The organism is Polynucleobacter sp. MWH-Loch1C5 (assembly GCF_018881775.1).
Classification (GTDB): Bacteria; Pseudomonadota; Gammaproteobacteria; order Burkholderiales; family Burkholderiaceae; genus Polynucleobacter.
Genome location: NZ_JACVPR010000001.1, coordinates 402,295 through 517,637 on the forward strand (window position 1 = coordinate 402,295; position 115,343 = coordinate 517,637).

108 protein-coding genes, 3 tRNA genes, 1 pseudogene and 1 riboswitch (1 of these 113 running past the window's edge) are annotated in these 115,343 nt (G+C 46.6%); of the genes and pseudogenes, 49 read left to right on the forward strand and 63 right to left on the reverse strand.

From position 1 onward, the window contains the following. Positions 1-980: the 5' portion of an NAD(P)/FAD-dependent oxidoreductase gene (locus ICE94_RS02030; protein WP_216150841.1), read on the reverse strand. Its footprint begins 274 nt before the window's first position; the window shows 980 of its 1,254 coding nt (coding positions 1-980); the start codon lies at positions 978-980; the stop codon falls past the left edge of the window. Beyond that, complete coding sequence (locus ICE94_RS02035; protein ID WP_255539054.1) at positions 980-1,450, reverse strand: DUF4442 domain-containing protein; 471 nt, start codon at positions 1,448-1,450, stop codon at positions 980-982. Before ICE94_RS02035 ends, ICE94_RS02030 begins: the two co-directional genes overlap by 1 nt. Positions 1,451-1,540: 90 nt before the next feature. Here ICE94_RS02035 and ilvD point away from each other — a divergent pair, with 90 nt between their 5' ends. After that, positions 1,541-3,250 (forward strand): dihydroxy-acid dehydratase, encoded by a 1,710-nt coding sequence (gene ilvD / locus ICE94_RS02040; protein WP_216148133.1) that lies wholly within the window; start codon positions 1,541-1,543, stop codon positions 3,248-3,250. An 87-nt stretch (positions 3,251-3,337) separates the two neighbouring features. Here ilvD and ICE94_RS02045 read toward each other — a convergent pair whose 3' ends face one another. Continuing rightward, complete coding sequence (locus ICE94_RS02045) at positions 3,338-3,823, reverse strand: copper chaperone PCu(A)C (protein WP_216148137.1); 486 nt, start codon at positions 3,821-3,823, stop codon at positions 3,338-3,340. Between the two features lie 123 nt (positions 3,824-3,946). On the opposite strand from ICE94_RS02045, the gene ICE94_RS02050 reads away from it, so the two are divergent. Both ICE94_RS02050 and ICE94_RS02055 read left to right on the forward strand, forming a co-directional pair. Further along, positions 3,947-4,705, forward strand: coding sequence for a metallophosphoesterase (locus ICE94_RS02050; protein WP_216148140.1), 759 nt, complete (start codon positions 3,947-3,949; stop codon positions 4,703-4,705). Beyond that, complete coding sequence (locus tag ICE94_RS02055; protein WP_216148143.1) at positions 4,706-6,124, forward strand: bifunctional serine/threonine-protein kinase/universal stress protein; 1,419 nt, start codon at positions 4,706-4,708, stop codon at positions 6,122-6,124. It begins immediately after the preceding gene. Between the two features lie 10 nt (positions 6,125-6,134). On the opposite strand, the gene ICE94_RS02060 is transcribed toward ICE94_RS02055, so the two are convergent. Then, positions 6,135-7,022, reverse strand: a complete 888-nt coding sequence (locus tag ICE94_RS02060) for a DMT family transporter (protein ID WP_216148146.1) — start codon at positions 7,020-7,022, stop codon at positions 6,135-6,137. A gap of 115 nt (positions 7,023-7,137) precedes the next feature. Here ICE94_RS02060 and ICE94_RS02065 point away from each other — a divergent pair, with 115 nt between their 5' ends. From ICE94_RS02065 to ICE94_RS02075, 3 genes are read left to right on the forward strand one after another with little or no spacing between them, the layout of a single operon-like run. Then, positions 7,138-7,716 (forward strand): TMEM165/GDT1 family protein, encoded by a 579-nt coding sequence (locus ICE94_RS02065; RefSeq protein ID WP_216148149.1) that lies wholly within the window; start codon positions 7,138-7,140, stop codon positions 7,714-7,716. A 9-nt stretch (positions 7,717-7,725) separates the two neighbouring features. Then, the gene (pepN, locus tag ICE94_RS02070) at positions 7,726-10,323 is read left to right on the forward strand and encodes an aminopeptidase N (protein ID WP_216148152.1); all 2,598 of its coding nucleotides are present in this window, start codon (positions 7,726-7,728) and stop codon (positions 10,321-10,323) included. Positions 10,324-10,339: 16 nt separating this feature from the next. After that, complete coding sequence (locus ICE94_RS02075) at positions 10,340-11,320, forward strand: class 1 fructose-bisphosphatase (RefSeq protein ID WP_216148155.1); 981 nt, start codon at positions 10,340-10,342, stop codon at positions 11,318-11,320. Positions 11,321-11,369: 49 nt separating this feature from the next. Here ICE94_RS02075 and ald read toward each other — a convergent pair whose 3' ends face one another. From ald to ICE94_RS02100, 5 genes are all read right to left on the reverse strand, one after another. Next, on the reverse strand, positions 11,370-12,485 hold the full coding sequence (ald, locus tag ICE94_RS02080; protein ID WP_216148159.1) for an alanine dehydrogenase: 1,116 nt from the start codon (positions 12,483-12,485) through the stop codon (positions 11,370-11,372). Next, the gene (locus tag ICE94_RS02085) at positions 12,482-13,864 is read right to left on the reverse strand and encodes an amino acid permease (RefSeq protein ID WP_216148162.1); all 1,383 of its coding nucleotides are present in this window, start codon (positions 13,862-13,864) and stop codon (positions 12,482-12,484) included. The genes ald and ICE94_RS02085 overlap by 4 nt, the downstream gene beginning before the upstream one ends. 246 nt (positions 13,865-14,110) lie before the next feature. After that, positions 14,111-15,235 (reverse strand): hypothetical protein, encoded by a 1,125-nt coding sequence (locus ICE94_RS02090; RefSeq protein ID WP_216148166.1) that lies wholly within the window; start codon positions 15,233-15,235, stop codon positions 14,111-14,113. Between the two features lie 13 nt (positions 15,236-15,248). Next, complete coding sequence (locus ICE94_RS02095; protein WP_216148168.1) at positions 15,249-15,710, reverse strand: DUF1854 domain-containing protein; 462 nt, start codon at positions 15,708-15,710, stop codon at positions 15,249-15,251. After that, positions 15,707-17,974: an ABC transporter ATP-binding protein gene (locus tag ICE94_RS02100; RefSeq protein WP_216148171.1), complete on the reverse strand. Its 2,268-nt coding sequence runs from the start codon at positions 17,972-17,974 to the stop codon at positions 15,707-15,709. Before ICE94_RS02100 ends, ICE94_RS02095 begins: the two co-directional genes overlap by 4 nt. Before the next feature lie 139 nt (positions 17,975-18,113). Here ICE94_RS02100 and cphA (ICE94_RS02105) point away from each other — a divergent pair. Both cphA (ICE94_RS02105) and cphA (ICE94_RS02110) read left to right on the forward strand, forming a co-directional pair. Beyond that, positions 18,114-20,258, forward strand: a pseudogene (gene cphA / locus ICE94_RS02105) (cyanophycin synthetase); the annotation flags it as partial. A 7-nt stretch (positions 20,259-20,265) separates the two neighbouring features. Continuing rightward, on the forward strand, positions 20,266-22,830 hold the full coding sequence (gene cphA, locus ICE94_RS02110) for a cyanophycin synthetase (protein WP_216148177.1): 2,565 nt from the start codon (positions 20,266-20,268) through the stop codon (positions 22,828-22,830). Positions 22,831-22,842: 12 nt separating this feature from the next. Here the strand turns inward: cphA (ICE94_RS02110) and ICE94_RS02115 are convergent, their stop codons facing one another. The 7 genes from ICE94_RS02115 to ICE94_RS02145 all read right to left on the reverse strand — a co-directional run bounded on the left by ICE94_RS02115 (position 22,843) and on the right by ICE94_RS02145 (position 29,811). Then, complete coding sequence (locus tag ICE94_RS02115) at positions 22,843-23,619, reverse strand: ThiF family adenylyltransferase (protein ID WP_255539056.1); 777 nt, start codon at positions 23,617-23,619, stop codon at positions 22,843-22,845. Positions 23,620-23,721: 102 nt separating this feature from the next. Then, positions 23,722-25,848, reverse strand: coding sequence for a sodium:solute symporter family protein (locus tag ICE94_RS02120; RefSeq protein ID WP_216148184.1), 2,127 nt, complete (start codon positions 25,846-25,848; stop codon positions 23,722-23,724). Between the two features lies 1 nt (position 25,849). Further along, complete coding sequence (locus ICE94_RS02125; protein ID WP_216148187.1) at positions 25,850-26,113, reverse strand: DUF4212 domain-containing protein; 264 nt, start codon at positions 26,111-26,113, stop codon at positions 25,850-25,852. A gap of 92 nt (positions 26,114-26,205) precedes the next feature. Next, positions 26,206-26,778, reverse strand: a complete 573-nt coding sequence (locus ICE94_RS02130; RefSeq protein ID WP_255539057.1) for a tetratricopeptide repeat protein — start codon at positions 26,776-26,778, stop codon at positions 26,206-26,208. After that, entirely contained in the window at positions 26,775-27,071 is a 297-nt protein-coding gene (locus tag ICE94_RS02135; protein WP_216148190.1) for a hypothetical protein, read from the reverse strand. The genes ICE94_RS02130 and ICE94_RS02135 overlap by 4 nt, the downstream gene beginning before the upstream one ends. Before the next feature lie 189 nt (positions 27,072-27,260). Beyond that, entirely contained in the window at positions 27,261-27,899 is a 639-nt protein-coding gene (locus tag ICE94_RS02140) for a PolC-type DNA polymerase III (RefSeq protein WP_216148193.1), read from the reverse strand. Between the two features lies 1 nt (position 27,900). Beyond that, positions 27,901-29,811, reverse strand: a complete 1,911-nt coding sequence (locus ICE94_RS02145) for a DUF294 nucleotidyltransferase-like domain-containing protein (protein WP_216148197.1) — start codon at positions 29,809-29,811, stop codon at positions 27,901-27,903. 61 nt (positions 29,812-29,872) lie between these two features. Here ICE94_RS02145 and pdxH point away from each other — a divergent pair, with 61 nt between their 5' ends. Further along, the gene (pdxH, locus tag ICE94_RS02150; RefSeq protein WP_216148201.1) at positions 29,873-30,508 is read left to right on the forward strand and encodes a pyridoxamine 5'-phosphate oxidase; all 636 of its coding nucleotides are present in this window, start codon (positions 29,873-29,875) and stop codon (positions 30,506-30,508) included. Between the two features lie 19 nt (positions 30,509-30,527). Here pdxH and msrA read toward each other — a convergent pair whose 3' ends face one another. Beyond that, positions 30,528-31,064, reverse strand: a complete 537-nt coding sequence (gene msrA / locus ICE94_RS02155) for a peptide-methionine (S)-S-oxide reductase MsrA (RefSeq protein WP_370623790.1) — start codon at positions 31,062-31,064, stop codon at positions 30,528-30,530. 35 nt (positions 31,065-31,099) lie between these two features. After that, entirely contained in the window at positions 31,100-32,410 is a 1,311-nt protein-coding gene (locus ICE94_RS02160; protein WP_216148206.1) for a DNA-directed DNA polymerase, read from the reverse strand. A 56-nt stretch (positions 32,411-32,466) separates the two neighbouring features. On the opposite strand from ICE94_RS02160, the gene ICE94_RS02165 reads away from it, so the two are divergent. Beyond that, positions 32,467-33,852, forward strand: coding sequence for a coniferyl aldehyde dehydrogenase (locus ICE94_RS02165; protein WP_216148209.1), 1,386 nt, complete (start codon positions 32,467-32,469; stop codon positions 33,850-33,852). 11 nt (positions 33,853-33,863) lie between these two features. On the opposite strand, the gene ICE94_RS02170 is transcribed toward ICE94_RS02165, so the two are convergent. From ICE94_RS02170 to hemC, 4 genes are read right to left on the reverse strand one after another with little or no spacing between them, the layout of a single operon-like run. Next, entirely contained in the window at positions 33,864-35,057 is a 1,194-nt protein-coding gene (locus ICE94_RS02170; RefSeq protein WP_216148211.1) for a heme biosynthesis HemY N-terminal domain-containing protein, read from the reverse strand. Between the two features lie 2 nt (positions 35,058-35,059). Then, positions 35,060-35,764, reverse strand: a complete 705-nt coding sequence (locus ICE94_RS02175) for a uroporphyrinogen-III C-methyltransferase (protein WP_216148214.1) — start codon at positions 35,762-35,764, stop codon at positions 35,060-35,062. A gap of 9 nt (positions 35,765-35,773) precedes the next feature. Continuing rightward, positions 35,774-36,565, reverse strand: coding sequence for a uroporphyrinogen-III synthase (locus tag ICE94_RS02180; RefSeq protein WP_216148217.1), 792 nt, complete (start codon positions 36,563-36,565; stop codon positions 35,774-35,776). A gap of 6 nt (positions 36,566-36,571) precedes the next feature. Next, the gene (gene hemC / locus ICE94_RS02185; RefSeq protein ID WP_255539058.1) at positions 36,572-37,522 is read right to left on the reverse strand and encodes a hydroxymethylbilane synthase; all 951 of its coding nucleotides are present in this window, start codon (positions 37,520-37,522) and stop codon (positions 36,572-36,574) included. Positions 37,523-37,563: 41 nt separating this feature from the next. Here hemC and argH point away from each other — a divergent pair, with 41 nt between their 5' ends. Further along, positions 37,564-38,991 (forward strand): argininosuccinate lyase, encoded by a 1,428-nt coding sequence (gene argH / locus ICE94_RS02190; protein ID WP_216148223.1) that lies wholly within the window; start codon positions 37,564-37,566, stop codon positions 38,989-38,991. An 82-nt stretch (positions 38,992-39,073) separates the two neighbouring features. Here argH and ICE94_RS02195 read toward each other — a convergent pair whose 3' ends face one another. From ICE94_RS02195 to apbC, 14 genes are all read right to left on the reverse strand, one after another. Next, entirely contained in the window at positions 39,074-41,323 is a 2,250-nt protein-coding gene (locus ICE94_RS02195; protein WP_216148226.1) for an arginine/lysine/ornithine decarboxylase, read from the reverse strand. Between the two features lie 196 nt (positions 41,324-41,519). Beyond that, a complete protein-coding gene (dcd, locus tag ICE94_RS02200) occupies positions 41,520-42,089 on the reverse strand; it encodes a dCTP deaminase (protein ID WP_216148229.1) in 570 nt (189 codons plus the stop codon). Between the two features lie 23 nt (positions 42,090-42,112). Further along, entirely contained in the window at positions 42,113-42,733 is a 621-nt protein-coding gene (gene mobA / locus ICE94_RS02205; protein ID WP_216148232.1) for a molybdenum cofactor guanylyltransferase MobA, read from the reverse strand. Beyond that, complete coding sequence (selD, locus tag ICE94_RS02210; RefSeq protein WP_370623766.1) at positions 42,727-43,788, reverse strand: selenide, water dikinase SelD; 1,062 nt, start codon at positions 43,786-43,788, stop codon at positions 42,727-42,729. Before selD ends, mobA begins: the two co-directional genes overlap by 7 nt. A 29-nt stretch (positions 43,789-43,817) precedes the next feature. Beyond that, entirely contained in the window at positions 43,818-44,195 is a 378-nt protein-coding gene (locus ICE94_RS02215; protein ID WP_216148238.1) for a DsrE family protein, read from the reverse strand. Further along, a complete protein-coding gene (locus ICE94_RS02220) occupies positions 44,192-44,656 on the reverse strand; it encodes a glycine cleavage system protein H (protein ID WP_216148240.1) in 465 nt (154 codons plus the stop codon). Before ICE94_RS02220 ends, ICE94_RS02215 begins: the two co-directional genes overlap by 4 nt. 25 nt (positions 44,657-44,681) lie before the next feature. Beyond that, positions 44,682-44,778: transfer RNA gene (locus ICE94_RS02225), tRNA-Sec, on the reverse strand. A 10-nt stretch (positions 44,779-44,788) separates the two neighbouring features. Beyond that, positions 44,789-46,738: a selenocysteine-specific translation elongation factor gene (gene selB / locus ICE94_RS02230; RefSeq protein ID WP_216148242.1), complete on the reverse strand. Its 1,950-nt coding sequence runs from the start codon at positions 46,736-46,738 to the stop codon at positions 44,789-44,791. Continuing rightward, positions 46,739-48,193 (reverse strand): L-seryl-tRNA(Sec) selenium transferase, encoded by a 1,455-nt coding sequence (gene selA, locus ICE94_RS02235; RefSeq protein ID WP_216148245.1) that lies wholly within the window; start codon positions 48,191-48,193, stop codon positions 46,739-46,741. It abuts the gene before it with no gap. Positions 48,194-48,199: 6 nt separating this feature from the next. Next, on the reverse strand, positions 48,200-49,144 hold the full coding sequence (fdhE, locus tag ICE94_RS02240; RefSeq protein ID WP_216148248.1) for a formate dehydrogenase accessory protein FdhE: 945 nt from the start codon (positions 49,142-49,144) through the stop codon (positions 48,200-48,202). A gap of 201 nt (positions 49,145-49,345) precedes the next feature. Next, positions 49,346-49,972, reverse strand: coding sequence for a formate dehydrogenase subunit gamma (locus ICE94_RS02245; RefSeq protein WP_255539060.1), 627 nt, complete (start codon positions 49,970-49,972; stop codon positions 49,346-49,348). Positions 49,973-49,982: 10 nt separating this feature from the next. Continuing rightward, entirely contained in the window at positions 49,983-50,861 is an 879-nt protein-coding gene (gene fdxH / locus ICE94_RS02250) for a formate dehydrogenase subunit beta (RefSeq protein WP_216148254.1), read from the reverse strand. An 11-nt stretch (positions 50,862-50,872) separates the two neighbouring features. Next, the gene (gene fdnG, locus ICE94_RS02255) at positions 50,873-53,926 is read right to left on the reverse strand and encodes a formate dehydrogenase-N subunit alpha (RefSeq protein WP_370623791.1); all 3,054 of its coding nucleotides are present in this window, start codon (positions 53,924-53,926) and stop codon (positions 50,873-50,875) included. 376 nt (positions 53,927-54,302) lie between these two features. Further along, positions 54,303-55,391, reverse strand: coding sequence for an iron-sulfur cluster carrier protein ApbC (gene apbC, locus ICE94_RS02260; protein ID WP_216148260.1), 1,089 nt, complete (start codon positions 55,389-55,391; stop codon positions 54,303-54,305). 74 nt (positions 55,392-55,465) lie between these two features. Between apbC and metG the strand changes: the two genes are divergently transcribed. From metG to ICE94_RS02290, 6 genes are read left to right on the forward strand one after another with little or no spacing between them, the layout of a single operon-like run. Further along, on the forward strand, positions 55,466-57,133 hold the full coding sequence (gene metG, locus ICE94_RS02265) for a methionine--tRNA ligase (protein ID WP_255539061.1): 1,668 nt from the start codon (positions 55,466-55,468) through the stop codon (positions 57,131-57,133). Then, positions 57,130-58,863 carry a SulP family inorganic anion transporter gene (locus ICE94_RS02270; protein WP_216148266.1) on the forward strand — a complete coding sequence of 578 codons (1,734 nt, stop codon included), beginning with the start codon at positions 57,130-57,132 and terminating at the stop codon, positions 58,861-58,863. Before metG ends, ICE94_RS02270 begins: the two co-directional genes overlap by 4 nt. A 47-nt stretch (positions 58,864-58,910) precedes the next feature. Next, positions 58,911-59,099, forward strand: a complete 189-nt coding sequence (locus ICE94_RS02275; RefSeq protein ID WP_216148269.1) for a DUF3460 family protein — start codon at positions 58,911-58,913, stop codon at positions 59,097-59,099. Beyond that, a complete protein-coding gene (locus tag ICE94_RS02280; protein ID WP_216148272.1) occupies positions 59,092-59,943 on the forward strand; it encodes a ScpA family protein in 852 nt (283 codons plus the stop codon). The genes ICE94_RS02275 and ICE94_RS02280 overlap by 8 nt, the downstream gene beginning before the upstream one ends. A 29-nt stretch (positions 59,944-59,972) precedes the next feature. After that, the gene (panC, locus tag ICE94_RS02285) at positions 59,973-60,833 is read left to right on the forward strand and encodes a pantoate--beta-alanine ligase (protein WP_216148275.1); all 861 of its coding nucleotides are present in this window, start codon (positions 59,973-59,975) and stop codon (positions 60,831-60,833) included. Further along, the gene (locus ICE94_RS02290; protein ID WP_216148278.1) at positions 60,834-61,742 is read left to right on the forward strand and encodes a helical backbone metal receptor; all 909 of its coding nucleotides are present in this window, start codon (positions 60,834-60,836) and stop codon (positions 61,740-61,742) included. On the opposite strand, the gene ICE94_RS02295 is transcribed toward ICE94_RS02290, so the two are convergent. Then, positions 61,715-62,479: an ABC transporter ATP-binding protein gene (locus ICE94_RS02295; protein ID WP_216148281.1), complete on the reverse strand. Its 765-nt coding sequence runs from the start codon at positions 62,477-62,479 to the stop codon at positions 61,715-61,717. The two genes, ICE94_RS02290 and ICE94_RS02295, sit on opposite strands and share 28 nt — an antisense overlap. Continuing rightward, positions 62,476-63,438: an iron ABC transporter permease gene (locus ICE94_RS02300; protein ID WP_216148284.1), complete on the reverse strand. Its 963-nt coding sequence runs from the start codon at positions 63,436-63,438 to the stop codon at positions 62,476-62,478. The genes ICE94_RS02295 and ICE94_RS02300 overlap by 4 nt, the downstream gene beginning before the upstream one ends. Before the next feature lie 62 nt (positions 63,439-63,500). After that, a riboswitch (cobalamin riboswitch) is annotated at positions 63,501-63,704 on the forward strand. Between the two features lie 115 nt (positions 63,705-63,819). On the opposite strand from ICE94_RS02300, the gene ICE94_RS02305 reads away from it, so the two are divergent. From ICE94_RS02305 to ICE94_RS02325, 5 genes are all read left to right on the forward strand, one after another. Next, positions 63,820-65,898, forward strand: a complete 2,079-nt coding sequence (locus tag ICE94_RS02305) for a TonB-dependent receptor (RefSeq protein WP_216148287.1) — start codon at positions 63,820-63,822, stop codon at positions 65,896-65,898. A gap of 57 nt (positions 65,899-65,955) precedes the next feature. Then, positions 65,956-66,210, forward strand: coding sequence for a hypothetical protein (locus ICE94_RS02310; protein ID WP_216148290.1), 255 nt, complete (start codon positions 65,956-65,958; stop codon positions 66,208-66,210). Next, positions 66,191-66,541, forward strand: coding sequence for a cell division protein ZapA (locus ICE94_RS02315; RefSeq protein ID WP_255539063.1), 351 nt, complete (start codon positions 66,191-66,193; stop codon positions 66,539-66,541). The genes ICE94_RS02310 and ICE94_RS02315 overlap by 20 nt, the downstream gene beginning before the upstream one ends. A 234-nt stretch (positions 66,542-66,775) precedes the next feature. Continuing rightward, positions 66,776-67,084: a hypothetical protein gene (locus tag ICE94_RS02320; protein WP_255539064.1), complete on the forward strand. Its 309-nt coding sequence runs from the start codon at positions 66,776-66,778 to the stop codon at positions 67,082-67,084. Positions 67,085-67,096: 12 nt separating this feature from the next. Next, complete coding sequence (locus ICE94_RS02325; protein WP_216148296.1) at positions 67,097-67,918, forward strand: sulfite exporter TauE/SafE family protein; 822 nt, start codon at positions 67,097-67,099, stop codon at positions 67,916-67,918. Between the two features lie 69 nt (positions 67,919-67,987). Here the strand turns inward: ICE94_RS02325 and ICE94_RS02330 are convergent, their stop codons facing one another. The 7 genes from ICE94_RS02330 to ICE94_RS02360 form a co-directional block, all read right to left on the reverse strand. Then, positions 67,988-69,508, reverse strand: coding sequence for a malonyl-CoA synthase (locus ICE94_RS02330; protein WP_216148299.1), 1,521 nt, complete (start codon positions 69,506-69,508; stop codon positions 67,988-67,990). Positions 69,509-69,531: 23 nt separating this feature from the next. Further along, on the reverse strand, positions 69,532-70,533 hold the full coding sequence (locus ICE94_RS02335) for a tripartite tricarboxylate transporter substrate binding protein (RefSeq protein ID WP_216148302.1): 1,002 nt from the start codon (positions 70,531-70,533) through the stop codon (positions 69,532-69,534). A gap of 41 nt (positions 70,534-70,574) precedes the next feature. Beyond that, positions 70,575-71,861 carry a malonyl-CoA decarboxylase gene (locus tag ICE94_RS02340; protein ID WP_216859816.1) on the reverse strand — a complete coding sequence of 429 codons (1,287 nt, stop codon included), beginning with the start codon at positions 71,859-71,861 and terminating at the stop codon, positions 70,575-70,577. Beyond that, positions 71,858-72,526 (reverse strand): GntR family transcriptional regulator, encoded by a 669-nt coding sequence (locus tag ICE94_RS02345; protein WP_216148305.1) that lies wholly within the window; start codon positions 72,524-72,526, stop codon positions 71,858-71,860. The genes ICE94_RS02340 and ICE94_RS02345 overlap by 4 nt, the downstream gene beginning before the upstream one ends. A gap of 64 nt (positions 72,527-72,590) precedes the next feature. After that, the gene (gene lgt / locus ICE94_RS02350) at positions 72,591-73,391 is read right to left on the reverse strand and encodes a prolipoprotein diacylglyceryl transferase (protein WP_216148308.1); all 801 of its coding nucleotides are present in this window, start codon (positions 73,389-73,391) and stop codon (positions 72,591-72,593) included. A gap of 2 nt (positions 73,392-73,393) precedes the next feature. Further along, positions 73,394-73,861 carry a DNA polymerase III subunit chi gene (locus ICE94_RS02355; protein ID WP_216148311.1) on the reverse strand — a complete coding sequence of 156 codons (468 nt, stop codon included), beginning with the start codon at positions 73,859-73,861 and terminating at the stop codon, positions 73,394-73,396. 2 nt (positions 73,862-73,863) lie between these two features. Beyond that, positions 73,864-75,402, reverse strand: a complete 1,539-nt coding sequence (locus ICE94_RS02360; RefSeq protein ID WP_216148314.1) for a leucyl aminopeptidase — start codon at positions 75,400-75,402, stop codon at positions 73,864-73,866. 89 nt (positions 75,403-75,491) lie between these two features. Here ICE94_RS02360 and lptF point away from each other — a divergent pair, with 89 nt between their 5' ends. From lptF to ICE94_RS02375, 3 genes are all read left to right on the forward strand, one after another. After that, entirely contained in the window at positions 75,492-76,607 is a 1,116-nt protein-coding gene (gene lptF, locus ICE94_RS02365) for an LPS export ABC transporter permease LptF (protein WP_216148317.1), read from the forward strand. Beyond that, positions 76,597-77,751 (forward strand): LPS export ABC transporter permease LptG, encoded by a 1,155-nt coding sequence (gene lptG, locus ICE94_RS02370; RefSeq protein ID WP_216148320.1) that lies wholly within the window; start codon positions 76,597-76,599, stop codon positions 77,749-77,751. The genes lptF and lptG overlap by 11 nt, the downstream gene beginning before the upstream one ends. Before the next feature lie 85 nt (positions 77,752-77,836). Beyond that, positions 77,837-78,778 carry a CysB family HTH-type transcriptional regulator gene (locus tag ICE94_RS02375; protein ID WP_216148323.1) on the forward strand — a complete coding sequence of 314 codons (942 nt, stop codon included), beginning with the start codon at positions 77,837-77,839 and terminating at the stop codon, positions 78,776-78,778. A 26-nt stretch (positions 78,779-78,804) separates the two neighbouring features. Here the strand turns inward: ICE94_RS02375 and ICE94_RS02380 are convergent, their stop codons facing one another. From ICE94_RS02380 to ICE94_RS02395, 4 genes are all read right to left on the reverse strand, one after another. After that, positions 78,805-79,671 carry a 23S rRNA (adenine(2030)-N(6))-methyltransferase RlmJ gene (locus ICE94_RS02380; protein WP_216148325.1) on the reverse strand — a complete coding sequence of 289 codons (867 nt, stop codon included), beginning with the start codon at positions 79,669-79,671 and terminating at the stop codon, positions 78,805-78,807. Between the two features lie 52 nt (positions 79,672-79,723). Beyond that, positions 79,724-79,808 (reverse strand) — tRNA-Leu (locus ICE94_RS02385). Between the two features lie 69 nt (positions 79,809-79,877). Beyond that, positions 79,878-80,756, reverse strand: a complete 879-nt coding sequence (locus ICE94_RS02390; RefSeq protein WP_216148328.1) for an NAD(P)-dependent oxidoreductase — start codon at positions 80,754-80,756, stop codon at positions 79,878-79,880. Positions 80,757-80,773: 17 nt separating this feature from the next. After that, positions 80,774-81,760, reverse strand: coding sequence for a quinone oxidoreductase (locus ICE94_RS02395; protein WP_216148331.1), 987 nt, complete (start codon positions 81,758-81,760; stop codon positions 80,774-80,776). 144 nt (positions 81,761-81,904) lie between these two features. Here ICE94_RS02395 and ICE94_RS02400 point away from each other — a divergent pair, with 144 nt between their 5' ends. The 8 genes from ICE94_RS02400 to rng are packed head-to-tail and all read left to right on the forward strand — an operon-like array spanning position 81,905 to position 88,602. Beyond that, positions 81,905-82,630 carry a YebC/PmpR family DNA-binding transcriptional regulator gene (locus ICE94_RS02400; protein ID WP_216148334.1) on the forward strand — a complete coding sequence of 242 codons (726 nt, stop codon included), beginning with the start codon at positions 81,905-81,907 and terminating at the stop codon, positions 82,628-82,630. Between the two features lie 33 nt (positions 82,631-82,663). Beyond that, positions 82,664-83,938, forward strand: a complete 1,275-nt coding sequence (gene purD / locus ICE94_RS02405; RefSeq protein ID WP_216148337.1) for a phosphoribosylamine--glycine ligase — start codon at positions 82,664-82,666, stop codon at positions 83,936-83,938. Positions 83,939-83,958: 20 nt separating this feature from the next. Beyond that, a complete protein-coding gene (gene hemF, locus ICE94_RS02410) occupies positions 83,959-84,885 on the forward strand; it encodes an oxygen-dependent coproporphyrinogen oxidase (protein WP_216148340.1) in 927 nt (308 codons plus the stop codon). After that, positions 84,882-85,562, forward strand: a complete 681-nt coding sequence (locus ICE94_RS02415; RefSeq protein ID WP_216148343.1) for a nicotinate-nucleotide adenylyltransferase — start codon at positions 84,882-84,884, stop codon at positions 85,560-85,562. Before hemF ends, ICE94_RS02415 begins: the two co-directional genes overlap by 4 nt. 2 nt (positions 85,563-85,564) lie before the next feature. Then, positions 85,565-85,960, forward strand: coding sequence for a ribosome silencing factor (gene rsfS / locus ICE94_RS02420; protein ID WP_216148346.1), 396 nt, complete (start codon positions 85,565-85,567; stop codon positions 85,958-85,960). A 50-nt stretch (positions 85,961-86,010) separates the two neighbouring features. Beyond that, on the forward strand, positions 86,011-86,454 hold the full coding sequence (rlmH, locus tag ICE94_RS02425) for a 23S rRNA (pseudouridine(1915)-N(3))-methyltransferase RlmH (protein WP_216148349.1): 444 nt from the start codon (positions 86,011-86,013) through the stop codon (positions 86,452-86,454). Further along, entirely contained in the window at positions 86,447-87,091 is a 645-nt protein-coding gene (locus ICE94_RS02430; RefSeq protein WP_216148352.1) for a Maf family nucleotide pyrophosphatase, read from the forward strand. The genes rlmH and ICE94_RS02430 overlap by 8 nt, the downstream gene beginning before the upstream one ends. A gap of 38 nt (positions 87,092-87,129) precedes the next feature. Then, on the forward strand, positions 87,130-88,602 hold the full coding sequence (gene rng / locus ICE94_RS02435) for a ribonuclease G (RefSeq protein WP_216148355.1): 1,473 nt from the start codon (positions 87,130-87,132) through the stop codon (positions 88,600-88,602). Here the strand turns inward: rng and msbA are convergent. Next, positions 88,599-90,404, reverse strand: coding sequence for a lipid A export permease/ATP-binding protein MsbA (msbA, locus tag ICE94_RS02440; RefSeq protein WP_216148358.1), 1,806 nt, complete (start codon positions 90,402-90,404; stop codon positions 88,599-88,601). The genes rng and msbA overlap by 4 nt on opposite strands. Positions 90,405-90,442: 38 nt before the next feature. Here msbA and ICE94_RS02445 point away from each other — a divergent pair, with 38 nt between their 5' ends. Genes ICE94_RS02445 through ICE94_RS02455 form a run of 3 tightly spaced genes read left to right on the forward strand, consistent with a single transcriptional unit; the run spans position 90,443 to position 93,125 of the window. Further along, complete coding sequence (locus tag ICE94_RS02445; RefSeq protein WP_216148361.1) at positions 90,443-91,228, forward strand: glycosyltransferase family 2 protein; 786 nt, start codon at positions 90,443-90,445, stop codon at positions 91,226-91,228. 5 nt (positions 91,229-91,233) lie between these two features. Beyond that, on the forward strand, positions 91,234-92,043 hold the full coding sequence (locus ICE94_RS02450) for a glycosyltransferase family 2 protein (protein WP_216148365.1): 810 nt from the start codon (positions 91,234-91,236) through the stop codon (positions 92,041-92,043). Then, positions 92,040-93,125: a glycosyltransferase family 9 protein gene (locus ICE94_RS02455; protein WP_216148368.1), complete on the forward strand. Its 1,086-nt coding sequence runs from the start codon at positions 92,040-92,042 to the stop codon at positions 93,123-93,125. The genes ICE94_RS02450 and ICE94_RS02455 overlap by 4 nt, the downstream gene beginning before the upstream one ends. Before the next feature lie 3 nt (positions 93,126-93,128). Here ICE94_RS02455 and dnaE read toward each other — a convergent pair whose 3' ends face one another. Next, positions 93,129-96,623: a DNA polymerase III subunit alpha gene (dnaE, locus tag ICE94_RS02460; RefSeq protein ID WP_216148372.1), complete on the reverse strand. Its 3,495-nt coding sequence runs from the start codon at positions 96,621-96,623 to the stop codon at positions 93,129-93,131. A gap of 15 nt (positions 96,624-96,638) precedes the next feature. Between dnaE and gluQRS the strand changes: the two genes are divergently transcribed. Next, entirely contained in the window at positions 96,639-97,547 is a 909-nt protein-coding gene (gluQRS, locus tag ICE94_RS02465) for a tRNA glutamyl-Q(34) synthetase GluQRS (RefSeq protein ID WP_216148375.1), read from the forward strand. On the opposite strand, the gene ICE94_RS02470 is transcribed toward gluQRS, so the two are convergent. After that, positions 97,492-98,820 (reverse strand): DEAD/DEAH box helicase, encoded by a 1,329-nt coding sequence (locus ICE94_RS02470; protein WP_370623767.1) that lies wholly within the window; start codon positions 98,818-98,820, stop codon positions 97,492-97,494. The genes gluQRS and ICE94_RS02470 overlap by 56 nt on opposite strands. A 39-nt stretch (positions 98,821-98,859) precedes the next feature. Then, positions 98,860-99,273 (reverse strand): heme-binding protein, encoded by a 414-nt coding sequence (locus tag ICE94_RS02475; protein ID WP_216148378.1) that lies wholly within the window; start codon positions 99,271-99,273, stop codon positions 98,860-98,862. Positions 99,274-99,452: 179 nt separating this feature from the next. Between ICE94_RS02475 and ICE94_RS02480 the strand changes: the two genes are divergently transcribed. Together ICE94_RS02480 and ICE94_RS02485 are read left to right on the forward strand one after the other, a co-directional pair. Next, positions 99,453-99,785 (forward strand): helix-turn-helix transcriptional regulator, encoded by a 333-nt coding sequence (locus tag ICE94_RS02480; protein WP_216148380.1) that lies wholly within the window; start codon positions 99,453-99,455, stop codon positions 99,783-99,785. Positions 99,786-99,794: 9 nt separating this feature from the next. Next, entirely contained in the window at positions 99,795-99,977 is a 183-nt protein-coding gene (locus tag ICE94_RS02485; RefSeq protein WP_216148382.1) for a DUF2892 domain-containing protein, read from the forward strand. Positions 99,978-100,039: 62 nt separating this feature from the next. Here the strand turns inward: ICE94_RS02485 and ICE94_RS02490 are convergent, their stop codons facing one another. From ICE94_RS02490 to queG, 3 genes are read right to left on the reverse strand one after another with little or no spacing between them, the layout of a single operon-like run. After that, entirely contained in the window at positions 100,040-100,399 is a 360-nt protein-coding gene (locus ICE94_RS02490) for an AzlD domain-containing protein (protein ID WP_216148385.1), read from the reverse strand. Then, complete coding sequence (locus tag ICE94_RS02495) at positions 100,396-101,115, reverse strand: AzlC family ABC transporter permease (RefSeq protein ID WP_216148387.1); 720 nt, start codon at positions 101,113-101,115, stop codon at positions 100,396-100,398. Before ICE94_RS02495 ends, ICE94_RS02490 begins: the two co-directional genes overlap by 4 nt. 31 nt (positions 101,116-101,146) lie before the next feature. Beyond that, complete coding sequence (gene queG, locus ICE94_RS02500; protein WP_216148389.1) at positions 101,147-102,268, reverse strand: tRNA epoxyqueuosine(34) reductase QueG; 1,122 nt, start codon at positions 102,266-102,268, stop codon at positions 101,147-101,149. Positions 102,269-102,375: 107 nt separating this feature from the next. Between queG and tsaE the strand changes: the two genes are divergently transcribed. From tsaE to ICE94_RS02515, 3 genes are all read left to right on the forward strand, one after another. Then, the gene (gene tsaE / locus ICE94_RS02505; RefSeq protein ID WP_216148391.1) at positions 102,376-102,873 is read left to right on the forward strand and encodes a tRNA (adenosine(37)-N6)-threonylcarbamoyltransferase complex ATPase subunit type 1 TsaE; all 498 of its coding nucleotides are present in this window, start codon (positions 102,376-102,378) and stop codon (positions 102,871-102,873) included. 38 nt (positions 102,874-102,911) lie between these two features. Next, on the forward strand, positions 102,912-104,219 hold the full coding sequence (locus ICE94_RS02510) for an N-acetylmuramoyl-L-alanine amidase (protein WP_216148393.1): 1,308 nt from the start codon (positions 102,912-102,914) through the stop codon (positions 104,217-104,219). 71 nt (positions 104,220-104,290) lie between these two features. Continuing rightward, positions 104,291-104,366 (forward strand) — tRNA-Lys (locus ICE94_RS02515). 86 nt (positions 104,367-104,452) lie between these two features. Here the strand turns inward: ICE94_RS02515 and ICE94_RS02520 are convergent. Then, entirely contained in the window at positions 104,453-105,118 is a 666-nt protein-coding gene (locus ICE94_RS02520) for a nucleotidyl transferase AbiEii/AbiGii toxin family protein (protein ID WP_216148395.1), read from the reverse strand. Between the two features lie 3 nt (positions 105,119-105,121). Beyond that, complete coding sequence (locus tag ICE94_RS02525; RefSeq protein WP_216148397.1) at positions 105,122-105,604, reverse strand: helix-turn-helix transcriptional regulator; 483 nt, start codon at positions 105,602-105,604, stop codon at positions 105,122-105,124. A gap of 393 nt (positions 105,605-105,997) precedes the next feature. On the opposite strand from ICE94_RS02525, the gene ICE94_RS02530 reads away from it, so the two are divergent. Further along, positions 105,998-106,426, forward strand: coding sequence for a universal stress protein (locus ICE94_RS02530; RefSeq protein WP_216148400.1), 429 nt, complete (start codon positions 105,998-106,000; stop codon positions 106,424-106,426). Between the two features lie 52 nt (positions 106,427-106,478). On the opposite strand, the gene plsY is transcribed toward ICE94_RS02530, so the two are convergent. After that, positions 106,479-107,099: a glycerol-3-phosphate 1-O-acyltransferase PlsY gene (plsY, locus tag ICE94_RS02535; RefSeq protein WP_216148403.1), complete on the reverse strand. Its 621-nt coding sequence runs from the start codon at positions 107,097-107,099 to the stop codon at positions 106,479-106,481. A gap of 1 nt (position 107,100) precedes the next feature. Then, positions 107,101-108,060: a site-specific tyrosine recombinase XerD gene (xerD, locus tag ICE94_RS02540; RefSeq protein ID WP_216148405.1), complete on the reverse strand. Its 960-nt coding sequence runs from the start codon at positions 108,058-108,060 to the stop codon at positions 107,101-107,103. Between the two features lie 24 nt (positions 108,061-108,084). Here xerD and ICE94_RS02545 point away from each other — a divergent pair, with 24 nt between their 5' ends. Further along, a complete protein-coding gene (locus tag ICE94_RS02545) occupies positions 108,085-108,981 on the forward strand; it encodes an AEC family transporter (RefSeq protein ID WP_216148408.1) in 897 nt (298 codons plus the stop codon). 41 nt (positions 108,982-109,022) lie between these two features. On the opposite strand, the gene murB is transcribed toward ICE94_RS02545, so the two are convergent. Continuing rightward, on the reverse strand, positions 109,023-110,033 hold the full coding sequence (gene murB / locus ICE94_RS02550) for a UDP-N-acetylmuramate dehydrogenase (protein ID WP_216148411.1): 1,011 nt from the start codon (positions 110,031-110,033) through the stop codon (positions 109,023-109,025). 60 nt (positions 110,034-110,093) lie between these two features. Between murB and ICE94_RS02555 the strand changes: the two genes are divergently transcribed. Continuing rightward, positions 110,094-110,579: a YajQ family cyclic di-GMP-binding protein gene (locus tag ICE94_RS02555; RefSeq protein WP_216148414.1), complete on the forward strand. Its 486-nt coding sequence runs from the start codon at positions 110,094-110,096 to the stop codon at positions 110,577-110,579. Positions 110,580-110,709: 130 nt separating this feature from the next. Here the strand turns inward: ICE94_RS02555 and sodB are convergent, their stop codons facing one another. Together sodB and xseA are read right to left on the reverse strand one after the other, a co-directional pair. Then, positions 110,710-111,288, reverse strand: coding sequence for a superoxide dismutase (gene sodB, locus ICE94_RS02560; protein WP_216148417.1), 579 nt, complete (start codon positions 111,286-111,288; stop codon positions 110,710-110,712). A gap of 92 nt (positions 111,289-111,380) precedes the next feature. Beyond that, entirely contained in the window at positions 111,381-112,607 is a 1,227-nt protein-coding gene (gene xseA / locus ICE94_RS02565) for an exodeoxyribonuclease VII large subunit (RefSeq protein ID WP_216148420.1), read from the reverse strand. Positions 112,608-112,954: 347 nt separating this feature from the next. Here xseA and ICE94_RS02570 point away from each other — a divergent pair, with 347 nt between their 5' ends. The 4 genes from ICE94_RS02570 to ICE94_RS02585 are packed head-to-tail and all read left to right on the forward strand — an operon-like array spanning position 112,955 to position 115,339. Further along, positions 112,955-113,578, forward strand: a complete 624-nt coding sequence (locus tag ICE94_RS02570; protein ID WP_216148425.1) for a MotA/TolQ/ExbB proton channel family protein — start codon at positions 112,955-112,957, stop codon at positions 113,576-113,578. Further along, a complete protein-coding gene (locus ICE94_RS02575; protein WP_216148427.1) occupies positions 113,575-114,027 on the forward strand; it encodes a biopolymer transporter ExbD in 453 nt (150 codons plus the stop codon). The genes ICE94_RS02570 and ICE94_RS02575 overlap by 4 nt, the downstream gene beginning before the upstream one ends. A gap of 17 nt (positions 114,028-114,044) precedes the next feature. After that, a complete protein-coding gene (gene lpxK, locus ICE94_RS02580) occupies positions 114,045-115,139 on the forward strand; it encodes a tetraacyldisaccharide 4'-kinase (RefSeq protein ID WP_216148429.1) in 1,095 nt (364 codons plus the stop codon). A 14-nt stretch (positions 115,140-115,153) separates the two neighbouring features. Continuing rightward, positions 115,154-115,339, forward strand: coding sequence for a Trm112 family protein (locus ICE94_RS02585; protein WP_216148431.1), 186 nt, complete (start codon positions 115,154-115,156; stop codon positions 115,337-115,339). Positions 115,340-115,343: the final 4 nt, after the last annotated feature.

The window sequence follows — 115,343 nt, forward strand, 5'->3', positions numbered from 1 at the left end:
CGCTGTCGATCTTTTTTCCCAACCTCAGCCCACTTACGCCCTGCTAAACCAGCCTGCTGTGCAAAATACTTGGCTAGCCTAGTTGGCAATACCGTCGCCAATAATGTTTCCGTTTGCTTTAAACGCAGGCTCTCATCATTGAATAAAGCGTCACACGCTGGACTGCTGATAAATTCAATCTCTAAGGTCTCACCCTCTAACCAATAACTACTCGCTTGTAAAACCGCAGGTCCCGAAACACCCTTGTGCGTCAGTAACAAATCTTCATCAAAGTGACAAACACCATAATGCGACTGGCTTCCCGCACGAATCACGACTGGCAAACTCAGGCCGGCGAGTTCTAAAAGGTCTGCCTGTGCCTCATCAGTAAAAGACAATGGCACTAGAGCCGGCCTCACAGGCACGATTGGTATTTGCAATGCCTGAGCAAAACGCAAAGCAAAGTCAGTAGCGCCAATAGCCGGCACCGGTAAACCTCCAGTAGCCATCACGACCGCGGGTGCATGACAAACAATCTCTTGATCATTTTTGAAAATCGTGACTGACCATGTGCCATCCTGCGGCGCGATATTTTGTACCTTAACAGGATGCCAAAGATCGACTTGGCCAAGTTGACACTCTTTGAATAACATCGCAATGATGTCTTTAGCTGAATGGTCACAAAATAACTGGCCACGATGTTTTTCGTGATACGGGATTTGATAGCGCTCCATCAATGCAATAAAGTCACGTGGCGTGTACTGCGATAAAGCACTTTTTACAAAATGTGGATTTTTAGACAAGAAGTGATTGGGGCTAGAGTGAAGGTTGGTAAAGTTACAGCGCCCTCCACCACTAATCCTGATTTTCTCTCCTAAGACCTCGGCATGATCCAGTAGCAGGACACGCTGACCCAACTGACCCGCCTGTCCGGCACAAAATAAGCCCGCCGCTCCAGCACCGATGATAATCACATCAAAATCATGGGGCTGAGCAGACATCATGCCCTTTTCTCTTGCTTGGGTTTTTTCTTACGCACATAGAGCGTTTTTGTGATTCGGGCAACGACATCGCCCTCTTGATCAATAACATCGACCACAAAATCTTTTAGGACTTTTGCACCCTCTTGGGCTGCAACAATAATTGCTTGTAGATCTTCTTCATTTAACTGAAAGCTAGCCTTGACTGTGCCACGGCCCGGTTTGAGAAATTCTATTTTGGCGGCTTGGTCCCAAACCACGTAGGCTTTTCCTAAATTAGCTTGCACCATCATCATAAAAAATGGGTCCGTCATGGCAAACAGGCTACCCCCGAAATGAACCCCAACGATATTACGGTTAAGTAAACCCATGCGCAATCGCACTTTGGCGCTTCGATAATCCCGACCAATATCTAAGACCTTAATCCCCGCACCAATAAAGGGTGGCCAGCAGTTCATGCCAAACTTGAGGAGAGTAGGATTAAGTTTCATAGGCTGCAGTTGACGGTTTTGTGATTATTTTGCAAAAAGTAGGACAATACGGTTTTTAGTCATTAATAACTAGAATCCGGAGATTATTTCATGTCAGAGCAAAATAAGCCAAAACGCCTCAACGAGCGTTCTAGAATGATTACTGAGGGCGTGGCTCGAGCACCTAATCGTTCTATGTATTACGCCATGGGTTATGAGGAAGAGGATTTCCAGAAACCGATGATTGGTGTTGCCAACGGGCATTCGACGATCACACCGTGTAATAGCGGTTTGCAAAAACTCGCGGATGCGGTGGTTGACGCCATTGAAAATGGGGGTGGCAACTCTCAATTGTTCGGCACACCAACAGTGTCTGATGGTATCGGTATGGGTACCGAAGGCATGAAATATTCTCTCGTCTCCCGTGAAGTGATTGCTGACTCGATTGAGACTTGCGTCAATGGCCTCTGGCAAGACGGTGTAGTAGTGATTGGTGGCTGCGACAAAAATATGCCCGGCGGCATGATTGCCCTAGCGCGTACCAATGTCCCTGGTATTTATGTCTATGGTGGCACGATCAAAGCGGGTCATTACAAGGGTAAAGAACTCAATATCGTGTCTGCATTCGAAGCCGTTGGCGAATTCACATCAGGCCGCTTATCAGAAGAGGATCTCAAGGGCGTTGAACAACACGCTTGCCCAGGTAGCGGTTCATGTGGTGGTATGTATACCGCCAACACCATGAGCTCTTCATTTGAAGCTTTGGGTATGAGCCTGCCTTACTCATCGACCATGGCTAACGAAGATCAAGAAAAAGTAGAGAGCGCCGCCGAGTCTGCACGCGTTCTGATTGAGGCGGTTAAACAAGGCATTCGTCCGCGCGACATCATCACTAAAAAATCTATCGAAAATGCTGTGAGCGTGATCATGGCTGTAGGTGGCTCAACGAATGCCGTTCTGCACTTCCTTGCGATTGCTAGTGCTGCTGAGGTGGATTGGACGATTGACGACTTTGAAAGAATCCGTCGACGCGTACCTGTGATTGCCGACATGAAACCCTCAGGCAAATATTTAGCTACTGACTTGCATGAAGCAGGTGGTATCCCACAAATCATGAAAATATTGCTAGATGGCGGCTTGTTGCATGGCGACTGTATGACTATCACCGGTAAGACAGTTGCAGAACTTCTCAAAGATATTCCCTCTAAGCCCCGTGCTGATCAAGACGTGATTCGTACTTTGGATAATCCAATTTATGCTCAGGGTCACCTAGCGATTTTGAAAGGCAATCTATCACCCGAAGGTTGCGTAGCTAAGATCACAGGCTTGAAGAACCCTAGCATTACCGGTCCTGCACGCGTGTTTGATTCTGAGGACGACGCTATGACTGCCATTATGGCGAACAAGATCAAAGCCGGTGATGTGGTTGTGATTCGCTATGAAGGTCCTAAAGGTGGCCCTGGTATGCGCGAAATGCTCGCCCCCACCTCTGCTTTAGTAGGTCAAGGTTTAGGTGAGAGCGTTGGACTCATCACGGATGGTCGTTTCTCTGGGGGCACTTGGGGTATGGTCGTGGGTCACGTGGCACCAGAGGCCTATGTGGGCGGCACGATTGCGCTCGTTCAAGAAGGTGACTCAATCACGATTGATGCGCACCAACAGTTGATTCAGTTGAATGTGGATGAGGCAGAAATTGCCAAACGCCGCGCCGCATGGAAGCAACCTAAGCCACGCTATACACGCGGCCTCTTGGCTAAATATGCCAAGTTAGCCAGCACAGCGAGTAAAGGTGCGGTGACAGATCTGAATTTAGATCTCTAGGCACTCGTGCTGAGCTCGATCATCAGCTCAGAAAGATAAAAGGCCACTACATAGTGGCCTTTTATTATTGTGGTGAGGATAAAACGATCAGTGCTTATGGCTACCGTGGCCACCATGACCAGAATGTCCACCCTTCATATCGATGACTTTGACCTTGATCTCAACTTCGCCTGCTTTTTCAAAGCGTAATTTGACAGGCACAACCTCTCCAGCCTTGAGCGGGCCATTCAGATCAATGAACATGAGGTGTAAGCCACCTGGCTTTAATTCAACCTTACCCTTCGCAGGTACATCGATTGCTTTTACTTCACGCATTTTCATGACATTGTCTTCCATACTCATCGTATGTAATTCCATGGTCTTAGAAGCAGGCGAAGACGCAGATAAAAGACGATCTGCCGCACCCTTATTTTCGATAGTCAAGAATCCACCACCCGCTTTTTGAGCAGGAACCGTGGCTCGCGCGAAGGGTTTTTCAATCTTGATATCGCCCACTCTAAATTCATCAGAGGCAAAAGCGATACCTGAGAGACTCAAGAGAGTCGTCAATAAAGCAATACGTAGTGATTTCATTTTTTCTCCTCGAATGGCTAATTTGACTTCATTGTAGCTTTGCAGAATTGGCAAAACTTGCGTTATCTCAAATTATGTGGATTTTGTCAGGAATTTGACCCCCTCATGCCCTATGATTGAAAGATGAGTTTTTCTAGAAAAATTGCCCTATTTGCTGATCTCCATAGCAATTTAGAAGCTTTTGAAGCCTGCTATGAACACGCCCTTGAAAACGGCGTGGGTGAGTTCGTTTTTTTAGGTGACTTGGTGGGCTATAACGCCGACCCAGTAGCAGTCCTGAATCGCATCATGGATTTAGTTGCCAGAGGCAGTGCCCATGCCATTCTTGGTAATCATGATGAAGCTATCTTTACAGATCACTCCACTCAAATGAATGCCAATGCCTGGCAAGCAATACAGTGGACGCGTGCTCAATTGAGTAATGAGCATGTGGAGTTCCTGAAAAGTCTACCCTTAGTACATCAAGCTGAAGATGTAAGCTATGTCCATGCGAGTGCAGCCAAACCAGAAAAATGGCCTTATCTAGACTCAGGTCTTGCGGCTTGGCATTGTGCTGAAGCAGCCCAAACGACCTATACCTTTGTCGGTCATGTGCATGAAGCCACGGTTTACTATCAAAGCACAGTTGGTAAATTAATGCGCTTTCAGCCACATGCCGGCGAGCCTGTACCGATGTCGCGTCACCGTCGCTGGGTGAGCGTGGCAGGATCGCTCGGTCAACCTCGAGATGGAATACCCCAGGCAGCCTACGCCATTTTTGAGCCCGAAGAAGAACAGACAACTTTCTTTAGGATTTCTTATGATCATTACCGCGCAGCCGATAAGGTCATACGAGCAGGTCTACCCCAAGATTTAGCGAATCGCTTACTCACGGGTCAATAAATGAATCAAGAACTTCAATCAGTCGCTGAACTCTTTCAGGCAGGGAAAGAAATTGATGGCTTTCGCCTCGGTGAAGAAGTTCACCGTGGTGGTATGGCAGTTTTATTTGAAGCCTTTAAAGAAGGGGTTGATTACCCCCTACTCATGAAGGTACCGCGCATTGGTCGCGATCAGCCAGTAGAAAGTCTGATTGGATTTGAGACTGAATTGATTTTGATGAAGACAATCAAAAGCCCCTTCGTACCCAGAGTCGCTGGCACGGGCAACATGGCGCGTAAGCCTTATATCGCAATGGAAAAAATCACGGGTCAGTCTTTACAAGATTTACTCGAGAATCAAGGGGGTCGCCTTGAATCCATCGATGATGTGATTCAGATTGCTGCTAACTTAGCCTTAGCGATTGCGAGTTTGCACGCCCAGGATGTGATTCATCTTGATCTCAAGCCAGAAAATATTCTTTTAGGCCCCAATCATCAGGTTTACTTAATTGATTTTGGCTTGGCTCACCACACACGCTACCCCGATTTACTCGCAGAAGAAATGCGTAAAGGCGTGGGCTCCGCTCCCTATATATCTCCCGAACAAGTGATGGGCATCCGTAACGATTGGCGGAGTGATATCTATGCTTTAGGCGCAATCATGTATGAAATGCTCACCGGTGAATTTCCCTTTGGAAATCCATCCAGCCTGTCTGGGCTGCGCAAACGGATGTGGTCACCAGCGATTCCACCGCGGGTACTTCGCAAAGAAATTCCTGCATGGTTACAAGAAGTGGTTCTGCGCTGCCTAGAACCTTATGCAGCAGAGCGCTACCAAAGCGCCACACGTATACGCCAATTACTCAAATCACCAGAGAGTGTCAGCATCACGGCACGCGGCGAGAATCTATTACCGCCGAGCCTTTGGCAAAATATCAAACTCTGGTTTAAAGCAGCTGGGTACGAACCTTCTAGCTGCCCCAAACCGAGTAGCGCACAAGATAATGCGCCACTCATCGTCGTGGCTATTGATACACGCTCTCACGATGAAGTCTTACGTGAACGCATGCAACAAACGGCTAAAGATCTTTTATATGCTTATCCAGAAAGTCGCTTGATCTGCTTAAGTAGTATTACAGGAACCCCCGCCTTTGAGGGTGATCAAGAAGCAGAAACCGCCACCGGTATTGTGCGCGGGCATTTAGTGCAACTCATGGATTGGGCTAAACCATTGAAACTCTCTTCTGAACGAGTGTCATACCATGTTCTTGAAGCACTCGATCCCGCCGCTCGTATTGTTGAATTCGCCAACGATAATCATGCTGCCATGATCCTGATTGGTGCCTCTCATAAGATACCGACTAAAGTGGCGCCTTGGCGCACCTCTATGACGAAGATTGTTGAAGAAGCGCACTGTAGCGTGCATATTGTTCGGGCTTAGAGGTCTAGGCTTAATTCTTTTTACTACCGCCTAGCAATCCGGTAGTGAGCGCCGTACCTAGAACAATCACTGCGCCACCCAACAGCATGAGGGGAGTGAATGCTTCAGCCAAAAAGATCTCGCCCCAAACGACCCCAAACAATGGAATTAAAAAAGTCACCGCAATCGCTCGCGCCGGACCGAGTTCATCGATCAGCTTGAAATACATGATGTAGGCGTATGCGGTAGAGATAGTACCCAAACCCAACATCGCCCAATAGACCTTGACTGGGAGCGCCTGCGCAGGCCAAAGATAAATTGCTAGCGGTAGGAGATAAAGTGCCCCTAAGAACATACTGCCAAATGTGAGCTTTAAGGGGGGAATATCAGCACAGGTGCGCTTAATGTAGTTGGCAGCCGCACCATAAGACAAGGTGCCTAATAAGGCGCTCGCCACAGGAATTATGGCAGCCTCAACGCCTTCCAATAATCGTTCAGCAACTAAGATGAGGACACCACAAAAACCTAGAAAGAGACCTAGAGCACGTGCTGCCGACAAAGACTCTTTAAGAAACAGGTAAGCCACCAATGCGCCCCACAGAGGTGCTGTGGAATTAAGAATCGCCCCCACCCCAGCACTGAGTGTTTGCATGGCAAAAGCGATCAAGCAAAAAGGAATAGCCGAGTTAAAAAGTGCAACTACAGATAAACGTCTGAACTCTGGCGCTGCTATTTTTAAATGTATGCGCCAGCCGGTCATCAGCAAAAAGATGGGGATGAGTGTCAAGGCCGCTGTAGCGAGCCTTAATTGAGCTAACACAATGGGGCCTAAATCATGAATCGCTAAGCGAATGAACAAATATGAAGCACCCCAAACAGCGCCTAGCAGAACAAAATGAATAGCCTGATTCAATGACATTCTGTGATTATCCTACTAAAGACCTGTACAACAAGTTGATCAAGACTCTAACGGGCTAGCTCATAGGCAACCCGATACAATCATAGGAGTCACTCTTTGCAAAGAATAAATACATATGGACTTCAATACTTTCGCCCTCGCTACAGGCGTTGTTGCCTTAGCTGAAATCGGCGACAAGACTCAACTACTCTCACTGATGTTGGCTGGTCGCTACCCCAAACAGCACTGGGCCATCATCGCTGGTATTTTTCTAGCGACTATTTTGAATCATGCTCTGGCTGCGTGGTTAGGTCACTGGCTCACCCAATGGTTCGACCCCCAATGGCTGCAATGGATCTTAGGGGGTAGCTTTATCGCCATCGGTCTATGGTTACTCATTCCAGACAAACTCGACGAAAATCAAGCAACACCCCCTGTCAAAGGCTTTATCCAGGTCTTAGGCATTACTACAGCCTTGTTTTTTATTGCCGAAATGGGCGATAAAACCCAACTCGCCACGGTGGCATTGGGGGCAAGGTATGATGACTTATTCGCAACCGTCATTGGCACGACACTGGGCATGATGCTAGCCAATGCCCCAGCGGTTTGGCTTGGGCAGCGCTTTACAAAGTGGCTCCCTGAGCGCTGGGTACATGCCATGGCTGCCATTATTTTTATTGCTATTGGAATAAGTAGTTTTATTTTCTTGAATTAGGTCATTGATATGCCAGTTAGAACAGATACCCCTATTACTTTTCATCGCCAAGATTACCAGGCGCCTAGCCATTGGATTGATCAGATTGAACTCGATATCGCATTAATTCCAGCCAAGACGATTGTGGTCAATCGGATGCAGGTCAAGCGTAATCCTGTGCACAAAGAAAATATCTTGTTTCTCAACGGTGTCGAACAAGAGTTAATCAGTATCAAGGTCAACAATCACGCCTATGAGCACTACGAGCAAACTGCGGAAGGACTGAAGCTTTTTGACTTACCCGAACAATTTGAATTAGCCATCACAAGCTCATGCTGCCCAGAAAAAAATACTTCTTTGATGGGTTTATATGTCTCGAATGGCAACTTCTTTACACAATGCGAAGCTGAGGGTTTTAGAAAAATCACTTACTTCCTAGATCGCCCCGATGTCATGTCTAAATATAAAGTGACATTAAGGGCAATTAAACAGCAACTGCCGGTGCTCCTATCTAACGGCAATCTGGTCAAAGAAGAAGATCTCGGCAACGGTTGGCATGCGGTTACATGGGAAGATCCATTCTATAAACCTTGCTATCTTTTTGCTCTAGTCGCTGGTAAGTTGGCCTGTATTGAAAGACGTATTCAGACTGAATCAGGTCGCAGTAAATTACTACAAGTATGGGTCGAAGCTAAAGATTTAGATAAGACTAAACATGCCATGGACTCACTGATTGCTTCGATCCGCTGGGACGAAAAGCGCTTTGGTCTCGAGCTAGATCTCGATCGCTTCATGATTGTGGCTGTCAGTGATTTCAATATGGGCGCGATGGAAAATAAAGGTTTAAACATCTTTAACACCAAATTTGTTCTCGCCCACCCTGAAACAGCCACTGATATTGACTACGCCAATATTGAAAGCGTCGTTGCGCACGAGTATTTCCATAACTGGACTGGTAATCGTGTCACCTGTCGTGATTGGTTCCAACTATCTCTTAAAGAAGGCTTAACAGTCTTCAGAGATCAAGAATTTTCAGCCGATCAAATGGGTAGTACTTCAGGTCGCGCAGTCAAACGCATCGAGGATGTACGTCTCTTGCGTCAAATTCAGTTTCCCGAAGATGCAGGACCGATGGCACATCCCATTCGACCCGATAGCTATCAAGAAATTAATAATTTCTATACGGTTACCGTCTATGAAAAAGGTGCCGAAATTATTCGGATGCAGCAAACACTCCTCGGTCAAGAAGGCTTTCGCAAGGGTATGGACTTGTACTTTGCACGCCATGATGGTCAAGCCGTGACTTGTGACGATTTCGTGGCGGCAATGAGCGACGCCAATCAAAAAGATTTAGAGCAATTTAAACGCTGGTACAGTCAAGCTGGCACGCCCAGAGTGCATGTGACTGAATCGTATGAGGCAGGTCGCTATCGCGTCCAACTCAGTCAAACTTGCCCACCAACCCCCGGTCAAGCCAACAAACAGCCATTTCATATTCCATTGCTATACAAGCTGATTGGCGTAGCAGATCAAAATGAGGAACTTTTTGAGCTCAAAGATCGTGAAGCCACTATCGAATGGACGGGCCTGTCACAAAAACCCATTCTGTCAATCAATCGTCACTTTTCAGCGCCGATTATTCTGGAATTTGAGCAAAGCAATGCAGAGTTACTCACTCTCTTTGCCAACGATGATGATGCCTTCAATCGCTGGGAAGCGATTCAGAAAATCTATGTTCGCCATATTCTAGATAAGAAACTACTAGATTCAGACACACTCAAAGCACTCGAAGATTTGTTGCTAGATTCCCATATTGATCCAGCATTCAAAGAATTAGTCTTCACTCTACCTGCTGAGAGTTATCTTTATGAGCAAGTGGCGGTCATAGAACCCCAAGAATTGCATTACGCGCGACGCTCGATTCGTGCCCAACTGGCTAATAGCCTGCAAAATCATTGGTTGCATATTTATCAAACCCTGAATAGCGATGCTGCTTATAGCCCTGATCCGAAATCTATGGGACAGCGCAGCCTCAAAAACTTAGCTTTGCAACTACTCGCCGAAAGCGCACATGCTAGTAGCGCCACTTTATTGCAGGAGCAATATACACAAGCGAACAATATGACCGATCGCTATGGGGCTCTGAGTGCGATGGTGCAGTTTAACCACCCTCAAACCGATCATTACCTGGCGGACTTCCATCAACGCTTTAGCAATGATGCTTTAGTGATCGATAAATGGTTTATGTTGCAAGCCACACGCCAACCCATGCTAGATGGCAGCCGACCTTTACTCGATGACATTCAATATTTAAGACGTCATCCTGATTTTCAGATAAAGAACCCCAATCGGGTACGCAGCTTAATTCATGCTTTTTGTATGAATAATCATGCAGGCTTTCATATGACTTCCGGCGCCAGCTACTCATTTTGGGCTGAGCAAGTGATTGAGCTTGACAGTATTAATCCTCAAGTAGCGGCTCGTTTAGCTCGCGCGCTCGATCGTTGGCAACAATTTGCAAGTCCTTATCGGGAAAAAATGGAAAGCGCATTAAAATCAGTTGCAGCACACCAGCAGCTCTCTGCGGATGTGAGTGAAATCATTCAAAAAGCATTACAAAAGAACTAATACTGAAGAGGGAATCATGAGTCAGACCACCTTGCATCAATTTCTGCAACAGCGCGGTTCAAAAGAACCCGGGCTGAATGCATTGTTACTGCAAATCACGGTGGCCTGCCAGGCCATTGCCAAACAGGTTGAACAGGGTGCACTGGCTGGCATCATTGGCTCAGCAGGTAGCGGCAATGTGCAAGGTGAAACACAACAAAAATTAGATATTCTATCCAATGACATTCTTTTACAAGAATGTGTGAAAGAAGCTAGTTTGGCAGCCATGGCTTCAGAAGAAATGGAAACCATTCACCCCGCCAATGCCAATGGTGAATATCTACTCTTATTTGATCCTCTAGATGGCTCGTCCAATATTGATGTGAATGTATCGATTGGCACGATCTTTTCAGTGCTGCGCAAAAAACATCAAGGTGCGGCGCATGAAAATGATTTTCTGCAGGTCGGTCGCGAGCAATTATTGGCCGGCTATGTGGTGTATGGACCGCAAACCACTCTAGTCTTCACCTTAGGTCAAGGTGTTCATATGTTTACCTTTGATCATCAGACCCAACAATTTGTACTGATCAAAGAAAATATTCAAGTTCAAGCAGATACCAAAGAATTTGCGATCAATATGTCGAACATGCGTCATTGGGCTGCCCCCGTTAAACGCTATGTCGATGAATGCCTTTTAGGTGTAGAAGGTGCTCGTCAGAAAGACTTTAATATGCGCTGGATCGCATCCATGGTAGCCGATGTACATCGCATTTTGTGTCGCGGGGGTGTATTTATGTACCCCTGGGATAAGCGCGACCCCACGAAACCAGGTAAGTTGCGTCTCATGTATGAGGCCAACCCTATGAGCTGGCTCATAGAGCAAGCCGGTGGCGCTTCAATCAACGGCACTCAGTCCATTCTAGACATCCCACCCGAAAAACTTCATCAACGCGTCTCGGTGATTCTGGGCTCCAAGAATGAAGTTAGCAGAATCCAAAACTATCATCAGAATGGGTAGCCACCTCCCAATCACTACCATCCTCTATTAGGCGGCTACCCGAGGATGGTCAGTGCAATAGTTGACCAGGGCTCACATACTCACACCCTTGAGCTTCGGCAACGGCCTTACAAGTCACAAAACCCTGGTACACATTCAGACCATTCATTAAGTGGCGGTTCACCTGTAAAGCATGGTCGATACCTAAATTTGCCAATTGATGAATGAAAGGTGCTGTCGCATGATTTAAGGCGAGCGTTGATGTCCGTGCAACGGCACCTGGCATATTGGCCACACAATAATGAATCACATCATGCATCCGATAAGCAGGTTCCGAATGAGTTGTTGGGCGAGAGGTTTCAAAACAACCCCCTTGATCAATGGCCACATCAACCAAGACCGAACCCGCTTTCATTTCTTTGACAAGCTGCTCGCTCACTAACTTAGGCGCCTTCGCCCCAGGAATTAACACTCCGCCAATCACTACATCAGCCATGAGAACGGCTCGCTGCAAATTAGCTTGACTAGAATACAAAGTCTGAATGCGATTGCCATAAAGAGCATCCAAATAGCGCAGGCGCTCTAAACTAGTATCCAAAATAGTGACTTGAGCTCCCAAGCCGACTGCCATTTGTAGGGCGTTCGTACCAACAACACCCGCACCAATGATCACTAACTTGGCTGATGGAACCCCACTCACGCCACCCAATAAGACACCGCGACCCCCTTGAGATTTTTCAAGTTGATGAGCGGCTGCTTGAACAGCCATTCGCCCTGCCACCTCACTCATAGGAGCCAGTAATGGCAGACGCCCTGCATCATCACTGACGGTCTCATAGGCGATACATTTAGCTTTAGAAGCCAGCAGTGCGCGAGTTTGTTCGAAGTCCGGAGCGAGATGTAAATAGGTAAATAAAGTTTGATGGCTTTTTAAGCGGGCACACTCCTCGACCTGGGGCTCTTTGACTTTTACAATCAATTGCGCCTCGTCAAAAATGGCTCGTGCATGATCCACGATATGAGCGCCAGCTAATGCATAGTGTTCATCAGTAAATCCAATCGCCGCTCCCGCATCTCTTTCAACAAATACTGGATGCCCCGCTTGCACAAGCTCATAAACGATATCCGGCACCAGTCCTACGCGATATTCGTGATTTTTAATTTCTTTAGGTACTCCAATAATCATGCAGACTCCTTTGTTTGATCATGTTGACGATGTAAACCAAATATGAAATACAGCAGCGCTAAAACAATCAGAATGGGTGGGCCGACATAAAAACCCATACGCGTGTTTTCTGAATAGGCCATCAGGGCGATCACAAAAAATACGCCAAATAAAGCAAACCAAGAGGCATAAGGCCAAAAGATCGCTCGATAACTTAACTTTTCAACTTGCTCTTGTGTCAAACTTTTTCTAAAGGCAATTTGCGTGCTTAAGATGGCAACCCAAACAAATAGGCCAATCAGCGTGACAGCTGCGGTAATCCACTGAAACGCTTTCTCAGGCACAAAGTAATTAATGATGACGCCACATGTAGGAAGTAAGACCGTCATCACGATCGCATTCACTGGCACGCCTTGAGGTGAAAGACGTTTAAATAGTTTCGGAGCTTGCCCCTGTGAAGAGAGACCGAGTAAGAGGCGACCACCACTAAAAATGCCGGCGTTACATGAAGATAAAGCAGCAGTAATGACTACGAAATTGATAATTCCAGCGGCCTCACGCAAACCCATACTCTCAAACATAGCGACAAATGGACTGCCATGGAGCCCCACTTCATTCCATGGGAATAAGCAAAGAATGACAAACAAAGCACCTACGTAGAAGATCAAAATACGCCAAGCTAATGAATCAATTGCCATCGGGATAGTACGTGTAGGATCTTGAGCCTCTCCGGCAGACAAACCAATCATCTCAATACCTACATAGGCAAATAAGACCATTTGCATGGAGAGTAAGAAGCCAGAGATGCCATTGGGAAAGAATCCGCCGTGTTGCCATAAATTGGCAATACCGACAGGCTCACCGCCCCTACCCCAACCCACCACAATCATGCCCATACCTATGGCAATCATCGTGACAATCGCGACTACCTTGATTAAGGAAAACCAAAACTCAAACTCACCAAAAACTTTGACGGCTAGAAAATTAATACAGCCCATCGCCAAAATGGATGCAAGAGCCCATATCCACTGAGGTACATCAGGAAACCACAGCCCCATATAAACACCCACTGCAGTCACCTCAGCGAGCCCCACCACCACCCAATACGTCCAATAGCCCCAACCGACCATATAACCGGCCAAGGGGCTCAGGTATTGGCGTGCATAGTGTGCAAATGAACCCGATACAGGATCATGGACAGCCATTTCACCGAGAGCGCGTAACACAATAAATGCAATCGCCCCCGCTAAGATGTAAGCCAGGATGATGGAAGGACCCGCCAACTGAATAGCTGTGGCAGAACCCAAAAATAGACCCACTCCAATGGTTGAGCCCAAAGCCATGAGGCGAATGTGGCGCGACTGCAAACTACGTTGCAAGCCGTGATTATCAGAAACCATTTTTTCTCCTTATTTGCTAACAATAGACAAGTAAGGGTCAGAGCATAGGTAGATGAATCCGGAATGTATAGCCGTAAGAAAATACAAAAATACTAAAAGTGATAAAAGTATCAGTACCTAGTTTTTGTGAGTGAATAGCAATAAGGCTCTAGAATTTTCAGCCGGCAATTACTTACAAAGAAATAAGTAATTTCCTACAGAAAAATCAGTAACTAGAAGCTGAGTTTTGAAATAATGCCCGTGCGATTAAGTCGGGATTTTGATATCAGTCGTCTCTGGTCTGACCCAGCGAGGTGACTCGCGTGACGTATCGATACATCCACCTGCGCCGTAGACTCCTTTAGGGTCACGGTAGCGCATCATACGATGAAGGACGGTTTGGTATTGTTGGGGGTCTTGTAAAGTGGCTTTGACGCATGACTCGACCAGGCTCTCATTCATGACAGGCTCATCTTTGGTATTGCGCTGTACGCCATCTTTCCAGTGATAAACCTCAACGCATTTAGTCTCCAGGGTAAATGGGTAGTCCCGTTTCCAAAAATTGGTAAATAAATTACGGCCTAGGTAAATAACCCAAGAACCTTCATAGCCAGGGATGTCAGAAGAAATACCATCGGGGTTCCTGAACCAAACTCGATCGCCCGGAACGTAATACTTCATAGGAAAAGGTTCTTCCATAGAACCATACTCGCGCAAAAATACTTCGTGAAATTCCCCTGAGCGAATGGCACGTTTAGCTGAGCGCTCTTCCAATAGCTTTAATAGGCCAGGATTGGTGCTCTGAATTTCTCGCGCAATACTCAGTAAGATGACGTACTCGGTGGCCCGGTAACAAGAGAAAGAGTAGGCATGCTCAGCATCTTGTGGTTGAGTCGCTTTGACCAAAGCATCAATGATGGGCACACCATCATTCAGGAGAAAACCTGCCTCTTCATCGTAATGCCAACAATCTTCCGGCCGTTCAATAGCGTCAGTATCAAAGTTCAGTGCCGCCCGATAACCCGCATCCACCACATACAGACGAATACGAATTGCAGACTGCAACTCAGCCAAACTGGGGAAAGCAAATGGAATCGTCGCCAATAGCATGGCGATTAATATTTCACGCTCAAGATCACGTGCGGTTTTTTGTAAATGGAGTTTTTCGTATAAACGCGTGGTATCCCATGCGGGGGCATAGCGTTCTTGGAATGCATCTGATAGATAAAAGCCTAGATAATCAGGGCCATGCTCAACGCATAAGTCATCCTGCAAACCATAACTTTGTACGTAAGCCTTGAATTCCTCTTCTAGCCCTTGACCTTGGCTAGCTAGCTGAATGAAATGTATGCCACATGTCTTAAATCGACGCTGTGGAGCATTAGCACTCATAAATACCCTCTTATTACAAGAATCGATCGAGCAAACGTCGACTCTGCTTATCTAAACGGCCGATATCATCAATGAGGTATTGCACGCCGTTGGTATCCGAAATCAAACAAGTTGTTTTCGAAATGCGGCGGATATCATCCTCACCTTTTAATATCAGAACCGTATCTCCTCGATTCGTTTTTATCTGCCAACTACTCGGTGTAGCAAAAGTAGATACCGAGACGATTTTTTCAATCAGTGGCACAAACTCTCTTGAGGCTAATTCTTCTTGGATGAGGGCCTGGTTGTCAATAGTGGTTTCAGCTAGGTGATTGAGCCACACCAACTCATGACCCTCACGATCCATGATTGATATACCGTCTTGGGCCGCACTAATGGGGAAAGCTCGCACCGGAACCACCTGCTCAAAAACCTGGCCTTGTTCATCCCTTAAACGTAAGTGCCCAAAAGCATCCCGACTTAACTGAAAACTCATGATTGCACCTCGTTACCTACATCATCTTGCGATTGACGGGCTTGGGTTTCATACATACGCCGATAGGTACCATCCAAGGCCATCAACTCATCATGGTTGCCGATTTCAATGACCTGACCTTTATTGAGAACCACCAAGCGATCTGCTTTTCTGAGAGTCGAGAGACGATGTGCAATCGCAATCGTAGTTCGACCTCGCACCAGATTATCTAGCGCCTTTTGAATTTCTTTTTCAGTAGTACTGTCTACCGATGAAGTGGCCTCATCCAAGATCAGAATTTGCGGATCGATCAGTAGCGCACGGGCAATTGAAATACGCTGACGCTCACCACCGGAGAGTGACTGACCACGCTCACCGACGAGGGAATCATAGCCATGCGGCAGGCGTAAGATGAATTCATGGGCATGGGCAGCACGTGCAGCCTCAATAATTTCTGCGCGAGTAGCACCCGGCTTGCCATAAGCAATATTTTCTGCAATCGTGCCAAAGAATAAGAAAGGTTCTTGCAGTACCAAACCGATATTTTTACGGTAGTCTGCAATGGCAATCGAGCGAATATCAACACCATCTAAGGTAATCGTTCCTTCTGCTGCATCATAGAAACGACAAATCAAGTTGACCAAGGTACTCTTGCCCGAACCGCTGTGACCTACCAAACCAATCATCTCACCGGGCTGAATATCCAGACTGATTCCCTTAGTAACAGCGCGATTGCCATAACGAAAACCAACGTTTTGTAGTTGAATATGACCGCGTACTTTATCGATGCGGACCGGGTTTTGTGGTTCAGGAACGCTCGAGACGTGATCCAAGATATCAAAAATTCGTTTGGCGCCTGTCGCCGCTTTTTGTGTAAAAGAAACGATGCGACTCATAGAGTCTAAACGCGTATAAAAACGGCCAATATAGGCTAAGCAAGCAGTGAGCATACCTACTGTAATCGCATCATTAGCGATCTGCCAAATACCAAAAGCCCAAACGACTAAGAGGCCAATTTCTGTGAGTAAGGTAATGGTGGGTGAGAACAAGGCCCATACACGATTGACACGGTCATTGACTGCTAAGTTATGTTGGTTCGATGCATGAAAACGCTCAGCTTCACGATTTTCTTGGGCAAACGCTTTCACCACTCGAATACCCGGAATAGTGTCTGCTAAAACACTCGTGACTTCAGACCAAATACGATCGATCTTCTCAAAGCCAAAGCGCAATTTATCGCGCACGATATGAATCATCCACGCAATAAATGGTAGCGGCAATAAGGTCACCAATGCCAACCACGGATCGATCGAAATCAAGATCGCAGCGGTCATGAGAATCATGAGCACATCGGTGGCAAAGTCGAGTAAATGCAAAGATAAAAACAAACAAATACGATCAGACTCAGAACCAATACGGGCAATTAAATCACCCGTTCTCTTCGCGCCAAAATACTCCAAAGATAATTTCATGAGATGGCTATAGGTCGTGGTTCGCAGATCTGCACCAATACGCTCACTCACCAAAGCCAGAATATAAGTTTTAGCCCATCCCAATACCCAGGCCACAATCGCAGCGAGCAATAAGCCACCCATGTATAAGCCAGCCAAGGTGTAATTCATTGGTTGACCATTTTGATAAGGCAAGAGCACATCGTCCATCAATGGCATCGTCAAATAGGGTGGCACCAAGGTCGCAGCCGTTGAAGCTAGGGTGAGAACGAAGCCCCAAAAGAGTTGGGTTTTATAGGGCTTTGCAAAACGCCACAAACGAAACAGGGTCCAGGTCGATGGCGGAGTCGTGTTTTCAGCAGTACATGCCGGACATTCATCCTGATCGGGTGGCAAAGGCACCCAACAAGTGGGGCATAAAGATTGCGCATCGGCCTCATCATCCTCATCAGCAACACCCTGTGCACGCTTTTGCTCTAACTTCAATTGCTGCACCAATCGATTGGCTGCAGGGTTTTGTGCCAAAGTAAAACGCCAAATACCTAAACGTTCTTGAGTATTGACGAGCTCTAGGCTACCCACCCCCGCATGATCGTGAAGATGTAATTTAAGCGCAGGGTCAACCGACCAAGTTTGCGCCAGCACACCTTGATCATCAAACGCCAGTAAGCGTTGTGTCGTCAAACATAAGAGGCTTTGGCTATATTGCAACTTTAAATTGAGATCCAATTCCACACAAACCAACACCTGCTCCTCAAGCGCCAAAACGGGTTGAAGAGCCTCTTGCCAAAAAGGGGCAAGACGCGTAATGGGCAGGCGATTTTGTGAGTTCAAGCGAGGATGATTTTGGTTGATAATGAGGGCACATTATCGCAAATTTAGGCTCTATCCCCATGCAGTTTTTTGTCAACCCAAATCCAAGTTATGCGTTTAGAGCCAACGTATAAGAATAACTGCCAGCTGCCACCCCTAAATGACTAAAAAATATATAGAAATCAAAGACTTAAAGATGATCAAGGGGCCCAGCATGTGGACCTATACGCCGATCATCGAAGCACTTGTTGATATTCATGATTTAGAAGACTACCCCTCCAACCTCTTACCTGGCTTTACCGACCGTCTAGTTGCCTGGCTACCGAGTCTAGAGGAACACCATTGCAGCTACGAAGAACACGGTGGTTTTGTGCGTCGCTTACACGAAGGAACCTGGCCGGCTCATATCCTGGAACACGTCACCTTGGAATTACAAAATTTGGCCGGCATGCCCGGTGGTTTTGGTAAGGCTCGCGAAACCAGTCAGCGCGGTGTGTATAAGGTGGTCGTCAGAGCCTGGCATGAAGAGATTACCAAAAAAGCGCTCTTTCATGCTCGCGATCTCTTGATGGCAGCGATTGAAGATCGCCCCTTTGACGTACCTCAGGCAGTCAGTGAAATTGAGGAGTTAGTCGATAGCCTCTATCTAGGCCCGAGTACAGCGTGTATTGTGAATGCCGCGCGTGATCGCGATATTCCCACACATCGTCTGACTGAAGGCAATTTAGTGCAGTTGGGCTATGGCTGCAAACAGCGTCGTATTTGGACCGCAGAAACCGATCAAACCAGTGCGATTGCTGAAGGCATTTCTCGAGACAAAGACTTAACTAAATCTCTCTTAGCATCCTGTGGAGTACAAGTACCTGAGGGTCGCATGGTGGATAGCCCCAGTGATGCTTGGGCAGCCGCACAAGACATTGGTGTGCCTGTGGTGGTTAAACCATATGACGGTAATCATGCACGTGGCGTGTTTACCAATCTCACCTCCCAAGATGAAATCGAAAAAGCCTACGTGAATGCTCTGCGTCAAGGTAGCGGCGTGATGGTGGAACGTTATATCGATGGTGATGAGCACCGCCTCTTGGTCGTGGGTCGCAAAGTTGTGGCGGCCTCAAAAGGTGAATCCGCTTGGGTGACCGGTGATGGTCGTCGCACTGTACGTCAACTGATTGATGAAGAACTCAATACCGATCCACGCCGTGGCGATGCCGAACTACAACCACTCAGCCCTGTCTACTTCGACCACCTCCTCGATATTACTCTAGCCAAACAACAATTAGAGCTCGATGCAGTTCCTACTGCAGGTCAAGAAGTATTAGTACAGCGCTCGGGCAATATGGCTTTTGAAGTGACACATTTGATACATCCTGAAGTCGCCCACCAAGCCACCTTAGCCGCGCGCGTCGTTGGTTTAGACATTGCTGGCATTGACTTGGTCACCACAGATATTTCTAAACCACTTGAAGAAACGGGTGGCGCGATTGTGGAGGTGAACGCGGGCCCAGGCTTAATCATGCATCTTAAACCCGCCATAGGTACGCCACAGCCCGTTGGCCAGGCGATTGTCGAACATCTTTTCCCCAATGGCGATCAAGGACGCATTCCGATTGTGGGAGTCGCCGGTTCACGCGGTAAAACTTTAGTTGCCCAGTTATGCGCCCACCTATTACAACTGACCGGTCTCAAAGTCGGTCTCGCTTGTAGTAAAGGGGCGTACTTTAGCCAACGCTTGCAAGTCAGCGGCGATTGTGCCAATTGGGCAAGCTCAAATCGAATCCTCATGAATCGTCAAATCGAAGCGGCTGTTTTTGAAAACAGTAATCGCATGATTCTGAACGAGGGCTTAGCCTATGATCGCTGCCAGGTCGGCATCGTTACCCATTTAGACCCTAACGACACCGTGCCTGAGTGCGATATTTTGGAAGAGCGTCAAATCTACAATGTCTTACGTACTCAGGTGGATGTGGTGCTACCTCAAGGTTTTGCGGTGCTCAATGGTGACGATCCACTCGTTGCTGAAATGGCTGAACTCTGTGATGGTGAAGTCATTTTCTTCAGTCGCTATGGCATGAATGAAACCGTACAAAAACATCTTGAGGCAGGCGGTAAAGCGATTTTTACGGACGACACCCAAATTGTTCTGGCAGAAGGTGCTGAGCGTCATGTCCTCATGCCGATTAAAAACATCCCCGTACTTCAGGCTAGCACTAAGCAACATACTTTAGAGTATGTCTTAGCGGCTATCGGTGCGGGTTGGTCAATGAATTTATCAAAAGAAGTGATGGCCGCTGGCCTACAAACTTATCAATAATATGGAACTGACTCGCATCCGCGCACTTCGAGGCCCTAATATCTGGGGCAAACATACAGCCATTGAAGCTTTGGTTTATTGCGAACCGAATGAGCGAGCTTTGGATAATCTTCAAGGTTTCGAAACACGCTTACGTAGTCGCTTCCCACAATTAGGCCCCATATCCAATACCCAAAATGAGCCCGTCTCATTAGCACACGTACTCGAGGTTTGTACTCGCGACCTACAAGCGCAGGCAGGTTGCCCTGTGGCCTTTAGTCGCACCATGAGCACACCAGATGATGGTGTCTATATCGTTGTTGTTGAGTACACCGAAGAAAAAGTGGGAAGACTCGCCTTAGATCTAGCCATCAAACTTTGTCAGTCTGCCTTAATTGATAATGGCTCACACCTTGAGGAATACATCTCCCAGCTTCAGGAACTTGATGAAGATATTCGCTTAGGCCCTAGCACCGCATCGATCGTAGATGCGGCCATTGCGCGAGGCATCCCCTATCAACGCTTAACAGAAGGCAGCCTCGTACAACTGGGCTGGGGCAGCAAACAAAGGCGGATTCAGGCAGCTGAAACGAGTGAAACGTCTGCCATTGCTGAATCGATTGCACAAGACAAGGATTTAACTAAGCGTCTCTTAAATGCTGCTGGTGTACCAGTTCCCATGGGTAAGATTGTCACAACAGCGGATGAGGCATGGGAAACCTATTTAGAGCTGAAAGTGCCTGTGGCCATCAAACCCCGTGATGGTAATCAAGGCAAAGGTGTAGCTGTCAACATCAGCACACGTGAACAAATTGATATCGCTTTTGCTGCTGCCTCTAAGATTTCTTCAGAAGTGATTGTGGAGAGGTATTTACCGGGACAAGATCACCGCTTTTTAGTGATTGGCAATCAATTGGTTGCTGCTGCCAGACGTGAACCTCCCTATGTCACGGGTGACGGCGTGCATACGGTGCGCGAACTCGTTGAAGAAGTGAATAAAGATCCACTGCGTGGCGATGGTCACGCCACATCACTGAGCAAAATCAGGATTGATGAAATCGCTATTTCCACGCTCAAAAATCAAGACTTAAGCCCTGAGTCAGTACCCGCGAAAGGTTTGCGCGTGACTCTCAGAAATAATGCCAATCTCAGCACCGGGGGTACGGCTACCGATGTGACTGAAGATGTTCACCCTGATTTAGCTGCTTCTGCGATTGCTGCTGCACAGATGGTGGGCTTAGATATTTGTGGTGTCGACGTAGTCTGCGAAAACGTTTTCAAACCGCTTGAAGAACAAGGTGGCGGTATCGTTGAAGTGAATGCGGCCCCTGGCTTACGTATGCATCTACATCCTTCATACGGCAAAGGCCGACCTGTCGGTGAAGCCATTATTTCCACGATGTTTGGTCCCGGAGAGGACGGTCGTATCCCTACCGTCGCCGTGACGGGCACGAATGGTAAAACCACGACAGTGAGAATGATTGCTCACATTTTTAAGGAGCAAGGCCTGCGCGTAGGTTTTACCGGCACCGATGGTGTTTATGTGAACGGTCGACGTATTGACACGGGTGACTGCAGTGGTCCGAAAAGTGCCCGTAATGTTTTAATGCATCCTGATGTGGATGCTGCTGTCTTAGAAACTGCGCGTGGCGGTATTTTGCGTGAAGGCCTTGGCTTTGATCGCTGTCATGTGGCTGTTGTGACCAATATTGGTGAAGGTGATCACCTAGGCATGAACTACATCAACACGGCCGCAGAAATTGCGAATGTGAAACGCGTGATTGTGCAAAATGTGGCTCCGTCGGGGATGGCTGTTCTCAATGCCGCAGACCCCTTGGTTGCCAAAATGGCTAAAGTTTGCCCCGGTCAAGTCACCTACTTTGCTAGAGATGTACAGCATCCGATCATGGCCAAACATCGCGCCCAAGGTCAGCGTGTGATTTTTGTACAAGACCAACACATCATAGCTGCTGAAGGTAAGAAAGAGTTTCATATTCCTCTTAGCTCGATTCCCATCACTGCCAATGGCATGATTAGCTTTCAGGTAGAAAACACCATGGCTGTAATTGGTGCTGCATGGGCACTCAATATCTCTTGGGATGTGATTTCTCAGGCGCTATCAAGCTTTGTTAGCGATGCCAACAACGTGCCTGGGCGCTTTAATTTATTTACTTATCGTCAAGCCACTATCATTGCTGACTATGGCCATAATCCTGATGCGATTGCCGCTTTGTCTGAAACAATCAGCCAAATGCCAGCCAAGAAACGTATGGTTGTTATCAGTGGCGCAGGTGATCGTCGCGATCAAGATATTCGTAAACAAACAGAAATCTTAGGACAGCACTTTGACCATGTGATTCTTTATGAAGATCAGTGCCAAAGAGGTCGAGCTGATGGCGAAGTGGTTGCCATCTTACGTCAAGGCCTAAGCGACTCTAAAATTGTGAAGAAAATTGAAGAGATCCAAGGTGAGTTCAAAGCGATTGACTCCGCCTTTAGTCAAATAGAAGCGGGCGATGTTTGCTTAGTACTCGTTGATCAAGTAGAAGAGGCTTTGGCTCATATCCAAAGCAAGATAAGTAGCTAAAGGCTGCCAGAGCTAGCTCTTCTTTATAGTTGCAGTCGCTTTTTTCTGCATTTGTGCCAAGATTTCAGAGGCGGCTGCTAAACCCATGGTGGCAGTCACAGTCATCGCCGAGCCATAGCTTGAGCATGCCAAACCCTGCCCCCCTTGACCTTTGACAGGTTCATCAGAATAAATAACTCGGACACCCATTTTTTTATGGGTCTCTTTAGGATAGCCAAATTGTCTTCTTAAGGTGTAGCGGATCTTGGATAAGATTGGATCTTGTGAGGACTCCGACAGGTCAGCTCTACATATACGGGTTGGATCGATCTTACCCCCGGCAGCGCCACACACGACTAGCGGTATTTTTTTCTGAGCATAAACAATGAGGGCTGTTTTCATGCGCACATCATCGCTTGCATCCAATATATAAGTCGGATGATGGATGTCTTTAAGTAAGTGAGTTTCAAAGTTTTCAGGCTTTAAAAAATCGTCCACTAGCCCTAGCTGTATAGCCGGATTAATCTTGAGAAGACGTTCTTGCATCGCTATCGTCTTAGCTTGACCACAGGTATTGGTCAAAGCATGTAACTGACGATTGATATTACTCGGTGCAATATGATCAAAATCAATCAGGGTCATATGCCCAACGCCAGTCCTGGCTAAAGCCTCAGCCGCCCAAGAACCGACTCCACCCAAACCTACGACGATGACATGCGCCTGCCTAAAGTATTGCAGGGCATCACTGCCATAAATACGCGCGACGCCACCGAAGGCGCGTTCTTGAAATTGTTGATCTTCTAAAGTCATAAGCATGACTATATAAGAAATTGAAAAGAAAAAACCCGCTCCGAAGAGCGGGTTGAAATGTGAGGCCCCTGCAGCGAGGCCATCACTCTTGGCTAAACTTTATTAAGCTTTGTCGCCACGTAACGTTGGGTAACGTACATGGTCAACGAGCTCTTGAATGTCCTTACGTGGAGCTGGTGTTAATAAGCTCACGATGACAATCAATGCGATACCAACAGGTACACCAAAGATACCAGCTGAAATCGGAGCAATACCCCACCAGAGTTCAACTGGAGAAGTCACACCGAAGACGCTACGTAACCATGGATGTGTTGTGATCATGTAGTAGAAGGTGATACCGAAACCACCGATCATACCCACACAAGCACCCCACTTGTTAGCACGCTTCCAGAAGATACCGAGAGCCAATGCTGGGAAGAAGGCAGCCGCAGCAAATGAGAACGCAGCAGAAACGAGGAACAAGATGTCCGCAGGTTTCTGAGCAGCCACATAAGCAGCAGCAAGAGCCACTACCAACAAGAGGATCTTAGAGATCATCACGCGCTTACCAGTTGAAGCGTTAGGATCAATCATCTTGTAGTACAAGTCGTGTGACAAAGCGTTAGCGATTGTCAAGAGCAAGCCGTCAGCTGTTGACAAAGCAGCAGCCAAACCACCCGCAGCGACCATACCAGAGATTACGTATGGCAGACCACCGATTTCTGGGGTAGCCAACACGATGATGTCACCACCGATACGCATTTCACCTAACTGGAAAATACCGTCTTTGTTAACGTCAGCGATAGAGAGCAACGCTGGGTCAACCTTAGCCCATTGATTAATCCAGGCCGGCAGTTGATCAAACGGTGTTCCCACCAAGACGTTAAACACCTCGTATTTCACCAAAACTGCCAAGGCAGGTGCAGTGAAGTAGAGCAAGAAGATGAAGAACAATGACCATGTCACTGACTCACGAGCTTCTTTCACAGATGGTGTGGTGTAGTAACGCATCAAGATGTGTGGCAAAGCAGCTGTACCGACCATCAAACAGAAAATCAAAGCTAGGAAGTTACGACGTGATGTGTCGTAAGCAGTACGTGCTTTTTCATCTCCATTTGGATCACCAGCAAACTGTTGTGAGTGACGTGGCATACCAGCGAGTGGTCGTGCACGTGCCTCATTAGCAGCTTTAGCTTTCGTCCAAGCATCTTTAGCAGCAGCTTCATCCTTAGGTACAGCAGCTAAAGCTTTCTCAGCAGCAGCAATATCAGCAGCTGGCGCATTAGCAGCCTTCAGATCAGCCAGTTTCTTCTCAGCAGCAGCTTTATCAGCAGCCAAAGCAGCAGGAATATCCTTCAACTTGGCACCGAGGTCATCAGCACGCTGTTTGAATACTGCGATCACTTCGAGTTCCTTAGGATCTTTAATCAATTCAGCTTCACGGGCTGTCACTTTTTCAAGTTGGAAGCCGTAAACCAATTGAGGAATTGGGAAACTTGTCTGCTTCACAGACAACCAAATCACAGGAATCAAGTAAGCGATGATCAAGATGATGTACTGGGCAACTTGTGTCCAAGTCACCGCACGCATACCACCCAAGAATGAACAGACCAAGATACCACCAAGACCCAAGAAAATACCGAGTTCAAATGGCACACCTGTCAAACGTGTTGTGATCAAACCTACACCGTAGATCTGAGCGACCACATAAACGAATGAACAGATAATGGCTGCCAAGATACCCAATAAACGTGGCAAATTACCATCGTAACGAGCACCGAGGAAGTCAGGGATCGTGAACTGACCAAACTTACGCAAGTATGGAGCGAGGAACAACGCTACCAAACAGTAGCCACCAGTCCAACCCATGATGAACGCGAGTCCACCGTAGCCTGTTAGGTAGAGAGTACCAGCCATACCGATGAAGGACGCAGCCGACATCCAGTCTGAGCCTGTTGCCATACCGTTGTACACCGCTGGCACACGACGACCAGCCACATAGTATTCTGAAGCGTCATTTGTACGGCTCATCACACCGATACCGGCGTAGAGCAATACTGTGGCGCCCAAGAAGATGTAACCAATCCAGTTACGTGGCAAGCCCATTTGCTCCATGATCGCCAAAACAATCACGAAAGCAATAAAGCCCCCCGTATACCAAGCGTAGATCTTGTTAAGTTGTTTCTTAAATGCAGCGTTGCTTGACGCAGAAAATGCGCCGCCGCCGCTTTCAGGAGCTAATCCAGCCATATTAAGCCTCCTCTTCTTCTGCACATCCGTGCTCTTGATCTAAATTGTTCATATATCGCGCATAGAAGGCGATGATCAGAACATAGATCACCAATGAACCCTGCGCACCCATCCAGAAGCTAAATGGCCAGCCAAAGAATGAGAAGCTTAGGTCGCGGGCGTTATACCCAACCACAAACGTGACAATGAACCAGATAGCCAACAGCACAGCTGTGATTCTGAGGTTCTTTTGCCAGTATTGGCGATGCGATTCCGTTAATTGCATAACAGTTTCTCCTCGTTGTTACAAAACCAGGTTGCCCTGGACCATATGCGATTCATTGGTTAACACCAACTTGCAACCGAACCGCTCCTCCCTCACGAAACTTTGAGTCCAGTTTCCCGCTCCAATTGGGCGGCCACTTTGGGCTCAAAACCCTTCAGATGCTTAATGATTTTCATAGCCTCTTCAGGTTCATGACGATCGACATGAACCCGCGCCAACTGATACCAGGCGTAAGGGCTCATGGGTTGCAATTTGGTATTGTGTTTGAGAGCTTTAATCGCCTCATCAAACTTATTGAGCTGAATAAGAACGAGACCAAGACCATACCAAGCACGGTCGATTTTGTCGTCAAGCTCAATCGCTTTGCGGAAACTAAATTCTGCGTCTTCGATTTGTTTTTCTTCTTCTTGCATAAAACCTAGATTGAACCAAGCGTAGGCTGGCGCATCCGGTTTGGCTACTAATCGCTTATACAGGGCAATCGCCTCTTGCTTCTCACCAAGTTCTGCGTGTAGATGGGCCTTGCTTGCCAAGGCATAAGAATCATTCGGGTACTCATCGAGCATTTCAGAAAAAATATCAATTGCAGCTTGTTTCTGGCCAAAAACAATGCAAGCCACTGCGCGCCACTTGTAGGATTGCCATTTCATATCAAAGTTCATCATTTACACCCCACCATGCCCATCGCAATACAGTGCTCTACCTTAGCAATCGTGATTGCGATGTAGAAAACAGAAACCACACAAAAAGCCACAAATGGAATATGACGCTCAGCAACCATTTTTGGAGAAATCAACTTCGCAATGAAAGTCCAGGGCCTGTTAATAATCTGGAACAGCTGATAAAAGAGATTGGTATCTCGCTTATTGCCTGCAAAAATGAAAAGAATGCCTTGCCCGATCAGGGACAGCGCACCGATGTACAAAACAAGTTGCAGAGTATTCAAAAATTGAATCAAACCAAGTCTCCAGCCAAGTTCTTATGGCGCAACTATGACTTTGTAAGCTACAAGAAAATATTGGTGCTTACCCTAGGAAAAATAATCAATTAAAACAATTACTTAGTACTTGTTTTCCATTTAATACCCTTAAATAAATTAAGTTTTATTAATAATTGAGAGTCAGCAAACCAAACTTATAAAGCAGGCTTAAGTACGTGGAATCCAGCGGGATTGTTTGGCTAAATGGCTCAAAGCCCGGCAATTAGAGGCGAGCGGGCGTAATTGGGGCCAGATTTGCATCAATAGCTCTGCGGTGGCGAAGGTATCTGCTGCAGCTTGATGCCTAACCGCACACTGAATGCCAAAATGCGCCATCCATTGATCTAGAGTACGGGCTTTAATTTGTGGGTAACTGGCTGCCGCCAAGGGCTCAATATCAATCCAAAGGTTCTTGATTTTTTTACCAATAAAATACTGATACGCCCGCTGAATCATGGCTTCATCAAAGGCTGCATGAAATGCAAAGAGCGGAGAGTTACCCACCCAATCTCGAAATTGCGACAAAACCAGGACTGGATCTTGACCCGAGCGTTGGGCATGAGCACCAATCCCGTGTAACAAGATATTGTCCTTATCCGAGACCTCATCTTGCCGAAGTACTGCCTCAAAACTATCACTGAGATCGAGCGTGATTTTCTGTTTGGCATGATCGACCTGTATCGCTAAAGCTGCGATGGCCAATAAACGATCTCGATAAGGATCTAGACCACTCGTCTCGACATCCAAGACGATCCAACGATTTTCATCGGCGCCCGTTGAAGAAAAGAATCTATCAAACCAAGACATCTTAACGACCATAGTCCAGTTCCAGACGCTGCTGGAGGGTTCTGATGGTTTTAATCGACTCCTTAAGAATCCGTCGATCAATATCATTCAAGGATGCGTACTCCATCATATTGGGATTGTCTGCTATTGAAGCTCCTTCAATCTGTATCGACAGGCGTAGCATTTGTAAAAACTCAAAGGCGCTCACCCATGCCTCATACTCACGCTCAGGGACTTCTAGAGCCCGACCCACTTGCAATAAGCGCTCACGCGTACTGGTGACAGTAATACCTTTAGCAAGAGAATAAATACGTGCGGCATCGACCACAATGGCCGTGCCCTGCATTTTTAAATCAATACATTCTTTGCCAGCTACTTTTTGCGTATCAATACCACCATGCCAACTGATAGGCACTCGCATACGTAATGAATTATCAGCCAGTAGCTTAATGAAACGTGGAATCGCTTGAGCTTGACGTGTAACTAAATCACGCATAGGCGTGACTAGATCAGCGTTACCTGCGACCACACGGAAGTCAAAATAAATACTAGCGTTCAACAAATCTTCAGGACTACCATGCTCAATCCAATGGGAAAAGCGTTCGAGCCACTCAGTATCTGATAAACAAATTTTGGGATTGCTCGCCATGACTTGCCCTTTACACAAGGGGTAGCCACATGCATCGAGGGCAAGATTCACTTCTTTTGCAAAACTCAAATACTTGTTGCGTTCAGCATCGGGGTCAGAGCTTACAAAAACTAAAGCATTGTCTTGATCCGTCGCAATCGTTTGCTCACCCCGCCCTTCCGAACCTAGAGCCAACCAAGCAAAGGTCTTCAAATCCAACTGATGTTGATTGGCATGAATGAGTACCAAACGCTCACAAATTAAATCATTAAGATGGCTAATCAGAGCCGTGAGTTGCCGAGCCTGAACTCCTTGCCCCAATAAATTCTTGGCGAAATTCCTAATATCTTTTGCACAGGTGATGAGTGTCGCGACATCCTCGGCAGTCCGAATCGCGCTACTAATATTTTTAAGAGACAAACGCTGCGCAGCAAATAAATCACGCTCAGATACGATATTGACAATCTCCTGGCCATCCATGACAGGTACATGACGAATACCATACTTAGACATCATCAAGGCAGCATCCTGCGCGGTATCCATGACCGTTAAAGCCTTAACCCCCCGAGTCATGACGTCTGAAATGGGTCGTTCAAGACTGACTGCAGGCATGGTGACACGACCTAAAATGTCATAGCGCGTCAAAATACCGACTAAGTCTTTTTGGCTATTCGTCACCAGAATCGACCCTACCCGACGCTCATGCATTTGCTTTAAAGCTTCTTGAATCGATGTGTGCTCCTGTACAAAGAGTGGTTTTTTTCTAGGCAAGGCCCCCAAAGGCGTCTCTAACGACTGTTCGGCAAAAACCTGCGAGGCGTAATGGCGTTGCAGAATTTTTCTCGACTGCTCCAAAAACTTGAGAATTCTTTGATTCAGAAAATCAGCAAATGGTCCAGACTGCTCAGCCAATTGCAACATCGCATCACGACTGATGGTCAAACAAAAACAATCCCCCTGGGCAGAATAAGTGGCTGTCACAGCACGCCCAGCCATCGCTGCACTCACGGGGAAAAATTCACCGGTTTCAATGGCATGAGCAGCACCGGCTTCTTGTGCAATTCCTTTACGGGCTACGACCGTACCTTGACGTACAAAATATAAACGGTTAATCGGTCCATGATTGGGATCCAGAATGACTTCATCAGGCTCGAAATAGGATTCTTTGGCAGCTTTAATAAATTGATCGATGTGTTCTGCCTGCATTTCTGAAAATGGCAAGACCTGCATCAATTGTTGGCGCAAGTTCACCACCAAACTTTTTGACGGACTTAAATCTTTAGGCATTTCATGAATTTCCGACATCAATAGCCTCCCTATAATGAGGTCTAGCTTATCAAAGAAAGAAAAACCTTATACTTCCTTTATGACTCGATTATCTGATTTACGTCAAACTTATATGAAAGGCAGCCTTTCTGAGGAGGATGTCGCGAAAGACCCTACTGAGCAGTTTCATATTTGGTTTGAACAGGCACGCCAATCTGAGATTGCTGAACCCAATGCCATGACGGTCGCTAGCATAGATGCATCAGGCAAGCCCAGTGCACGAGTAGTCTTAATTAAAGAAGTGGATCAGCGTGGCTTTGTCTTTTTTACGAACTACGAGAGTCGTAAAGGCCAAGCACTGATTGCCAATCCCCATGCCGCTCTCTTGTTCTTCTGGCCAGAACTAGAAAGACAAATCCGTATCGAAGGACGCGTCGAGAAAATTGATGCTAGCGAGAGTGATGCTTATTACCACTCACGCCCACTCGACTCCCGTATTGGGGCGTGGGCATCACCGCAAAGCCAAGTGATTTCCGGGCGTAGTTATTTAGTCGCTAAAGCCGCTGAGTATGGTCTCAAATTTGCCTTAAATCCCCCACGCCCACCTCACTGGGGAGGCTTTCGAGTTATTCCTGAGCAATTTGAGTTTTGGCAAGGACGTCCTTCGCGTCTGCATGACCGTATTCAATATATCCAAGAAAACGGTCAGTGGCGCACACAACGCTTAGCGCCCTAAAGACACTTTTGTATGACTGCTAATCTTTTAGATATTGGCTAAATTGTTGGCGAAACTTCTGTACTTTAGGCCCCACCACAAAAGCACAATATCCCTGAAAAGGATGATTTACAAAATAATTTTGGTGATAGGCTTCCGCTGGGTAATACACGCCTAATGGACTGAGCTCAGTGACGATAGGGTCACTATAAATACCCCGCTCTTCGAGTTGCTCGATGGTCTGCCTGGCAACTCTCTCTTGCTCAGCACCCTGGTAATAAATCACTGAACGGTATTGAGTACCCACATCGTTACCCTGGCGATTTAAAGTCGTTGGATCATGAATCGCAAAAAAGACTTCGAGGATCTGCGCATAAGAAATGATTGTCGTATCAAACTCGACCTTCACCACTTCAGCATGTCCTGTGCTTCCTGTACAAATAGACTCATAATCAGGGTTGAGGGTATGACCACCGGTATAACCTGACTCGACATGACGCACGCCTTGCAGCTGCTGATACACCGCTTCTAAGCACCAGAAACAACCCCCACCTAACACCGCATAGTCCATAAACAGTGACTTTCTATTGTTTTCATGAAGAAGGCTTGATGCTAATGCTTTCCAGGTTTTCCTGCTGACCAAACACCCAAGCCCCCCTCTTCTAAATTGAGATCTGGAATGTGGTTAAAAGCAATACGGGGCGGCCCTTTCTCAATCGCATGATGAGCTCCCCCAAAGTACAAAGTATTTTTACCGTAACGCAAATTAATGGCATCTAAAGCCTCATCTAAAGGATGCTGATCATCTTCAAACATACTCAGCGTGATTCCTGCAGCATTCTCTAATTCACTCAAAATAACACCCACAGCAACAGGTTGTACATGGGATTCACGAGGATAGTGTTGCCACATAGTTTCTAAAGCCTTCAAAAAAGTGGTGGTTTGTTGTGTGGCCCCAAACTGAACTTCATCTGCCCAACGTAAATAACTATGCTCAGCCTTCCTAGAACCTCGAATCACTAACTTCACTTTGACCGTCAATCTCTTAGAGGCAAAGCCATAATGTCTTAAACGTGCTGCAGCACGCTGCAAGAGGCGATGCGCCACCGCAAATGCACCGGTCGCATTGCGGTATTCTGGAGGCAACACATGCGAGTGTGAAACCGATGACTTTTCTGTCGCAGGGTCTGGCACCCACTCCCCACGCAGACGCGCCCACATACGCTCGCCTTCAACCCCACCCCAAACACGTCGCAATTCAGCTTGGCTGGCAGCACATAATTTGGCAACCGTATCAATCCCATAACGGTGTAAACGTTCTTCCATGGCCACACTGATGCCATTGAGATCTCGTAGAGCCAAACGATGCAAAATATTCGGCAAATCAGCCTGCTCAATCACCACTAAACCATTGGGCTTTTGCATATTACTCGCCGTTTTTGCCAAATAACGATTAGGCGCAATGCCAATTGAACAGCGCAAATATTCCCCAACGCGGGTATAAATAGCTTCTTTAATTTGTATAGCGAGACGCTCAGCATTAGCACGCTCACGATCACGCCCGCTTAACTCACACCACATCTCATCAATCGAACGCACTGCGGTCACAGGCAAACACGACTCTACGGCAGCAATCAAACGATGGTGCAAACGAATGTATTCAGGGGGCCTGGCTTCGACAATTTCAATGCCGGGGCATAAGCGTTTTGCCTCACGCACACCCGTTCCTGTTTTGACGCCAAACCGCTTGGCCTCCACGCTAGCAGCAATACAACAAGTGCTATCCGTCACTACTGCAACAATACCCACAGGCTTACCTCGTAAATCAGGTCGCATTTGTTGCTCAGCCGAGGCAAAATACGAGTTGAAATCAACGTATAAAGCTCGTAAAGCTGTTGGCGTTGTTTGTGTAACAGATTTCATAATACTGTATAAATATACAGTATAAAAATAAATTGGCCTATAGTGAGATAAAAATAATGAATGCCCTACACCTACAACTCGAAGATCTAAAAAAGGCTTATCAACACGATGCCAATCCCAGTTACGAAGTGCGTAAAGAAAGAATCTTGCGCGTCGTGCAAATGATTGATCGTTATGAAGATAATTTGTGCAAGGTGGTCCAAGCAGACTTCGGCTATCGCCACCCTGTGGAAACTCGTTTGGCTGAATTGAATATGGTCAGACAAGCAGCTAAACATACGATTAAACATTTACGCGAATGGATGCGCCCACAACTAGCGGAAGTCCCTTGGCATTTACGACCCTCTCGCGCCTGGACTCAAGCCCAAGCTAAAGGGGTCGTGGGTATCGTCAGCCCGTGGAATTACCCAATCCAGTTAGCCCTGGTGCCAGCGATTGCCGCCTTAGCCGCAGGCAATCGAGTTTGGCTCAAGCCTTCTGAACGCAGCCCGAGAACATCTGGCTATTTAGCCACACTGATTAATGAATTTTTTCACCCTCTAGAGTTTTCTGTCACCACAGGCGATGCTCAAGTCGCTCGTGATTTTGTGAGCCTACCTTTTGACCATTTATTTTTTACGGGCTCTACCGCTGTTGGAAAAATGGTCATGCGCGCTGCAGCTGACCACCTAACACCTGTGACTCTCGAATTAGGCGGCAAAAGTCCTGCCATGATTGCCAGCGATGCCGACATTGAAGATGCAGCACGACGTATTGCCTACGGCAAATTACTCAATAACGGTCAAACCTGTATTGCTCCAGATTACGTCTTATTACAAAGTGCCCAGAAAGAACATTTCTTAAAAGCCTTGCATACCGCTGTGAGAGAACTGTATGGCAAGACAGAGCTCACTCAAGCGATCGATGCACGCCAACAAGAACGCTGGGAACAATTAACGCAAGAGGCAGTCAGTAAAGGGGCACAACGTCATGAGCTATTAGATCCTCTAGCGACTGGTTTTACACCCTGCGCTTTAACTCAAGTACCCCACAATAGCCTCATCATGCAAGAAGAAATCTTTGGTCCTATCTTGCCCATCATTGAAGTTGCAGACAGCGCTGCCGCCATCGAGTATGTACAAAATCATGAACGCCCTCTTGCACTTTATTGGTTTGGAAAAAACAAAAAGCAATTGCAAACAGTGCTCGAGCAAACCCACTCAGGAGGCGTGGCTATCAACGACACCCTATTGCACATCACCGTTGAGAATTTACCTTTTGGAGGTATTGGCCCTAGTGGCATGGGTGCTTATCACGGTAAAAGTGGTTTTGATACCTTCAGTCATCAAAAATCTGTACTTCATGTGAAAGGCTATCTAGGTATTAAGGCTTGGATGGGTACGCGCTTAGCGCACCCGCCTTATGGCAAAACTGTCGAACGCTTGATCCGCTGGCTATCTTGATTCAGGAAGATTTATAAAGTGGCGTAAACGCTAGCAGCTTGTTTATAGTGTAGCGCCGCTTCTTCTGCCTCAGCCAAAGCCTCATGTAATTGTGCAAGATATAAATGCGCACTCGCTTTAACCATCGGTTTACTGCGCACATCTTTTAAAACACCTTGCAAACTCACTTTGGCTTTACCCCAAAGCTTTTGCTGATAACACAGTCGCCCGAGCGCAAGGGACACTTGAGGTTCTGTAGGATATTTCAACATCCAGGTGTCTAATTTTTGGATTTGTTGCAGGGCAGACTCACCTGCTTCCCAACATTCAGGATAAAGATCCATCAAAGCAGCATCCCACTCAGCATCCAAGGACTCTTCAATCAGTTCACGAGCTGTTTTTAACTGCCCAGTCGCCAATAAGCCCTTGGCCATCACCAAAGCCACGCGTGATAGACGGCGATCTTCTTTAGGTAAGGTTTTCCAAATCTTTAAGAGAGCTTCATGATCCGTCGATTTTTCTTGAACTAATTTAGAAACTGCTTCCTGAATATTTTTTTGTACCAAGACAGGATGTAGGGCCCCATGCTTACTCAAACTATGCGTTAAACGTAAGACCTCTGTCCAACGTTTGAGTTGCTGATTAGCGCGTAAGGCAATTCTTTGTACAAAGATTTGTCGTCCGCCACCTTTTTGTAACTGCTCAATGGTTGCCAAAGCTGCTTGCGCATCATTGGCATCCATTTGCATATCCGCTAACGCCACTAAACGAGCATGCTGTTTATCGCTAGCCGTAATCTTCTCTAACCATTGATCACGTAAATCAAATTGATTTAAGCGATGTGCAGCACGTGCGGCCAATAAAGCGGCAGTATCGGCTAGAGCATCGTTAGCACTCGCTGCTTGTGCCGCCTTCAAAGCTTTTGAAAATCGTCCGGCAAAAATTTCTGCAATCGCCTCAGCAATATGACTCATGGCTTGTGCTTCGCGACGCTTTTTACGATAAGCCGCAGCCTGACGTGGCACATCCAAAACGGCAGCAAAAGTTCTCCAGGCCACTACAGTCACCACAAAGAGTCCTAGCAATAGGCCAATCAATAAATTAAAACTGAGGTCCACACGATAGGGTGGGAAATAAATCGTGACGTGACCCTCATTTGCACTTGCAAATAAGGCAATCAGAACTGCTGCTGCAAATAAGAACGCTAACCACAAAGCATGGCGCATACTTACTGCCCCTTCTGCTGCGGTTGAGCAATTTCTTTTTGCAGATCACCTAAGAGCTTTTGCATGGTCACTACAGCAGGCGCCTGAACTTGGTAATGTTTCGCGAGTAACTTTTCTGCTTCTTGTAAATCAACCCGTGTGGCTGCTGGCATCTTCGATAACCAAGCCAAACGTGCACTGAGTAAATGCATACGTAATTGCTGATGAATCAGGCTTTGAGCTGCAGGCGTCATCGCCACATCTTGCACATCACCCACAACTTGAATACGAATGAGCTGCTCACCGATTTTTTTAATTTCTCTGACAACACGCTCAGATAGTGCTGGTCCACCAGAGGAGTCTGGGCTTTGAGTAATATTTGCCTTTTGTGGCAAAGCCATCATCGGTAGATGTGTCGATAACTGAATCAATTCTTGAATCCGTTGGGCTACAGGCGCGAGATTTTTTTCGCTCTCTAAAGTTGCCTTGAGCATCTCTGTCAACTCGGTTTCACTGGCTTCCAAAATGGCCAACTTCGTTTCAAGTTCAGCGACTCTCGCATCTAATTTGGCGGGACGCTGATACAGATGAAAACCGGCCTCAATAGCGAACCACAAGACACAGACGGCCACTGCAACCCACAAGGCCTTCCACAGACCGGCAGATAAAGCATCAGCCTTGGCTTTTTTAGTATCCACGTCTAGGCTTGTTTGAATTTTTTCTGTCATAACTCTATCTTAACTGAGCGAGTCATTTTTATACCATGCAGATGTGGCAGCCAATATAGCTTCATCCCCTGAGCCGGCCAAAGAAACTTTGCGAAATCCCAAATCCTCAATAGCCGCCATAATCCGAGGATGACTAGCAATCATCTGCACATGCTCAAACCAAGGCGCTCCCCATGGCTTTTTTTGTAGGACCTGCGCCCAATGACGCGCCGCCTCAGAAGAAGTCATTAAACAACAAGTTTGGCTGGGTTCTAAAGTGGCGAGCTTATCCCATAGGCTCGCTTCACTAGAGAGGGTGACGCGCTGATACGCATTAATCGGATAAACATGCGCACCATGCATGACAAATTGCTCTCCTAACCAAACTCGTCCACCGACTCCTTTTAAGAAAAGTACTTGTTGATCTTGCATAGGCCACTTCAGGGCTTGTAAAGCAGCCCATAAACCTTCTGAATCTTCTTGACCTTGGGGGGCAATAATTTGATAACCAGAAGCCTGATCAATACCATGATGCAATAACGCTCTTTGACTCCCCATCCCCACAATTGCAATCGGTACCTCTTTAGGCCAAGAGCCCGCCAACATGCGCATGCCGCATTCCACAGCATTAGGGCTGACAATCACAGCTAAATCAGTCTTTTTTAATTGTTCACGTAAACGCTCAGCCTCACGCGGATCCTCATTGGGCAAAATAGTGAGTAAGGGTATTTGCAAAACATGAGCAGCCGGTAAAGCAACACGAATCAACTCAGCCAACTGGGCAGCTTGCCCCGGGGGCCGAGTGATTAAGACTGTTTTCATGAGTGTTTATTCAGGTCTAGTAGGTATGAGCTTTAAAGCTCCCTGTGCAATTAAATCCTGAGCGACTTGTAAACCCAATGCATTAGCCTGCTCCTCGGTCTGAATCTGAGCTTGGGTTTCGGCACGGCAAAACTCTTGACCATTGGGGCTTGCGACAAAAGCACGCAAATACATCTGCCCATCCCCTTGCCAAAGTGCATAAGCGGCCAAAGGAATATCGCAAGATCCTCCTAAAGCACGCGATACCGCTCGCTCAGCAGTCACCGCTAAACTCGATGCCGCATGTCTTAGCGGACTTAAATATTGGGCAACATCAGTACGATCTGAGCAGATTTCAATACCCAAAGCACCTTGACCCGCTGCCGGCAAGCTATCCTCAGGCTGAATCAAAGAACGAATCCGAGTCGCTAAACCCAAACGTTTCAAACCAGCCGCAGCCAAGATAATCGCCGCATACTCACCACGATCTAGTTTAGCTAAGCGAGTGTCCAAATTACCGCGCAGGGGCTGAATCTCTAAATGGGGATAACGCGCGCGCAAGGAAGCTTCTCTGCGCAAACTCGCAGTCCCAACGATCGCCCCGGCTGGCAACTCAGACAGCGCCTGATACTGATTCGACACAAAAGCATCGCGTGGGTCTTCACGATCCATCACGCAAGCCAAACTAAAACCTTCGGCCAATTGCATGGGCACATCTTTTAAGGAATGGACGGCCAGATCTGCTCGACCTTCGGCCAAAGCGACTTCTAGCTCTTTCACAAACAAACCCTTACCCCCCACTTTGGAGAGCGTACGATCCAAAATTTGATCCCCACGGGTAGTCATCCCCAGAATCGAGACATCACATTGTGGGTAGAGCTTACGTAGACAATCACGGACATATTCGGCTTGCCACATAGCCAAACGACTCTCACGGGAGGCAATGACGAGTTTTTGAGGTAATAAATTTTCTTGCATAAGCATAAGGATAAGCCCTTTCAGGCAATATACTTATATTTATGAGCGACAAAAACAGTAAAAACAACTCTTTAGACAATAAAGATCAAGCATGGTCAGCCCGTTTTGCTGAGCCGGTGGCTGAACTTGTTCAACGCTACACCGCCTCAGTCGGTTTTGACCAAAGAATGGCCATGGTCGATATCCAAGGCTCTCTTGCCCATGCCCAAATGTTGGCTCAACAAAAAATTATCAGTAATGATGATTTGACGGCTATTCAAAAAGGTATGGCCCAGATCCAAGCAGAAATTGAATCAGGTCAGTTCCACTGGCAACTGGCTCTAGAAGATGTGCACCTGAATATTGAGGCTCGCTTAACGCAACTCGTGGGCGATGCCGGTAAACGTCTACACACTGGTCGCTCGCGCAATGATCAGGTAGCTACGGATATTCGTTTATGGCTACGCGGTGCAATTGACCAAATTGATAGTCAACTGACACAGCTCAGAAAAGGCTTATGTGATGTGGCTGAAAAACATGCAGCCACGATCATGCCTGGCTTTACCCATTTACAGGTCGCCCAACCCATTAGCTTTGGCCATCACTTGATGGCTTATGCAGAGATGTTTGCGCGTGACGCGAGCCGTTTGCGGGACTGCAGAGCTCGTGTGAATCGTTTACCCTTAGGCGCTGCCGCTTTAGCCGGTACCAGCTATCCGATCGATCGTGCGCTCGTAGCAAAGCTCTTAGGCTTTGATGGAGTTTGCGCTAATTCATTAGACGCCGTCTCTGACCGTGATTTTGCAATTGAGTTTTGTAGTGTGTCATCTTTAATCATGACGCATATTTCACGCCTATCTGAAGAGCTCATACTCTGGATGAGCCCCAGAATTGGCTTTATCGATTTACCCGATCGCTTTTGCACTGGTAGCTCGATCATGCCGCAGAAAAAGAATCCGGATGTCCCTGAATTAGCCCGCGGCAAAACAGGGCGAGTCAACGGTAATCTCATCGCCATGCTGACCTTAATGAAAGGCCAACCTTTAGCGTATAACAAAGATAATCAAGAAGACAAAGAACCTCTCTTTGATTCTGCCGATACAGTCTTAGATACGCTCACAATCTTTGCCGATATGGTGCCCCATATTCAAGTGAAGGCAGAAGCAATGCGTGCTGCTGCATTACAAGGTTTTGCAACCGCCACTGATTTGGCTGACTATCTTGTGAAAAAGGGTCTACCCTTCCGCGATGCCCATGAGGCAGTCGCTCACGCCGTAAAAACGTGCGCAGCTCGCCAGTGTGACCTAGCTGATCTCAATCTCGATGAATTACGCGCCGCATGCAATCTTGGACAACAAGCTCAACTGATTGATGCTGACGTGAAAGATTGCCTAACACTAGAAGGCTCGATCGCAGGTCGCCAACATGTCGGCGGCACAGCCCCACAACAAGTGCTTCGTGCAATTGCGGAGTACCGCAAGTCCTTGTAAAGCAGTTATCGAGAAATATTGAATCAGTATCAATAATAAAGGCCAACATCGTTGGCCTTTATTGTTAGTGGTGACTGATCAGTTAACTCTTCACACAATCAACGTAGTACTCTTTACGTCCATTGACCTCACCTTTGACCAAGCCATGGACATCCGTCTCAAAACCTGGGAATTGCTCATTGAACTCACGGGTAAAGCGTAAATAATCAACAATACGACGATTAAAGCGCTCGCCAGGGATTAAAAGAGGAATACCGGGTGGATAAGGCGTGACTAACATAGCAGTGACCCGCCCTTCAAGATCATCAATCATGACGCGCTCAATATCTCGATGCGCCATCTTGGCCCAAGCTTCCGCTGGAGGCATCGCTGGGACCATATCTGACAAATACATTTCTGTTGTCATGCGGGCCACATCATATTTTTTATAGACTTGGTGAATCTGTTGACACAGATCCTTAAGACCCATACGTTCATAGCGTGGATGTTTATTGACAAACTCAGGCAAGACGCGCCACAAAGGCTGATTCTTATCAAAGTCATCTTTGAACTGTTGCAAAGCAGTGACCAAGGTATTCCAACGCCCCTTGGTAATACCGATCGTAAACATAATAAAGAATGAATACAGGCCTGTTTTTTCAACAATCACACCGTGCTCGGATAAATATTTGGTGACGATGCTAGCCGGAATACCCGTCTCCGCAAAACTTCCATCCACTTCTAAGCCCGGTGTAATGACTGTGGCTTTGATGGGGTCGAGCATATTGAAGCCCTCAGCCAGAAGGCCAAAGTCATGCCAACGCTCACCGGCTTTGAGCATCCAATCTTCACGTTCGCCCACACCCTCTTCAGCTAAATAGTCAGGGCCCCAAACCTTGAACCACCAATCGGCACCCCATTCTTCATCGACCTTACGCATGGCACGTCTAAAGTCCAATGCTTCAGAGATCGATTCGTCGACCAAAGCTGTGCCACCGGGGGCTTCCATCATAGCTGCCGCCACATCACAAGAGGCGATGATGGCGTACTGTGGGCTGGTTGAGGTATGCATCAAATAAGACTCATTAAAGCAGTCGTAATCTAATTTATTGTTATCTGCATCCTGAACCAAAATTTGTGATGCTTGTGACAATCCCGCTAATAATTTATGGGTCGACTGCGTTGAGAAGACCATGCTATTTTTAGGCTTCGGACGTCCCTGACCAATCGCATGCATATTCTTATAGAAGTCATGGAAGGTCGCATGCGGTAACCAGGCCTCGTCAAAGTGCAAAGTATCCACTTGGCCATCGAGCATTTCTTTGATCATTTCCACGTTATATAAGACACCGTCATAGGTACTTTGCGTGATCGTTAAAACACGTGGCTTGGCAGTTTTATCCTTAATGAATGGATTGGCCGCGATTTTCTTTTGAATGGTTTCCCATTTAAATTCTTCTTTTGGAATCGGTCCAATAATGCCGTAATGATTACGCGTTGGCATCAAAAAGACAGGGATAGCACCCGTCATCATGATGGCATGCAAGATTGATTTATGGCAGTTCCTATCGACAATCACAATATCGCCAGGAGCGACTGTCGAGTGCCAAACAATCTTATTAGAGGTCGACGTACCATTAGTGACAAAGAACAAATGATCACAATTAAAGATACGCGCAGCATTACGCTCACTCGCAGCAACAGGCCCCGTGTGATCAAGTAATTGCCCTAACTCATCGACCGCATTACAGACGTCGGCACGCAACATATTTTCACCAAAGAATTGGTGAAACATTTGACCGACCGGGCTTTTTAAGAAGGCTACTCCACCGGAGTGCCCAGGACAGTGCCAAGAGTAAGAGCCATCTGAAGCATAGTGCGTAAGAGCTCTAAAAAATGGGGGCGCTAGTGAATCAAGATATACCTTGGCTTCACGAATGATATGGCGCGCCACAAACTCTGGGGTATCTTCATTCATGTGAATGAAACCATGTAGTTCACGCAAGACATCATTAGGGATGTGGCGTGAAGTTCTAGTTTCGCCGTACAAGAAAATAGGAATTTCTTCATTGCGTTTGCGCACTTCCATCACAAAGGCACGCAAACTACCCAAGGCGACATCAATCTCCTCGGCGCTACCCTCGCCAAACTCTTCGTCATCAATCGACAAAATGAAACAAGAGGCACGCGAAGCTTGTTGCGCAAATGAAGTTAAGTCGCCATAGCTCGTCAGGCCCAATACTTCCATACCTTCAGATTCAATCGCTTCAGCGAGCGCACGCACCCCTGAACCAGAAATATTTTCTGAGCGAAAGTCTTCGTCAATGATGACAATAGGAAAACGGAACTTCATCGTACCTCCTAGGCGCAATTGCTCGCGTCAAAGATCAAAAAATTGGTAAAACGAGACTATAAAGACAAATTCAGTAGTTTTGTTGAATTTTTGGGTAGATTTTGACCTCTTTTTATGACAGAGGTCGTATTTAGTGTTTTTGCTCCCAGTAGAGGCCCTCTTTTAGTCACCAGAAGGCCTCAGGAGAGAGGTTTGCTTAGGTTTTCGGTAAGGTGACACCCACCTGACCTTGGTATTTGCCACCACGGTCTTTATAGGAAGTTTCACAAATCTCGTCGCTCTCAAAAAAGAGTACCTGTGCGCAACCCTCACCCGCATATATCTTGGCAGGCAATGGCGTGGTATTGGAGAACTCGAGGGTCACATAACCTTCCCACTCTGGCTCAAAAGGTGTCACGTTCACAATAATGCCGCAACGTGCGTAAGTACTTTTACCCAAACAAACTGTCAGCACACTGCGAGGAATCTTAAAGTACTCCACCGTTCTAGCTAAGGCAAATGAATTAGGAGGAATGATGCAAACATCCCCCTTAAAATCCACAAAAGACTTTTCATCAAAGTTCTTCGGGTCAACAATGGTGCTATTGATATTGGTGAAGATCTTGAACTCATCAGCACAACGAATGTCGTAGCCGTAGCTTGATGTGCCATAGCTGACAATCTTGTGTCCGTCTTGAGCATAACGAACTTGCCCCGGTTCAAATGGGGAAATCATGCCGTGCTCTTCGGCCATTTTGCGTATCCAGCGATCAGATTTAATACTCATAGCGTTATTTTGACATACCTTATTTAGCTTCTTGTTTTTGCAGCCGCTTCGTAGCGCGCGAACTCTTCTGGTGTATTGGCATTGGCAAATGACAAGGCATCATCCACATCGATGGTTGCATGCTCAATTTGGGTGTACCAATCCAAGACTTTACGCTGCCCACTATCCAAAAACTGACTCAAACGAGTCGCCATGGAACTTCTGATGAGAGCAAAGAGCGGTTCAGCATGCCACCGCCCATCGGGATCTTGACTTTGCGCATAAACCACATTAGCTTGCGTGGCTTCCATGCGCTCGTACAAGCGAGTCATCAATGAACCGTCTAAGAAAGGTGCATCACAAGGCACCACAAAGACATAGGGAGTGGGTGCCGCCTTCAAGCCCGCCTCAATGCCCGATAAAGGCCCTTGATAATCAGGCAAACGATCTCTCACCACCGGTAACCCCATAGCCTCATAGTCTTCAATATGGCGGTTAGCACTGACAAGCACTAATTCTGTTTGAACCCTTAAGACATCTCGTACACGCAAGGCCAAACTTTGGCCTGCAAACTGTAAGAGTCCTTTATCCTGACCCCCCATGCGTGAGCCGCGCCCGCCAGCAAGAATCAATCCCATAATGAGTGGGCTAGGCAAACTCAGCATGCTTTGACGCTTAGATGAACACGGCCATCACTGGGGCCAGTGATTTGCCCAACAATACTGGCTCGAGAAAAACCTTCTTGCGCAAAGATCTCCAACACCTGTGAAGCCACATCAGCTTGGCAAGCCACCAAGAGACCGCCACTGGTTTGTGGATCAGTCAGTAAGGCGCGCTCCACATCTCCTAAGGAGGGATCTAACTCTATAGCGTCGCCATAACTTTGCCAGTTACGGCGTGAAGCGCCCGTAATAAAACCTTGCTGAGCCAACTCTTGCACCTGGGGTAAAAACTGCAGCTGGGCATAATCAATACGAGCATGTAAACCAGAGCCTTTAGCGATTTCTAAGGCATGTCCTAGAAGGCCAAAACCAGTCACATCGGTTAAGGCATGCACCCCTGCCAATGTGGCTAAGCGCGTACCTGGTGTATTGAGTTGGGTTGTGTTCTTTAGCATCTCCTCATAGTGCAGCGTTGAAAGCTGTTCCTTTTTCAAAGCGGCTGAGTAGATACCCACACCCAAGGGCTTACCTAAGATGAGCACATCTCCACGCTGCGCCGTGGCATTACGCTTGAGGTGTTTAGGATCAATGATGCCAATCACCGCTAAGCCATAAATGGGCTCGACCGAATCAATCGAATGTCCACCAGCGATAGGAATACCTGCTTTAGCACAGACCTCACGACCCCCATTAAGAATCTCAGCAATATCTTCTGGCGGTAAAACATGGATAGGCATACCCAAAATAGCCAAGGCCATCAGGGGCGTGCCGCCCATGGCATAAATATCAGAGATGGCATTAGTTGCCGCAATCTGACCAAAATGACGTGGCTCATCAACAATCGGCATAAAGAAATCGGTGGTGGCAATCAAGGCTTGATGCCCATTGATCTGGTAGACAGCTGCGTCATCAGCAGTTTCAGTACCGACTAGCAACTCTTTAGGCAAAGGAAATTGCACCGAAGTTTTGAGTAACTCGGACAAAACTCCTGGTGCAATTTTGCAACCACAACCACCACCATGCGATAAAGAAGTGAGGCGTACTTTTTGTTCAGGCACTATCAATCCTTTAAATATCTTGAGTTCATTTAAAACGTCATGACTGTTACGCCATCACCAGTCGCGCGATCGAGCATCGTCACCATACCTATAATTTCTCCAAACTCAGCAATCATGTCCTCTTTGACTAATTGCCGATCACGCATGGCAGTACTACAAGCATGAATCTTGGCTCCCGCACGAATCGCATCATCAATAAAGTCAGACAGGCGACGATTCATTGGGGGAATTGTTTGATGTCTAGCGGGATTGTCTTGAATAAATAATTCAACACTCGCACCCAAGGCATGGATTTCCACATCCATATCCATCGCTGCTGCTGCGGCTGCAAAGAAAAATGGCGTGGCCGCTAACTGCGGCGCCTGAGTGCTCGCTTGCCATAACTGAATGATGACGGCCTTTTTCAAGAGTTACCCTTGGTCTTTTGAAATTCTTCCAAACTTGTAAAACGGTTCAAATCCATGAGCTCAAGCGCGCGAGCTTCAATGGAATGTCCTGGCAATAAACTCTGGCGGGCCTCATCAGGATGAATGGCTCTTAACTGAACTAACCAGCTTTCTAGGGGAACGCGGTTGATCTTGATGGGGCGCTCCTGCACAGGCTCATTAGCCGCCGTCACAATCGATGCAAAAGGGGTACGAACTGTAATGATGGTTTTAGCGACTTCAATCAAAGCAAATGGCTCGTTCTTCTCTAATTCTCTTTGCAAGGGTTTGGGGTTGAACATATACAGGTCCCCGACCAAGGCCGCTCCAAAAGGAGTAATCCCCACACGATACTCATCATCACTCAATGGCTCAAACCAAAGATTGAGATCAGCGTCATACAGCAAGTGCTCAGGAAAGGCACATCCACGTATCTCAGACATGTTTTCTATCCCTACTATAGTGATATGGCGGAAGAGTATGGGAGTCGAACCCACCAAGGACTGTACGACAGCCCTTCCCGGATTTGAAGTCCGGACGTCCCGCCGGGGAGCGAACCTCTTCCATGTGAAACGTCATGACACTGTCTCCTCTAAAGAAAACAGCTCAGGATTTCTTATGATTCTATGATCTTTTTCTAATTCTTTCTTGCCTTTGCGATAACTGACTAAACGACGGGTGAACCCCAAGCGATCATAGGCCTCTAAAATCTGAATCGCCCGTTTACGCCCCAAGCCCACACGCTCTTTAAAGCTAATCACAGTCACGTAGCCATCTTGCTCGATGATATCCCGAATCATATCTGCCATGATTTGCATGGTCGGTATGGGGTAGAACAAGTCGGGTACCAATTGAACCAAAGCTGAAGTCCGCGATACTTTGCGTAAGAGCAAACGAATATTGGCCTCAGGCTCTGATAGCTGACTCGCCAAATCACGCACCCAAGGTGGGTCATAGCGACCATCGATTAAGCGTGGGTAAATACGCTCCCAAAGCACCTTTTCTTTCTCGGTAAGTTCAACCTTATGATCAGGCAAATGGACAAAGCTGCCTGTGATACTGACTTGCTTATCGAAAATCCAGCGCTGTAAAAGAACATGAAATAAGCCTGCTTTCACACCAGGCAAAGACATACGACGCAAGCGTTCTTCGGCCACCCCCGGCTCATCAGGCTCTTCTTGATGAAAATGGGCTAAAGCACTCAATACGGCATCTTGATACTGCTGATAAATTGCATCACTGCAATAGTAAAAGTCATCTCCTAAAGCCAGTTCACGCGGCGCATAGTTCTGCAAGGTCGCTTGCGCTGCTTCTGGCCTTTGATTGAACAGCATGCTGCCGTTTTTTAGAGATAAAGCCTCTTCATGGCGCTCTAAAAGAATCTGCCAAGCTTGAGTCACCGTACTATCAGCCAATACTTTCAATAATGCAATACGCTCGGGTTTTTTACGCCCCCTCAAAGGCGGATCAGTATCCAGTACAAGTCCACCAGCTAAGGTATAGCGAGCACTGCTATCGCGCATAATGATTCGATCATGCCAACATACCGAGACTGGTTTCTCGAAGGCACATTGTGCATAAGCAGTTTGCCCAGCACTGACTTCTGCACAATCAAGCAAAATGATCCGACTCGTGAAAAACTCAGTGCCATGATGCAATAAGAGCACTTGACCATCTTTAATCGAGCGTTGCGCATCATGAGGCACTTCAATACGGCAATCAAAGCGCTGTACTAGACGGTTCAATGCAGTACTGGTCAGCCAATCACCGCGCTCTACTTCGCTGTACTCCACACCAGATAAAACTAAACCACAACGCATCCCCACCGAAGCACTCTCTGCAGGTGTGTTTTGCGCATGTATGGAACGTACCTTGACTGGTTTTTGTTTCGGCCCCAAATACAAACTATCACCTACTCGAACCTGACCAGAGGTCACAGCGCCAGTGATAGCCACACCCACACCCTTGACGACAAAGACCCGATCGATAGCCAAACGGAAATAATCTCCCTGACGTGGCTTTAGAGCTTCTGCTTGCTCAAACAAATGAGCCTTAAGAGCATCAATACCGATGAGATTTTTAGCAGAGACTGGAAAAATATCTGCCTCAGTAAAGCGAGTACTCTTGAGATACTCCGTGATTTCTTGTGTCACTGCTTGGAGTCTGGCAGGCTCTACAGCATCTATTTTGCTTAAGGCAACGGTCAGACGAGGAATAGCCAATAAATCCAAAATACGTAAATGTTCTAGGGTCTGAGGCATTAAGCCATCATCAGCAGCAACCACTAATAAACCATGATCCATACCCGCAGCGCCGGCTGCCATGGTGTGCACAAACTTTTCATGTCCTGGGACATCGACAAAGCCAATGACTTGACCGTCTTTAGTCGGAATATAAGCAAAACCTAAATCAATGGTGATGCCCCGTGCCTTTTCTTCAGGCAGGCGATCAGCATCAACTCCTGTAAGCGCTTTGACTAGAGAAGTTTTACCGTGGTCAATATGACCGGCTGTACCAATAATCATTTAAGACTTGGCTTTCTTTAAACGACTAGCAACGGCTTCTAGCATCGCTAACCAAGTCACTTGATGTTCATCTTGCAGGCAGCGTAAATCAAACAACAAAGCTTTTTCTTGAAAGCGCCCAATCACAGGGACCTGACCGGCTCTTAAGAGACGCTCCATACGGGTCACTAGTTTTTCACCCGTCTTATCTTGCCCCTCAATCGCAATAGCTACAGAAGGTAAACGTTCAATCGGTAAAGAACCAGAGCCAATCTGGGATAGGACAGCACGGGTCGAAATCTGTAACGGTAAACCAGCAAAGATTTTTTGAATCTGCGGTAAGACTTGTTCTGTCTGAAGCTGTATCGCTGCTTGCGTACGCGTCAATAACTGCAAAACCGTCAATCGTTGTGGCAGACGCGCAGGGTCTCGATATAACTGCAAGACAGCCTCTAGACCTGCGAGGGTGATTTTGCCCACACGCAAGACTCGTTTGAGAGGGTTTTTCTTAATCTTCTGGATCAAATCTTTGCGCCCGACCAATATACCCGCTTGAGGCCCACCTAATAATTTGTCACCACTGAAGGTCACTAAATCTGCGCCAGCCTGTAAGGCTTCTTGCGGGGTGGGTTCGGCGGGTAAATTGAACTGAGCCATATCGACCAAAGTCCCCGAGCCTAAATCGACTACAAAAGGTAACTGATGCTGATGAGCAATTTCAGCTAATTCAGCTTCAGGCACTGAGTGAGTAAAGCCTGCAATCGCGTAATTACTCGTATGAATCTTCATGATCATCGAGGTCTTCGGACCAATGGCCTCGACAAAATCTTTGGCGTGGGTACGATTCGTAGTGCCCACCTCTTTGAGCTTGGCTCCTGCACGCATCATGATGTCGGGGATACGGAAGGAGCCACCAATTTCAACGAGTTCGCCTCGAGAAACAATCACTTCCTTACGTAAACCTAAAGCGTGCAGCAATAAGAAAACAGCCGCAGCATTATTGTTCACAATCGTGGCAGCTTCAGCACCTGTGATCTCACACAGAAGCTCTTCAACAATCTCGTCCCGGTCGCCCCTCTTGCCTTCCCCTAAATCGTATTCCAGGGCACAAGGCTGGGCCGCAGCAGCAGCAATGGCTTCGACGACCACCGGCGGCATCACAGCACGACCTAAATTGGTATGCAGGACCGTACCGGTCAAGTTAATCACTTGCTTGAGTTTTGGGGCGGCACGTCTAGATAGTTCACTCGCCACCTCTTCGTAGAACTGCTCTGGCACAGGCAGATCAAGGAGGGTTTGCGCTTGTATAGCCTCACGCTTTGCTTGCAGAGCGTGACGTATGGCACGCAAGACCTCTTCTCGACCATATTGATCGATCGCATTTTGATAAGGTGCGGTTTGAATGAGTTTGTCTACAGAAGGCAGCTGGGCCAACAAATCTTTCACGGACGCACGCGCCACGTTTTTTGAATCCATAGTGAATTATGTATCAGTTTTCTCAGATTGTGCAATCGCCATCAAAAAGAGGTTGCGGCCGGTGCGTTGAAAACCTTCTTTTTCCAAAGCCATATCGAGTTGAATCGTCGCCAAATCATCGGCGACAGGATCCATCATCGGATCACGTGATTGGAACATCAATTTGAGGTAGCCCCCACAATCATCACAACACTCGCCTTGAACCAAGCTCTCACGGGTCTCACCGAGCATCGTCACCTCTTTGGGGGTGTCGCAGTTCGTGCAACGGGCACGCGGACCATACCATTCTGATGAACACAAGGAGCAAATGAGATAGCGATGACTGTCACGATCGCCAACGCGCACCACACTCGTGACAGGGTGTGAGCCACATACTGGGCAGAGTGAATTTTCACCGCTGTAAATTTTTGCGTGAGTCATGGCCGCAGCGCGCTTAGACCATATCAATTGCAAGACTGCGCTAATAAATGGAGCCCATTCCGGCTTCACTTCTGCCTCATCGAGGGTTAAATAAGCCTGAGCTTGCTTAGCGAGTTCAGCGGCATCTGCCTTTTTGAATTCAGCAAACACCTTTTTAACAGGCTCTTGTACCTCTTGCTTCTCATAAGCAGTGATAAAAGCTTGTAGCGCTTTTTGCCAATCTTCACCGGCTTTCCAGGTAGAGACAGATAATGGGGGTACACCGTGCTTCAATGACTCACGCACAAAGTTTTCTTCGAGAACTTCACCGGCATCTATCTCAGAGATCGCCGTGGCTTGGGCTGCCGTTAGTTGTGCACAAAATTGCAACCAATCTGCCAAATCATGATCTTTTGCCAATTGCGCAAAACGTGTGGAGCGGTCTTTGTATAAATCAGCCACATTGGGGTACACCAAGAGCGGCGTGTCATCCGCTGGCATGCTTTGAATTTCACCAGGCTGTATTAATTTGACGGCTGATACGGTTGTCATAATTTGTCTCTTCTGTTGTCTTTATTAGTAGTTCAATATTGTTTTATTTATGTTACCCAAGTCTGTAAAACTGCGGGCTCATAGATAAAACAATACTCAAGATCTTTTACACATCATGTACTGATGTCTTACTGCTAAAACATAAGGGGAAGAATACCATTCTTCCCCTTAATCTGCTCTTATGTATTAGAGCTTAGCGGCTTATTTGCCACCCATCTCTTCACGGTACCAACCAGGATGATGTTTACGTGCCCAGGCTTTTGAAACCAGGCCAGTCCACATACCCTTGATCGTACCTTTAACCCACATTGCAGCATAGATATGCACGATGATGCCGAGAATCAAGACCCATGCGGCAACCGCATGAATCAAAGCAGCCATACGTACAGTATCAATGTGGAAGTTACCAGCAAAGTAAGGTCTCCAGAAGAGGATACCGGTAACTACCAAGAGCAACATCGTGATGGTCATGACCCAGAACAATAACTTCTGGCCACCGTTGTAACGACCCACCTCAGGCAAACGATCTTCGCGATCAGCTAAAACGTCGCCAATTTGCTTTAACCATTGACGGTCGTTTTTGCTGAGTAGGTTGTGATGCCAGAACTTGAAGTACAGGATCACAAACAACACGAACATCGCTACACCAACGAATGGGTGGAGAATTCTGGCCAATTGGCCACCACCCAATACATTGGAGAGGAAGTACAACGATGGATGAAAGTACGCCAAACCTGTAAGTGCAGCCAACATAAACAAGAGGGCCACAATCCAGTGATTGATACGATCAGACGCCTTATAACGGACTAACATGTTTTGATCTGACATTGCTGTCTCCTTATTTGACGTCATGTTCATCTTCAACGGTCTTTGGTCCCTTGATAGCGTAATGGATTACGCCTGAGAGAACCGCAGCTGCCATTGTGATCAACGCGATCGGTTTCATGACACCCTTCCACGCACCCACAGTTGGGGAGATAGATGGGTTAGCTGGCAAGCCATTGTATTGCTCGACTTTGTCGCCATGTGGCAATACATACATCACGTGTGTACCACCCACACCTTCTGGGTTATACAACTTCGCATGCTTGTAACCACGGGAGTTCAAATCTTTGATGCGCTCTTCTGCAGCTTTGATCTGATCTTCTTTTGGACCGAAAGTCAAACACTTGGTTGGACATGTTGCCACGCAAGCAGGATCTTGACCCTTCTGGACGCGGTCAGAGCACAATGTGCACTTAGTCGCCTTATTGGTCGTTGCTGAAATACGTGGAATGTCAAATGGACAACCCTGTACGCAGTAGCCGCAGCCGATACAGTTATCGCTGTTGAAGTCAACGATACCGTTGCTCAACTTGATAATTGCGCCCGGACTTGGGCAAGCCTTCATACAGCCTGGCTCTTCGCAGTGCATACAACCATCTTTACGAATCAACCAGTCAATGCTGCCTTGATCATTTTCCATTTCGTTAAAGCGCATGACAGTCCATGCGCCCGCGCCCAAGTCGCGTGGGTTGTCATAAACACCGTCCGTGTTACCAATTTCTGGACGGGTTTCATTCCATTCCATACATGCGACCTGGCAGGCCTTACAACCGATACATTTAGATATATCGATTAGCTTGGCAACTTTCGTTGCTTTGGCGGCCTCAGGCGGAGGCGACATCGTGCCTGCCGACTTCGCTACTACGTGAAGAACTTGTGCTGGTGCAGTCATGTTCCTCCTCCTTATGCCTTCTCAATGTTAACCAAGAACGCTTTAAACTCAGGTGTCTGAGAGTTAGCGTCACCCACAAATGGTGTCAAGGAGTTAGCCAATTGGCTTGGCTTAGCAACACCCTTGAAGCCGTAGTGAATCGGAATACCGACGTGGTGAATCTTCTTACCATCCACATCGAGTCCCTTCATACGCTTTGTTACCACGGCTTTCGCTTTCACGAAGCCACGCGCAGAAGTGACTTTGACCTTATCACCCGACTTAATACCACGTGCTTTAGCGAGTTCTTCATCAATCTCGACGAACATCTCAGGCTGAACGATCGCGTTCAACTTAGAGTGCTTTGTCCAGTAGTGGAAGTGCTCAACCAAGCGGTATGTGGTAGCCACATAGGGGTAGTCTTTATTGGAACCGAAGGCTTCCAAATCACCTTTGTAAACACGAGCCGCTGGGTTCGCTTTAGCTTTCGGATTATTTGGATGCAATGGGTTAGCAGCCAATGGTGACTCAAATGGCTCATAGTGCTCAGGGAATGGACCCTCGGCCATTTGTGGCGCCCACAAACGGGCTACACCTTCTTGAGTCATGATGAATGGCATCACATTCTCTTCAGGTTTAGCGTTTGGACGCATATCAGGGATGTCATTACCACCCCACTTGTCACCCAACCACTTCAAGACTGCACGCTTCTCATCCCATGGCTTACCGTTCATATCGGTAGACGCACGGTTGTAGAGAATACGGCGATTGGCTGGCCATGCAAAGCCCCACTTCAAGCTCTGACCGAGGTTCTGATCAGATGTCTCAGTTGGGTCACGGCGTGCTGTCAAGTTACCTTCTTTACTCCATGAACCAGAGTAGATCCAGTTACCGCAAGCTGTGCCACCGTCATCACGCAATTGAGCAAAACCTGTCAATTGATCACCTGGCTCAAGCAATACTTTGCCAGTTGGATCCTTGATTTGAACAAAGGTCTTACCACTGATCTCGCGAAGCAGTTCATCTGCTTGAGGGAACATAGGGTTCTTGTAGTTCCAAGTCAAGTTCAAGATTGGATCAGGGAATGCTCCACCTTGAGTCTTGTACATATTGCGTAGCTTGGAGAACAATGCCGCAATGATCTCTTGGTCAGACTTCGATTCGCCAGGACCGTCAGCACCTTTCCAGTGCCACTGAATCACACGACCTGAGTTCGTGAAGGTACCGTCTTGTTCTGCAAAGCAGGTTGCAGGTAAGCGGAATACTTCTGTTTGAATCTTAGAAGAATCTACATCGTTGAACTCACCGTAGTTTTTCCAGAACTCAGAAGTTTCAGTTGCGAGAGGATCGATAACAACTAAATACTTCAGTTTGGCCAGAGCAGCGCCAATCTTGTTCTTGTTCGCTACAGCAGCGAGTGGGTTAAAGCCTGAACAGCAGAAGCCATTCATTTGACCTTGGTGCATACGCTCAAAGATCGCCATGATGTCATAGGCTTGGTCACGCTTAGGCAGCCAATCAAACGCAAAGTCTGTTTCTTTGGTTGCTTTATCACCGTACCAGGCCTTCATCAAGCTGTTAAACCACTTGGGGAAGTTCTGCGGGAAGTTCATCTGGTTTGGACGCAATGCTTTTGGCGTGCGCTTCTCCAAATAAACCTTGTGGTTTGGATCTGAATCCATCGGTGCTGAGAGATAACCAGGCAATACTTCGCTATACAAACACTGGTCAGTAATACCTTGTACGTTAGCGTGGCCACGCAAGGCGTTCACACCACCACCGGCCATACCCATATTACCCAAGAGTAACTGGATCATTGCCATCGTACGAATGTTTTCAGAACCGATAGAGTGCTGAGTCCAACCAAGGGCATACAAGATTGTCATGGTCTTGTTTGCAGCAGCTGTTTCAGCAATCATTTCGCAAATCTTCAAGAAACGGTCTTGAGGTGTACCCGTAATCTTGCTCACCATTTCTGGTGTGTAGCGAGCGAAGTGACGCTTCATGTGCTGGAATACGCAATTTGGATCCTGTAGTGTTGGATCTACTTTCGCGAATTGACCATCCATCTGATATGTCCATGTAGCTTTGCTATATGAACGTTTTGCTTCATCGTAACCGGTGAACAAACCATCCTTAAAGCCAAACTCAGGATTAATTAAGAATGCTGCGTTGGTGTAGTTTCTGACATACTCAGTATGAATCTTGTTGTTTCTCAACAAGTAGTTCACAACACCACCTAAGAAGGCGATATCGGCACCCACACGAATCGGTGCATAGTAGTCAGAGACTGCAGCTGAACGTGTAAAACGTGGGTCAACCACAACGAGCTTAGCGCCACGCTTAGCCTTCGCTTCTGTCACCCACTTGAAACCGCAAGGGTGAGCTTCGGCAGCGTTACCGCCCATGATCAGAACCAAGTCTGCATTTTTGATGTCAACCCAATGGTTGGTCATCGCGCCGCGTCCAAATGTCGGGCCCAAACTGGCCACGGTTGGAGCGTGTCAAATACGCGCTTGTGTATCTAGTGCAACAACACCGAGTGATCGTAAAACTTTGTGTGAGAGGTAACCAGCTTCGTTGTTCGAAGCAGAGCTCACCAACATACCGAAGGTATTCCAACGGTTGACGGTCACGCCTTCTGCGTTCTTCGCAACAAAGTTCTTATCGCGGTCAGCCTTCATATGCTTAGCGATACGGTTTAAAGCCTCATCCCAAGAGATACGCTTCCACTCTTTAGAGCCTGGCTCGCGAACTTCTGGGAACTGTAGACGGTTCGGGCTTTCAACCATTTCCAAAATACCAGCACCTTTAGGACACAAAGTACCCTTGTTCACTGGATTATCTGGATCACCTTCTACGTGAATCAACTTCATCTTGCCGTTACTGTCTTTACGGCTATACATCAACACACCACAGCTCACTGAGCAATATGGACAAGTGCTTCGGGTTTCGACGGTTTTTTCTAACTTGTATGGCTTAGCAAATACAGGATCAATAGCTTGCGCCAATCCCATAGCAGTCATACTCGTCACGCCAACACCCGACCCGGCCACCTTAAAAAACTGGCGACGTGTCAGATTGATTTGTGACATACGATCTCCTCTCGATGTTAATAAAACAAGTAGCCAAAAAGTCCTCACACTTTCTAGCACTTAGCTCAAGTTTATAACTAATTGCATACAAAACACAGTTAGACAAATGCCCAAGACATCAGGGGTAACCCTCGTTTAATAAGGTTTTTCACAATGTGGTAAGTCTATAATTTTTATGGCTATTTTTAACAAATTAGACCTAATTAACTGTTTTTTCTAAGTATTTTTTGTCTAATGTGACAACCCTATGTGTGAGCGTTTACTAACAAAGCTTGTTGACCCCAAAAAATGAGGCTTTTTAGGGTCTAAAAATGCCAAAAGCCCCCTTAGGGGCTTTCGCTTTTTGAAAATCGACTAAGACTTCCGTTTAGCCGTTTTTGATCACAATCGACGGGAACTTGCTCGTCATATCTTTATTCAAACCAGCAACTTTGACGGCCACTTTACGTGCGATCTCTTTATAAATCTTGGTAATTTCAGAATCAGGTTGAGCAACCACGGTTGGATTACCAGAATCCGCTTGTTCACGAATCGATAAATTCAGTGGCAGATTGCCCAAGAAGTCAACGCCGTATTCTTGACACATGCGCTCACCACCGCCATGACCAAAGATATGTTCGGTGTGATGACAGTTAGGGCAAACATAAGTACTCATGTTCTCAACAATACCTAAGATAGGTACGCTGACCTTCTCAAACATGCGCAAACCTTTTTTAGCATCGAGAAGCGCAATGTCTTGGGGTGTTGTTACGACCACAGCACCGGTGACCGGTACCTTTTGAGACATCGTTAATTGAATATCACCCGTTCCCGGCGGCATATCCACAATCAGATAATCCAAATCCTTCCAGTTAGTTTGCGTGAGCAACTGCTCCAGAGCTGAGGTAGCCATAGGGCCACGCCAAATCATGGGGTCGTCCTGACGTACTAAAAAGCCGATCGACATGACTTGCAAGCCATGACCCATCAATGGCTCTAAGGTGTTTTCTACAATGGTTTCTGGACGCCCAGAAACTCCCAACATCATCGGCTGACTGGGTCCATAAATATCCGCATCCAAAACACCAACCTTGGCACCTTCAGCTGCTAAGGCTAAAGCCAAGTTAACTGTAGTCGTTGACTTACCGACGCCACCCTTGCCACTGGAAATCGCAATAATATTTTTCACATTAGGCAATAACTTGACGCCACGCTGCACTGCATGAGCGACGATCTCAACAGACATATTGACGCTGACATTACCCGCGCCTGGAATGGCACGCACGGCATCTATAACCGCTTTACGGATGAGGTCAATTTGACTCTTAGCGGGATAACCCAAGACCACATCGAGGGTGGCATCGGCCCCGTCGACCTTAATATTTTTCGCAGATTTAGTAGCCATTAAATCTTTGCCCGTGTTCGGGTCAACCACGCCCTGCAAGGCTTTCTGCACGATTTCAACGCTTAGCGTCACAACTGTCTCCTTGGTACCGATGATTGGTTATTGATGTAATTTTAGGTATTAACTATAGTGGCAGACTAAAATTGTTGCTTATGCGTCGAATTTTAGTTACTTCTGCCCTTCCCTACGCCAATGGTCAAATACATATCGGTCACTTGGTGGAATACATACAAACCGATATCTGGGTGCGCTTTCAGCGTATGCGCGGACATGAAATTCATTATGTGGGCGCTGACGATACGCATGGCACGCCCATCATGTTGCGGGCCGAAAAAGAAGGTTTAACTCCACAAGAACTCATTGCGCGCGTCTGGCAAGAACACAAACGTGACTTCGATGACTTCTTAGTCTCCTTTGATAACTATTACTCGACAGATAGCGCAGAAAACCGTGAACTATCACAAGCGATTTATCTGAAGTTGCGCGATGCAGGATTGATTGAGAAGCGCGCGATTGAACAAGCTTACGACCCTGTGAAAGAAATGTTCCTACCGGATCGTTTCATCAAAGGGGAATGCCCGAAGTGCGGCGCCAAAGATCAATACGGCGACTCTTGTGAGAAATGTGGTGCCACCTACTCACCGACTGATTTGAAAAATCCTTTTTCAGTAGTGAGTGGCGCAACCCCCATTAAGAAAGTATCCGATCACTACTTCTTCAAACTCTCAGACCCTCGTTGCGAAAACTTTTTACGTGAATGGACGCAAGTCAAAACCCCATTGCAGGCTGAAGCTCGTAATAAGATGAAAGAATGGGTGGGAGAGCCTGGCGATAGCAAACTGGGTGATTGGGATATCTCACGCGATGCGCCTTATTTTGGTTTTGAGATTCCGGATGCACCGGGCAAGTATTTCTATGTATGGCTAGATGCACCGATTGGTTATTACGCTAGCTTTAAAAATCTTTGCGATAAAAAAGGTCTAGATTTTGATGAGTGGACCCGTGCAGATTCTGAGACGGAGATGTACCACTTCATCGGTAAAGATATTTTGTACTTCCATACACTCTTTTGGCCTGCCACTCTAGAGTTCTCTGGCTACCGCACCCCTAGCAACGTTTTTGCCCACGGCTTTTTGACGGTTGATGGCGAAAAAATGAGTAAGTCACGTGGTACTTTTATTACAGCCCATAGCGTGATTACTGAAGGTCTCAATCCAGAGTGGTTCCGCTATTACTTTGCCGCCAAGCTCAATGCCTCGATGGAAGATATTGATTTGAACTTGCAAGACTTCACGGCACGAGTCAATAGTGATTTGGTGGGCAAGTACATCAATATTGCGAGCCGCAGCGCCGGTTTCTTGGTCAAACGCTTTAACGGTTTAGTTGATGAGACGGCTCTACAAGATGAGTTGCTAGTTCATCTACGTCACGCCAATACAGAAATCGCGAATTACTATGAAGATCGTGAGTTTGCTAAAGCCCTGCGTCGTATTATGGAACTCGCCGACCAAGTCAATGCATATGTAGACGCTAACAAACCCTGGGAAATCGCCAAACAAGAGGGGCAAGACGCACAGTTACAAAAGGTTTGTACGATTACTTTAGAAGCTTTCCGTATTTTGTCTTTGTATCTCAAACCCGTCATTCCTAGAGTAGCGACTGGGGTAGAAGAGTTTCTCAATATTGCCCCGATGCAATGGGCTGATGTCGACCAAACCCTGTCAACCACCCGCGCCATTCGAGCTTATAGTCACCTGATGCAACGCGTCGACCCCAAGCTGATTGATGCTCTACTCGCAGCCAACCAAGCATGATTTCATTAGCGCGCTTTCATCCAAAACTGATTGACGCGCTCAAAAACTACGATCGCGCAAGCTTCATCAAAGATCTAAGCAGTGGTCTAACTGTGGGCGTGATTGCTCTGCCACTCGCCATTGCCTTTGCGATTGCAAGCGGTATGAAACCTGAAGCCGGTCTAATAGCCGCAGTCATTGGCGGCTTTCTGATTTCTGCATTAGGCGGTAGTCGCGTACAAATTGGCGGCCCTGCTGGAGCATTTGTAGTGATTGTGTATGGCATTGTGGAGCGCTACGGGGTTGCTAATTTAATCCTCTCAACCTTCTTGGCCGGTTGGCTATTGCTCGCCATGGGTTTACTTCGGGTAGGCAATTTAATTCGCTTTATCCCGGTGGCCATCATCATTGGTTTTACGAGCGGTATTGCTGTCTTAATTGGAGTATCTCAATTACGCGATGCTTTAGGACTCGCGATTGATAAGATGCCTGCTGATTTTTTTGCTCAATGGCACACCTTGTGGTTACACAAAGATAGCTTCAATCCCAGTGCGCTTCTGGTTTGTTTAGCGACAGTCGCTCTCATTGCTGTCTGGCCCACAATCAATCGGCGCCTCTCACGTCTGGTGCCAGCACTCACCCATGTGCCGGGCATCTTGATTGCTTTAGTGATCATGACCTTAGTCTCAGAATTCTTCAAACTACCTGTTGAGACGATTGCTGATCGTTTTGGTGAAATTCCGGCCAATATTCCTAGCCCCAGTATTCCGAGCTTCAATTGGGAAACTGCTAAACAACTTTTTGCACCGACATTAACGATTGCTCTTTTAGGCGCGATTGAGTCTCTTTTGTGTGCCCGTATAGGCGATCAACTGTGTCACGATCGGCATGATCCGAATCAAGAACTCATGGGACAAGGTATTGCCAATATTGTGGTGCCTTTTTTTGGTGGCCTACCAGTCACCGGCACGATTGCACGCACTGCGACCAATGCGAAAGCTGGGGCGAAGAGCCCTCTAGCCGGCATGATTCATGCGGGCGTGATTTTATTCATCATGCTGCTTGCCGCACCATGGGCAAGCCATATCCCCATGGCAGTACTTGCCGGCATCTTGATTTTTATTGCTTGGAATATGTTCGAAGCGCATGAATTCAAGCGCCTAAAACACTTTAACCTCACTTATCGCGCCATCTTATTAGGCACATTTTTCTTAACGATTATTTTTGATTTAACAGTGGCAGTTGAAGTGGGTTTAATTTTGGCCTGCGTATTCTTCATTTACCGCATCTCTTCACTGACACGTATTGAACGATTGCATTTACCTGCTGAATTCGAACGTGCTGATGATCTAGGTCTGGAACAGACCCCTGAATCAGAGATCCGCGTTGAAGCGTATGCCTTATATGGCTCATTATTTTTCGGCGCTATCGATCGCGTCGAGAATTTAGAGGATGCTCCTAGTGTGCCGCTCAATAGCCCCAAGGTCATTCTTTTGGAACTCCATCAGTTAATTAATATCGACACCAGTGGTATCGAAAGTTTGAAGAGCTTGTGTCAAAACCTGCATCTGCGAGGTGGCAGTCTGATCATTTGCGGTGCCAATCAACAGCCCCTGTCTTTAATGTCTAGAAGTGGCTTTACGCAAATCATCGGAGCCGAGAATATTCTGCCGAATATGACGGCTGCTCAGGCACGCCTGCGACAAATCTTGGCACAAATGCAAGAAGTCCAAATCAAGCTAGGTGCGTAAGCTAAATTTAGGGTTTCAAATACCAAAATCGCTACAATAGTGACACTATGGCTCATTACAAATCTGACATTACCCGTTTTCTTGAAGAATTAAAGGCAACTAAGCCTGAATTAGAGGCTTCTCAGCAAGAAGGGCGTGCCCTTTTGTGGGATAAAGCACCGATTTCATTAGACGAGCAACGTCGCGCTCAAATGGCCCGCGTTAAACAAAAGGCTTACGTCTACTCGAATGAATGAAATCGAGCCAGGCTCAGCAGCCCCTCTGATTCCTGAAGTCACGGACGGCATGTCCGAGTCTTTTGCTCGTCTTTATGGCGAGCCTTTGTTTCAGCTGCCGACCGATCTTTACATTCCACCCGATGCTCTTGAGATCTTCTTAGAAGCCTTTGAAGGTCCTCTTGATCTTTTGTTGTATTTGATTCGTAAGCAAAACTTCAACGTTTTAGATATCCCGATGGCCGAAGTGACTCAGCAGTATTTGGGCTATATCGAACAAATTCGTCATCGCAACTTAGAACTTGCTGCGGAATATCTTTTGATGGCAGCCATGTTGATTGAAATTAAATCACGCATGCTCTTGCCGATGAAGAAAGCCGATAGCGATGAAGAGGTCGAAGATCCACGCGCAGAATTGGTCCGCCGCCTACTCGAGTATGAGCGTATGAAACTGGCTGCCCAAGAACTCGACAAGATGCCAGTTTTAGGGCGTGACTTTTATAAAGCCAATGGCCATGTGGATACGACTGCAGTGGTCACCTGGCCAGAAATTAATACCCTGGATTTACAAGCTGCCTGGATGGATGTCTTGCATCGCGCCAAGCTCAATCAACACCACACAATTACCCGTGAGCAATTGTCTGTACGTGACTTTATGACACGTATTTTGCGACGTTTACAAGGTGAGCGTTTTGTGGAGTTCACCGACTTATTTGCTGATGCGATTGCCTCAGGTAAAGGTGCACCTGTGGTGGTGGTGAACTTCATTGCCATGCTAGAGCTGTCCCGTGAATCTCTGATTGAGATCACCCAAGCAGAGCCCTATGCACCGATTTATGTGCGTCTGTCTTACACGCCTAATTAATTTCTTTTTTCTAAATTACTTTTTAAGCCATGAAAATCATCAGCAATATTCAAGATTTGCGCGATCAATTACGTGGCCAAAACCGTGTGGCCTTTGTACCAACCATGGGTAATCTGCATGAAGGCCATCTCTCGCTGATGCGTCTAGCGCGCCAACATGGTGACCCTGTTGTAGCAAGTATTTTCGTGAATCGCCTGCAATTTGGCCCCAATGAGGATTTTGATAAGTACCCGCGTACTTTTGAAGCTGATGTTGCCAAGCTAGAAAAAGAAGGGGTTTATATCTTGTTTGCCCCTGAGGAAAAGGATCTCTATCCAGAACCTCAAGAATACCGGATTGAACCTCCACATAATTTAGGTGACATCCTCGAAGGCGAATTCCGTCCAGGTTTCTTCAAAGGGGTTTGCACGGTCGTACTGAAGTTATTTTCTTGTGTACAACCTCAAGCGGCTGTATTTGGTAAAAAAGATTATCAACAGTTGATGGTGATTCGTCGTATGTGCCAACAACTCGCCTTACCGGTTGATATTGTGCCGGCTGAAACAGTGCGCGCCGATGATGGTCTCGCTCTATCTTCACGCAATGGTTATCTTTCAAGCAGTGAACGAGCCGAAGCTATACAACTCATCCAAACACTCAAACAGGTACAAAGCGAAGTATTGGATCAATGGCAAAAAGCGGGTTTTGGCGCTAAAGATATTGCTGCGATTGAAGCGCAAGCACAAGAGTATCTGCGTGGGCGTGGCTGGAAGCCCGATTATGTGGCAATTCGTAAACGTCGGGACCTCTTATCCGCCTCGGATAGCGAACTGGCTCAACAAGAGGCCTTGGTAGTTCTGGCAGCCGCCAAATTAGGCAATACACGCCTGATCGACAATCTAGAAATCTAAATGCGTTCAATCAAAGCCGTAGCGTTCTCAGTAATGCTATTGGCTAGTGCCAATAGTCTGCTCGCGTCAGCCACTACTGGTGGCAAATCAGAGAATGTGCAGACATCACTCAGAGTTGTGACCTTATCACCTCATCTTGCTGAAATGGTTGAACGCGTAGGTGGCGTAAGCTCACTGGTAGGTGTGAGTGCACATAGTGATTATTCTAAAAACACTCAAAGCAAGACCGTAGTGAGCGATGCAAGAAGTATTGATTTTGAGAGGCTACGTCAACTCAACCCTCATATCGTTTTAGTGTGGTCTGGAGGTACACCAGCACAACTTATCAGCAAGATAAGAACTACATTACCGCAAGCGCGTATCTTCGAGTTTGCACCTAAAAAATTAGACGATATTGAGAAAGATCTCATCAAGATCGGTGAAGTCCTGAATCTTCAACAATCTGGCTTGACTGCAGCTCGCAGCTATACACAGGAACTTCAAGACATATTGGGTACATCTAGCAAGCATTCCAAAACGACCGTCAAAGTCTTTTATCAAGTTTGGCCACAACCTCTCATGACCATCAATCACGAGCAGATGATTCATGATGTGATTGAGCGCTGTGGAGGTACAAATATTTTTTCCAAAGAAAAGTTGCTCGTACCCCAAGTCACCCGCGAGGCAGTACTGGCCGCCAATCCTGATTTAATGATCGGCACTCAGCAAGCAGGTAAAGATATGGATTGGTCGATGTGGCGCAGTTTTGAGAATCTCTCAGCCAATCGGTACCAAGCTTTTTTAAGTATTCCAGGACCATCGATTAGTCAACCAACCCCCAGCATTTTGCAAGGGACTCGTCATATTTGTGAGGCAATTGCGCGTGTTCGAGAACTCAAGTCTCAAGCACCTAAGGCGGGGACTAGATAGCTAGAACCATCGGGCAATTGAGCTTCAAGCATTTTTTGCCCCAGCGCGGCCTCGAGATACTCTGGCATTAAAACATCTTCGATAGGTCCTGCCAAGTAAGTTTGCTCCGGCATAAAAATCAGTGCATGTGTAAAAGCGCGTCTAATCAAACTCACTTCATGTACAGCTGCAATCCAAGCCTTTTGCTGAGACTGACTCTGCTTGGCAAGCAAGCTCAATATTTGCACCTGATAATGCAAATCCAAGTGAGCTAAAGGTTCATCCATAAGCCAACATGAAGCATCCTGAGCCAAGGCAGCGGCTAATGCAAAGCGTTGTTTTTCACCGCCCGACAAATGTCGCCACCATGCCTGCCTCAGATCCTGTAACTCAAAGAGATTGAGATATTCCTCAACTTTTTCAGTTTCATGCGGACAAACAGCCTCCAGCAAATCAATCGCACGCATACCAAATGCACCCTGCACAAATTGTTCACTATAAGAACGAATTTTTGCAAAGTCATCAGGCTCGATCGTGGCTAAGTCTTGCCCACGCCACTGAATGATGCCGTGCATATTAATAGGCTCAGTAATACCGCCTATGAGTTTGATTAGGCTGGATTTACCCGCGCCATTTTTACCAATCAAGCACCAGCGCTGACCGGGCTCAACTGACCAGTTGAGATCACGCACAAGGGTTTTATCACCAGCTGTGAGCGTGAGGTCAATCACTTGCAGTAAAGGTTTTGCGTCACTCATGAGCGTGCCTCACCCCAAGTCGACATTTTGGCTAAAAGCCATAAGAAGGTAGGCACACCCAGTAAAACGGTAATAACACCCATGGGTAATTGCGCAGGGGCCAATACTGTTCTAGCAATAGCATCGGCAATCACTAAAACAATACCGCCCAAGAGTGCGCTCATGTGCAAAATCATGATTTGATTTACGCCATGCTTTGGAGTAATCAGCAAACGAATTAAATGGGGCACCAATAGCCCAATAAAGCCAATAGCTCCTGCAATCGATACAGCACCAGCACTGGCTAGGGCTACCATAAGAACCATGAGCCATTGCAAACGCTGCACATCAACACCGAGACTCTTAGCCTTATCAAAGCCAAATTGCATCAGATGAATTTGCGGTGCATATTTAGCAACAACAATCCATGTCGCCAACCAAAGACCTAATATAGAACCTACAGCTTCTGAACTTTGTACCGAATCTAAATCCCCCATCAACCAATGAATCATGCCTGGCATGGCCACATCATCGGCAAATACGATCAGTAGACTACTGATTGCGCCACAAGCTGTTGCCAACATCACGCCAGCCAAAATAAGGCGTGTGGGTTGATAAGACAAACTGCCTAATAAGAGATAAAGAATAATTAGAATACTGAGTGCGCCTACCCAAGCTGCTAGAGGAACATAAATACTTCCGGCGGCTCCCATGAATATGGCGATAAGGGCTCCAACGGAAGCGCCACCAGAGACCCCTAAGATTGATGGCTCTGCCAAAGGATTACGCGTAATCACTTGCAAGAGAGCTCCTGACATAGCCAAGAGCCCACCAATAGCAAAGGCAGCTAAAACACGGGGTAAACGTAATTGATAAATGATGGCAGCATCTGCATTAGAGACACTGCCCATCATGAGACCAAGCAATATCACCAGGAAACTTAAGAACACCAGAAAAAAAATATTTTTTAATATTTTCATAGACTGAAATATACAGGTTTACGTAAGTTTGCTAGATATAATATTTATGTTGTCTAATAAATATAGATAGCCTTTTGTGTGGTGCTCTTTTTACTAAAAAGAGTTAAATGGGAAATCAGTCAATAAATAAGCTGATGCTGCCCCCGCAACGGTAAGTAAATTATTAGAGCCATATAACCACTGGACTTTAGTCTGGGAAGGCGGTTCTAAATTCGCTAAAGCGTGATTTACAAGCCCGGAAACCAGCCCACAATCGAGGTCGCACTGCTACGGGGATGTGGCTGAGCATATTTCTGCTTATTTCCTCCTTTTGCATTGCATTTGATTACTCTAGTTCGGGGTGTGACTAGACAAATACCAGCATTGCTGGCGGAGTAAATAATGTCTCATAAAAAGTACTTTTTTATTGCCATCCCACTGGCATTTTCTTCAATTGCATCTTCACAAATCACATCGGAGCTAGAACCAGTAACGATTTATGGATCAAGATTTAAAGAAGAAATAAACAAAGCTTTACCTCAAACCACAATTATCACGGACCGTGAGATTCAGAAGAGTGGTCTTAGTAATGTATCAGAAGTACTTCAAAAAATCGGTGGATTAACCGTTAAACAAAATCTTGATGGCAGTAGTAACGGGGCTATTGATATGCGAGGCTTTGGCGATGCAGCCTCGAACAATGTTGTAGTTCTTTTGGATGGAGTTCGGTTATCTGAAAATGAACAAACTGCAGCAAGAACGTCTTTTATCCCTTTAGAGGCAATTAGTCACATAGAAATCACTAGAGGTGGAAACAGCGTTCTATATGGTGATGGCGCAACTGGCGGAACAATTAACATCGTCACAAAAAAAGATTTAGATAAGCTCACCGTCGTGTCAGCTGGCATTGGAAGTTACCCATCATATCAATCAAGCCTATTTCATTCTCGTAAAATTGGGGATACCAACCTAACTCTTTTTGGCAGACAATTAGATTCAAAGGGGTACAGAACCAACTCAGACAATAGCGAACAATCTGGTGGTTTTTCTGCCACAAAACATCTCTCAGGATCTGACTCCATAGGAATTAGGATTATTGGCACCCAAGAAAGAAACAAGTTACCTGGTGCATTACCCATTGGTTGGCTCAACTCAAACCCAAAAAATAGTCAGGTGGCTGGCTATCAATCTGACTCCAATATAAAAACGAGTCATATTAATTTAAATGGCGTCAAAAAGATCAATGAAGATGCTGAATTTAGAGTCGATTTAAATCAATTTACAAAATCTAATTTTTGGGGATATAGCTATGATGGATCCAGTGTATTTAGCGGTTATAACCCAAATCATGCCAACAATAATCCAAATAAAAATCCAATTGCATCAGGCATCACAAACTCACTCGCACGTACTCAAACATTTTCCCCACGATTTAAAATCAACAATCTTGGCGTCAGGAATAATACAACTGTACTAGGTTATGACTGGTTACAATACAAACAAACCCTTGATGGCATAGTAAGTAATAGTTCGGGCACATACATTAGCCCACTCTTTTATGGCAACTCAGGAAGCAAGTCATACCAATCAGATGCTTGGTACACAAGAAGTGACTGGATTGCAAACCAATATCACCGTCTAATCTTCGGCTATCGAGAGCAAGCATATCGCCAACAATCTGATATTAACTACATCAGCATTTCACCTAACAGCAATGATGGCTCAGGCAGCTTTTCGAATAGGGGCCGTGTAAAGGCGACTGAATTACAGTACATTTTTAGCCCGTCAGACCAATTAAAATATCATTTAAGAGTGAGTCAAAATTTTCGTATAGCAAACCTAGATGACAATAGTCAGGCCTATGTTGTATTGCCTTATAACAATCTAAATCCTCAAACATCTCATGATTATGAGTTTGGTGTTAACTATAGGACTGGTATTTTCCGATCACAGTCAAGAGTCTATGTTAGCGAGCTTAAGAATGAAATTGGATTTAATGGATCCAGTAATCTCAATTACCCTTCCAGCAGCAGAAGAGGTTTTGAATCGAACAATCAAGTAATACTTAACCCCAAATGGACATTGATTGCTAACATCAATTTCATTGATGCCGAGTTCGATGCTGGAACCTATTCTGGGAAAAAAGTACCAGGTGTATCGGAGTATTCCGGATCTCTTGGAGTCACACATCAAATTAACACTAAAGAAAGGGTTTCTTTTTTCTCACGATTTAGTTCTGAGGCATTTGCTTCAAACGATCTAGCTAATAGTCAAACAAAAAAGCCCGGATATGGTGTTACTGATCTTCGCTATTCATATAGCGAAAAATCATGGGAAATAATTTCCTCGATCAACAACATATTTGACAAAAAATATACTGATACAGCGGTATACAAGAACTCTTATTACTCCTTCTATCAAACTACGGTATATCCCAATCCCGGACGTAACTTTAGTATTTTGGGGCGCTATATCTTCTAAATTAGCAATATTTAACTGTTAACTTGATAGTTTTTCGGACATAGATACAATGTATCTATGTCCGAACTTACAAATCAGTCTCTAAATCGCCTCCAAGAGAGTTTGGCTCGTTTGGAGAGCAAAACCCGGTCCTTACAGGACGCCGTCTCGGCTGCGCACCAGCAACGTTTGGCTCTAGAGGCCAAAATTGAAGATGCCCAGACGCGCATTCAGAATATATTGAGTAAATTACCACCTCAGGACGACGGCAGACAGATGGATCTACTGTCTAATGGTGGCGCAAAGGATGATCATGAGCCAACATCGCATTGAACTGACATTGGCTGGGCAAAAGTTTGCTTTTGCCACCTCCCCCGAACATGAAACAAGTTTACGTGCAGCTGCAGCCTTAGTAGATGAACAATTAGAGTCTTTGCTCACCGGTGGCAATCGCAGTATTGAGCGTGCCGCCATCATGACTGCCATCAAACTAGCGGGCGATCTACAAGCTGCCAAAATGAATCTCAGCGTGACTGAAAACCCTGGGGCTAGCTTAGATCAAGTATCAGCTCTTCAGGCGCAAGTAGATGCTATTGAAGCATCCGTTGATGCCGCGCTGAAAACCCTATCCCTGCCTGGCGCGCCAAGGCCAATAGTTCCTTGAACCGATGCGCAAGCATCTGGCGTGATCCATACAGTGTGGGCGTTGAGCGTCTCGAATGTGATAGAGCTTAACTTCGGGTTAAGTTCTCCCTCGCAAACTTGATGCACCCGAAACACTGTTGCCATGCCCCCTTGAACCTTTGGGTTCAGGATGACGGCCTAACGGTCAAGGCGGGGACCTTATTTGAGCTTTCGCTCATCATGCATTAGTGTCATCACGAAGGGAGGACCAATAATGAAAAAAATATTGCACACATTCCTTATCAGCTCCACACTGGGTCTATCTAGCCTGCCCGTATTGGCTGCCGATATCAATAATGGTAAAAAAATTGATATGCAAAAGTGTTACCAGTGTCATGCTCAAAAGTCTGGCTTGGGCAATGGCGATATGATTTATCTACGAAGCGACCGCAAAGTAAAAAATCTCGAACGACTCAAAGTGATGGTGAGTATGTGTAATACGACTCTGAGCCTAGACATGTTCCCCGAAGAAGAAGCCGACGTAGTCGCCTATCTGAATCAACAATTTTATAAATTCAAATAATTCATCTCTTTCATGACTCTTGTTCAAATTGGCGCATTGGCGCTCTTGGGTAGCTTTACAGGTTTTGCAGCCGGCCTACTCGGTATTGGTGGTGGCATGATTCTGGTGCCTTTTTTAACCTTTTTATTCAGTATTTACGGCTTCCCAACAGAGGTGATTGTGCATGTCGCGATTGCTACTTCTATGGCAACGATTCTATTTACCTCTCTCTCTTCCGTGCGTGCGCACCACAAGCGTGGCGCCGTTCGCTGGGATATTGTCCTAGCCTTTGCCCCAGGCATTGTTCTTGGCGGCCTCTTGGGTGGCGGTAAGTTGTTTGCGATTTTGAAAACCTCATGGCTGTCATTTATCTTTGCTGGCTTTGTTGGTTTTTCTGCGTATCAAATGCTCATGAACAAAAAACCAAAACCGAGTCGTACGCTACCAGGCAAATGGGGTATGTTGGGTGCTGGTGGTTTCATTGGGTTTTTATCAAGCTTGGTCGGAGCGGGTGGTGGCTTTGTCTCTGTACCCTTTATGACTTGGTGTAATGTGGCCATGCATAACGCTGTGGCTACTTCAGCAGCCTTGGGCTTTCCTATCGCGCTAGCGAGTGCCATTGGTTATGTGATTGCCGGTTATGGCAACCCCAATCTTCCCGCTGGTTCAGTAGGCTATGTTTATCTGCCTGCCCTGGTCTGCGTGGCAGCTGCCAGTGTTTTAACTGCTCCCTTAGGGGCCAAGGTGGCACACCAACTGAATGTGGCTCAACTCAAAAAAGTCTTTGCTTTAGTGCTTTTCTGCCTAGCGGCCTACATGCTCAATAAAGGCTTGAGCACTCTCGGCGTCTATTGATCAGTCACCGATTGGGGAGGATTTAAAAAGGCCGCGCTTGCGGCCTTTTTATTTGAGTGGCACGAATCATTATGCATAGGTCTGGCGCAAGATATTCTTTTGCACCTTACCCATGGCATTACGTGGCAGTTCATTAACGACAACCAAACGTTTAGGCACCTTGAAGTTAGCAATCTTGCCCTTTAACTCAGCAATCATGCTCTCAGCATTAAGCTTGACGCCTGGTTTTGCAACCACGACAGCGACCACAGCCTCACCAAAGTCAGGATGTGGAACACCGATGACAGCACTCTCATCGACACCCGGCATATCATCAATAAAGCTCTCAATTTCTTTCGGGTAAACGTTGTACCCCCCAGAAATAATCAGATCCTTACTGCGCCCAACAATACAGAGATAGTGATTGGGCACCTTACCCGCACTGGTCTCACCACCCCAACGACCCACATCACCAGTCTTGAACCAACCATCGGTAGTGAATTCTTCTTTAGTTTTTTCTGGCATACGCCAGTAACCTTTAAAGACGTTGGGACCCTTGACCTCGACATTGCCAATCTCACCGACCTTACAAACTTGACCGTCATCTTTGATAACGCGTACCTGAGTTTGTGGCAAAGGTACACCGACAGAACCACCGATACGCTCACCTTGGTATGGATTGGAAACCAACATCACAGTCTCACTCATACCGTAACGTTCTAAGATCGTATGCCCTGTGCGCTCACGGAAACTATTAAAAGTTTCCGTCAGAAGTGGCGCTGACCCTGAAACAAAGAGCCTCATATTGCGGGTCACGGCTTTATTGAAATTAGGATCTAACAATAAACGTACGTAGAAGGTAGGCACCCCCATCATGACCGTTGAGCGCGGCATGTGCTTAATCAATTCTTTGGTATCTAATCTAGGTAACCAAATCATTTTGCTGCCATTGATGAGCGCCCCATGAGAAGCCACAAACAAGCCATGCACATGGAAAATAGGTAAGGCATGTAAAAGCACATCGCCTTTTTTCCAACCCCAAAACTTTTGTAACACTTGAGCATTACTCGCTAAGTTTTTATGAGTCAACATGGCGCCTTTACTGCGGCCTGTGGTACCTGAGGTATACAGAATAGCAGCTAGATCATCATCAGCACGAGCAACCGTCTTGCCCTGATCTTTTTGACCTGCAGCGCGGTCAAGCAACGTACCCGTGCGATCTTCAGCTAATGTAAAGACATGCTGAGTTCCCGCTTTAAAGGCAATTTTTGACACCCAAGAAAAATTCTTGGGTGAACAAACAACTACGGCTGGTTCTGCGTTACCAATAAAGTATTCGATTTCTGATTCTTGGTAGGCAGTGTTCAAAGGTAGATACACTAAACCTGCTTTTAGGGTAGCCAAGTATAAAAAGAGCGCCTCAGGAGATTTCTCTACCTGAACAGCCACCCGAGATCCCTCGGGTAGCTTCAAGCTCGTTAGTAAATTAGCGATCTTTGCTGTCGCTTTTTCGAGATCAGACCAGCTGTAGTACAAACCATCATGCGTCTCTAATGCGCATGATGATTTGTCTTTAGCAAAGCCTTTCTCGAGGACACTATATAAATTCATGCAATCCTCAATACGATTTCAAATTAGTCGAGTTTTGCGCCCGATGATTTTGCAACTTCAGCCCAACGCTTAATCTCGGCACTCACAAATCGGCCAAAAGCTTCACCCGTTAAATTAGGAACTTCTGAACCATTGTTCTGCCAGATAGTCTTCAGCTCAGGTGTAGCCATGGCACGAGTCACCTCTGCGGTCATCTTGTCGATAATGGGTTGAGGTGTGCCACGTGGCGCCCACAAGGCATACCAGGTACTGACTTCATAGCCTGGCAAACCTGCTTCTGCAGCCGTTGGCACATTAGGGAATGCAGCAGCACGCTTAGGAGCGGCGACTGCAATCGGCTTAATGCTACCGGCTTTGATATGCTGTGATGATGAACCTAAGCCATCAAACATGAGATCAACTTGACCCGCCATCAAATCTGTCAAAGCAGGACCTGCACCACGATAAGGGATATGGGTAATAAAGGTTTTGGTCATCATCTTGAACTGCTCACCTGCTAAGTGGTGAGATGTACCATTGCCCGCACTACTGAAATTCAATTTACCGGGGTTCTTCTTGGCAAACTCAATCAAGCCCTTCAAATCATTCACAGGCAACTTAGGGCTTGCCACAATGATTTGTGGTGGCTGCGCTACCAAAGCCACTGGGACAAAGTTCTTTTGTAGATCGTAATCTAACTTAGGATACATGGATGGCGCAATGGCATGATGCACGGCGCCCATCAAGAAGGTATAGCCATCTGGGGCTGCTTTAGCTGCAGCAGATGCGCCAACGGTACCACCAGCACCGCCTCTGTAGTCCAAAATAAACTGCTTACCCGTGAGCTTATTCATAGTTGTAGTTAATGGTCTAGCAAATGCATCAGTACCACCACCCGCTGGGAATGGCACGATGATGACCACTGGTTTATTAGGCCAATTTGGATCAGCCATCGCTGTGCCAGCTGTCGCTGTCACACCCAAGGCCGTCACTAGGCCAATTACTAAAGAGGTCAAACGACCTTTCTTACTCACTGGTTGTTTCATTTTAGTCTCCTCATACTCCAGTTAATTAGTTCACAACGCTCTCAAATTAATTGAGAGACTGCTCTTGCATAAATCACTTCACCGCCAACAAACTTTTCGTGATTCTCCTCAACGGCATCCAAATCGTATAAATAGTTGACCATTAATCCAGCCGACTGACGAATGCCTTTTTTGGATAAATCTCCAGCCCAGTTGATACGGTATAACTTGGCACCATTGCCCAAGTGGAACTTAGCCACAGGATTTCCGCCTCGTCTAGTAGTGCAATACATGAGATACATGGCACATAAGGCTAATAAAGCATCTTTTTCCTTGAGCGGACAACGATCTGGGTGCCAACCCCCGGCAATTTTTTCAGGCCAAGATTTCTTATCCAACCCTAAAACTTGTAGGGACTCTTCGCGTTTTTCTGTGACGGCTGTTTTGACATCCTGCTGAGGCAATTGCGCACCTGCAATGACCCAATCCATAAAACCCGGGATGGGCGATAAGGTGCAGAAAGTTTTTAATGAGGGGAATTCTTTTTTTAGACTCTCAGAAACGCGCTTAATTAAGAAGTTGCCCATAGAAACGCCACGTAAGCCTGGCTGGCAGTTACTAATGGAGTAAAAGATCGCGCATTTGAATTGATTCTCAGGCACAGGCTCCGATTTTTTATCAACCAATGGGGCAATCGTTTCAGGAATCTCAGGCAAGAGCGCCACTTCCACAAAGATCAATGGCTCATCAGGCAATTGCGGATGAAAGAAGGCAAAACAACGTCGATCAGGCTGCAAGCGACGTCTTAAATCATCCCAACCATCAATTTCATGGACTGCCTCGTGCTGAATGATCTTCTCTAGAATGTGCGCTGGCGAGCGCCAATCAACCTGATGCATCTTTAAAAAACCTGGATTAAACCAAGAGTTCAAGAGATGCTGCATATCTGCATCCACAGCACGCAAATTGGCTTTCTTATCCAAAGACTTAATCAATTGCTTACGCATATCGATAATCATCTTGGTACCACCTGAGGCACGATTGAGGCGTCTAAATAATTCTTGGCGAGGCGCTTCAGTGACTTTCATCAACCAAATTAAATTGTCAGCACTCGCTTCATTTGCGTAACTTTGGGCAGCACTCAAAACATCTGCTGGACTGGGATTCATTTTCTCAGCGAGATACTGAAAGTACTGATCCCTTTGCTCATCATCCAATTCGTTATAGAGCTCTACCAACTCATTAGCCATACTGGCGGCGTTAGATTCGCCCCGCTCAGACAATAAGCGGCGCGTGGCATTGATGGTCTTCACCATATGTCTAGATTTAAGCAACTTATCAAGAATCATGCTGATTTCCTCGATTGCACGATCAACTCTTTAAGCGCTTCGCGTTGTCGCAAGATATGTGTTTTCATGGCTGATTCAGCACTGACCGGATCTCGAGATTTCAGCGCTGAAAAGATAGCCAAGTGTTCATTACAAGACTCTGTAATTCTGCCAGGCAAGTGCAAACTACGATGGCGCGATAGATTCAAGATTTTGCGTAAATCCTTCACCATATTACTAAGCCACTGATTAGCAGCCATATTCTGTATCGCTACATGAATCTCGCGATTGGTGGTGTAGTACTCATCAATCTTTTTAGCTTTGGCATAGGCGACTAACTTGACGTGCAGGTCATCGAGATTTTTAATCTGCTTTTCTGTTACTCGTTGTGCGGCCTCATAGGCGCAACGACCCTCGAGCATAGCCATCAAAGGAAAAATATCGTCTAGATCTTTTTCAGTGAGCTCATTGACGTAACAGCCGCGGCGCGGCTCTATCCGTAAAAGACCTTCTGAGGCCAAAATCCTAATGGCTTCACGAAATGGAGTTCGCGAAACACCGAGTTGCTCGGCCAGCTTTTGCTCATCAATCCAAGCACCCGGTTTTAAATGACCGCTAGCAATCATCGAACGTAGACGTTCGGTGACCTCGACATACAAAGCGGTTTTAACGATTTTGGGCGGCATATACAAAAATGTATTTTGTATACATTTTTTAGCCTATTGGGTTAAACCCTGTACCTCAGGTTATTCAGGCTTTATCCAGTGTTTTATGTCTTGATAAGTAGAGTATCAGTCCCAACACAATCATCGGCAAAGAGAGCCATTGCCCCATGGACAATCCCAGACTGAGAAGCCCCAAGAAATCATCGGGTTCACGCGCAAACTCGGATATAAACCGGAAGAAACCATAACCCATGAGAAAGACGGCTGAAACTGCACCGGTTGCTCTCGGTTTAGCAGCGTACCACCAGAGAAATAATCCCAGGCAGATGCCCTCACCTGCCATTTGATAGAGCTGAGAGGGGTGTCGGATTAAAAGATCGCCCGCTTGCGGGAAAATCATGCCCCAAGATAAATCCGTGGGTCGTCCCCATAATTCCCCGTTTATGAAATTACCTAAACGTCCTAAAGCCAAACCAAAAGGTACTAGAGGAGCAATTAAATCGGTCATTTTGAAAAAACCTTGACCATTTTTCTTACCCACCCACCACAAAGCAACTAAGACCCCTAAAAAACCACCATGAAAAGACATACCGCCTTCCCATACTTTGAGAATATCCAGCGGGTGACTGAGATAGTGCCCTGGCATGTAAAAAAGGACATAACCCAGACGTCCACCGACAATTACGCCGAGCACCCCCTTAAAGAGTAGATCTTCAAGCGCTTGGTAATTCATGCCTAAACTTTGCCAGTGCGCTTGCTTAACTCGTAGGCGTCCTAGCAAAAGAAACTGTGCAAACGCCGCCAAGTACATCAAGCCATACCAATGGATGGCCACAGGCCCAAGGCTGAGTGCCACAGGATCAAATTGAGGATGCATCAACGCCATCTTTAGGCCTGTTTAGATTGATCAAAATTATGCAACTCATGACCTAGGCCGCGATAGACTTTGTAGCGTTCACGGCCAGCTTCCAGCTCTTTTGTTTGTGTTGAAACAATATCAATGATGCGTGGGAAACGTTCTGCTAAGGCTTGCATATCTTCAGCCAACTCCGGGCCGGCATTGAGAATCACATCGGCATGAGGTAATTCCTGCAAGGCGGGATCTTTAAAACTGGGGCTGAGAATAATCGGTGTTTCAGCTGCGAAGTCATCATGACTCCAAGCGTGAGGTACGAAATCAGTAGCAGAGAAAGACCACAACTCTTTGTCTAATTGCTTTAAGAAATCCACCTCACCAATCACAATCACATTGCGCGCCGGGATCTCAGCCGTCGGGCTTTGCAAAATTTTGCGTAAGAGTCGACAGCAATAGGACAGCTTGTTGGCTACCCCACTATGAAAATCAATTCTGGCCATACTTAATGTGCCAAGAGATAGTTCACCAATAAGGGCACTGGTCGACCCGTAGCCCCTTTAGCCGCCCCACTCTTCCAAGCGGTGCCGGCAATATCTAAATGAGCCCATGGATAAGCTTCCGTGTAGCGGGCCAAAAAGCAGGCTGCTGTCACGCTACCCGCAGGTCGACCACCAATATTAGCCATATCGGCAAAATTAGATTTGAGCTGCTCTTGATACGCGGCATCTAAAGGCATACGCCAGGCCGTATCTTGTGCTTGACGACCTGCTGACAATAAATTTTCTGCTAGATCATCATCGCGACTAAACAGTCCCGAGTGTACAGCACCCAGGGCAATCACACAGGCTCCCGTTAAAGTAGCAATATCAATGACAGCCGCGGGCTTAAAACGCTCCACATAAGTTAAGGCATCACATAAGATCAAACGACCTTCTGCGTCTGTGTTCAGAATCTCAATCGTTTGACCTGACATGCTAGTCACGATATCGCCTGGACGAGTCGCATGACCTGAAGGCATGTTCTCGCAAGTCGGTATAACGCCAATCACATTTCGCTTCAACTTAAGTTCTGCAATCGCTCGCATGGTGCCCAGTACTGACGCAGCGCCACACATATCGTATTTCATCTCATCCATACCTTCACCCGGTTTGAGAGAAATACCTCCAGTATCAAATGTAATTCCTTTACCCACTAAGACCACTGGCGCTTCTTTGCTACTAGCCCCCTGATGACGAATCACAATAAATTGCGGTGGCGTAACCGAGCCTTGAGTGACCGCCAAAAATGCCCCCATCTTGAGAGCTTCAATTTCTTTACGACCCAAGACCTCTACTTTTAGAGCAAAGTCTTTGGCTAATTGTTTAGCCGTTTGCGCTAGATAGGTGGGTGTACAAATATTCGGTGGCAAATTGCCTAGATCTTTAGTGAGATCCATACCATTAGCAATCGCTAGACCTTCCTTCATGGCCTGCGCGTATGCTTTTTGAGTTTTGCTCGAACTAGCTAATACTAGATGTGTCATGCCAAGCTGTGCATCTTGCGCTTTAGTCTTCAATTTTGGATAACGCGCTCCAAAGCGGTAGGTATGCTCGCGAGACAACTGCACCAACTGACGAATCTTAAAGAGCGCATCTTTGGCTGGTAACTGATCAAAATGCCAAGTGATCTGCTTGGCTGAAGTTTGTGCCAGAGTTTTGATGGCTGCACTTAAGGTCTTTACATGACCTTCATTCTTGACCTCTTTAGCTAAGCCCATAGAAAGAAGTAAGAGACGCTGCGCTTTAAGACCTTGAGCTAACCAAGAATCATTGCCCAAAATCAAAGCATGACTGCCCGCTTTAGCTTCCAAGTCTTTCGCTTGCAAGGCACGCACTACTGAACCCTGAGTAATACGATCAATCTCAGCAAGAATTCCGGCAGGTTTCTTACTATTTTTGATTAATTGGGCATCAAAAGCGATCACCAAACAATCACTCACATGAGCGAATAAGGCTTGCTGCCCTTTTTGACCCTCAGGAAATACTTTGCTCACAAACTCCATAACTCAACCTTCTTTGCTGAAAACTTTAAAAATGTCGCACTTTTAAGAAAATCTTCGATAATCCCTATTATCGCCTAGCTTCTATATTTATGATTTTCAAAAAAGCCCTTCGCCAAGAACTGACCATCACGACCAGCGTGGTCTTTATGGTCTTAGTCACTTTGATTGTGACGAATCTGGTGATTCGCTTATTAGGTAGCGCTGCGAATGGCAATATCAATCCCAAAGACGTCTTGGTTCTGATTGGTCTTGGCATGATTGGCTACCTTGCCATTCTCTTAACCGCCTCACTATTTATTGCCATTTTGATTGTATTAACTCGCTGGTACAAAGACTCAGAGATGGTTATTTGGCAAAGTGCCGGCGTGAGCTTGTTTCAGATCCTAAGACCCGTGATTAGTTTTGCCATCCCCATCATGGTCATTGTGGCTGGTCTAGCCGTCTTCGTCTCACCTTGGGCTAGCGACCAATCTAGCATCATCAAGCAACGCTTTTCTCAACGCGATGATATTTCAATGCTAGCTCCGGGACAGTTCAAAGAGTCCTCTAGCAATAATCGAGTGCTCTTTACGGAATCCATCGATCCAAAAACCAATGTGATTAAAAATGTCTTTGTGACTGATTTTGGTAAAGACCGTCAGTTGATTGTGGTGGCCAACACAGGCTATGTAGAGAACACCGCGGAACAAAAACAACTTGTCTTAGAAGCAGGTCGTCGCTACGAAGGCACCCCAGGCACGAGTGATTTTCGTATTACTGAATTTGATAAATACACAGTCGTACTCAGCAGCAAAACGATTGAGGAAGGTGTCAAAACAAGTAGCATGCTGCCGATCTGGGCTCTTGTACAAACCTGGGAACAAAAGGCATCACAAGGAGAAATCCTCTGGCGCTTGGGATTACCTTTGATGGCGCTCAGTTTTGCAGTGATTGCCATCCCCTTGTCTTATATGGATCCTCGTCGGGGACGTTATACCGCGCTGATCATGGCAGTATTGATCTACTTTACCTACTCCAATCTATTGAAGTTAATGCAAGCTTGGGTAGCCAATGGCAAGCTCAGTTTTGCGATTGGTGTATGGTTAATTCATGCCATCGTTGCAGGCTTAGGCATTGCGTTTTTGATTTATCGCCAAAATCGCTCAATCACTTTATGGGGTCGCATCAAGAGAGTGTTCGCTAGGGAGACTCGCGATGTGGCATAAATTATTCCCCTATGTCTATGAGCGCTACCTAGCGCGACAAATCTATTGGTCATTCTTATTTATTCTGTTTGCTCTGATCGCTCTGTTTGTCTTTTTTGACTTCATTGGCGAGATGGGCGATACCAATGAGTCCTACTCGAGTCTAGTCGCCTTTATTACCGTCTTGCTCCGAGTACCGAGTCGTATGGTGGAAATCATGCCAATTGCAGTTTTGATTGCCGGCATTTATACCTTTGCCAGCATGGCCTCGCAATCAGAGTTCACTGTCTTGCGCGTGGGTGGTTTACATACAGAAAAAGCAGCATGGTCTTTATTAAAGATGGCATTGCCCCTCGCGGTATTGATTTTGGTGATGAGCGAACTGGTCGGCCCATTCACAGAAAATTTATCTAAAAATGTACGCCTCAGTGCGCTCAATAGCGGTCGCGAAGCATTACAACTGAAGTCGGGTGCTTGGATCAAAGATAAATTACGCAACTCACAAGGAGAAGTGATCGATGGCTCACGTTATATCAATGTGGGCGCTATTGAAACCAATGGTTCAATCAGAGGCTTGCGTATGTATGAGTTCGATAAAAATCACCGCTTACTCTCTAGCCGAACTGCCGAACTCGTGGAGTTCAAAGGCGAAGGTGTTTGGGATTTACGTAAAGTCACTGAAACTCAATTTAAAGAGTTACCTGCATCACATCCACTCGACCCAAGCTTTAGCACTCGCATTACCAAAGTAGACCAGCTAACCATACGTACAGAAGTCAACCCACAACTTCTCGGTGCACTACTGATTAAACCAGACCGTCTTTCGATTCTGGATTTGTTTTCTTATATCAACCATCTCCAAGAAAACAAACAAGACTATCAACGTTATGCGATTTCCTTTTGGAAAAAGATTATTTACCCCTTCACAGTGATTGTGATGTTGATGCTCGCTTTGCCCTTTGCTTATCTGCAAACTCGCTCAGGAGGCATCGGCTATCGCGTCTTTGGCGGCATCATGCTGGGTATTAGTTTCCAGCTCTTTAATAGCCTCTTCTCGCACTTAGGTCTCTTGGGCGAATGGCCCGCATGGTTGAGTTCGATCATCCCTGCGAGCATCTATCTCATACTGGCCTTGATTGGCATTCGTTGGGTATCCAAAGTTTAAACAGGCTCTGCATCATTCTATATAGCTAAAAATAGTACTTCATGTTATTTTTATAACCTGATTACATATAGCTTTTGGGATCCCCATGAATTTGCACCAGTTTCGATTTGTCCGCGAGGCCGTTCGCCAAAACTTTAACCTGACCGAAGCGGCGAAGACCCTATTTACATCCCAACCGGGAGTATCCAAGGCCATCTTGGAATTAGAAGATGAATTAGGGGTCGATATTTTTCGCCGTCACGGCAAACGCATTCGTAGCCTGACCGAGCCGGGTAAGCGTATCCTTGCCTCGATTGAAAAAATTTTGATTGAAGTTGAAACCCTCAAACGAGTGGGTAAAGACTTTAGTGCTCAAGACCAAGGTAATTTGGTGATTGCTACCACGCATACGCAAGCGCGCTACGCCCTACCGAAAGTACTCAGCGAATTCACGAAACGCTTCCCCAAAGTACGTGTGAGTATTCAGCAGGGTAATCCGCAACAAATTGTGGATCTACTCATCCATGATCGTGCTGATCTTGCGATTGCCACTGAAGGTATCGCCGGAGCAGAAGGTGTGCTTTCACTTCCTGGCTATCAATGGCAGCACGTCATCGCCGTGCCTAATGATCACCCACTGCTGCAAAAGAAAAATATTGCCCTAGAAGACTTGGTGGAATATCCCATCATTACTTATGACCCTGCATTTGCAGGGCGCGCCAAAATCGATCGCGCCTTTAGTAGTAAGCAGCTCAACCCAGACGTGGTACTTGAAGCCATCGATGCAGATGTCATCAAAACTTATGTTGAAGCGGGCATGGGTATCGGCATTGTGGCCGGTGTAGCATTTGATCCTGAGCGTGATCGCAACCTCAAGGTCATTCCAGCCGGGCATTTATTTGGTAACAACATCACCAAAATTGCTATCAAACAAAATGCTTATTTGCGCTCGTATGTGTATACCTTTATTGAATTATTCTCACCCACACTTACCCGTAAACTGGTAGATCAAGCCATGAGTGGTGAAACAGTGGATTATCAGATTTAGTTTTACAAAATTAAATTGCTCAGGCATTACGCTAGAGCGGCGCCCTGCTCTAGCGAATAACTCGCATCGGGCGTTTGCGCTAATTTTTCTAATAGACGCGGCAAAGTATGTGTCATGGTGGCTGTCATGGTCCAAGGTGGATTGATCATGAATACACCTGAACCCAAAAGACCAAAACCATCTGCATTCGGTGCTTGCACTTGCATGCTGACATTCAATGTTTTATCGCTTAATTTTTTTAAGCCATCCAGCATTCTGCGATAGTCAGCACGAGGCAAGATGGGATACCAAATTAAATAAACCCCTTCAGCAAAACGCTGCATGCCCTCGCGAACCGCTTGCACGACTTTGTCGTAGTCGGTTTTGATTTCATAAGGGGGGTCCATCAAGATGACTGCGCGTTTGGTCGGGGGAGGCAATAAGGCTTTGAGAGCGTGAAAACCATCTTCAGCAAAGACTTTGACTTGTTTGTGTTTGTGAAATAAATCTTCTAATAGAGGGGCATCACTCGGATGCAATTCAAAAGCCCTCAAACGATCATCTGCGCGCAGTAAATACTCAGCAATCAAAGGTGAACCAGGATACATCGGGTATTGGCCATCAAGACAGGCATAGCCATGATCTTTATTGATTCTGGTGAGTAGCTCTAAATAGGCCACAATCGCAGGATCCGTTTCGTCTTGAAGAGATAAACGGGCAATCCCTTGCAGATATTCCCCTTTGGTTTGCGCTTCTTTGGAGGCCAAAGAATAAATCCCGGCACCAGCATGCGTATCAATCACCCAATAAGGCTTATCTTTTTGCATCATGTATTGCATGACCTGTTGCAAAACAATATGTTTTAGAACGTCAGCATGGTTGCCTGCATGAAAAGCGTGTCGATAAGCGAACATGATCGGAGTCTACTCAACTCTTAGGGATTGGGAAAGTGATTGATGAGAAGTGTGGTGCCGCGGGTCAGACTCGAACTGACACACCTTGCGGCGGGAGATTTTGAGTCTCCTGTGTCTACCAATTTCACCACCGCGGCATTTTTATCAAGTGCGGCCTCAATCTATTGAGGCCCACTCTAGACCTGTAAATTCAGGCAAGACCGCTATTATGCCTCAAGTACCTTTAAAAGGGAAGAAGTGTCATCGTAGCCCCACCCAGCATCCAAGAGGGCTTGAAGCTGCTCTGCCACGGTTTGCAAGGCTGGCAGATCGATCCCCTGCTTTTCTGCGACTGCCTTCACGAGGAAAAAATCCTTGGCATGTAAGCGCGCCTCAATCCCTGCTTTAAAGTCTCGTTGAACCATTTTGGGGCCCATCAAATCCATCATTTTGCTGCCAGCCATACCGCCTGAAATCGCCTCTAGTACTTTTTGAGTGTTCGCACCATTGGCCGCTGCAAAACGTAAAGACTCAGCAATCCCTTGAATATTGATGACTTGCGCAATCTGATTACACAGTTTAGCCACCTGACCATCCCCCACACCACCGATATGAGTCACTGTTTTTGTGTAATGCTTGACGAGCTGCTGCGCTTCTTGGACGTCAGCATCAGCACCCCCCATCATCATCACCAAGCTACCCGCTTGGGCAGCCCAAACTCCACCACTAACGGGTGCGTCTACATAACGAATTTTCTTTTGCGCAAGGGTGTTGGCAATCTCTCGGGTAGTTTGCGGATCAATGGTGCTGTGATCCATACATAGTGCGCCAGGCTTGGCTGTATGAATAACGGCTTGTGCATGATTTAATAAAACCTCACGTACATCTGCCGGACCCATCACATTGGTAATGATGACATCAGCACCCTCTGCCGCATGCGCTGGTGAATGGCAAGCCACTGCACCTTGCGCAATTAGATCAGCTGCTTCACTCTGATACACCTCAGGGCGGCGAGCATACAGTCTTAAAACATGACCCGCCTTGATGAGATGGCCAACCATCGGTCGACCCATATTCCCTAAACCAATAAACGCAATCGTACTCATATAAGTATTCCTGCGGCTTAAGGTAACAAAATCGTTGAACCTGTGGTGCGACGCGCCTCTAAATCTTGATGGGCTTGCACAACATTGGCCAAGTCATAACGCTGATTAATTTCTACTTTGATTTTGCCATCAATCACTTGTTTGAATAAATCAGCAGCCATCGGCTCTAAGAGGCTGCGATCATGCACATAGGTCATCAATGTGGGGCGTGTCAGGCGTAATGAACCCTTACCGGCTAATAGGCCGACATCAACAGGATCCACAGGGCCTGAGGAATTACCGTAAACCACCATCGTGCCGCGTGGACGCAAACAATCTAACGACTTCAAGAAGGTATCCTTACCTACTGAGTCATAAACCACCGCGCAACCCTTACCATCAGTGATCTCTTGTACGCGTTTTACGAAGTCTTCTTGGCGATACAAAATCGTGTGCTGGCAACCATAGGATTTGGCTAATTCAGCTTTTTCTGGGGAACCGACCGTGCCAATGATATTGGCGCCCATAGCCTTGAGCCATTGACAGGCAAAAGTGCCCACCCCACCGGCGGCGGCATGGAAAAGAACGTAATCACCGGGCTTTACAGCATAACTATCGTGTAATAGATATTGCACAGTGAGGCCCTGTAACATCATCGCCGCACCCTGCTCAAAACTAATCGCATCAGGCAACTTCACCAAAGTATCTTGAGGCATCACACGCACCTGTGCATAGGCACCAGGAGGCTTACCTGCATAAGCGACGCGATCCCCAGGTTTGACATAAGTCACCTGCTCGCCTACAGCTTCAACGACCCCAGCCCCTTCCATACCCAAAACACCAGGCATGGGTTGCTGATAAAGACCTGTTCTGAAGTACACATCAATATAGTTAAGACCCACCGCATGGTGCTTGACCCGAACATCTTTAGGGCCCAGCGCTGGTAAATCTACCTCGACCCACTCCATTACTTCTGGGCCCCCAGTACGGGCAATACGGATAGCCTTGGTTTTTTCTGCTGCCATGTCTGTCTCCTGTCGGAATAATTCTTTTTATGTTTTTCGAATTTAAGCGCTTATTTTGCCTAAAATTGAGGTTTTCGCTCAATGTACCGTAAAAATAGACGGTCAGCGAACTAGGACAATCACTCAGGGCTAGGAAAGGGTTTTATGGCGGGTCATTCCAAATGGGCCAATATTCAGCATCGCAAAGGTCGCCAAGATGAAAAACGCGGCAAGATTTGGACAAAGTTAATTCGCGAGATCACAGTCGCCGCCAAATTAGGGGGTGGTGATTTAGCGGCCAATCCACGTTTGCGTCTTGCCATTGATAAAGCCAAAGATGCCAATATGCCCAGTGATAACGTGCAACGTGCGATTGCACGTGGCACCGGCTCACTCGAAGGCGTGAACTATGAAGAGATTCGCTATGAAGGGTATGGCATTGGGGGTGCAGCAGTGATTGTGGATACGCTCACTGACAACCGTACCCGTACAGTTGCCGAAGTGCGTCATGCTTTTTCTAAGCATGGGGGTAATTTAGGCACGGATGGCTCAGTCGCCTTTATGTTCAAACATTGCGGTCGCATGTTTTTTGCACCGGGCACCGCCGAAGACGCCCTCATGGAAGCAGCCTTGGAAGCGGGCGCTGATGATGTAGTGACTCAAGACGATGGTTCTATTGAGGTCATCACACCCGCTTATGAGTTTGCCGGCATCCGTGAAACATTGATTGCGAAAGGTTTTGCTCCTGAGTTAGGTGAAGTCACCATGCGTCCTGACAATGAAACCGAACTAGCGGGTGAGGATGCCCAAAAGATGCAAAAACTACTCGATGCTCTAGAAGCCCTAGACGATGTGCAAGAAGTATTTACCAATGCCTCATTAGACGAGTAAGTCATAAAAATTATTATTGATATTGAGAATGTTATGAAGATTTTAGTTATTGGTTCTGGTGGTCGTGAGCATGCCCTCGCTTGGCGGATTGCCCAATCACCCAAAGTACAAAAAGTATTCGTTGCACCCGGTAATGGTGGTACTGCCAGTGCTGCGGCCGAGAAGATGGGTATTGAGAACTTAAATCTATCGGACCTGAATGCTTTAGCTGACTTTGCCCAGAATGAGAATATTCATTTAACGGTGGTAGGTCCTGAAGCGCCACTAGCTGCAGGTATTGTGGACGTGTTTCGCAGTCGTGGTTTACGTATTTTTGGCCCCACACAAAAAGCGGCTCAACTCGAATCTTCTAAAGATTTTGCTAAAGCGTTTATGCAACGCCATGGCATCCCAACCGCCCAATATCAGACCTTCTCAGATATCACGGCTGCTCATGCATATATTGATGCGCAGGGTGCGCCGATTGTGATCAAAGCCGATGGCTTAGCCGCAGGCAAAGGTGTAGTGGTGGCTATGACACTGGCAGAAGCTCACGCAGCGGTTGACATGATGCTCTCTGACAACAAATTAGGCGATGCCGGTGCACGCGTTGTCATTGAAGAATTTTTAGTGGGTGAAGAAGCAAGTTTCATTGTGATGGTCGACGGTAAGAATGTTCTTGCTCTCGCTACTAGCCAAGATCACAAACGTTTACTCGATGCGGATCAAGGACCCAATACCGGTGGCATGGGCGCCTACTCACCAGCTCCTGTGGTAACCCCAGAAATCCACGCACGGGCTTTACGAGAAATTATTCTGCCTACTGTAAAAGGAATGGCCGCCGATGGCATTCCTTATACCGGCTTCTTATACGCAGGTCTGATGATTGATAGCTCTGGCAAGGCCAAGACCCTGGAATTTAATTGCCGTATGGGTGACCCAGAGACACAACCGATCATGGCCCGCTTACGCAGCGACTTCGTGAGCGTCCTAGAGGCAGCGATTGATGGGCATCTTGATCAAGTTGAACTCGATTGGGATCCACGCACAGCCCTCGGAGTTGTTATGGCTGCTCACAACTATCCTGAGACACCCCGCAAAGGAGATGTCATAACAGGTATCCCAGCAGACGGTCCTGATCACGTGACCTTCCACGCAGGCACCCAATTAGATGGTGCTGTCTTGAAGACCTCAGGTGGACGTGTCTTGTGTGTAGTTGGTCTAGATCACACTGTCAAAGGTGCACAACAAAAAGCCTATGAGGCCGTTCGCCAAATTCGCTTTGATGGCGCACAATTCCGTAACGATATTGGCTATCGCGCACTCTAATTAAAGGCTCACGAAGACGCATGAGTACGACAATCAATACAGCGGCTATCCGAGACTATCTTCTTGGACTACAAGATCGCATTACGACTGCGATGGGTGAGCTCGATGGCAAAGCATTTATCGAAGATCAATGGACTAAGCCTGAAGATGCGCCACTCAAAGGCGATGGTCGCTCTCGCATCCTCGAAGAAGGCAACATTCTCGAGCGCGGTGGCGTAGGATTTTCTCATGTACGCGGCGCTGCCATGCCGCCATCAGCTACAGCACATCGTCCAGAACTAGCAGGTCGTAGCTTTGAAGCAATGGGTGTGTCATTGGTCTTTCATCCGCGCAATCCCTATATCCCGACCGTGCACCTCAATGTGCGCTGCTTTGTAGCCATCGCTGCCAATCAAGAGCCTGTTTGGTGGTTTGGTGGCGGCATGGATCTCACCCCCTACTACGGCGATGTCGCTGACTGTCGTCACTTTCATCAAACTTGTCAAAATGCACTTCAGCCCTATGGCTCTGATTTACACCCGCGTTTTAAAAAATGGTGTGACGAATACTTTTTCTTAAAGCATCGCGGTGAAGCTCGCGGTATTGGTGGCATCTTCTATGATGACTTCAGTGAATTAGGTTTTGAAAAGAGTTTTGCTATGACCCGCTCTGTGGGCGATGCCTTCATCGAAGCCTATTTACCGATTGTGAAAAAACATAAAGACGATCCCTATGGGGAACGTGAACGTGAATTTCAAGCTTTCCGTCGCGGTCGCTATGTCGAGTTCAATCTGGTTTTTGACCGTGGCACCCTCTTTGGTTTGCAATCGGGCGGCCGAACTGAATCTATTTTGATGTCCATGCCACCAATCGTACGCTGGGGCTATGACTGGAAACCTGAACCAGGCTCAAAAGAGGCGCAACTCTATACCGACTTCTTGCCAGTACGCGATTGGATTACGTCTTGAATAAGCGTCGCTGCGTCGGTATTTTAGGAGGCACCTTTGATCCTCCGCATTGGGGTCACCTGCGTTTGGCCGAGCATTTTTCGCGTTTATTGCAACTCGATCAAATCATCTGGTTACCCACCGGTCAATCATGGCAAAAAGAAGGGGTCACTTCAGCGCAAGCACGCCTAGCCATGAGTGAATACGCAGTCGAGACTTTGCATGATTTATTTTTAGATCATCACATCTATACCAAAATCGAAATTAGCACCCTTGAAATGGATCGCCAGGGTCCAAGCTACACCATTGATACAGTCAAAGAGTTAAGAGCACTCTATGGCCCTGAGACTTCACTCTCATTTTTAATGGGTGAAGACAGCTGGGCACATCTACATACTTGGAATGACTGGCACCAATTAACCGATTACGTCCATTTAGCAATTGCGAGCCGTCCAGGCAAACATCCCGAGGCACCAGCCACTGGACTACTGGCCAATAAGATGGCTAGCGACCCCACATTGTTACAATCTGCCCCATCAGGCTCAGTTTGGCTCGATCGTGAACTCCAAATTGATTTAGCCTCCAGTGATTTACGCCCCGCATTAGCAAAGACGACTTGGAATGATGCGGTCTATGACGGCATACCGCCACAAGTGCTCGAATATATCGAGCAACACGATTTATATAGAAATGGTTAAGCATGGACTTACGCAAACTACAACGTACGATTATTGATGCCTTAGAAGATGTAAAGGCAAAAGATATCCGTGTCTTTGATACCACTAAATTAAGTGATTTATTTGATCGTGTGATTATTGCCACAGGCAATAGCAATCGCCAGACCAAAGCCTTAGCGATGTCAGTCAAAGAGGCTGTCAAAGAAAAAGGTGGCGAGGTGATCTCTGTCGAAGGCATGGAAACCGGTGAATGGGTCCTGGTCGACTGTGGCGACATCATCGTGCATATCTTGCAACCCATGTTGCGTTCCTACTATCAACTCGAAGGTATGTGGGGTGATAAGCCTGTCCGCGTCAAACTTGGTGGCGGCAAACCATCGAAACGCTTTGCTAGCGATGATGCTGACGAAGACGAATAAGCACACACCTGCGTAGTGATGAACGCCCCTCTTTCATCTGCAATACGCTCATGAAACTTCATATCATTAGCGTTCATCACAAACTCCCCTCTTGGGCCAGCGATGCGATCGCAGACTATGTCAAACGCATGCCCGCTGATTGCGCCATGGTTCTTAAAGAACTCAAGCCAGAGATTAATCCAGCTAAAGAAGCGCAAAAGATCAGAGAAGCCATCCCTAAGAGTTCATACATCGTAGCGCTTGATGAGCGCGGCAAAGATGTATCGACTCAAGCACTTTCTGAGCAATTAGCCCACTGGCGAACCCTCGGCCAAGATGTCACGCTCTTAATTGGTGGCGCTGATGGTCTAGATCCTGAACTCAAGAAAGAAGCGCAACTGACCTTACGCTTATCGAGCCTGACGCTGCCACATGCCATGGCGAAGCTACTCCTTATCGAGCAACTGTATCGTGCTTGGACGATCTTACAAGGCCACCCCTACCACCGTGTATAAACAGATTTATCTCGCCTCGCAAAGTCCTCGCCGCCAAGAATTATTAAAGCAACTGGGGGTGAGTTATGAGTTATTACTGCCTGACCCTAGCGAGGATGCTGAAAGCTTAGAGAGCCTCATACCCGGTGAGCGTGCCCAAGACTATGTCATGAGGGTCACACAGCTCAAATTAGACGCGGCCATACAACGACAAGCCCAGCACAAGCTGCCAGATTTACCCATTTTGTGTGCAGATACAACCGTTGCCCTCTTGGCCGAGGATATGGCTGCACCCCATGATTTGATTCTCGGTAAGGCCGATGATGCAGCTCATGCTCAGCAGATACTCGGGCTGCTCTCAGGTCGAACACATTGGGTTTATACCGCTATGGCGCTTGGCACGTCTTCGCAAAGAGCTCTACAAGTATCTGCCTCACAAGTGGCCTTCATGGACTTGAGTCATGCACATATCAAGGCCTATTTGGCTAGTGGAGAATATGTGGGCAAAGCAGGTGCCTATGGCATCCAAGGGCTCGCCGGCTCGTTTGTCACTGAAATCAAGGGCAGCTACTCAGGCATCATGGGTTTATGCGTGCATCAATGTGCGCAACTACTCGATCACTTTAAAGTATCTTATGCACTACGACAGTACGGATAAGCATACGTATCACTGATAGATACAAGCATAATAGACGCATGACCGAAGAAATCCTCATCAATATCACCCCGCAAGAGACTCGTGTTGCGATTATTCAATATGGAGTCGTGCAAGAACTTCATGTTGAACGTGCGCAAAATCGCGGGATTGTCGGTAATGTCTACCTTGGCAAAGTCACTCGTGTGTTACCGGGTATGCAGTCAGCGTTTATAGATATTGGTCTTGAGCGTGCTGCTTTTTTACATGTCGCCGACTTATGGATCCCAAAAAGTTCTCAAAGCGAGAACCTGCCGATTGAGAAACTTGTTTTTGAAGGGCAGACTTTATTAGTACAGGCCCTCAAAGATCCATTAGGCACCAAAGGGGCAAGACTAACAACACACATCAGTATTGCTGGACGTAACTTGGTATACCTCCCCCAAGAAAGCCAAGAGGGTCAAATTGCAATCTCTCAGAAAATTGAATCTGCAGAACAACGTGAGCGACTCAAAACAGTGATGCATGGTCTCATGGCTGAACACTGCCCCAAGGTCTCCGGGAGTTTCATTATTCGCACCAGCGCTGAAGATGCGCCCCATGATGAGCTCATCAACGATTTACGTTATTTACAAGCGACTTGGGCAACGATACAAGCAGGCACTCAGCAAAAGCCTGCCCCTAGCCTACTTCATCAAGATTTAAGCTTGGCAGAGCGGGTGTTGCGCGACCTTGCTGGCGAGGCCACAACACAAATCAGAATTGACTCAGCTGAGAATTTTGAAAAACTCAGTGAATTTTCTAAACGTTACACCCCCGATCAAACTCATAAGTTGGTCTTGTATCGAGGGGAGCGTCCTTTATTTGATTTGTACGATACCGAATCTGAAATCAATCGCGCCCTAGGTCGCCGTGTAGACCTGAAGTCCGGGGGTTATTTGATGATTGATCAAACAGAATCAATGACCACGATTGATGTCAATACAGGCAGCTTTGTAGGTGCCAAGACCTTTGATGACACCATCTACAAAACCAATCTCGAAGCCGCTCAGACTATTGCAAGACAATTACGTCTGCGTAATCTTGGCGGCATCATCATCATTGACTTTATTGATATGCACACTAAGGAGCACCAAGATATGGTGCTTGAAGAGCTGCGTAAACATTTAGCGCGTGATCGCATACGCACCACTATTAATCCTTTTTCAAGCTTAGGCTTGGTCGAAATGACGCGTAAGCGCACTCGTGAATCTTTAGCGCACTTACTGTGCGAACCTTGTCACGTCTGTGCAGGTAAGGGACAAACGAAAACCGCACAAAGCGTGTGTTATGACATTTTGCGTGAAGTGATTCGGGAGCATCGCCAGTTCAATCCGCGAGAATTCCGCATTGTGGCGAGCCCCGATGTGATTGATCGCTTCTTGGAAGAAGATAGTGTTCACCTAGCGCAGTTAATCGACTTCATTGGCAAACCCGTGCGGCTTCAAGCCGAAGCCAGCTTTAATCAAGAGCAATACGATATCGTTCTTAATTAACTCGCTTGCGAAAATTGCAAGCGATGTAGGCTGGCATACAAGCCGTTGCTACTGATGAGCTCTTGATGGCTACCTTGCTCAACCACGCGACCATGATCTAAAACGACAATGCGATTGGCATTTTCAATAGTCGATAAGCGATGTGCGATGACTAGCGTAGTTCTGCCCTTCATGAGAGTCTCTAGAGCTTCTTGTACTTGACGCTCAGACTCAGAATCCAAGGCTGAAGTCGCTTCATCCAAGATCAAGATGGGAGCGTCTTTATAGATGGCACGTGCAATCGCTAGTCGTTGGCGCTGACCGCCTGAGAGACGGTTACCGTTATCGCCAATCTCACTATCAATACCTTGTGGCAGTTCTTGTATCAAAGAGCCTAGATTGGCCGCTTGTAAAGCCTGCAAGACTTTCTGACGGTCAATCTCTGCAGCACTTGTGGCACCATAGGCGACGTTAGCTGCAATCGTGTCATTAAAGAGAACCACGTCCTGGCTGACAAAAGCCATTTGGCGACGCAGATCTTTGAGTTCAATGGTCTGGATATCGATCCCATCGAGCAAAATTTGTCCGGCACTCGGATTAAAAAAGCGTGGTAATAAATTGACTAAGGTCGATTTACCGCTACCCGAAGGGCCCACAAAAGCCACGACTTCTCCTGCGCGAATGGTGAGTGAGACCTCTTTTAATGCTTCACGACTTTGAGCTTGCGCCGGATCTTCTTCATAAGCCTGGTTGAGATAGGTAAAACCGACTCCTGAGAACTGAATTTCACCTTGGGCCCGCGCAAGCTTGATCGCGTCTTGACGACGTGCCTGATCTTCTTCAATCGGTTGATCCATGAGCTTAAAAATCATCTCTGCAGCAGCCACCCCTCTTTGCAGAGGCTGATTAATATCAGCGAGATGTTTGAGCGGGGAAATAATCAAAATTAGCGCTGTCACAAAAGCCACGAAGCCACCGACCGTTGTCTCAGCCATCGATGACTGGAATAAAGCCACTAGGAGAACTCCAGAGAGTGCAATCGAGGCTACAAATTGCGTGATTGGCTGATTGAGGCCACCAGCAACTGCGATTTTCATGGAATAGCGACGCAATTTATTGGCAATCTCCTGAAAACGATTTTTCTCATAAGTCTGGCCACCGTGCAATTTGACGACCTTATAGCCCCCTACTGTCTCTTCTACAACGTAGGACAACTCATTGGTCATATCTTGGTGAACTTTATGCAAGCGTCTTAAGCGCTTATTAATAATAGTGACCATTAAGCCCAAAATCGGGAAGATGATCATGATCAGCAAGGTAAGGCGCCAGTTCAAATAAAAGAGATAAAGCATCAAGCCCAAGACCGTGAGACTGTCTCTGACGAGATTCATGGCAATACTGGTAATGACTTGCAAAACAGCATTGACTTCAAAAACTACAGCGTTAATTAAAGAAGCGGCCGAGCGACTTTGATAAATGTCAGCCGGCGCCTGCAAAAGACGGTTGAACATTTGCTCACGCAACTTCAATAAGACTGAATTAGTAATATGGCTCAAAGCGTAGTTAGAGCCAAACTGGGCAATCCCACGAATAAATGCCAAACCCACTAAAAAGGCGGGAACACGCCAGAGGGCATGGTCTAAATTACCGGTGAAACCTTTATCTAAGAGGGGCTTGAGCAGGGCTGGAATGGCAGTTTCGCTGGCCGCTACAATAGCGAGGCCGATCAATGCGCAAACAGCCGCCACTTTGTGGGGGATCGCGTATTTGAGAATACGGACTAAAGCCGTTTGTGTTTTTAAATTGATACTTTTTTGATCCATACCCGCAATCGTACCCTACACGGTGCTAACATCGCCCCATGAGCATATCCGTTATCTTAATTACCAAGAATGAAGCCGCTAATATCCAAGCTTGCTTACAGAGCGTCTCATTCGCTAACGAGATTATCGTCGTAGATAGCCAAAGTAGCGACAAAACTGTGGAAATCGCGCAACAAATGGGGGCGAAAGTCACGATTACAAGCGATTGGCCCGGGTTTGGCCCTCAAAAAAACCGTGCTTTAGATTTAGCTACCGGTGATTGGGTGTTATCGATTGATGCGGACGAACGTGTCACCCCAGAATTACAAGCTGAGATTTTGGCAATCACTGCCAACTCAGAAGCCTCTGCTGCTTATATGATTCCTAGACTATCTTGGTACTGTGGACGTTTTATGCGCCACTCAGGCTGGTATCCCGATTATGTCTTACGTCTGTTTCGTCGTGGGCAGGCTAGATTTACGGAACATATCGTTCATGAAACAGTGCAACTCATACAGGCGGGCACTGCTGGCCACTTAAAAAATCATTTCTTGCACTATAGCTTCATGAATACCGAGCAAGTATTAGAAAAAATCAACAAATACTCTAGTGCTGCAGCAGAACAAGCGTTTGCACAAGGACGTCGCTCGACTGTCAGTGGCGCCTTTCTGCGAGGCTGCTGGGCATTTATCAGAACCTACCTCTTACGCCTGGGCTTCTTAGATGGTCCACAAGGTTTTGCACTCGCCTTATCCAACGCACATGGCACTTATTACCGCTACTTGAAAATTTGGCAGCTAGGTCAAAATCCAGCGAATAAAATAACGTCAAGTAAAGATTCTTGATTCAGATGCCTGCTCAAACACCCCGTTTAATTAGTGTTTTACTAGCCACCTATAACTGGCCTGAAGCTCTACAACTTTGCCTTAACTCCTTACGAGAACAAACCGATCTAGATTTTGAAATCATCATTACAGATGATGGTTCAGGTGAAAGTACCCGCGCATTGATTGAGAAAGAGCAACTTGATTTTCCAGTTCCCATCAAACATCTTTGGCAAGAAGATATCGGTTTTAGAAAATCCCTCATACTCAATCAAGGGATAGCTGCTGCACAAGGCGATTATTTAGTCTTTTTAGATGGCGACTGCATCGTGCAAAATGACTTTATAGCCCAACACCGCCGCTTAGCTGAGCCTCACTGTTTAGTGACCGGTAGCCGCATTTTGACAAGTGAAGGCTTAAAAAATGAGTTGGTACAAACCAAGCTGATCAAGCAACCGATCAGTGATGTATTGAGATCCGTTTGGCAATGGCGCTTACAAAACAAGATTAATAAATTACTTCCACTACTTCTTAAGTTACCCAATCACCCATGGCGTTACTATAAAAAGTTTGAGTGGCGACGAATCAAGGGGTGCAATATGGCGTGCTGGACATCTGATGCACGCGCAATGGGTGGCTTTGATGAGAGCCTCACAGGTTGGGGCCATGAGGATGCTGATTTTGTCTTTCGCCTACAAGACGCTGGGGTGATTCGTAAATCAGGGGCTTTTGCTACAGAAGTGTTTCATTTGTGGCACAAAATGCAAGATCGGGCTACCGCTGAAAAGAACGCAGCGATTGTGCGCGCCAAAATTTTGGCTAAGAAACAGGTATGAAACGCATATTGATTATCGCCACCCGGCAAATTGGTGACACCCTCATCACTACCCCGCTCATTGAGGCCACTCATCGTCTTTGGCCTCAAGCCAAAATAGATTTTTTCGGCTACTCGGCGAGTTTGCCGATGCTCTTTGGCAATCCCCATCTAGACCGTTTAATAGGCTCTTCGACTAGACCTCGTTGGGGTGAGTATCTAAAACAGTTTTTTCAATTGTTTCGTCGCTATGACTTAGCCATCATTACGCAACCCAGTGATCGCGCCTATATCTATGGTCTGTTAGCAGCTAAGCAAATTGTGGGGGTAGTGCCTTCTGAAGAAAAACATAATTGGTGGAAGAAAAAATGTGCACTTCATACCGTTGAAGTGGATTACTTTGGCCAACATGTGATCGCTGAAAAACTGCGCTTACTTCTACCTTTTACATCTGAAAAGAATTTATTTGAGAGCTCCTCTGGTGTGCGCGTACTGCCCCCGGCTATCGTTCCTTTACCTGAGTGGTTAGGCTCTCAACTGAAGCAAGATTTTGTCGTGATACATCCGAGCCCACTGACTGCCTATAAACGTTGGCCACTTTTTCATTGGGTTCAATTAATTGAACACCTGAGCAGCAAATATCAAGTGATTTTGAGTGGCGCACCGATTGCCCAAGACTTAGAACTCAATGCTGAAATCATGAGTCAACTCTCTGAAGGCGCGCGATCTCAAGTCCTTAATCTAGAGGGTCGCCTAGCTCTTAATCAGCTGGGCACACTCTTGCGCTCTGCTCGCCTTTACATCGGGGTCGATACCTCAGTCACCCATTTGGCTGCGGCTTGCGATATTCCTATGATCACTTTATTCGGGGCAACACCACCCACTAACTTTGGTCCATGGCCGAATGGTTTCAAAGGAGATCAACCCTATCAATTACGAGGCACTCAAAAAGTGGGGCTAGTTACCATCGTGCAAGGCCCGGGTGACTGTGTGCCTTGCCGCAAAGCAGGTTGCGAAGATCGGCCTGATAGCAAAAGTGAATGCTTAATGAATCTGAGCGTGGCCCAAGTGATTGAGGCTATCGAGGCCTATAGACTAAATTAAATACTAGGCGTATTTAATCTCGATGGGGCTCACGGAACCCACATTGGCTAAGGCAATATTAAGGCCACGAATATTTGCGTCATCCGGATATATCTTCCACTCATCCGGGAATTGCATTTGACAAACACTACCATTGGCCAAGACATCCGCAGTCATGGTCAAACCTTGGTTCTGCTTACTCAGGTACTGACCCAGTTGTTGCTTAAAGCCTTTGATATCGATGCCAGGCTGAAGCTGCATATGCAAGCTTCTGGCGAATTTGAGTCGTGCCGTCGCGATATCCATGACCGCATCAGCGACGACACGCATCCCACCAGAGAATTTATCGGGTGAAACCGAAACTTTCGCAATGACCAACTCATCTTCTTTAAGCCAATGGCGATTGGGCTCAAAGACTTCACTGTACACCGTCATCTCTAACTGAGCACTACCATCATCAATGGTAGCAATCATGAGCTTGCCTCGAGGCCCCATCATACTGCGAGTCGAAGTCATGATCCCAGCGATCAAACGATCCTTACCTTCTGAAAGCTGGTTCAGTGGCGTTCTGACAAAGTGTTGCAACTCAGGGCGATACATATCAAAAAGATGCCCCGTCAGATATAAGCCGAGAGCCATTTTCTCTTCTTGCAAGCGTTGTTTTTCATGCCAAACCTCAGCCTTAATGAGTTCTGGCTGATGCTGTGCTGTCGCATCAGCATCAAATAAACTCACCTGCATAGCCGATGCCTGCGCCTGATCGGCAGCCTCAATGGCCATGCTCAGAGAATGGAGGAGGGTACTACGTGAGTCGTAGCCTTTGTATAAGCTATCAAAGGCCCCCGCACGTATCAAGGCTTCCATCGTGCGACGATTAACAACACGACGATCGACTCTGGTACAGAAATCAAATAAATCAGTAAATGGGGCTTCCTGGCGTGCCGCCATGATCATTTCAATAGCGGCTTGCCCCGTGCCACGAATGGCGCCTAAACCATAACGAATAGAGCGGGCGGCTTGCTCTTGATTATTGGGATCTTCTCGCAGCGGCTTGAACTCATAATCACTCTGATTAATATCTGGAGGCAAGATACTTAATTGGTTAGCAAGAGCATCTTCATAAAGTACTTTGACCTTATCAGTGTCGTCCATCGCCAAAGACATGTTGGCTGCCATGAACTCAGCAGGGTAATGCGCTTTTAGCCATGCAGTGTGATAAGCGAGCAAGGCATATGCCGCGGCATGAGACTTATTAAAGCCATAGCCCGCAAACTTTTCCATCAAGTCAAAGATTTCATCGGCTTTTTCTGTCTTGAGTCCGCTCTTAGCTGCACCGTCTCTAAATAACTGGCGGTGCTCAGCCATCTCTTCTGGCTTTTTCTTACCCATGGCACGACGTAATAAGTCTGCGCCACCGAGTGAATAGCCACCGATGATCTGAGCCATCTGCATCACCTGCTCCTGATACACCATGATGCCGTAGGTTTCGCGTAAAACAGGCTCGACGCGCGGATCAGGGTAGTGGACTTGCTGCTTGCCATGCTTACGCGCAATGTAGTCTGGAATGAGGTCCATCGGACCGGGTCGATAAAGCGCCACCAAGGCAATGATGTCCTCAAAACGATCGGGCTTAGCCTCTCTTAGCATGCCTTGCATGCCGCGGCTTTCTAGCTGGAACACAGCGACCGTGTTGGCGTTTTTAAGAATCTCAAATGCGGCGGGATCGTCTAGAGGTACCTGCCCTACACGCCAATCTTTTTTCTCAGGGTAGAGATTTTTAATATAGCGCTCTGCCCAATCTAAGATGGTGAGAGTGGTTAGACCCAAGAAGTCAAACTTCACCAAGCCAACGGCTTCCACATCATCTTTGTCATACTGACTCACCACACCTGCATCGGCCGCATCTTTACCACTTTGGGTATATAAGGGGCAGAAATCCGTGAGCTTACCGGGGGCGATCAAGACGCCCCCTGCGTGCATACCGACGTTACGAGTCATTCCTTCGAGCTGTTGGGCCAAACCTAAGAGTTGCTTAACCTCTTCCTCTTTAGATTCGCGTTCGGCCAGGAGTTTTTCTTCTTTTTTAGCTTGTTCGATCGTGACTTGCTGTCCTGGTTTGTTTGGGATGAGTTTAGAAATACCATCGACAAAACCGTAAGGTTGTTCGAGTACACGGCCTACATCACGAATCGCAGCACGCGCTGCCATCGTACCGAAGGTAGCAATTTGGCTCACCGCATCTTTGCCATACTTTTCTTTAACGTAGGCAATCACACGGTCGCGCCCATGCTGACAAAAGTCGATATCGAAGTCAGGCATAGAGACACGTTCAGGGTTCAAGAAACGCTCAAAGAGTAAGTTGTAGCGTAAAGGATCTAGATCTGTAATCCCTAATGAATAAGCGACTAGAGAGCCTGCGCCAGAACCACGCCCCGGGCCTACGGGCACACCGTTATTTTTTGCCCAGTTAATAAAGTCAGCAACAATCAAGAAGTAACCTGGGAAACCCATTTGTGAAATCGTGCGGGCCTCAAACTTCAGGCGTACCTCATAGGTGGGTTTTTGTTTTTCTCGCTCGACAGGATCTGGATACAGATGTTCTAGGTGACGATGCAAACCCGCCATGGCTTGCTCCATCAGATAATCATCCAAAGTCATACCAGCAGGTACGGGGAAATCTGGAAGCTTCGGCTTACCTAAGGTGAGCGATAAATTACAACGCTTAGCAATTTCGACAGAGTTCTCTAGAGCTGCTGGTAAATCAGCAAAGAGCTCTTGCATCTGCTCTTGAGTCTTGAAATATTGTTGGGGTGTGAATTTTTTAACACGTTTGGCATTAGCCAGGATTTCACCTTCAGCAATACAGACGCGGGCTTCATGGGCAGTGTAATCTTCAGGAGCCATGAACTGTATCGGATGAGTAGCCACCACCGGCACATCCAACTCCAGCGAAAGATGAACTGCTGCAAAAAGATGAGCTTCATCCTGAGGATGACCCGCACGTTGTACTTCAATATAAAAATCATCCCCAAAACAAGATTGCCAAAATTGACAACATTGCTTAGCCTCAGCGCTCTGCTGGGCCAGTAGTGCCACACCGATATCTCCCTGTCTGGCACCCGATAAGGCAATCAAGCCTGCTGAGAGTTCTTTGAACCAGGTACGATTAACTTCAGCGCGCCCTTTGTATTGATTAAGCAAGCTGGCACGGGAAAGCAACTCACATAAGTTCAGGTAACCCTGATGGTCTTTGACCAATAACTGTAGACGATACGGTTTATCCCGATCTTCAGGATTACTCACCCAAACATCGGCTCCCAAGATCGGTTTAATACCTTCTTTACGTGCAGCTTGGTAAAACTTCACCAAACCAAAGACGTTGGCTAAATCGGTCAGAGCCAAGGCCCCCATGCCGTCTTGGGCTGCTTTTTTCACGGCATCATCGATGCGCACAGCCCCATCCACCACGGAATATTCCGAGTGCAATCTGAGGTGAACAAAACGGGTTTTCAAAGTCATGAGATGATTTTAGCTATGTTGACTTGCAAATACCGAGGTCGCTTCGCACCCTCACCAACAGGCGCTCTCCACGCCGGATCCCTCGCAACTGCCCTAGCTAGTTGGCTGCACGCGCGTGCCCATGATGGAATTTGGCTCATTCGGATGGAAGATCTTGATAGTCCCCGCTGCATCAAAGGCGCTGATCTGAAGATTCTGAGCCAATTAGCGGCTTGTGGGATGCAGTCAGACGAAGCAGTGATTTATCAGTCTCAACGCAGTGATGCTTATCAACTGGCATTAGATCAATTAAAGAGTCAGCAGCAAGTCTATGCCTGCCGCTGTACACGTAAACGCATTGAATCCTATTGGCTAGAATTGGGGATACACAAAGGACGTCATGAGGAACTTGTCTACCCCGGCTTGTGTCGCCATAAAACAGATGTGGTAGAACCTTGTGCCTGGCGCTTAAGAGTCGATCATGCAGACTTAGAGAAAGCAGTCGGTGATTTTGTTCTCAAGCGTGCTGATGGTTTTTTTACCTATCAATTGGCTGTCGTCGTTGATGATGCTGCACAAGGCATTACCCATATCGTGCGAGGTGCTGATTTACTCGATAACACTGCCCGCCAAAATTATTTACAGGAGCAGCTAGGGGTCTCGATTCCTCAATACCACCATGTGCCTTTAGTACTGAATGAGGCCAACGAAAAATTGAGTAAACAGTCTGGTGCACTTGAGCTGGATTTGAGTAGCTCAGCCAGTAGCTTAAGAGCGCTACAACAAGCTGCTTTACATCTTGGTCTCGCTGAGCCTGAGCTACACGAGGAGTTTGTCTCTAGACAAATAGTCTTAGATAGAAATGCAATCCAAACCTGGTTGCAATTAGCTACGAAGATTTTTTCATACCGCCTAGCAAAGCACCCACCGTCTTGGTTGGCTTAGTCGGTAGATCTTGTTTTTGTGCCTCAGGCTTGACTTCTGGCACATTGGCTTGACCGGGGCGATACGGCATGTAAAAAAATGGGTCTGACTCAGGACCAGAACCAGAACCTGGGACTGGTAAGCGCAAGAGCTGGCGGTTCATGAGCTTTTCAATGTCAGCCAAGAGCTTTTCTTCAGAGCTATCCACGAGTGCAATCGCATCCCCTTGAGCACCCGCACGGCCCGTTCTGCCAATGCGGTGCACATAATCTTCGGCATTGAAGGGTAACTCATGATTGATCACACAAGGCATATCAGCAATATCTAAACCGCGCGCAGCAACATCGGTTGCCACCAAGACATCAATCTGACCTTGCTTGAATGCTTCTAAGATTTGCATACGCTCAATCTGGCTTTTATCTCCATGTATGGCGCCCGCTTTGATCTGGCTACGTTCTAAGCTGCTAGCCAATTTGCTGCAACCGAGACGGCTATTGGTAAAGACTATGCATTGCTTAGATAAACCTCGGGCAGCTCTGGCACGCAGAATATTGACTAAGGCCTCACGTTTTTTTTCAGAAGGTACTTTATGGACGACTTGCGTCACGGTATCGGCTGCTGCATTTTGGCGTGCGACTTCAACCGTCACAGGACTACGTAAATAACTTTGCGCCAACTTTTTAATTTCTGGCGAGAAAGTCGCAGAGAACAATAAGGTTTGACGCTCTTTCGGGATGAGCGCAATGATGCGTTGTAAATCTGGCAAGAAACCCATATCCAGCATCCGATCGGCCTCATCGAGCACCAAAATTTGCACTTGAGACAAGCTCACCGTCTTTTGACCAATGTGATCCAGTAGACGTCCAGGGGTAGCAATCAAGAGCTCAACACCGCTTCTGAGTTGCATAGTTTGTGGTTGCATATCTACACCACCGAAGACAACTGCTGTGCGTAAATCGGTGTACTTGGCATATCGTTGTGCGTTATCCGCTACTTGATCGGCTAGCTCACGCGTAGGGGCTAAAACTAGGGCACGAATCGGATGACGTGCTGGTGATGCACTACTGTTTGCGTGCGGCAAAATGTTTTGCAAAATCGGCAATACAAAGGCAGCTGTTTTACCAGTACCTGTTTGGGCAGCACCCATCACGTCTTGACCTTGCAAGACATGCGGTATCGCTTGCGCTTGAATAGGGGTGGGTTGCGTGTAGCCTTGTTCGCTAATGGCACGCAGGATGACTTCGGCTATGCCGAAGTCTTGAAAGGTCACTTCTTTTGAATTTTCTATACTCACAGGGCTACATTATGCCCTGTGAGCTTGGGCCTATGGCAATTAAAGACCGATGGCAGCAATACCTGCTTTGGCGATTTCAGCATCTTCATTGGATTTAACCCCGGAGACACCCACCGCACCAATCGTTTGACCATCCATCACAATATTAACGCCACCCTCTAAAGTACCGTGCAACATCGCTGTGGCGTTAATAAAGGAAAAGCGCCCGTTATTGATCACGTCTTCATAGACTTTGCTCTCACGCTTACCTAAAGCTGCCGCTTTGGCTTTTTCTTGAGAGATATAAGTCGAGATAGGAGGCGCATTGTCACGTCTAACAAAGCCCAATAAATGACCGCCATCATCCACCACAGAAATACTGACTTCCCAGTTATTTTTCTGCGCATGAGCATCAGCTGCAGCCAAAATCTTAGCGACATCTGACTGATTTAAATAGGATTTTTTACTTGGCATAGTGTCTCCAGATGATTGATTTAGTTTTAATGATTACAGAACAATAAACGATTTAGAGCTTTTTAGCAGAATGCTTGGGACTGAATGTCCCTATTATTTAAAGGTTTTATATTTTAAATAAATATATAATGTATTCTTATACATCATTAAATTATTTTATTCATTCAACAGGACTTCAGATGGATGCCGTTACTAAGCCCGCAAAAGATGCCATGGACATTAGCTTAATGCGTCAGAACGCAGATCATGCGTGTCGCATGATGAAGACTTTAGCCAATCGCGATCGCTTGATGTTGCTCTGCCAACTCAGCCAAGGTGAAAAACGTGTGGGTGAATTAGAAACTGTGACCGGTATTCAGCAACCGACGCTTTCTCAGCAATTAGCGGTTTTACGCGAAGAACAAGTGGTGAGTACGCGTCGAGATGGCAAACACATTTACTACTCCATCTCTAGCCCTATTGCGATGTCAGTGATGGAGTTGCTCTACAACACATATTGCAATCAATCATAGGAGAGAACTATGCAATGTAATGTCGGGGGCGTCGATCGCCTTTTAAGAATGGTCGTTGGCGTAGCATTAATCGTTCTAGCGATTTTTGGTTTAATCGGCTCTTGGGGCTATATTGGTATCGTGCCATTAGCAACAGGGATTTTTAGATTCTGCCCAGCCTACTCACTCATAGGCTTTAAGAGCTCTAAATAAACTGCTCAGCACCCAAAGCCCACGACGATGATCGTGGGCTTTTTTATTGTCCTACGCGATTGTTATTGGAATAAAAGTCCGTAGGCCACTAAAAGTAGCGTGCCTGTTAATAGTGCAGGCACCATTCTGGCGGGCTTAGAGATCATGACAAGAATCGCTACCACACTCACACCAATACGTATATATATAGGGACTGTGGCCAATAAGCCAACGGGCAAGAGGATGATGCGCAATGTCAGCGCTGCGACCATGGCGTAGGTCACAGCAGCCAACCATTTAAAAAGCTCACTGTCCTGACTGATCTTGCCCGACAGATAAACGCCTAAGCCCCGCCATAAATAAGTACCCAGACACGCAGCAATCAGTGCCGCCCAGATACCCGCATCATTAAACAGAAGCTCTAAATCTTGCGGGGTATTCATGAGGAGCTCTCTTGAGTTTTGCGTTGACGCAAGTAGCGATCAACACCATAAGCCACAGTACCGCCGATCAGACCGGTATAAAGCAATGAGTAATCGGGTGAATATAAATAAATCAGAGGGCCAGCAATCGCACCTAAGACAATGGCGATTTGATTGGCGCGCACCTTCACCTCTGTGAAAGTGAGTAAGAAAAATAGTGGATTAATGAAGACCAAACCTAAATTGATGTAACGCGGCACTTCACCGGCCAACATAAAACCTAAGGCCGTTGCCGGCGTTGAGACGGCCCAGCAAACAAAGGCAAACCCTGTGAAATACGCTAGGCGCTCATCGGGCTTCATCTTGGGAAAATCACGCATAGAGATCGCCCAGGCCGTCATGGCGACCAAATGAACCAAAGCGTAATACCAAGGCGAGCGCTGCTTCTCAGGAAACTGTGGGAAAAGTGTCAAACACATGGTGAGAAAACGAGCCGCTGTGAGCGTCACTGCAATCGCAATCGTGAGCGCTGATGCTTGCAAGACCAACATCTCAATCAGCACCACCTGCCCCGGTAAAGCAAACATGAAAAAGCTCGTAGCGCTGGTGACCCAAATATCTAAACCATTGGTCTTACCCATCGCACCAAAGCCCAACATGCCAGCAAATAAGACAGCAGCTGGGGCACCAAAGGCGTCTTTTGCGCCTTTTAAAACTATTGTTCTCTCCAAACCCATGAATGGAGTTTATCTGAAATAGCTATTTTGTTCAGGCTTGCGCCAGCGCCCACTGAATATGCTCATCGACCATATCACTGTGCTGATGCAGGCGCTGCCGCAGTGCTTGCTGAAGCAAATCACGCTGCTTGGAATCAGAGCTCTGTCGTAGAGCATTCCCTAGAGCAATCGCAATGTTTCTCAGCCAGCGCTGATAACCAATACGACGAATGGCACTACCAGAATGACGCGCGAGGAATTCAGCTTCTGTCCACGCCCATAATTGCAAAAGCGAACTGTGATCCAGTTGATGACGCGGCATGAAGTCTTCACGCTGTACATCGGCGGCTACTTGAGCAAACTTATTCCAAGGGCAAGTCAGCTGACAATCGTCACAACCATAGATACGATTACCCATTAATGGTCTGAACTCCTCAGGAATTGCATCAGGATGCTCGATGGTCAAATAAGAAATACAGCGCCTAGCATCTAATTGATAAGGGGCAACAATGGCTTGCGTGGGGCAAACATCCATGCAGGCAGTACAGGCGCCACAATGTTCGGACGTGGGCGGGTCTACAGGTAAAGGTAAATCAATCAAGATTTCACCTAAGAAAAACATAGAACCTGCCTCACGGTTAAGCAATAGAGTGTGCTTACCGCGCCAACCTAAACCTGCCTTTTGGGCAAACTCGACTTCCATAACTGGAGCAGAATCCACGCAGACACGATAGTCAAAGGGCCCAATCTGGGCTTTGAGCTCACTGGCGAGTTGTTGCAATTGATTACGTAAGATCTTGTGATAATCCCGACCTCTGGCATATAAAGAAACGACGGCTTGATGAGGCTCTTCTAGTTTTTTAAATTCCTTTTTTCGCCAAGTCTCGTCTGCAAAATCGGGGGTATGGGGTAGATAATTCATACGTAGCGTTAAGACACGCAGGGCTTTAGGCAAAATTGCTCTGGGGTCTGAGCGCAAACTGGCATGCCGAGTCATATAGTCCATTTGGCCATGACGCCCCTCTGCCAACCAATCTCGCAGATGTTGAGGAGCTTGGCCTAAATCAAGATCACTGACCTTCAAATCTGAAAAGCCTAAAGCCTGCGCGCGGCCATTGAGCCAGCGGCGCACACTCTCCAAATCCTCTTTAGAAATACCAGGGGCTTCTCTCATCATCCTAATGTCACAATGACTTATCGACTTTCACAATATAGGTGCAGTTTAAGCAATGTATCGATAATAGGGGTTGTATGATGAAACTGTAATAAAAATAGCCCCCTATGAGTGCGTACCAAGAAGTCTTAAATCAAGAAAATCAAACAGCCGAGCTTGCGGCTCGTTTAGCTCGGACTCTACTTCCCCATTTAATCAATCAGAAAACGATCTATATTGAATTATTAGGTGATTTAGGCGCGGGCAAGACTACCTTTACACGCTATCTACTCAAAACATTAGGAGTCGCAGGAAAAATCAAGAGTCCCACTTACACTCTGTGTGAACCTTATTCAGTGACTGTCGATCACGCGACTCTGAACATCCACCACTTTGACCTGTATCGTATGAAATACCCCACAGAGTGGATTGATGCAGGCTTCCGAGAGGCGTTTACTGAAGCGGGACTCTGTCTTGTCGAATGGCCCAGTCAAGCCGGTGATACGCTTCCCACCCCTAGTCTATCGATTGAACTGACGATGCAAGATGATGAATCTCGCACATGTGCCATCACTGCCCATGATGCAATCGGTCAAGGTCTAGTCAAAAACCTCCAGAGCTCATAATGCGCGCTTATCAATTTCTAAGCTCTCGACTCAGAACGATGTCTAAAAAGAAGACACAGAACTCTGAGCGTCGCAAGGTGTTGCGAAGCGCTGCGAAGTTAGGCGGGGGCATTTTGTTACTGAGCTTAGGGCCCGCCCAAATTGCCTGGGGTGCAAAAATTTTGGCCGTGCGTGTTTGGCCTGCTGAAGACTACACCCGTGTCACTCTTGAAACCGATGAAGCTCTCAAAATTACACATCAGCTACTCCATCAACCCGAACGCTTAGTGGTTGATATTGAGGGCCTTGAACTCACTCAACCTCTCAAAGAACTCGTCGCTAAAGTGAAACCCAATGACCCCTATATCTCTCAAGTGAGAGTCGGGCAGTTTCAAGCGAAGGTTGTACGTCTCGTTTTTGATCTTAAAGAAAGTATTCAGCCACAACTATTTACTCTGGATCCCATTGCAAACTACCAACATCGCTTAGTCTTTGATTTATATCCTACAGTCGCTAACGATCCACTCATGGCGCTGGTTCGTAACAGCGCCAAGAAAGCTGCAGCCCTGGAAGCGGAAGATCCTATTGGCGAGATTGCGCGACGCGAGGCGCTCAAGAAAGATCCAGAGCTGGCTCAAAAAGCACCCCCTAAACATCGACGCCTACTCACGATTGCAATTGATCCAGGTCATGGTGGCGAAGATCCAGGAGCGATTGGACGACGGGGTTCTAAAGAAAAAGATATCGTTTTATCGATTGCTCGACGCCTGCGCGACAAAATTGAGCAAGAACCTGATATGCGTTCATTTATGACGCGCGATGGTGACTACTTTGTACCACTCCATGTGCGCGTGAACAAAGCACGTCGCATACAAGCTGACTTATTCGTATCTGTTCACGCAGATGCGTTTGTGCAGCCCCATGCGCGAGGCGCATCGGTTTATGCTCTGTCGCAGCAAGGTGCCACTAGCACTGCAGCGCGCTGGATTGCGAATAAAGAAAATTCAGCTGACTTAATTGGCGGCCTCAATATCAAGACGAAGGATCGTCAAGTGGCAGAAATGCTGCTAGATATGTCAACGACTGCTCAAATTAAAGATAGCTTAACAGCAGGTCATGCCGTTTTGCGTGAGATTGGTGGTTTTGCTCGCTTACATAAACGCCAAGTGGAGCAAGCTAGCTTTGCGGTATTAAAAGCTCCTGACGTGCCCTCTATCCTAATTGAAACCGCTTTCATTAGTAACCCCGAAGAAGAATCACGCCTGAATGATGAACGCTATCAAGATCAGATTGCAACCGCGATTGTGCGGGGTATCCGTCAATACTTTGCCAAGAATCCCCCAGTCGCAAAATCACGGCAAATCTGAAATCTAGCTTAGGAATAAAAAATTAGCTATAATCTTTGTTTTCGTGCAATAGCATGAAGAAATAACGGTCTGGGTCGGTAGCTCAGTCGGTAGAGCAGCGGACTTTTAATCCGTTGGTCGCGAGTTCGAGTCTCGCCCGACCCACCAAGCATTACTAAGCCTCGCTTATTGCGGGGCTTTTTTATATCTGTTGAAGGCCTACCGTTCACTAGCAAACCAGATCAAATCCCCTCTCACTTAAGTGATTCAAGGAATGTGACCGCCCTTTGTGCCGCCTCATCGTAAGCTGGTCTGTAATTGAGCACATCGATTACAGCGAACTGGGCTTTTAGCACTGCCGCTCTGCTAGCAATCTGACTTATAAATTGCTCAGCGTTCTTTCGCAAGAACTTAGCGGCTTTTGCCAAGGCCTCAGGTTCACGCTCAATAACTAAAGACAGATCAAATAAATCACGAGCAGTCGCCCTATCACCTCGATGCCATAATTTCTTTGCCACAATCTCTACAGCAGTTTCTACTCGAATATGCTGCCCACCAATATTCCATATCTCAAATGGCGCTTCAGTTAGATTTGGGGATGCCACAAAATCAATCTCCCCTTCTGGACGAATTAACTTAACGTAAGAACTCTGATCTTCAACATAGTCAGCGCTCACGGCAGCAGCTACATCGCTCAAGCGTGGAGTAACAAACCCTAGATACTGAGGATCTGGGACAAAAATATCAATGTCTTTACTATGACGATGCTGATAACGAAACATCAACACCGTGCCTCCGCCAAAAGTCCAGAATGGGTCGGGCGTTCCGTGAATCTTAATATCTTCAATAATCGAAAGTGCATGGGGCAGTAAATCTTTCCATGCGCCTTCAGGAAGATCACGCTCGACAATATTACCCATAAATTACGCCCAAGCCGATCTTGGTGAATGCATCTCATGTGCCCAGCGCTGAATATTTTTCCAAATAACTTTGGGTGCCACGTGATTACTCTTCGCCGCTTCCTCAACTGCAGACACGATAATCTCTAATGGTGCTTCATCCAATAAAGATGCTATATGAGGATAAATATTCTCAGGCAACTCTCCGCACGCCAATGAATGTGATAAGTCACTACTTTTAAGCTTTGTCCTGTAACTGACGCTTGCCGTCTTACTTGCCATATCAAGGCCATGGTGCTTTTTATGATGTTCTTGTGTAATCACATCCAAACCCAGCAAAGATAGTAAAGATAGTAACTTAGCGGCACCTAAATCATTCAAACTACCTTTCTCCAAATGATGGATGGTCGATCTTGAAAGGCCACAAAGCTTTGCCAACCGATCTTGAGATAAACCCAGATCAGTACGACGTTGCAAAACTTTCAGACCGATTTCGCGTAAGTTCATAGGCGTACTGTAGCATAAATTGTGTAATATATTACACATTATTTAAATAGAGATAATTTAGCATTTCCCAGGCTTGAAATCAGCCTAAGGCTTTAAACTACTTAGTGAGCAGCAATCGCACACTCAATCTCACGGTCTTTTTTGGCTTTTAGGTCATTGATTTATATAAGGTTTTAAAAAGCTACGACTTCTTTTTATCTGTTGGTTGCGAGTTCGAATCTCGCCCGGCCCACCAACTGTCATCAATTCCACCTTCGCGGTGGATTTTTCTTTTCTACACACATCTCTTGTTCTATCACTTTTAATCTAGATCAATAATTAGCTACTTAAATCTCCACCCATGAGGATCATCGGGGTAGGATGAATCTGAAGATTGCTCACCAAGGAGATGTTATGAAAGTACTACTATCCATTGATGGTTCCAAATACAGCGCTAAAGCCGTAGATTATCTAATCAAGCATCAAAACCTATTTGATGTCAAAAACTCAGAATTGATAGTGATGCATGTTCAACCTGATGTGATCCCGCCAGATGTGACCCAATATATCTCCAGAAAAGATATTACGGCTTGGTATAAGGATCAAAGCAAGCAAGCGACTAAAGCAGCTTTAGCAAAGCTTGATAAGGCCGGAATGAAGTACAAACTCATTGAAAAAATAGGGCATGTTTCCGACTCTTTGTTGGCCGAAGCTCAAAAGAGCAAGGTTGACATGATTGTGATGGGCTCCCACGGCCGTAGCTCACTCATGAGTCTGATTATGGGCTCTGTCACAAGCCAAGTACTCTCTCAAGCTAAACAACCCGTTCTGATTATTAAGTAATCAAGAATTGAAACCGCCTGAAGATGTTCGGGCGGTTTTTTCTTTTCTGTTTTTATTCTTCTTTTTTAGACTTGGAACCCAAACGAGTCTCTGTACCATTAAGCAGATTAACGATATTCGATTGATGACGCCAAATGAGTAAGGCGCTCATGATGGCAATAGCCAGCGCCATAGGCTGTATACCGAATAAAAAGATGAAGTACAGCGGCGCGAATAAAGCGGCAATTAAAGCAGCGAGCGACGAATAGCGCATAAATACAGCAACGATGAGCCAAGTGCTTAAAGTCATGACTCCTAAAACCCAATTGATGGCGAGCAAAATACCCAATGCAGTAGCGACGCCTTTGCCACCCTTAAACCGATGAAAGATCGGGTAAAGATGACCCACAAAGGCGGCAACAGCCACCATAGGCAATACCCAGCTCCCTAAATCAACAGGGATAAAAGCTCGAGCCAATGTGACAGCAACATACCCCTTCAGAGCATCACCGATGAGCGTGAGTAATGCAGCTAATTTATTACCAGTTCTGAGAACATTCGTAGCACCTGGGTTACCTGAACCATAGCTGTGCGGATCAGGTAATGACATGACCTTACTCACGACCACCGCGAATGACACAGAACTGATGAAATAAGCGATAGGTATAAATAGCCATTGAATACTGTCTGACATGCTAAGCCCTAGGATGATGTTGTTGATGAATTGTTTTTAAACGCTCACGCGCCACATGAGTATAAATTTGCGTGGTCGAGATGTCTGCATGCCCTAATAATAACTGCACCACTCTTAGATCTGCGCCATGATTGAGTAAGTGGGTTGCAAAAGCGTGTCTGAGGGTATGTGGAGAGAGAGCCACCTGTATACCCGCCTGCATTGCATAGCGTTTAATCATATGCCAGAAGGTTTGACGCGCCATCGGCTCAGTACCGGCTCTGGCAATAAACAAATATTGATTTTGATAATCCCCCAGTAGCTGAGGTCTCGCTTCTTCAATATAGCGCTTTAACCAATCTGCAGCGGTTGCGCCAAAAGGTACAAGCCGGTCTTTACCCCCTTTACCACTCACCACTCTCACAACACCTTCATTCATGCCAAGCTCAACCGTTTTAAGGCTCACAATCTCCGAGACGCGCAAACCACTAGCATACATCAGCTCTAACATCGTGCGATCCCGTAAACCCATGGTTGTTTCTGTATTCGGTGCTGCTAAGAGGGCCTCAACTTGAGCCTCCGATAAGGTCTTAGGAAATCGTGGTGCTTGTTTCGCAGCGCGAATATGCAGGCAAGGATCATCAGCGATGACTTGAGTCCGAATTGCGTAACGGTAAAAACGTTTTAAGACCGTGAGCCGACGATTACTGGTTGTTGCTTTATCCGATCGTCGTATAGCCATATAACCCAGAATATCGGCCTCTTGCACTTGATGTAAATCTTTTTGCTTACTAGCTAACCACTGGGCAAATAATTTGAGATCTTGGCGATAAGCCGCTAAGGTATTTTTTGACAATCCGTCTTCTAACCAACAGATATCGGTAAATCGTTCGATTTGGATCAGACTTTTTTGATAAGCAGGTCCTAGAGCTTCATGCTCTAATATCTCAGATGGTGAATTGTGACTGCTTTTTTTGACCATAGTTGGATTCTATAAGAGCCTATTTTGAACTCTGCTTTTTTATTACTGCCTGACTTCTTACTGATTTTGCTCGGTTTTATCTTGATGCGCTATACGCATCTCAAGCGTGATCTATGGGACGGTGTTGAAAAGCTCACGTATTTCGTTTTATTCCCCGCCCTACTTTTTCATGCGATTAATCAAACACGTTTTGATTGGGGCGGCACTTCGAATATGCTTTTGGTCGCCTTCCTCACTTTTGGATCAGGTATTTTTCTGAGCTTTCTATCACATTGGTATGCCAAAGATCGCCTCTCGTGGGCAAGTGGCTTTCAAACAGCATTCCGCTTTAACTCCTATATCGCCTTTGCTGCTGCTGGTCGCCTAGCAGGTGAAGAAGGTGTGGCTTTAATGGCACTGACTACGGGCTGTATGGTGCCCGTGGCCAATGCAGTCGCCGTCTATGCACTAGCGCGACATTCAGAACAACACCTCTTTAAAGAGCTCATCAAAAATCCTCTGTTGGTCGCAACTTGCCTAGGACTCATCAGTAATATTTTTGAATGGCGCCTGCCCGATTACATTGCCTTGGGTGTCTCACGCCTCGGTTCAGCATCGATTGCCCTAGGACTCATGACAGTGGGCGCAGGGCTCATGTGGTTGCAAAATAAACGCGATGGGGTATTAATTGCCTACTGGACAAGTGTCAAGCTACTGGCCATGCCAGCCATTGCTCTGGGCTTAGGATTATTTTTTGGCTTACCGAGTGCACAACTGAATAACGTGGTTCTTTTTGCCGCGATGCCTACAGCAACCAGTGCATTTGTCTTGGCTAACCGCATGGGTGGCGATGGCACGATTGTCGCTATTGCTATATCTGTGATGACAGTCTTGGCTGCTGTGACAATCCCTATTTGGCTCACGGTATTACAAAGCGTTTAAGTGTCCTTAGCTATTACTTTAAGCTTTCAGTTGCCCTGATCCTAGGGCAAGATCGATGGCTCAATGCTGAGAGTGACGCCAAATTTTTCTTGGACAGCTGCTTGTATTTCTTGGGCTAATTGAATGAGCTCCTGCCCAGTGCCCTCGCCATAGTGAACCAGGACTAACGCTTGTTTTTCATAAACACCAACTTGCCCACGACGATAGTCTTTGTAAGCACATTGATCAATCAGCCAACCCGCTGCTAATTTCCACCCCTTTGGATTGGCATAGGCCACCAATTGCGGAAAGCGTTCTTTCAATTGCAGATAGGTTTTTTCATCCACCACCGGATTATGAAAAAAACTTCCTGCATTACCTAGCACCTGAGGATCAGGCAATTTGCTACGCCGAATCTCACAAATAGCATCAAATATCATTCTGGGTTTAATGTCTTGTGCTGGTAGATCTTTAAAACGTTGTAGAACATCCGCGTAAGCGAGATTCACTTGCCATGGTTTTTGAAGCGCGAAGGTCACACTGGCAACGAGATAACGCTGCGGTTCTTCTTTGAAAATACTGTGGCGATAAGCAAAATGACAATCTTTTGCAAAAAGTGTTCGCCATGACTGAGTATGTCGATCATAGGCTTTGAGTGAATGGAAAACATCTTTGATTTCCAAACCATAGGCGCCAATGTTCTGTATAGGCGCCGCGCCCACCGTGCCAGGGATCAATGCAAGATTTTCTAGGCCGGGGCAATTTTGCTCCAGCGTCCAGCTTACAAAGTCATGCCAGCTCTCACCAGCCGCCGCCTCAATCAAGACAGTACTATCAGTGGCTTCCAGGATTTTTTTACCCTGCAAGGCCATGATGGCCGTTTTACCTGGCAAATCATCCCTTAAAACAATATTGCTACCACCGCCCAAAACTCGCCAGGGGGTGTCTGGATCTAATTGACTGGCAAAGATTTCAATATCATTTTCAGTTTCTAGATGGCAAAGTTCAGCCGCCTTCACGGCAAAGCCAAACGTGTTGTAATGCTGTAAATTCGCAGAAAATTCTGTCCTCATGACACAATCTTAACTGTGATTATTGTTCAACCCATTTTTTAGACGATGAGTAGGTGTTAAATGCCATCTTTTGACGTTGTATGTGAACCTGATATGGTCGAAGTGAAAAATGCACTCGATCAAGCCAATAAAGAAATCTCGACCCGTTTTGACTTTAAGGGCTCGGATGCGCGCATTGAGCACAAAGAGGAAGAACTTACCCTCTTTGGCGATGATGACTTCAAAATCAAACAAGTCAAAGACGTTTTGCTCTCGAAACTCGCCAAACGCCAAGTCGATGTGCGCTTTTTAAAAGATGGCAAACTCGAAACCATCTCTGGTGATAAGCGTAAGCAAACTATCACCATCCAAAAAGGTATTAATCAAGAGTTGGCCAAGAAGATTGTGCGCATCATCAAAGATAGCAAGATGAAAGTACAAGCCAGTATTCAAGGCGATGCGGTGCGCATCACAGGCGGTAAACGTGATGATCTGCAAGCTGCTATTGCACTCTTGCGCAAGGATGTTGAAGACGCGCCGCTAGGCTTTAACAACTTTAGAGACTGAGAAACTGATTGAGCTGATTTAAAAAGTTCATTCGAGTCTTAAAAGCGAATCCAAGCTGTATCAATAAAAAACCCCGCTTTAATCAGCGGGGTTCTTTTTTCTTCTTGTTACTTTTTGATACTGGAAAATCTTAGGCAAAGTTTTTCGCAACGAAATCCCAGTTCACTAAGTTCCAGAATGCCTCAACATACTTAGGACGGGCATTGCGGTAATCCACATAGTAAGCATGCTCCCACACGTCACATGTCAACAAGGCTTTAGCATCTGTTGTGAGTGGTGTAGCAGCGTTGGATGTGGATACGAGATCTAAGCTTCCATCAGCTTTTTTAACTAACCAAGCCCAACCTGAACCAAAGGTACCGATTGCGCACTTCGTGAATTCTTCTTTGAATTTATCAAATGAACCCCACTTGGCATTGATTGCATCAGCCAATGCGCCGGTTGGTGCACCACCACCGTTAGGCTTTAAACCCATCCAGTAAAAAGTGTGGTTCCAGACTTGTGCGGCATTGTTAAAAACGCCACCTGAAGATTTTTTAACAATCTCTTCCAAGCCCATGTTTTCAAACTCAGTGCCCTTGATGAGGTTATTGAGGTTAGTCACATAGGTTTGATGGTGTTTGCCATAGTGAAACTCGAGAGTTTCTTTAGAAATATGGGGGGCCAATGCATCTAAGGCATAAGGCAATTGGGGTAATGCGTGCTCCATACGAGTCTCCTTAAATTACTTCAATCATGACTACAACTTCATTCACTTCGATAAAAATGGGTGATAGCCCAAGATTGTCTATTTTAATCTTGCTACCTTTTTTCTGTCTTTCTAGCGACTATCTCTTGTAATTGGACCTCGGCCAAGCCATCAGCTAAGCGCAGTTCATAAGGGGTCTGCGTCCTCAAGTCTTGTGGGTTTCTTTGCGCATGGCCTTGCTCATCGAGTAATACTGCATAACCACGATCTAAGGTTCTTTGAGGATTCAGAATCTCTAGATGTTTCCCTAAATGATCTAGGGTTGTTGTATGACGCTTGGTTAGTACACGCCACGCTTGATGCAAGCGTGCCTCGAGAGCATCCTTACGCTCACGCATCTGTTGTGGATTAGGGATGGCATGCTGCAAACGCATTTGCATTTGATCAAGACGCTGCACCTCCCGATCGAGTACTTGACGAATCCGTCTGGCGATACGCTCTTGATAGTAATTTAAGTCTTGCAAAAGCGCCTCACGATCAGGGGTCGCTAATTCAGCAGCACCTGTTGGTGTTGGCGCCCGCAAATCGGCCACAAAATCACTGATAGTGAAATCTGTTTCATGACCCACCCCAGAAATGATGGGTACCGGTGAACTCGCGATGACCCGTGCGAGTGCCTCGTCATTAAATGCCCATAAATCTTCAATACTGCCGCCGCCACGCACCAATAGAATGGTTTCAATACCCAAGGCATCTGCTTGTTCATAAACGCTCTGGAGGGCTCCTATGATTGCGGCTGGGGCATCCGCCCCTTGCACCAACGTTGGGAATATAGTGACCGGAATATGCGGAGCACGTCGCGCCAAAGTACTCAACACATCTTTTAAAGCGGCAGCCTGGGTTGAAGTCACCACCGCAATACCTTTGGGGTGCGCAGCAATGTCTCGTTTGCGCTCTTCAGCAAACAAACCTTCTTTAGCTAACTTTTCTTTCAGCTTCAAAAAGGCTTCATATAAACCCCCTTGTCCAGCTCTGCGCAAAAGCTGTACATTGATCTGTAAATCACCACGGGGTATGTAAACACTGACTTGGGCTGATACCTCGACTAAGTCGCCCTCTTTAGGCATAAAGCCGACTTGAGTATTGCGACCGCGAAACATCACTGCCCGTATTTGGCTCTCACTGTCCTTTAATGAGAAATACCAATGGCCACTGTCATAAGCCTTGAAATTAGAAATCTCACCTCTGAGCCACACAGAACCAATTTGGCCATCCAAAAGCTCAACAATGGCGCGGTTGAGATCGCCAACAGAGATAATTTCTCTCGATATTTCTGTCATTTTTTTACAGTCATCTTGTATTTATAAGGACTTGCAGTCCAAAACTATCCACAGACCTATTCAGTTTCTTTGTTTGACGCTCAGAATACCCCTCTGAGCCAATTAAATCGATATAAACTATTGATTTATATAATTAAATTAAAACTACTTATGAATACTTGAGTGTTTCTAAAACCAAAATCAAGGACTTATACGCACCGCAGATATAAGTTTTACACATAGTTATCCACAGCCTTTTCAATCACTTTGACCCAGATAGCTCATCAATTAAAGACTCCTTCGAAAATAAGCCAGCCAAGTGCTTGATTTTGCATTCAGACAACACGCATCGTTTAAAGTATAGGTCTATGTACGAGATGATACTTGCTGCGGGTTGGCCCGCCTGGCCACTTTTATTGACCTCTATTTTGGCGCTAGCCATATTGCTGGAACGTTTTTGGTTCTTACAACAAAAAAAGGTATCCCCACCTCATTTAATTAAAGCAGCCAGCCAAGTCTATGACTCTGGATTGTTGAATCAGAGTCAAAGTGCTGCAGCACTACAAAGCCTCTCAGATGCCGCACTCTTAGGTCGTATCCTAGCGAGCGGTTTAGAGGCTTATCAAAAAAAGCCAAGTGCTGATTTTGTCACCACGGCCATGCAAGAGACTGCTCAAGATGTGGCCTACTATTTAGAGCGCTATATGGGTGCTTTAGCAACGATTGCGACAATCGCTCCATTGATGGGCTTATTTGGTACGGTGGTTGGCATGATTGAGATTTTTGGTAGTCAACAATCTGGTGTAGCTAACCCACAACAGTTAGCCCATGGTATTTCGATTGCGCTATACAACACCGCTTTTGGGCTCTTGATTGCGATTCCTGCCTATGCAGGTTGGCGCATCTTGCGCAGCATGATTGATGCTCGCCAACGAGAATGTGAACAAGCCGCCAAAGCGCTATTGGAAGAATTGTTTCCAGCGAGTCTATGAAATTATTCAGTGACTCTTCTCAAACATTATTCACGCGCCAAGCGGAATCTCGACTAGCGCCTGAAATTAATCTGATCGCCTTTATTGATGTCTTGTTGGTGATTTTGATTTTTTTAATGATTTCCACGACATTCACGAAGTATCAAGAACTCTCCATCACATTGCCTGAGGCCAATGGTGTCTCAGCTAGTTCCAAGAGCAAGGAACTCAATGTCGCAATCACAGCCGATGGAAGAATCGCGATGAATGGTAAGCGCGTGGCTTACAGTCAACTCGATACGCAAATGAATGAGTGGGCTCAGCAACTTGGCACTCAAGCCATGGTGATCATTGCGGCTGATGGCAAAGCACCCCATCAAGCGGTGATGCAAGTGATGGAAGCAGCACGCAATGCCAATCTTCATCAAATTGTGTTCGCGACCCAAGGTAAAAACGATAAGGCGCCATAAGCGCCTTAAGCCAAGCCATGAAATCTGCGAATCATTCACAGCTCACCTTAAACGCACCAGCTTATTGGGAAAAGCGTGGCTTAAAAGCCTGCTTGATGTGTCCTCTCAGCCTGGTCTTTGGCTGGTTAGCCGCTCTACGTCGTTGCCTTTATGAAATCGGTATTCTGAAAAGTGTTGCCTTACCTGTACCCGTCATCATTGTCGGCAATCTGCGCGTTGGAGGTACTGGTAAAACTCCAACGGTGATTGCTCTAGCTCGCGCATTACGAGATAAAGGCTATCGTGTTGGCGTGATCTCTAGAGGCTATCAAGGCCAGGTGACTGATCCCACAGAAGTCACTCTAACTAGCGATGCGCGCATCGTAGGCGATGAACCTGCACTGATGGCTCAACAGCTCTACCATCATGATGCTGCTTGGCATATACCGGTCTTTGTTCATCCGAAAAGAGTGTTAGCAGGCCTTGCCCTGCTTAAACAATATCCTGATGTGAATGTCATTGTGTGTGATGACGGCCTCCAACATTACGGTCTCAAACGCTGGCCGGCACGCGAAGGAGGTCGCGATATTGAAATCATCGTGCGTGATCCACGGGGTGAAGGCAATCGCTACTTAATGCCAGCGGGACCCTTGCGTGAACATGCGAACCGTGAGCGTGACTTCACTTTGCATCTTGGTCAAAGTATTAAAACGAATAAACCCTACTTATGTGGCGCCCCGCTCTACGGTGTTTTGGCGCGCGCCGGAACGGCCTATCAACTCAATCATCCACCTCATCAACTATCAGTAGATGAATTAGTGACCATCAGCCATCAAGAAAAAATCTTATGCGCTGCAGGTATGGGGCATCCTGAAAAGTTTTTCCAGTTACTTGAGTCGCAAGGTATTGAAATTAAGCGCCTCCCCTTACCAGATCACTACAACTATCTAGAAAACCCCTTTTCAGAATCTGGCGCGCAGCGCATTTTGATCACCGAAAAGGATGCCGTAAAATGCCAAGAAATGCAGATGTATCGTGATGATGCTCGTATTTGGGTCATGCCAGTCACCATTGAATTACCACCTGACTTGCTAGAACAAATTGATGTCATCCTGCAACGCCCCGTCAACTAAATTGGGAATCGATGATGGAAAAACGCTTACTCGACATCTTGGTTTGTCCATTATGTAAATCCAGCTTGCAACATGATCAGAAAAATAATGAACTGATTTGTAAAGCCGATAAGCTGGCTTATCCGATCAAAGACGGTATACCAGTGATGCTCGCCAACGACGCTCGCAGTCTGAGCCCTGAAGAAATTCAGGCACTTTAATTAT

Excerpts from the sequence above, each read along its gene's own strand:
- ICE94_RS02085 (WP_216148162.1), bottom strand. The coding sequence starts at position 13,864 with ATGGTTTCTGATAATCACGGCTTGCAACGTAGTTTGCAGTCGCGCCAC.
- ICE94_RS02125 (WP_216148187.1), bottom strand. The coding sequence starts at position 26,113 with ATGCAATTAACGGAATCGCATCGCCAATACTGGCAAAAGAACCTCAGA.
- pdxH (WP_216148201.1), top strand. The coding sequence starts at position 29,873 with ATGACTCGATTATCTGATTTACGTCAAACTTATATGAAAGGCAGCCTT.
- fdxH (WP_216148254.1), bottom strand. The coding sequence starts at position 50,861 with ATGACTGCACCAGCACAAGTTCTTCACGTAGTAGCGAAGTCGGCAGGC.
- ICE94_RS02075 (WP_216148155.1), top strand. The coding sequence starts at position 10,340 with ATGAGTCAGACCACCTTGCATCAATTTCTGCAACAGCGCGGTTCAAAA.
- dnaE (WP_216148372.1), bottom strand. The coding sequence starts at position 96,623 with ATGACTTTGAAAACCCGTTTTGTTCACCTCAGATTGCACTCGGAATAT.
- cphA (WP_216148177.1), top strand. The coding sequence starts at position 20,266 with ATGGAACTGACTCGCATCCGCGCACTTCGAGGCCCTAATATCTGGGGC.
- ICE94_RS02585 (WP_216148431.1), top strand. The coding sequence starts at position 115,154 with ATGGAAAAACGCTTACTCGACATCTTGGTTTGTCCATTATGTAAATCC.
- hemC (WP_255539058.1), bottom strand. The coding sequence starts at position 37,522 with ATGCAAGAAAATTTATTACCTCAAAAACTCGTCATTGCCTCCCGTGAG.
- ICE94_RS02445 (WP_216148361.1), top strand. The coding sequence starts at position 90,443 with ATGAGCATATCCGTTATCTTAATTACCAAGAATGAAGCCGCTAATATC.
- mobA (WP_216148232.1), bottom strand. The coding sequence starts at position 42,733 with ATGCTGAGTTTGCCTAGCCCACTCATTATGGGATTGATTCTTGCTGGC.
- ICE94_RS02510 (WP_216148393.1), top strand. The coding sequence starts at position 102,912 with ATGTCTAAAAAGAAGACACAGAACTCTGAGCGTCGCAAGGTGTTGCGA.
- ICE94_RS02345 (WP_216148305.1), bottom strand. The coding sequence starts at position 72,526 with ATGCCGCCCAAAATCGTTAAAACCGCTTTGTATGTCGAGGTCACCGAA.
- ICE94_RS02055 (WP_216148143.1), top strand. The coding sequence starts at position 4,706 with ATGAATCAAGAACTTCAATCAGTCGCTGAACTCTTTCAGGCAGGGAAA.
- ICE94_RS02130 (WP_255539057.1), bottom strand. The coding sequence starts at position 26,778 with ATGATGAACTTTGATATGAAATGGCAATCCTACAAGTGGCGCGCAGTG.
- xseA (WP_216148420.1), bottom strand. The coding sequence starts at position 112,607 with ATGACAGAAATATCGAGAGAAATTATCTCTGTTGGCGATCTCAACCGC.
- ICE94_RS02320 (WP_255539064.1), top strand. The coding sequence starts at position 66,776 with ATGAAAAAAATATTGCACACATTCCTTATCAGCTCCACACTGGGTCTA.
- lgt (WP_216148308.1), bottom strand. The coding sequence starts at position 73,391 with ATGGCGTTGATGCATCCTCAATTTGATCCTGTGGCACTCAGCCTTGGG.
- ICE94_RS02145 (WP_216148197.1), bottom strand. The coding sequence starts at position 29,811 with ATGTCGGAAATTCATGAAATGCCTAAAGATTTAAGTCCGTCAAAAAGT.
- ICE94_RS02390 (WP_216148328.1), bottom strand. The coding sequence starts at position 80,756 with ATGAGTACGATTGCGTTTATTGGTTTAGGGAATATGGGTCGACCGATG.
- panC (WP_216148275.1), top strand. The coding sequence starts at position 59,973 with ATGAAAATCATCAGCAATATTCAAGATTTGCGCGATCAATTACGTGGC.
- ICE94_RS02180 (WP_216148217.1), bottom strand. The coding sequence starts at position 36,565 with ATGAAAACAGTCTTAATCACTCGGCCCCCGGGGCAAGCTGCCCAGTTG.
- ICE94_RS02245 (WP_255539060.1), bottom strand. The coding sequence starts at position 49,972 with ATGTCAGATCAAAACATGTTAGTCCGTTATAAGGCGTCTGATCGTATC.
- hemF (WP_216148340.1), top strand. The coding sequence starts at position 83,959 with ATGAGTACGACAATCAATACAGCGGCTATCCGAGACTATCTTCTTGGA.
- ICE94_RS02090 (WP_216148166.1), bottom strand. The coding sequence starts at position 15,235 with ATGAGTGCTAATGCTCCACAGCGTCGATTTAAGACATGTGGCATACAT.
- murB (WP_216148411.1), bottom strand. The coding sequence starts at position 110,033 with ATGAGGACAGAATTTTCTGCGAATTTACAGCATTACAACACGTTTGGC.
- ICE94_RS02400 (WP_216148334.1), top strand. The coding sequence starts at position 81,905 with ATGGCGGGTCATTCCAAATGGGCCAATATTCAGCATCGCAAAGGTCGC.
- purD (WP_216148337.1), top strand. The coding sequence starts at position 82,664 with ATGAAGATTTTAGTTATTGGTTCTGGTGGTCGTGAGCATGCCCTCGCT.
- ICE94_RS02045 (WP_216148137.1), bottom strand. The coding sequence starts at position 3,823 with ATGAAATCACTACGTATTGCTTTATTGACGACTCTCTTGAGTCTCTCA.
- ICE94_RS02035 (WP_255539054.1), bottom strand. The coding sequence starts at position 1,450 with ATGAAACTTAATCCTACTCTCCTCAAGTTTGGCATGAACTGCTGGCCA.
- xerD (WP_216148405.1), bottom strand. The coding sequence starts at position 108,060 with ATGGTCAAAAAAAGCAGTCACAATTCACCATCTGAGATATTAGAGCAT.
- lpxK (WP_216148429.1), top strand. The coding sequence starts at position 114,045 with ATGAAATCTGCGAATCATTCACAGCTCACCTTAAACGCACCAGCTTAT.
- ICE94_RS02160 (WP_216148206.1), bottom strand. The coding sequence starts at position 32,410 with ATGAAATCTGTTACACAAACAACGCCAACAGCTTTACGAGCTTTATAC.
- ICE94_RS02530 (WP_216148400.1), top strand. The coding sequence starts at position 105,998 with ATGAAAGTACTACTATCCATTGATGGTTCCAAATACAGCGCTAAAGCC.
- ICE94_RS02115 (WP_255539056.1), bottom strand. The coding sequence starts at position 23,619 with ATGACTTTAGAAGATCAACAATTTCAAGAACGCGCCTTCGGTGGCGTC.
- ICE94_RS02375 (WP_216148323.1), top strand. The coding sequence starts at position 77,837 with ATGAATTTGCACCAGTTTCGATTTGTCCGCGAGGCCGTTCGCCAAAAC.
- pepN (WP_216148152.1), top strand. The coding sequence starts at position 7,726 with ATGCCAGTTAGAACAGATACCCCTATTACTTTTCATCGCCAAGATTAC.
- ICE94_RS02220 (WP_216148240.1), bottom strand. The coding sequence starts at position 44,656 with ATGTCTGAGATACGTGGATGTGCCTTTCCTGAGCACTTGCTGTATGAC.
- ICE94_RS02290 (WP_216148278.1), top strand. The coding sequence starts at position 60,834 with ATGCGTTCAATCAAAGCCGTAGCGTTCTCAGTAATGCTATTGGCTAGT.
- ICE94_RS02280 (WP_216148272.1), top strand. The coding sequence starts at position 59,092 with ATGAATGAAATCGAGCCAGGCTCAGCAGCCCCTCTGATTCCTGAAGTC.
- lptG (WP_216148320.1), top strand. The coding sequence starts at position 76,597 with ATGTGGCATAAATTATTCCCCTATGTCTATGAGCGCTACCTAGCGCGA.
- ICE94_RS02395 (WP_216148331.1), bottom strand. The coding sequence starts at position 81,760 with ATGGCAGCAGAAAAAACCAAGGCTATCCGTATTGCCCGTACTGGGGGC.
- ICE94_RS02175 (WP_216148214.1), bottom strand. The coding sequence starts at position 35,764 with ATGACAGAAAAAATTCAAACAAGCCTAGACGTGGATACTAAAAAAGCC.
- ICE94_RS02165 (WP_216148209.1), top strand. The coding sequence starts at position 32,467 with ATGAATGCCCTACACCTACAACTCGAAGATCTAAAAAAGGCTTATCAA.
- ICE94_RS02380 (WP_216148325.1), bottom strand. The coding sequence starts at position 79,671 with ATGTTCGCTTATCGACACGCTTTTCATGCAGGCAACCATGCTGACGTT.
- ICE94_RS02315 (WP_255539063.1), top strand. The coding sequence starts at position 66,191 with ATGAGCCAACATCGCATTGAACTGACATTGGCTGGGCAAAAGTTTGCT.
- ICE94_RS02490 (WP_216148385.1), bottom strand. The coding sequence starts at position 100,399 with ATGAATACCCCGCAAGATTTAGAGCTTCTGTTTAATGATGCGGGTATC.
- rsfS (WP_216148346.1), top strand. The coding sequence starts at position 85,565 with ATGGACTTACGCAAACTACAACGTACGATTATTGATGCCTTAGAAGAT.
- ICE94_RS02195 (WP_216148226.1), bottom strand. The coding sequence starts at position 41,323 with ATGAAGTTCCGTTTTCCTATTGTCATCATTGACGAAGACTTTCGCTCA.
- ICE94_RS02575 (WP_216148427.1), top strand. The coding sequence starts at position 113,575 with ATGAAATTATTCAGTGACTCTTCTCAAACATTATTCACGCGCCAAGCG.
- ICE94_RS02555 (WP_216148414.1), top strand. The coding sequence starts at position 110,094 with ATGCCATCTTTTGACGTTGTATGTGAACCTGATATGGTCGAAGTGAAA.
- ICE94_RS02275 (WP_216148269.1), top strand. The coding sequence starts at position 58,911 with ATGGCTCATTACAAATCTGACATTACCCGTTTTCTTGAAGAATTAAAG.
- rng (WP_216148355.1), top strand. The coding sequence starts at position 87,130 with ATGACCGAAGAAATCCTCATCAATATCACCCCGCAAGAGACTCGTGTT.
- ICE94_RS02305 (WP_216148287.1), top strand. The coding sequence starts at position 63,820 with ATGTCTCATAAAAAGTACTTTTTTATTGCCATCCCACTGGCATTTTCT.
- ilvD (WP_216148133.1), top strand. The coding sequence starts at position 1,541 with ATGTCAGAGCAAAATAAGCCAAAACGCCTCAACGAGCGTTCTAGAATG.
- ICE94_RS02480 (WP_216148380.1), top strand. The coding sequence starts at position 99,453 with ATGGATGCCGTTACTAAGCCCGCAAAAGATGCCATGGACATTAGCTTA.
- ICE94_RS02355 (WP_216148311.1), bottom strand. The coding sequence starts at position 73,861 with ATGGCCAGAATTGATTTTCATAGTGGGGTAGCCAACAAGCTGTCCTAT.
- plsY (WP_216148403.1), bottom strand. The coding sequence starts at position 107,099 with ATGTCAGACAGTATTCAATGGCTATTTATACCTATCGCTTATTTCATC.
- ICE94_RS02495 (WP_216148387.1), bottom strand. The coding sequence starts at position 101,115 with ATGGGTTTGGAGAGAACAATAGTTTTAAAAGGCGCAAAAGACGCCTTT.
- ICE94_RS02325 (WP_216148296.1), top strand. The coding sequence starts at position 67,097 with ATGACTCTTGTTCAAATTGGCGCATTGGCGCTCTTGGGTAGCTTTACA.
- ICE94_RS02340 (WP_216859816.1), bottom strand. The coding sequence starts at position 71,861 with ATGATTCTTGATAAGTTGCTTAAATCTAGACATATGGTGAAGACCATC.
- ICE94_RS02360 (WP_216148314.1), bottom strand. The coding sequence starts at position 75,402 with ATGGAGTTTGTGAGCAAAGTATTTCCTGAGGGTCAAAAAGGGCAGCAA.
- ICE94_RS02450 (WP_216148365.1), top strand. The coding sequence starts at position 91,234 with ATGCCTGCTCAAACACCCCGTTTAATTAGTGTTTTACTAGCCACCTAT.
- ICE94_RS02455 (WP_216148368.1), top strand. The coding sequence starts at position 92,040 with ATGAAACGCATATTGATTATCGCCACCCGGCAAATTGGTGACACCCTC.
- queG (WP_216148389.1), bottom strand. The coding sequence starts at position 102,268 with ATGAGAGAAGCCCCTGGTATTTCTAAAGAGGATTTGGAGAGTGTGCGC.
- ICE94_RS02060 (WP_216148146.1), bottom strand. The coding sequence starts at position 7,022 with ATGTCATTGAATCAGGCTATTCATTTTGTTCTGCTAGGCGCTGTTTGG.
- selB (WP_216148242.1), bottom strand. The coding sequence starts at position 46,738 with ATGATTATTGGTACAGCCGGTCATATTGACCACGGTAAAACTTCTCTA.
- ICE94_RS02520 (WP_216148395.1), bottom strand. The coding sequence starts at position 105,118 with ATGGGTAATATTGTCGAGCGTGATCTTCCTGAAGGCGCATGGAAAGAT.
- sodB (WP_216148417.1), bottom strand. The coding sequence starts at position 111,288 with ATGGAGCACGCATTACCCCAATTGCCTTATGCCTTAGATGCATTGGCC.
- tsaE (WP_216148391.1), top strand. The coding sequence starts at position 102,376 with ATGAGTGCGTACCAAGAAGTCTTAAATCAAGAAAATCAAACAGCCGAG.
- ICE94_RS02475 (WP_216148378.1), bottom strand. The coding sequence starts at position 99,273 with ATGCCAAGTAAAAAATCCTATTTAAATCAGTCAGATGTCGCTAAGATT.
- ICE94_RS02065 (WP_216148149.1), top strand. The coding sequence starts at position 7,138 with ATGGACTTCAATACTTTCGCCCTCGCTACAGGCGTTGTTGCCTTAGCT.
- ICE94_RS02485 (WP_216148382.1), top strand. The coding sequence starts at position 99,795 with ATGCAATGTAATGTCGGGGGCGTCGATCGCCTTTTAAGAATGGTCGTT.
- ICE94_RS02095 (WP_216148168.1), bottom strand. The coding sequence starts at position 15,710 with ATGAGTTTTCAGTTAAGTCGGGATGCTTTTGGGCACTTACGTTTAAGG.
- lptF (WP_216148317.1), top strand. The coding sequence starts at position 75,492 with ATGATTTTCAAAAAAGCCCTTCGCCAAGAACTGACCATCACGACCAGC.
- fdhE (WP_216148248.1), bottom strand. The coding sequence starts at position 49,144 with ATGACAACCGTATCAGCCGTCAAATTAATACAGCCTGGTGAAATTCAA.
- ICE94_RS02335 (WP_216148302.1), bottom strand. The coding sequence starts at position 70,533 with ATGAAACAACCAGTGAGTAAGAAAGGTCGTTTGACCTCTTTAGTAATT.
- ICE94_RS02295 (WP_216148281.1), bottom strand. The coding sequence starts at position 62,479 with ATGAGTGACGCAAAACCTTTACTGCAAGTGATTGACCTCACGCTCACA.
- ICE94_RS02310 (WP_216148290.1), top strand. The coding sequence starts at position 65,956 with ATGTCCGAACTTACAAATCAGTCTCTAAATCGCCTCCAAGAGAGTTTG.
- ICE94_RS02525 (WP_216148397.1), bottom strand. The coding sequence starts at position 105,604 with ATGAACTTACGCGAAATCGGTCTGAAAGTTTTGCAACGTCGTACTGAT.
- argH (WP_216148223.1), top strand. The coding sequence starts at position 37,564 with ATGAGCGACAAAAACAGTAAAAACAACTCTTTAGACAATAAAGATCAA.
- ICE94_RS02170 (WP_216148211.1), bottom strand. The coding sequence starts at position 35,057 with ATGCGCCATGCTTTGTGGTTAGCGTTCTTATTTGCAGCAGCAGTTCTG.
- ICE94_RS02140 (WP_216148193.1), bottom strand. The coding sequence starts at position 27,899 with ATGTCTTGGTTTGATAGATTCTTTTCTTCAACGGGCGCCGATGAAAAT.
- ICE94_RS02120 (WP_216148184.1), bottom strand. The coding sequence starts at position 25,848 with ATGGCTGGATTAGCTCCTGAAAGCGGCGGCGGCGCATTTTCTGCGTCA.
- ICE94_RS02050 (WP_216148140.1), top strand. The coding sequence starts at position 3,947 with ATGAGTTTTTCTAGAAAAATTGCCCTATTTGCTGATCTCCATAGCAAT.
- dcd (WP_216148229.1), bottom strand. The coding sequence starts at position 42,089 with ATGAGTATTAAATCTGATCGCTGGATACGCAAAATGGCCGAAGAGCAC.
- selA (WP_216148245.1), bottom strand. The coding sequence starts at position 48,193 with ATGGATTCAAAAAACGTGGCGCGTGCGTCCGTGAAAGATTTGTTGGCC.
- ICE94_RS02300 (WP_216148284.1), bottom strand. The coding sequence starts at position 63,438 with ATGAAAATATTAAAAAATATTTTTTTTCTGGTGTTCTTAAGTTTCCTG.
- rlmH (WP_216148349.1), top strand. The coding sequence starts at position 86,011 with ATGAAACTTCATATCATTAGCGTTCATCACAAACTCCCCTCTTGGGCC.
- ICE94_RS02570 (WP_216148425.1), top strand. The coding sequence starts at position 112,955 with ATGTACGAGATGATACTTGCTGCGGGTTGGCCCGCCTGGCCACTTTTA.
- msbA (WP_216148358.1), bottom strand. The coding sequence starts at position 90,404 with ATGGATCAAAAAAGTATCAATTTAAAAACACAAACGGCTTTAGTCCGT.
- ICE94_RS02330 (WP_216148299.1), bottom strand. The coding sequence starts at position 69,508 with ATGAATTTATATAGTGTCCTCGAGAAAGGCTTTGCTAAAGACAAATCA.
- gluQRS (WP_216148375.1), top strand. The coding sequence starts at position 96,639 with ATGTTGACTTGCAAATACCGAGGTCGCTTCGCACCCTCACCAACAGGC.
- ICE94_RS02270 (WP_216148266.1), top strand. The coding sequence starts at position 57,130 with ATGATTTCATTAGCGCGCTTTCATCCAAAACTGATTGACGCGCTCAAA.
- ald (WP_216148159.1), bottom strand. The coding sequence starts at position 12,485 with ATGATTATTGGAGTACCTAAAGAAATTAAAAATCACGAATATCGCGTA.